We start from the raw sequence: 114,137 nt of genomic DNA on the forward strand, positions 1-114,137 counted from the left end.
ACAGTGGTGACGGCCCCCTGCTCAGGGAGCAGGAATCACTCGGAGATGCGGAGGCCGTCCCACTCGTGATCGTGCATGAAACCCTCGGCGAGACCGACGCGGTACTTCAGGCAACTGCGCAGGATTCCGAGGTAAGCGACCGGCAGCATCATCGCGGGGCGGTTGTCGCCGGACGAACCGATCACATCACGAGCGCCCCGGAAGTCCCGTACGAACTCCCGCAGGCTGCGGTCGCCGCGGGAATCCTTGCGCCAGCCGTAGAGCAGCATGCCCAACCCGATCATCTTGTCCACGTTGGGGTCCGGGGTGATCACGTCATCGTTCTCACCGAAGAAGGCCCGATCGACGCCGTCGGCCGGAGCGAACATCATGATCCCGCTGGTGGCCCGCGGATTGCATTCGATGCAGTACAGCCCGCGCCCGGGATGCTCGATGAAGTCGAAACCCACCTGCCCGGTGAAGTTCATGTCCCGCACGAACTCCGAGATCCAGTCGAAGATGCCGTCGTGGCGAACCGACCGGAAGTTGAGGCACGAACTTCCGCCGATCGCATAGTCGACCGGATAGGTCGCGTGAGCGTGGATGTGCCCCTCACGGACGATCGAATATGTGCAGTACTGCTTGCCCGAGACCCACTCCTGCGCCAACCATGGGTTGAGCGGATCGAACTCGAGCCAGTCCAGCGAATCCCCCGGCATCACCTTGTGCACCTGCTGTGATCCGCGGGAATAGCACTCCTTGAGTGCGAACGGCGCGTCAAAATCCAGTCCGGCCACATCCTGCGGTCCGCGCACCTGCGCGAACTTCATCGTCTGGAATTGTTTGTCGGCGAGCAGTTGCTGGAATTCGAACTTGTTGTGCAGCCGATTCTCGGTATCGAAGTCGGACAGGAACAGTTCACACTCGGGTGGGAAGAGATCCACCATCATCGACAGGATGTCGGTTTCCTCATGAATCGGGATGACCATGTCGATGTGTTCGTCGGTGACGATCTTCGCCAAGGCATGGCAATACGCCCGCGGTTCGAACTTCGGTGCCGGGACCCGATGAAACGACGTCGTGGCGTGGGAGAACCGGGTGACACCGATGGGAATGCTGTCCACGATGGTCACGCGATGACCGGCCGCCGACATCAGCCGGGCCAGTTCCAGGGTGAGAAATGATCGCCCGAATGTGATCAGGACGCGTTTGCTACCGGTAGTGCCCACCGTCGTGAGTGTAGGAGAGGCCCATTAGGCTCTCTCACCGGAGTCGGCCGACGCCGCGGAAAACAACGGCAGAAAAGGAATAGTCGGGCCGCCCAGAACGTTGCACAATCCTGATGTGACTCGGGAAACGGCTGTGACCAGGTGTGGGGAGGGTGTGGGATGTTCGTGATCGGCGTCATCGCCGCCTGTCTCGCTGCGATCGCCTACGGCATGTCCACGGTGCTGCGTGCACTGGGCGCGCGGCGAGTGGCGATGACTGCTCGTGCGGAAGGCACCGAGGCGTCGTACACCAACGCCGCCGGCGGTCCGTCGCTGCGGTCCACCACCTCCACGTTCCTCGATCCGGCCTTCATCCTCGGCACCATGATGGTCGTCGTCGGCTTCGCAGGTGGCGCACTCGCCGCACGCTTCCTGCCGCTCTTCCTGTCCCAGACCATTGTGTCGGCCAACCTCGTGGTGACTGCCCTGCTGGGCACGATCATGCTCAACATCGCACTGCACACCCGCGATTGGATCGCGATCTGGCTGGTCGTGCTGTCGCTGTGTCTACTCGGACTGTCGGCCGAACACCACACCGGTGGCGGCGAAAGCGCCGTCTTCCACTGGGAGTTGTTCGTCGCCACGCTCGGCCTGTGCGCCATCGCCCTGTTCGGCGTCTACCGGCTCGGCAGGCATGCGGCAATCGTCGGCGGCGCGACCGCCGGCCTGTTGTTCGGTGTCATCGCGATCGCCGTGCGTGTCCTCGACGGCGTGGACCCCTTCGACCCAATCGCGCTGATCACCGATCCGGCCGCCTGGACGATCGCGGTCGCGGGCGCGGTCGGATTCTTCGTGCAGACCGTCGCACTGCAGGTCGGTGCGGTCAACGGGGTCACCGCGGTACTGGTGGTCGGCGAGACGGCCGGCCCCAGCCTGGTCGGCGTGCTGTTCCTCAACGACAACGCCAAAGCCGGGCTCGGCTGGCTGGCGATCGTCGGCTTCGTCGGCGCCGTGGTGGGTGCGGTACTGGTCGCCTGGTACGGCTCGGGGGACCCCGACCACTTCGGCGAGGCCCCGCCGCAGAAGGGTGGCTGGCGACGCGGCCGTGAATCCGAACCCGAACCCATCGCGGAGCCGTACGACGACGATATCGACGCACCGCCGCCTGGCAGCACCTCGTGACCAGAAGTTCTGGCCGCGCCTGCCGGGTGTGGCCGCAGGTCCGGTCCCAAGCCGGAACCCGGAACTGCAGCCAGAGATATCAGTCCTTCTTGCGGGTGCCGGGCAGGACTCCGGCGTCGATGACCGCCTTCACATATGGGCGGGTGCGTTCGAGAAGATCGTCGACGCCGCTACCCGACCAGGCGGGTGCGGTAAGCGCGTCGGTCTCGGCCTCCATGGCCTGATAGAGCGAGACCCCGGCATCCGAGAGCTGATGGCCGTCGTCGGTGCGGGTCGCCAGACCGCGGGCGACGAGCCGGTCCACCGAACCCTCCCACGCCTCGTCGGACCATCCACGGGTCAGCTGCACCAGCTTGCGGCCCAGCACCCGCCGACGAATCGTGGGGTCGGGCAGTTGAGCCTCGTGGAAGACGACCGCGTCGAGCCCGCCGAACTGATGGTTGACCAGGACGGCGATGTGGTTGTCACCGCGCCACTCCCGGATGATCGCAATCGCCTGCCACAGCGCAACGTGCGGCACATCGGGCACTGGGGAGGCGTTCCAGCCGGCAGCCAGAGGCCGCCCGCCCATCGGCAGATCGGCCGCGATCTCCCGATAACGCTTCTCGAGATCGCGGATCTCCGGGTCCTCGACCAGGTCGCCGAGGACTGCACCCAATTGCTCGTCGAGCATCTGGTCACGGCGTGCGGCGACCCGATCGAGCCCCACGTCACGGGCCGCCTGCCAGGCCGGCGTGATGACATCGGCAGAGAAGTTGAAGAACGCGGCGGTCACCACCGCGGCATCGCAGTCACCCATCGGGGCACCGCGCGCGCCGACATAGAACCCGTGGCCGTCGAGACCGGTGTCCTGCTGGGCCTCGCGCAGGCCCCGATTGAAGTACGCGAGGACATGGAACGGCTCGATGGTCTCGTAGGCGCGTCGCGCCCGTTGCTGATCGGATTCACCGACGGATGAGGTCATGTCGTCCACATTCGCGTCGGCGCCGCGACCTGTCAACCACCGCACTCACCCGCCGACTGGGAACGTTGGTCGCTTTTCCTTCCGCGGACCGGGTCGACCCGGTAGATGTTGAGTGCATGGATGATCTCGAGTCGATCAAACAGCTCAAGTACCGGTACTTGCGCGCCTTGGACACCAAGGACTGGGATGTGTTCGCCGAAACCCTCACCGACGACATCACCGGTGAATACGGCTCGAGCCTGAACTTCGGCAACCGCGCCGAACTGGTCGACTACATGCGCACCTCGGTGGGGCCCGCGGTGATCACCGAACATCGCGTCGCCCATCCGGAGATCGACGTCGAGGGTGATTGCGCGACCGGCCGTTGGTATCTGCAGGATCGGGTCATCGTGCCCGACTTCCAGTTCATGCTGATCGGCGCAGCGTTCTACCGCGATCGCTATCGCCGGACCGATCAGGGATGGCGGATCTGCGCCACCGGCTACGACCGCACCTACGAGGCCAAGATGAGCTTGGCCGACCTGCCGAGTTTCGCCGTCGACATCGGCCCCGCGATCAAGGTGTGACGCGATGTGGCGCCGCAGTGAGGTCTTCGCTAACCGGACCGAGGCCGGCGCCTCGCTCGGCAGGATGTTGAGCGCCGATCCAGCGCTCATGGACGCGGCCGACCGCACCGTGGTTCTCGGGTTGGCGCGCGGTGGAGTGCCCGTCGCCCGGGAGGTGGCCTCGGCGCTCGGTGCCCGGCTCGATGTGCTGGTGGTACGCAAACTCGGCGCACCGGATCACCCCGAGTTCGCGATGGGCGCCATCGCTGCCGGCGAGATCGTCGTCAACGACGACGTGCCGCGCCGGTTGGAGGTGTCCGAGGAGCAGTTCAGGCAGATCGTCGACCGCGAGGACCGGATCCGGGTCGACCGGGAACGCCGCTACCGGCAGGGTCGCGAACCGCTATCTGTGCGTGGACGCACGGTGATCCTGGTGGATGACGGCCTGGCGACCGGGTCCACGATGGAGGTGGCGTTGCGGGCGGTACGTGCTGCAGGCGCCGACGCCGTGATCGTCGCCGTGCCGACCGGTCCGCGCGATGTGCTCGACCGGTTCGCCGCCGAGGACGAGGTCGACAAGGTGCTCTGCGTCAGCATCCCGGAGCCGTTCTACGCCGTCGGCGGCTCCTACGACGATTTCCGGCAGGTCGATGACAACGAGGTGCGTCGCAGCTTGCAGCAGCCGTGACCGATCAGATCACGCGCCGCATCGTCCCGGCGGCACGCGGGTCGTCACCGTCGGCGGCCAGGGCAAGGATCTCGTTGAAGCCGTCGACGAGACAGTCGGCGAAGAGCTCTGGTTCGGTGATGGACGCGGCATCGGAGTTCAGGCCCAGGCAGGCGACGCCGTTGTGGGTGATCATCGTGGCCATCACCGCACAGCCGGGCAGCGGCCCGAACGGGAACATCCGCTCCACCTTCGCACCGGCGACGTAGGTGTCCCAGGGGATTCCGGGCACGTTGCTGGCCTGCAGATCGTTCTGCGTTGTCGCACCGCTGAATTGGGCCAGTACCTGTCCCGGTAACCAGGCCAGCAGCGAGCCGAGGGTGTTGAAGATGTCGACGGCGGGTTCGGTGCGCGCGGCGCGCACCTGTTCACGAATGGTGAGTAGTCGCTCGAACGGATCCTCGATCCCCACCGGTCCGGCCATGCGGCCCACCGCGATCCGGTTGCCCCCGGCCGGGTCCTCGGGGCGACGCACCGAGATCGGGATGGCAACGGGGATCGCGTCGACGGGCCGCCCCATCTTCTCGTGATAGAGCCGCAATCCACCGATCAGCCCCGCCAGGTAGGCGTCGTTCACCGACGCCCGCGCCGCCTTACCGGCCGCTTTCAGGTCGTCGAACGGCACCTCGAACGCGCTGAACCGCCACGAGAGGCTGCGTTGCGCCAACAGCGGCGACCCTGGTGGGCTGACGAGCCCGGCCACCCGGGGTACCGATCGGCTGTACCGCAGCGCGGTGCTCAGCGCTCGCCGCGGATGGGCAAGAGCGCGCACACCTCGCCAGGTGGTGTCGACGCGATGCGGTAGCCGCTGCACCTCTTCGGCCAGTTGACGGCCGAGTACGTCGAGCGCCGAGACGGTGACCGGCTCCGGGCGCGGCGGTTGCGGCTTGCCCGGGATCGGCTCACGCGAGGTCGAATGGAGTTGTGCCAAACCGAGTATCGCGCCCATCCCGTCGGTCAGCGCGTGATGGGCCTTGAGGAAGTAGGCCGCCCTGCCGTCCGGGAGCCCCTCTATCAGCGTGCCCTCCCACGGCGGTCGGCCGGGGTCGAGTGCGGTCATCGCGAGTTGCTCACAGATGGCGAAGAGCTCGCGCATCGAACCGTCGCCGGACAACCGCATCCGACGCACGTGGTAATGCAGGTCGAAGTCGGGATCGACTGCCCAACTCGGGGTGCCGGTCCCGAACGGCGAATCGATCACCCGTTGCCGGAACCGAGGCGCCATGCGACTACCCCAGTCATGGGCTTCGATCAGCCGATCCCACTCGGGCGCACAGTCGTAGATCTCGATCATGCAGATGGTGCCACGCAGTCGACGGTCGGTGTCGCCACGCCACATCAGCGCATCGACCGCACTCATGTGCGGTTCGTTGGCCCAGTCCAGCGGCCGATCGGGTTCGCTCATCGGTTGTCCCCTGTCGATCGCGTCATACGGCCGTCCTCAAAGGATTCCACCGGCCAGTCGGCCAGCGTCGTGATGAACATCTGCCGCACCTCCTCCGCATGGTCGCCGACGGTCTCGGCCCGCCAGCGCGAGGTGTCGACGGGTGGCAGAACCTTCACCTCGACTGTCCCCGGTGCGATCAACTGCGCACCCCGCCACATCAATTCGCCGGTGTTGCGCAACACCACGGGCACCACCGGGACGCCGGCCTGCATCGCGATGTGGAACGGCCCCTTCTTGAACGGCCCGATCCGCGGTGTCGACGACCGGGTGCCCTCCGGGGCCACCACCAACGAGACCCCCTCGTCGCGAAGTTTTCCGATGGCGGGTCTGAGTTGCTCGATCGCACGACCTGGGTCGCCTCGGTCGATGAACACCAACCCGGCCGCGTCGAGTATCTGCCCCAGCACCGGAACCCGCTTGACCTCTTTCTTGGCCACCCCGGTCGCGTCGCGCCGAATGAGGTGGATCAGCACCGGCAGATCAAGTTTGGACTGGTGATTGAACACGAACACGCACGGCCGATTCGAGGTCAGGTACTGCGCGCCGTCGAGGACCGCCACGTCGATCCCGGCCAGCGCGAGCCCGACGTCGTTGCCGGTCGGGATGGCCGACTCCACCAGCACGCTCGGGTCTCGTCGCACCAACCCGCCGGCGGCACCGAGCACCGCCGCACCGATGAACGACCCGTAGAAGGCACCGGTCCGCACGGCCATCGCCATCCGGTTGTGACGGGGGTTGCGCAGGTCGATGATGGGCCACCCGCGCGCCTCCGCCTCGGCCCGCAGCCCATAGCGCGGTGACACCGCCGCCGGATGACCCACCGACTCCAGATACGGGATGTCCTCGTTGCCGTCGCTGTAGGCAAACGAGGCGTCGAGATCGACCTCGTGCTCCTTGGCCAATGCGCGGACCGCAGCGGCCTTTCCCGGCCCCCACAGCGGGCGGCCGAGCACCCGGCCGGTCACGACGCCGTCGACCACCTCGACGTCGGTGGCCAGGGCATGGTCGGCGCCGATCTCGCGGGCGATCGGCTCGATCTGGAACCGGGTGGCCGAGGAGGCGATCACAATCCGGTGTCCGCGCTCGCGATGCGCTCGGATGATCTGCCACATCTGCGGCCGCAGAAAGGACGCGGTCTCATGGGTGAACAGGTGGTCTCCGAACGCGAGCAGTTCGGCATAGGTTTTGCCGGCGAATGCGGGTTTGGTGAGTTCGAGGACCTCGGCGTAGTCCTGTTCGGATGTCACCCCTCGCAACGCGATCAGAATCGCACCGGTCAGTTCGCCGAGTCCGAAATCCATGCTGCGTAACCGCGCCCGCGTGATGGCGCTCGCCGAGAACCCCTCGATCAAGGTGCCGTCGTAGTCGAAGAACGCGCCGACCTTCTTGCCGCTCGGTGCCGCCCGGATCTCCCGCAGCCGGTCGGCGAAGGTGCTCATCGTGCCACTCCGCGCAGGGCCTCCCCGAAATGCTCCGCCTCGATCGCGGCGATCCGCGTCAACCGGTCCCGCATCACGTTCACCTCGTCGAGCCACGCCTGGCGCCCGGCGGCCAGATCCTCGATTCCATCGCCGGTGATGAGGTGGCGGTTGTCAGCGAGCTGGTAGGCCGCGTCATACAACTCTCTGGACACCGAGTCACGACTCTTGACCACGCTCTGCAATGCGAGTTGCATACCGAGGCCGAGACATTCGTCGAGCATGGTGTCCTTGTCGATCGGGGTGTCGGTACCGGCCGCGACCAGGCTTTCGGCAACGACCAGCTGCGCGTCGAAGAACGGCTGCAGGGTTCGTCGCGCGACCAGCGAACCACCGTGCTCACGCAGGATGCGATCGGTCCATGCCTGGTCGGGATTGACTGTCCGCCATTCCGGGGACATCAGGTCCAGTTCGGCGCCCAGCCGATGCAGGAACACCTCCTTGGCGGGAAAGAAGAACTCGAACTTCAACAGGTCACGAATACGCAGGGCCTCGTGCTGAGCAGACGGCAGCAGTTCACCGGAGCCGTCTTCGGCCAACGCACCACCCGCGGCGGCCAGCAGGCCGAGTTCGACGATGGCGCGGTCGACGAAATGGTGCAGCGCCCCGTTGCGGTAGTAGGCCGCCACCGCGTGGCTGTCGGGCGCGATCGACCACACGGTCTCGGGGCCCCCATCGAACCTGGTGAGCACACCGGCGTCGTGGAGCACCCCCAGGGTGCGGCGCAAGCCGATACCCCGACACAGATCGGGATCGGGCCCGGGCAGATCCCGGCGGTCGATGTAGTCGAGCAACGGTGCCAGGATCGTCTCGATCTCCGCCGCGGTGTAGGCGCGGTCGCGGGCGCCGAGCAGCGCGAAGCCGGCCAGCGAGGTCGCCGAGATCGGTGTGGCGGCATTGATCTCGTCCATCACCGCGAAAGCGACCTTCTCGAGTTTCGCCGGACCCTCGCCCGCATCGGCGAGCGCTTGTCGTAGCGAAAACGGTTCGCCGAAACGGACTCTCGCCTCGCCGAGATACTGCCGTTGGGCTTTCGCGTATTTGAGCAGCCAGCCCACGCCCTCCGGCTTCTTGGTTCCGCCCGCGGATTCCTTCGCCATCGCGCCGATCTCGTGCAATTGGTCGTAGACGATGGAGGTGGGCACGATCATCACGTCGGCGTCGTCGAGCTGTTCCACCGCGTCGACGACGTAGGCGAGCAGACCCAGCATCGGCTTGCGCAGCTTGCCGGTCCGGCTGCGTCCGCCTTCGATGTACCACTCCAAATTGAAGCGCTTCTCCACGATGAACGACAGGTACGAGCGCATGGCGAACTTGTAGACTGGATCGGCCCCGAACTTGCGGCGGATGAAGATCATTCCTGCGCGGCGGGCAATGGGACCGACCGGCCAGAACGCCAGATTGTTTCCGCCGAGAACGAGATTCGGTGGAAAGTCGTGGCTGCGCAGGACCTCCGAGAGCACCAGCGGATCGACGTAGGAGCGGTGCGACGGCAAGAAGATCAGACCGGTTGACTTGTTGAGCTCACGGAGCCGGTTGAGGGTGCCGAGATCCACCGACACCGTCCAGGTGCGGTCATGCAGGTTGCTGAAGATCGACGAGAAGACGTCGTCCATCAGTCGGCTCTGGGTGGCGACGAAGGTCGACATCTTGTCGGTCGCCTCCTGCACCACGACTGCGGCAGGTCGACCGAGTTCGGCAGCGAGTTTTGCTGCACCCGCCTGGAACCGCGCCGATGTACCGATCTGCTCGGCGACCAGTCGGGGCACCTTGTAGCGGTCTCCGACGATCTGACGTTCGGCACGTTCGGCCGACAGCGCCGCCTGCACCGTCACGTAGGCGGAAAACGACTCGCCTTCGGCCAGATTCTGGGCATGACGTTGGCGGAGGTCTGCGATCGTGGCCGGTTCGCCCTGCACCACCCGCAGCCGATCGGGTCTGCGACGTTTGATGACCGGTTGGGTGAGCGCGACCGGGCGGCGCGGATTCGACAGCACGAGCACGTCGGCCATCGTGACCCGCCGCTCACCTTTGCGGACCGGAGGCAGCCAGGCCACCCTCGCCGGAATCAGCAGGGTGTCGTCGGCGAGTGAATCGAGGTCGGCCTCGCGCACCGACCGCACCGGCGCGCCCGGGTGCTGAACCTCCGCCCACTCGCTGACCGCCCGCAACTCGCACGCTGTCCGCACCTCGGCCAGCACCACCGATTCGCCCACTCCAACCGCCTCTCGCGTCCAGGCCCCGACGTCGCCGCGACTCGCACTTGCGAGCGCCACGGCATGGCCATTGTCGCGCGCAGACCGGGTCGGTCGGGCGCTTTCGGTGAGAGTCGACCTCAGTTGCTGCCGGAGCTCGCCTTGAGCAGCAGCGCGGCGATCTCGGACCGGTCGGCGACGTCGAGTTTGGTGCAGGCGCGGTAGATGTGGCCTTCCACGGTGCGTACCGACACCGTCAGGCGTTGCGCGATCTCCTTGTTGGACAGACCGGCCGCCACCAGGTTGGCGATCTCGCGTTCGCGGGTGGTCAGTGGCAACGGTTGTGCGGATTCCACCAGCGCGGGTGTCCGCAAACCGCCGCATTCGGCGGCCAACCGGTTGGCCACCGCCGCCGACGCTACCGTCGCGGCCCGGCTGCCCTCCGCCTCATGGAGCACACTGGCCTGCGCCGCCGCGTCGGCCGCCGACAACCGAAATCCCAAACGCTCGAATTCCGTTGCACACAAGTCGAGTTCGACGGCATCACGCGACTCCAGCGCGCTGGCGTGACGAGCGTAGAGTCCCGCGAGCGGTCCATCGATCATCCCGGCGAGTTCGCGGAGTCGCTGCGCGCCGGACGGATCACCGAACCGGGCCGCGGAGTGCAAGGCCTCGGCCTCGATAGCGAACTGCGCGGTTCGTCGGGCGTCGTCGGCGGCCTTGACCGCGGTCTCGACGGCCAGCGACACCGTACCGGCCGAGGCCTGCTGCCACGACTCCGCGACCGCCAACATCGGACCGAACACGGCGATGTGGCGGCCGTACTTGGTGTGCGCCCGACGCAGGGCACGCTCGGCGTCGTCGGTCCGCCCGCACGCGCTGAACGCCTGCACCACGTAGAACATTGCGGGATAGTTCCAGGATTCGGCCACCCCGTTGCCGCTGTCCAGGGTGGCAAGCGTCTGTTCCATCCGGCGGCCGACCGATGCGCTGTCGCCGCGCGCCAGCTCGACGACCGATACCAGGATTCCAGCCAACGCCCAACCCACGTACTGGCCGATGTTGGAGAACCGTACGTACCGGTCGGCGCGGGTCGCCGCTTCATCCAGTTGACCGGTCAGGGTGAGTGCGAGGATCTCGCCGAGTCCGGCCGGAAACCGCAGCAGACCGTCGGTCTGGGTCTCGGCCACGCGCGCCCGCGCCGCCAGAGCAGCCACCTCGTCCCCGCGTCCGGCAACAGCTCGGGCCAGTCCACCGCCCAGCACGGCGAACTCCACCGCCCACGGGGACGGGTCCGCCGAGTCGAGCACCTCCTCCGACAGCGCGATCGCCTCGTCGATTCGGTTCTCGAAGGCGGCGCACGCGGACATGAAACCCCTGACCACCAGGGCCAAGTTCGGGTCGGTGACCTTGTCCTGCAGCATCTCGAGGACCTCGTCGGCGCGATCGGCATCGCCGATGGCCCAGAAGATGGTCGCGAACCGCAGCCCACCCCAGAAGATGAGTTCGATCTCGTTGAGGTCCTCGGGCCGAAACCTGTCGAGCACCGCGTCGGCCTCGGACGCATACCCCTGCCACATCAACGACCGTGCCAACGGCTCGGCGGCGCTGAAGCCGCTGCCCTCGGCGACGGCCGCGCGGGCGAAACGCTCACCCAGCGGGGCGTTGGCGAAGGCCAACGCATCGCGGGCGGCCGCACTCATGAGCCCGGAATCGACACCCACGTCGCTCTCCAGCGCGAGGTCGGCCAGCCGGATCCGCTCGGCGGCGGTGTCGGTTCCGCGGGTCTGCAACGCCTTGACCAGTTTGCCGCGCAACCGACGCGACGAGGCCAGGCCCAGTCGGTGCCGGATGACCTCACCGAACAACGGATGGTTGTATTGCACGTTGAGTCGGCGGCCGTCACGCAAGATCCGCACCAGTCCGGCGATCTCGGCTTCCTCGACCGCCTCGTCGCCGGCGAGGTCACCGAGGATGTCGATGTCGAGAGGCTCGCACAGGGCAAGGTACTTGAGGACCGTGAGCACCGAGTCGTCGAGCTGCTCGATCCGGCTTTCCAACAACGACGCCAGCTCGGAGGTGATCGCGGCGCGTCCACGTAGTTGCCAGATCCCATTCACCTGACGGAGCGTCTCGGCTTGGCGCGCCCCTTCCACGAGGTGGCGCAGGAACAGCGCGTTACCGCCGGAGGCCTCCCACATCAGATCCGCCGACAGACCTTCGAGCTGACCACCCAGCACCGATTCGATCAGTTCGACGCTCTGCTGTTTGCTGAACGGTGACAGCGTGATTCGGGTGAGGTGATTGTCCTTCCACAGCGAGGTGACGGCGTCGGGCACGCTCTCCCCGGACCGCACCGTGGCGACGATGTGCACGGCACGATCGATGGCGAGCTGATGCAACAGGGTCGCCGACAGTTCGTCGAGCAGGTGCGCGTCGTCGACACCGATCACGACGTTGCCGTCGGACAGCAACGATTCGCGGGCGGCGGCCAGGTAGGTCACCGGGTCGCTCGACGTCGCCGGGCCGACGAGATGAGCGAACACGCCGAGCGGGATGCTGCGGGCGGATTCGGTACCGGCGACCCACCGCACGCCGCCGTCGAGGGCGGCGGTGACGTGGCGGGCCAGCGTGGTCTTACCGACACCCGAATCGCCGGTCAGCACAACACCACACGCATTCGTCTCGCCGCGCAGTGCGGCTTCGATGATGCGGAACTCTTTCTCGCGCTCGACCAGAGGCCAATCGGAGGACATGGGGAGAGTTTAGTCTCACGGCCTCGGTCGGGACACAGGTCAGGGTGGGTGACGGTACGCGTACATACCGATGTACTACACAGTTCAGGCGTCGCGGCGGTCGGTGACGACGATGCCGAGCGCGAAGATCACTGCCGCGAACACCGCGAAGTAGAACAGGGACCCGTAGACGTTCCAGTGGTAGTCGGTGCCGGCGAGGTCGCCGTTGAGGAACCGGCTGCCGTTGGCGAACGGCAGGAAGGGGGCGATGTGGTCGCCGATCTTGGGCAGGATGGTCAGGATAGATTCCAACGCCAGGTTCCAGATGAGGACGATGACGATCGCGCCCGCGGTGTGACGGACGATCGCGCCGACACCGAGGCCGATGACCACGTAGAGCGCCGCGAGCACGGCGGTACCCCAGATCTGCCGGATCACCACACTGTCGCCGAACTCGATGCCGACCGTCGTGCCACCGACGACACGCGCCAACGCGACACCCACGATGGCCAGCAGCACGCTGACGAGTAACGCCAGCAGACCGAAAACAGCAGCCTTGGCGATGAGCACGACCGGCCGACGCGGCACGGCCTGGAATGTGGTCCGAATGGTGCCAAACCGGTACTCGCTGGTCACAGCCAGCACCGCCATGATCATCAACACCAACACACCGAACGAGTTGAGGCCGATGAGGGCCGTCCACGCCGCCTCACCAGGTGTCGACGCGAGCGGACCGCTGGTGGTGGCCCCGGTCACCAAAGCCAATCCGATGGTCAGCACCGCGACGATCGCCACACACCAGTAGGGCGAGCGCGTGGAGGTGAGTTTGATGCGCTCGGCATCCATCGCCGTGATCATCGCGGTCCTCCCTGCGCGGCGGTGCCGGCCGGCCCGCCACCCTGATATTGGACCGCACCGGCGGTCATCGTCATGAACACCTCTTCGAGTGACGCGGTGGCTCCGGTGAGTTCGTGCAGCACGATTCCGGCATGCGCGGCGATGTCGCCGACCTGATCGGTGACCACGTCGGCGATGTCGAGCACCGGACGGCCATCGGAAGCCACGGCGGGGGTGACCCGCAATCCGGCCTCGGCCAACACCCGGTGCAGGGCGTCGAGCTGTGGGCTGCGCACCCGCACACTGCTCGATGCCCGGCTGGTGAACTCGGCGACCGAACAGTCTGCGATCAGTTTTCCCTGTCCGATCACCACAAGGTGGTCGGCGGTCAGCGACATCTCGGTGAGTAGGTGGCTCGACACCAGCACGGTGCGACCCTGTGCGGCCAGATTGCGCATGAACCCGCGGATCCAGACGATGCCCTCGGGATCGAGACCGTTGACCGGTTCGTCGAACAGCAGGGTGTGCGGGTCGCCGAGCATCGCTCCCGCCAGGCCGAGGCGTTGCTTCATACCCAGCGAGAACCCACCGGCGCGTTTGCCGGCCACCGACGCGAGGCCCACCATGTCGAGGACCTCGTCCACCCGCCGCCGCGGGATGCCGTTGGACGCGGCCATCCAGCGCAGATGCGAACGCGCGCTGCGGTTGGGATGAATCCAGCTCGCGTCGAGCAGTGCGCCGACCTGGCGCAGCGGGGCGTCGAGCTCCCGATAGGGCCGGCCGTCTACGGTCGCGGTTCCGGCGGTGGGGCGGTCGAGACCGAGCATCATCCGCATCGTCGTGGATTTGCCTGCCCCGTTGGGTCCCAGGAAACCGGTCACCAGGCCGGGGCGAACCTCGAAGGTAAGGTCGTCGACGGCACGCACCGGCCCGAAGACCTTCGTCAGATTCTCGACTGTGAGCACGCTCTCGACCTTAGACATCTGGTGGCGTTTGCGGGCGTAGCGTGATGGCGTGCCGGTCACGTTGGTCGTCCTGCTGTGGTCCGTCGATGGCTGCGACGACGCGCTCCACGCCTATGAGGACGACGTGCTGCGGCTGGTGTCTGCGCACGGCGGTCGTGTGCTGGTGCGGGCCCGCCGCACCGACGACGATCCGTCACATCCGTTGGAGACCCAGGTCATCGAGTTCGACGACCGGGCCGGGTTCGACGCATACCTGGCCGATCCGCGGCGGATGTCGATGGCCGATCGCCGCGCGGCATGTGTGGCGCGGACACAGATGTGGCCGGTCACCGTGTGACTGGTCGGGGCGGCGTGTCCGGCGGCAGCACCGCGGCGAGCAACATCCGGGCCGCGGTGGCGACCAACTCGTCGCGGTCGGCCCCGTCGGGCCGCAACAGCGCGATGCGCAGACACAGATTGGCGGTTGCGCCCATGGTGAGGAACACCAGATCGTCGAGTTCATGCGGCTCGAGGTCCGGTCGCAGTCGGGCGGGGAGGATGCGGGCCAGCGGGACCAGGGGTTCTTCGACCTCTGCCCATGCGTCGCCGAACTCCGCCTCGGTGGTCGAGTACGACACGCGCAGGACCGGGTCGTGCTTCTCGAACGCGGCGGTCAACGTCTCGACGATGGTCACCATCGCGGTCATGGGTTCCGCGTCCATCGCGCGGCCAACGCCGGTGGCCAACGACGTGGTGATGTCGTGGATCGCGGCCGCACGCAACTCCTCGATGAGTGCATCGATGTCGGCGAAGTAGCGGTAGACCGTGCCGATACTGACGTGAGCATGGTCGGCGAGTTGCTGCGTGGTGGGACGGATGCCCGGCCGCCTGACCAAAAGCTCCACCGCGCCAGAGAGAAGTCGTCTGCGCATCTCAACGCTGCGATTCTGCTGCGGACGGGCACGTCGGGATCTCGGTGGAGAGCGTCGCGCGGCACCGGCCATGAAAGTGAATAGTAAGTGAGGATTCCTCGTGTTTCACTGAAGCCGTGGAACTGCACCCGCCCGGAGAACTGGTGAACGCCGACCTCGCCGTCGCACGCTACGGCGCGGCGGGCGAACGGTGGGTGTCGGCGATGTGGCAAGGCGATGCACTCGCGGACGCCGTGGCGAACGACAACTTCGCCGGATCGTCGACGACCGACGCGGTGCGCACTGCGCTCGAGCACGGGATCGACGCCCTCGACGATGCCCCCGATTCGCTGCGGAACCTCTTCGAATTCCTGGACGACGAGCCCGATTGGGTCGATCACACCCGGCTCGACCGCGCTGCCGACGCACTGATCCGGCACACCGCGGCGCTGGGGGTGGTACTGGCCGCAGCGTCGTTGCTGCGCGGAGCCGGCAACAGCATCGCAGGCAAGCCGTTGGTGCAGACCGGCCGGTACGCGTCGATGCCCGCCGTCCGGTCGGTCGAGGTCGGCGAGTGGATGCGTCAGATCCTGACGCCGGGCGGGATGCGTCGTGAAGGCGGCGGTTTCGCCTACACCGTCCGGGTTCGGATGATCCATGCGCACGTGCGTCGCGGCCTGTCCCGGTCCGGGAAATGGGACGAGCCGGCGTGGGGTGTGCCGATCCCGCAGCCGTACATGGCGTTCACGATGGCCGAGTTCGGCCACATCGCGCTTGAGGCCATGCACAGCCTCGGGGTTCGGCTCAGCGACGACGACCTCGATGCCGTCTATCACCTATGGCGCTACGTCGGACACGTAATCGGCATGGAGCCAGAGCTGAATCCGGCCGACGAGTCCGATCACATCCGGATCGAGGAACTCTACCGACTCACCTCGCCCGGACCTGACGACCACGACCGCGAGTTCGTGGTCGCACTCACCGACGATTACCTGATCCCAGAGATCGCCAATACGCTGCCGGGCCCGACCGCCGCCCGACGCGCGGCGGCCACCCGGTTGGTCCATGCGCTCCAGCGGGTGTTCCTGGGGGATTCCGACGCCGATGCGTTACACATCCCCGACACGCGACTCAAGCACGTCATCCGCGCGGGCGCGCCCGTGATGGCGGGATTCGGTCACCTCCGAATGCGCATCGGCGGTGGTCCACAACGCATCTCGCAACGGGGCTACCGCGTCCGAGACGCCGAGATGACTCGCATGCGCGCCGCCTACGGCGTCACCCACGAACTGGTGGACAACGCACCCCAGCCCGTTGGTTGATGAGCGGCGTGCCGCCCCATGCACCGCCGCTATCTGGCGCTGGTTGAGTAGCGGCGTGCTGCCCATGCACCGCCGCCCCCCGTCGCTGGTTGAGTAGCGGCGAGCGAGCCTGCCGCGTATCGAAACCCCCGCCCCGCAGCAACACTCCCTGTCGCATGTCGAGTAGCGACGAGCGAGCCCATGCCGCTGGTTGAGTAGCGGCGTGCGAGCCTGCGAGCCCGCCGCGTATCGAAACCACCCCACCCGCTCAAAAATCTTCTGCACTATCTTTAAGAAACTCCTTGACATCGAACTGGTGTTCGACCATAGTGGAGTCATGGGAGCTTCGGGGGATCTCACCACCATCACTGATTCTGTTCGTGACCTGCACTTGGGCGACGATATGTCGGGGCGTGCAGCGTTTGATGCGATGACCGCTCTGGTCACGTTACGTAACCTGATCGACCATCACGCCGCCACGGTGGTCGGTGCGCTCGACCGACTCGGTGTGGCCCGCGACCACGGCCGCAAACTCAGCGAACTGTTGATCGTGATGGGGCTCGCGCCGGCGGTCGCCTCCCGGCTGATCCGTATCACTGCCGCACGCGAGCAGCTACCCACTCTGGCCGCGCATGCCGCCGATGGGGCGATCTCCGCCGAACATGTGGATGCGGTGGGTAAAGGAGTCGATCATGTCGGGAAAAGATCGGCGGAACCGATCGACGATGTGGCGCGTCTAAACATCGTGACCGAACTTCTCGCGCACTTCTTTTCCGGCGCCACCCCCGCCGACATCGGTAAACACGCGCGTCGTCTGGGCAACCAGGCCGCCGCCGACACCGGTGGGCTACCGGCATCCGAGGACCGCAACCTCAATGCGCTCACCCACGATGTCGACGGTGACGGACGCCTGCAGGTACGTGCCGACCTCAACACCGAAGTCGGCGAAAAATTCTCGGCCGCAATGGAAGAGTTGGCGGCACCCCGCCCCGAACCTGACGGCTCACCGGATGCGCGTTCCACCGAGCGCCGGCATGCCGACGCCCTCGAAGCGTTGCTGGATATCGCTGCCCGCAGCGGCGATGCGGCCTCGGCACCCCGTCACCAGATGCTGGTGTCGGTGCCCGCCGATACCCCTGACCTGGCCGAACTACCATTCATGGGCTCACTCACCGAAGCCATGCTGCGCACCCTAACCTGTGACACCACCGCGACCGTCGCGATCGTCGACGGCGAGGCGGTGCCGATGGAGATGAGTAAAGACAAACGCCTGTTCCCAGCCCATCTGCGTAAAGCGTTGCACAAACGCGACGAGTGTTGCATCAAATGCGGCGTGGCGGCCTCCCGCTGCCAAGGCCACCATATCGTGCATTGGGCTGATGGTGGAATCACGGTGTTGGACAACGGCTGTCTGCTGTGCCCGTCGTGTCATGCCGACATCCACCACAACGGTTGGCAGGTGATCATGGGCCACGACCGACATCCCTGGCTCATCCCACCCGCCGCTGTCGACCCGACACGTCGGCCGATACCGGCCCACAACCGGCGCACCCTCAACCTCGACTACCTACCCGCCGCCGCCTGAGCCACGCCGACCGGCAAGTAGGTCACGCAGCCAAGTCTTCCCACGCACCCGACCCCGGTCGGGACCGCAACCGTCCCTTGAGAACTCCATAGCGTGAAACAACGGCGCCGCAACGGTGTCGCGTACCCGACGGCCACATCGGTTGCACAGCAACCCATGTGGTGCGCGATACGCGACACCGTACGCCGGGCGAGCAGCATGCGGGCCCACTGCCCAACCGCAGTTTGCCCCAACCCGCTGGTTGCGTAGCGGCGAGCGAGCCTGCGAGCCCGCCGCGTAACGAAACCGGCTCCACGCCAATGTATTTCGCCATGATCGTCACATCGCGAGGTATTATTCAGGCGCGTTGCGGCGAGGACGCCCGAGCCCAGAAGCGCTTCGGGATACGGCCGGCGCCGGCGGCATGACGCCCGGCGATCACCGCGTGCCTCATCGCCGTGGCCATTCGCTCCGGGTCATCAGCGCGCGTGACCGCGGAGGCGAGCAGGACTGCATCGCAACCGATTTCCATGGCGAGAGCGGCGTCGCTCGCAGTGCCGATACCCGCGTCGAGGACCACCGGCACCTGTGCATCTGCGACGATCATCTCGATGTTGTGCGGATTCGCGATACCCAATCCGGTACCGATCGGTGACCCGAGTGGCATCACGGCTGCGACACCGAGAGCCTGCAGCCGCCCGGCAAGAACCGGATCGTCGTTGGTGTAGGCCAACACGGCGAAGCCATCGTCGACCAAGGCCCTCGCCGCGTCGATCAGTTCGATCGGGTCGGGTAGCAAGGTACGTTCATCGGACACCACTTCGAGCTTCACCCAATGGGTCTCGACGGCCTCGCGGGCGAGCTGCGCAGTCAACACTGCTTCGGCCGTCGTATGGCAGCCAGCGGTGTTGGGCAGGATCGCTATGTCCAGGCGACGCAGCAACTCGATCATCCCGGTACGCGAGTCCGGACTCACACGCCGCATGGCCACGGTGGTCAACTCGGTGCCCGACGCCACCAGGGCCCGCTCGAGAACGGCCAGGTTGGAGATCCCCCCGGTGCCCATGATGAGCCGAGAAGCGAACTCGCGGTCCGCGATCCGCAGACAGTCAGCGGCCTTCGCGTTCCCGTATAGCGCGGATTCGGCGTTCGTATCCGTGGTCGGATCATTCCGCATCGCACTACCCACCCTGCACCGCCGTGACGATTTCAACACCGGCACCCGCATGCAGGGCCGTGCTCCAGCTCCCCCGGGGAACAACCACGCCGTCGACGGCGACGGCGATACCTCGGTCCGGCAGACCCATACTCCTCAGCAGTTCCGCCACCGAGGCATCGGGCCGCAGGGTCATGTCCTCTCCGTTGACGGTGACCGTCATCATCTGCTCACTCCTTGGTTGATGGCGTCGCTCGCGTTCGTGGCCCCGACAGTGCGCCGGCCTGCAGCGCCGCGGAGTACGTCGAGGACCACATGAGCCGTATAGGGCGCCAACAGGATTCCGTTGCGGCCGTGGCCGGTGGCAACCAGCACCCGCTCATCGATGCGACGGATGATGGGGAGCCCGTCGACCGAACACGGACGCATGCCGGCACCGGCCTCGGCCAGCTCGTAGGTACGCAGACCGGGCATGAGGTCGACGGCGTCGGACAGCAGGTCCGTCACGCCGCCGACATCGGGGGCAAAGGCCGTCTCGTCGAACGGTTCGTACTGAGTGGCGCCGACAACGACGCCGTCCTGCCGCGGGACCAGATACACCGCCCGACCGTGCATCCGCGCTCGCACCACGTGCGTTGGCGGTGGCACCGACCACGTGGTCCGACGGAGCCGGAGGATCTCTCCCTTGGCCGCATGCAACGACACCTCCGGCACCAACGCGGACGTTCCCAATCCCGCGGCGACGAGGATGTCATCGGCGTCGGCCAGCTCGGCGAGATCACTGATCCGCCGCTCGATCACCTCACCACCGGCCGCCAGAAGCGCCTCCCGCAACGCGGCGAGCAATCGACGGTTGTCCACCGCGCCCTCACCGATGGCCAGATAGCCGCTGTGCAGCCGGGAGCTCACGGCCGATTCGAGTCGCCGTATCTCAGTCGGGCCCACCCGGCGCAGGTCGTCCTGGGCGCGCGGTCGGCGGGCCCAGACGAAGTCGGCGAGAGTATCGAGATGTTCGGCGTCGGCGGAGGACGCTGCGACGAACAGCGAGTCGGCGGCTGCCAGAACGCTGTGGCCGCCCAGACGGGACAGCAACTGCGGCCAGCGGCGCACCGACTCGGTGGACAATGCCAGCAGCTCGTCCTCCCCGGGATGCCCTTCACCCAGGGACCCGAGCATGCCCGCCGCCACCCATGCCGCCCGATGCTCGGCGCCGGCGTCAAACACCCGAACCCGCCAACCGGCGTCGGCAGCGGCCAAGGCACAGGTCAAGCCGATGACACCGCCACCGATCACCGCCAGCAGGCCGGTGGCGGAGCCGGAATTGTCAGCAATCACGTCAGATCATCCTTCCTTCGCCGGCATTACCCGGATCAGGTCAAACGGTCAGCGGAGGATCGATCCGCACTCTCAGCCCGGCGCACCCCGGGCTCCCGTGTCGTTCCACCCCAGGCTACCGCCGTCGTTCTGGGCGTTGGCACGGCGGTGGCGACCCGGGGCCGCAGTCGTCTCGACTCCCACGGCTAGCGTGGCCACCGTGACCGACACCCGAAGCGCGCGGACCGCGCGGCTCGCCGACGCCCGCCTCTACCTGTGCACCGACGCCCGCCGGGAACGCGGAGATCTCGTCGACTTCGTGTCCGCTGCAGTCGCCGGCGGTGTCGACATCGTCCAGTTACGGGACAAGGGTTCGCCCGGCGAAGCGCAGTTCGGCACCCTCGAGGCCCGAGAGGAACTCGAGATCCTGGCACATATGCGCGCCATCGCCCACCAGCACGGCGCGATGCTCGCGGTCAACGACCGCGCCGACATCGCCGCACTGTCACGCGCCGATGTCCTGCACGTCGGACAGGGCGACCTGCCCGCCAAGCTGACCCGCCACATTGCCGGCGCCGACATCGCGATCGGCATCTCCACCCACGACGCAGCACAGTTACGCGAAGCGGTCGACGACGACGACGTCGACTACTTCTGTGTCGGGCCGTGCTGGCCCACGCCGACCAAACCCGGCCGGTCCGCCCCAGGCCTGGACCTCGTCCGTCAGGCAGCGGCGGTCGCGACCGAGAAGCCGTGGTTCGCCATCGGCGGCATCGACGCCGACCGGCTCACTGCGGTGACCGATGCCGGAGCCCGCCGGGCAGTGGTGGTCCGCGCGATCACCGCCGCCGACGATCCACGCACGGCCGCCACGCAGTTGCGTGGTGCGCTGTAGGACGTTGCGCCGACAACGCAGTTGCCGCGTCGCAACTGCGCGGTCTATCGTGGTCGCCATCATGTTGTGCATGCAGAACGCGCTCGTAACCCGCCGCAGCGGGGTCTGAATCTGACCGACCCCCCGCTGCGGGGTCGTTGCGCATCTGCCCGTCGGTCGCTCCTCGACCGGACAGGCGAATTCCATGCACACCATCCGACGCACAACACATCCACGCACCGATCCGTTCGCGGCTCGGTTCGGTCAGTCGCTGCCACGCGGCATGCGCGAGGAGGCGACCGGCCTGAGCTGGGAAGGCTTCCTCGCCGAGTACGCCCCGACCGGGGCGATCCGGCTGGGCACCTGGTCGACCCGACGGGACCGAGAAGACCTGGTCACCTGCCAGGCCACCATCGCCCACGCCGACAAGATCATGTCGTTACAGGCGACCGCCGCCGGCCCGATCGGGGCAATGACGTCGATGTTGCACGACATCGGGGCGCCGGTCCAGATCGCCGGACTCCATCAGCGCGAGGTCGCCGGGACCGTCATCACATTCCTGCTGTGCGAACACGACGACCGCCGATGCTGGGCGTACGGCACCGGCCAGACCGCCGACGAAGCCAACGTCCGCGCACTCATCGCCGGGGCCAACCGGCTCCGGCCGACGCAGTGACCGGCGGTGGCCCGATCCCAAAACTGGGCCCGACTGCAGAATTGGGCACGATTCTCAGCTCCGCGGATCGAGAGCGTTGATGCGTTCCTGCAGCATCGGCCAAGCATTCTCGAAACCCGGATGCAACGGCAACTCGGAGATGTCGTCCTCGCGCACCCAGCGCAGCTCAGCGGACTCGAAGTTCGCCACGGTGTCCACCGGTTGATCGACCTCGGCGATCACCGTGGTGTACGTCCACCCGCTGGGCGCCTGGTGGGTGACGATCGCGGCAACCACCCGCAGCGCGCTGTCCCCGATACCGGCTTCCTCGTCGGCCTCGCGGATCGCCGTGTCGATCGCACTCTCATGAGAGTCGCGGGCACCGCCGGGCAAACCCCAGGTACCGCCCTGATGCGACCACACCGCCCGGTGCTGAAGCAGGATCCCGGTGGACCCGTCGGGCAGCGGCGCGCGCAGCAGCAGTCCTGCCGCACCATTGCGGCCCCAGTAGCGCGAACCGTCCGGATCGACCACCCAACCGTCGCCGTCTCCGCGCACTCTGCCTCCTGCTGCTCGTCGTCGCCCCGACTCTCCAACCGTGCGGCCCGGACGTCGTCCACCGTATGTGAGGCGGCCGGTACTGGCCAGAGTGCGAACGTGGAATTCACTCCGCCGACCCGATCCGCCTCTGGTCGACTCCCCCGCCGACCCGATCCGCCCGCAATCCGACAAGTGCGGGGACACGGCACCGCACGTCGAGCCGGGCGCGCACCCGAGGACTAGGGTTGAGGCAGATGTCCGAACCGTGTCCTCGAGCTTTCGACGCAACGCCGGACATCGCGTTTCGCCACTTGCCGAGAGACGAAACATATGGACTGCGCGCGGCGACAGACAAGGTGGAGACCGTGAACCCGACGCCGGCACGACCGGCACGATCGGAAAGTGACGCCGGAAATATGGAGAGTTCGGAAGGAACCTGACGTGACCGGCGACGTCTCGCCCATGAGGACCGCGCTCACGCGTGCGGGCCGGACCATCCGGCCCAGTCCCACGGCGCCTCCGATCCGACAGGTGCTCTCCGACCGCCGCAATCTCGTCACCTCGACACGCCAGCGGGCACAGTCGCCGCTGACGACGCTGCGCCACTACTCGGTTACCAGTCCGGGAAAACTCATCCTGATCCTTGTGGTGCTCGCGATCTCGTGTGTGGCCACCGGTCTGTACGCCTCGACTACGTTGGAAGACCGCACCCAGACACTTCGGCTGATGATCGATCGCACCGAGCCGCTCGCCGAAGCCTCCCAGGTTCTCTACAGTTCACTGTCGATCGCCGATGCCTCGGCCAACTCGGCGTTCATCTCCGGCGGCCTGGAATCGCCGGAGTTGCGGACGCGATACGCCGACGCGCTCGCCACCGCGTCGTCGTCGCTGATCATCGCGGCCGGGTCCTCCGAAGAGGTCGAGCGAGCCACCAGCGCGGCCGCCTCTCGCGAGATCGACTCGGACCTCAACACCCTGGCCATCAGCATCCCGGTATACAGCGGCCTCGTGGAAGTCGCCCGGACCAACAACCGTCTCGGCAACCCGGTCGGCTCGGCGTACCTCGGCGAGGCGTCGACCATGATGCAGGAGAAGATCCTGCCGGCCGCCCAGCGCCTGTACCAGCGTCGGTCGATGGCAATCGCCGATCCGCAGAGTGCGCTGACGAAGCCACCGTGGGGTGTGTACATCGCGTTGGTCGCCTTGGTCGTCGGGCTCTTGGCCACCAGCCGCTATCTGGTCAGGCGCACTCGACGTCGATTCAACGTCGGTGTGTTGTCGGCCTTGATCGCAGTCGTCGTGGGGACGGTGTGGCTGCTGACCTCCGGTTTGATGTCGGTGGCCGCCACCAACAACGCGCGCGTGGACGGGGCGGCCCCACTGCGCGAACTCACCTCGGCACGCATTCTCACCCAGCAGGCGCGGTCGGCGGAGACGCTGTCATTGGTGCGCCGCGGTGACCAAGAAGATCAGGACCGCACATTCACCGACACCACCGCCGCCATCGAGCGGCTGATCGACCGGGTGGAGCGCGAGCGCGGTGACTCCAGCGTCGTCACCGACGCGCAGATCTACAACGCCAACTATGTGCTCGACCGCTGGCGTGAACTCGATGCGCAGGTCCGCGCACAGATGTCGGCAGGTGACTTCGCACAGGCCCGCACGATGACGATGGGCGACGGGCGCAACACCACCGCGCAGGCCTACCGCGACCTCGACCGCGCGCTCGTCGACAGCATCACCACCACCCGCCAGGCCTTCCGCGACGACATCAACACCGCCCAACGTGTCCTCGGCTTCACTGGCTCCGGCATCCTCGGACTGACCTTGTTCGCCGGCGCCGCGGTGGTGATCGGACTGATCCCGCGTATCCGGGAGTACCGATGATCGACCGGTTCGAGGTTCGGGTACGCATCAAGAAGCTGACGACGTCGGCCGTACTGGCCCTGGCGGTGGGTGCCGCCGCCACCGGCTGCGCCCGGTTCCCCGCACCGGAATCGCCGCCACCGGTCGCGTTCGGAGCACGTCCGCTGCCTCCCGGTGCGCAGACCGATGTGCCGCGCGAGCCGGTGCCGACCTCGCAGAACTGCGACGCGACGGTGAGCCTGCGCCCCGGTGCGATGCCACCCCCCGGCCAGATGCCGCGGGGCAGCACGATGGCGGAGATCCTGGAGAGCGGGCGGCTCATCGTCGGACTCGACATCGGCAGCAATCTGTTCAGTTTCCGCGACCCGATCAGCGGCGACATCCAGGGATTCGACGTCGACATCGCGCGCGCGATCTCGCAAGCCATCTTCGGCGACGAAGCCACCATCGAGTTCCGGGTGCTCAGTTCCGCCGACCGCACCCAGGCGCTCGCCGACCACTCCGTCGACGTGGTGGTGAAGACGATGAGCATCACGTGTGACCGGCTGCAGGATGTGTCGTTCTCAACCCCCTACTACGTTGCGTACCAACGCATTCTATCGACCCGCAACTCCGGTGTCACCGAACCTCGGCAACTCGTCGGCAAACGCGTCTGCGCCGCCCGGGGCGCCACCTCCATCGGCCGAATACAGGCCATCGTGCCGCGCGTCAGAATGGTCACCACCACCACGTGGGCCGATTGCCTGGTGATGATGCAACAGGGTCAGGCCGACGCGGTCAGCACCGACGACGCCATCCTCGCCGGCCTCGCCGAACAGGACCCGTGGGTGCAACTCGTGGGGCCTAGTCTCGGCGTGGAGTACTACGGTGTCGGAATCCCGAAGGGCCAAGACGACATGGTGCGTTTCGTGAACGGAGTCCTCGAACAGCTCCGCAGCTCAGGACAGTGGCAAGAGATGTACGACCGCTGGTTGTCGATCCTGGGGCCGAGTAACGGACCGCCACAACCGGTGTACAGAGACTGACGGCATGACCGATGAGGAGACGACGGAGAGCATCCGACCGAGCGGCACTGGCCGATCGAGGTGACGTGCTGAGATGACAGGCTGAGATGACAGACGAGGAGTATCGCCCGCAGGCGCCGGCGTCCACAGCGGACGCGGGCGGGGCCGAGGTGGGCACGCAGGCGGTGAGCCGCGATGAGCTCTGCGACGACGAGCCCGCCGACGTGGGTACCCAGGCGGCGTCGGCAGCCGATCTCGACGTCGGCACCCAGCAGGCGTCGGTTGACGATCTCGATGTCGGCACCCAGCAGGCCACCCTCGGCGATCTCGACGTCGGAACCCAGTACGCCGACGTTGGGAACGCAGATGACCAGGAAGACGGACCCACCGACCGGGTGTCGGGACGGTCCGGACCGACGATCCCGACCGACGTTATCTCCGCCCTCGGCTCAGGTCGGCGACTGGTGCCGCGCAACCGATCGATGGTGCACGATCGTCGTCTGGGCAGTGGACTCGTCGAGTTGCCCAAGATCACCGACATCGAGCCCGCAGATGCGGTGCTGACCCACCCGGTCATCGCGGAGAGCAAACGCACGTGCTGGCGATGTGGAAAACCGGTCGGACGCACCTCCGGTCCCGGTCAGGGCGATCTCACCGGCGAGTGTCCGCACTGCGGGGTGCGGTATTCGTTCGTGCCCGGCCTCGAACAGGGCACACTGGTTGCCGACCAGTACGAGATCGCCGGTGCCATCGCACATGGCGGCCTCGGCTGGATCTATCTGGCCATCGACCGCAACGTCTCCGACCGCCCCGTCGTGCTCAAGGGTCTGCTCAATTCGTCGGACTCCGAGGCGCAGGCGGTGGCTGTCGCCGAACGACAGTTCCTCGCGTCGGTGAACCACCCCGGCATCGTCAAGATCTACAACTTCGTGGAGCACGTCAACGAATTCGGTGACCGTTTCGGCTACATCGTGATGGAGTACATCGGCGGGCAGACCCTCAAACAGATCACTGCCGAGGACGAAGGCGGCACCGGGTTGCTGCCCGTCGAGCACGCGATGGCCTACATGCTGGAGGTACTGCCCGCCGTCGGTTACCTGCACTCCGTCGGCCTGGTCTACAACGACGTCAAACCCGAGAACATCATGGTCGGCAGCGACGAGGTGAAGCTGATCGACCTCGGTGCGGTGTCGGCGATCAACGGGTACGGACACCTGTACGGCACACCGGGTTTCCAGGCCCCCGAGATCGTCCGGACCGGCCCGCAGGTGGCCTCCGACATCTACAGCATCGGTCGCACCCTCGCGGCGCTCACCGTGGACATGCCCAAACGCAACGGCCGCTACCTCGACGGCCTGCCCTCCCCCGAGGACACCCCGGTGTTCCGAGATAATCCGTCGTATTACCTTCTGCTGCAACGAGCTACGGCCGAAGACCCTGCCGACCGGTTCGCCTCCACCGACGAGATGACGACCCAGGTCCTCAATGTGCTGCGCGAGATCGTCGCCGTGCACACGGGCGTGCCGCGCCCATCGCTGTCCACGGTGTTCACCCCGCAACGCTCGACGTTCGGTACCGATCTGATGTTGGCGCCGGTCGACGGTTTCTTCGATCCCGAACAGGCCGCGTTCTACGATCCTGTCGACATCGCCCGGGCGTTGCCGCTGCCGCTGGTCAATCCGGCCGATCCCGCGTCGAGCATGCTCACCTCGGCCGCGTTCTCCGATCCGCGCCAGACCCTGGACTCCATCCATGCGGCCCGCGCCGACGGCTTCTCGTCACTGCTCGGCCGCACCGACAAGCGCAAACACCCGTCCCTGGAGATCGATCTCGCCGAGGTGCGCGCGCATCTGGAACTCGACGACGTCGACACCGCCCTCGCTCTGTTGCGGGATGTCTCGGTGCACCACGGTGATTCGTGGCGCGTGCAATGGTATCTGGCCATCTGCGCGCTGATGAACGACGAGCCAGAGCTGGCCTATGAGCGGTTCAGCGATGTGCTGCAGGCGATGCCCGGCGAGGTGGCACCGAAGTTGGCGGTGGCCGGTACGGCCGAACTCATCGGCCGGTGGCTGTCGGATGAGGGTTTGCCGTCGGAGAGTCACGACGCACGCATAGCCGAACTGTTCGATGTCGCCGCCCACCACTATCACGATCTGTGGCTCACCGACCACGGGATCGTGACCGCGGCCTTCGGGCTGGCACGGCTGGCGGTGGCCACCGGTGACGTCGCGTCGGCCATCGCACCGCTCGACGAAGTGCCGCCCACCAGCAGACATTTCAACACCGCACGCGCGACCGCGGTGATCGCACTGGTGCACGGCAGACCCACCGGCGAGATCACCCGCCAGCAGGTCGTCGAAGCCGCGCGACGAGTGGGCGTGATGCCCGAGGGCGAACCCCGCAAGCAGCGTCTGCTACTCATCGTGCTCGGCACCGCCCTGGGCTGGGTGCACGAGAATCCCGACACCGATCCCACCCTTCAACCGACCACGCTGCTGGGATATCCGTTCACCGAGCAGGGCCTGCGGGCCGGCACCGAACGCAGTCTGCGAGCACTGGCCCGACAGACCCGGTCCAACCGAGATCACCGGTTCATGCTCGTCGACCTCGCGAACTACGTGCGGCCGGACACGCTCTTCTGAACACGCCACCCCTCGCTGATAGAACAACCCAAAGCCCGCCCCGCCGATCCAGAAGCCCAGAGCCCCCGCCCCGCTCATCGAGTAGCCCAAAGCCCCCGCCCCGCTCATCCAGCAGCCCAAAGCCCCCGCCCCGCTCATCGAGTAGCGTGAAGCCCCCGCCTCGCTGATCGAGTAGCCCGAGGCGCTAGCCGAGGGCGTATCGAGATCAGACAACGCACCCGCTCGACCCAAAACAACGCCCAGTCAACGACATACGGCGCCCAACGAACGAGATACCGCGCCCACTCGACGGGAAAGGACGCCCACTCAACGCGGGGTGCTGACGACTTCCGCGGACTGTCGGGCGATGGCCAGTTCCTCGTTGGTGGGGACCACGAGCACCGACACGTCGGCATCGTCCGGCGAAATTCGCCGGGCATCTTTGCTGCGCAGGGCATTACGCTCGCGGTCGACGACGATCCCGTAGTTCTCCAGGCCCGCAAGCGCATCGGCGCGCACACTCGCCGCGTTCTCACCGACACCGGCGGTGAACGTGATTGCGTCCACCTTCCCCAACTCGATCATGTACGCGCCGATGTAGCGGCGCAGGCGATGGATGTAGACGTCGTAGGCGCGTCGTGCCGCCTCGTCGCCCTGCGCCATCTTCTCGGTGATGGTCCGGAAGTCGTTTTCGCCGCACAAACCCTTCAGCCCGGACTGCTTGTTGAGCAGCGTGTCGATCTGATCGACCCGGAGCTTCGCGACACGGTGCAGGTGCAGCACGATGCCCGGATCGACGTCACCGCTGCGGGTGCCCATCACCAATCCCTCGAGCGGGGTCATCCCCATCGATGTGTCCATCGGCCGACCACCGGCGATCGCCGACGCCGACGCCCCGTTGCCGAGATGCAGGACGATCTGATTGATCGACTCGAGGGGGCGTTCGAGGAACCCGGCCACCTGCTCCGAGACATATTCGTGGCTGGTGCCGTGAAATCCGTAGCGACGGATGGCGTGCATACTTGCGACGCCGCGGTCGATGGCGTAGGTCGCGGCAGCGTCGGGCATGTCGTGGAAGAACGCGGTGTCGAAAACCGCCACCGACGGCACCTCCGGAAGCAATGTCCGAGCTGCCTCGATGCCGATCAGGTTGGCCGGATTATGCAGCGGCGCAAGGCTGGAGATTCGTGAGATCTCCCCGATCACCTCGTCGTCGATCAGGGTCGGGCGGAAGAAGGTGCGTCCCCCGTGCACCACTCGATGGCCCACCGCCTGCAACCCGGCGCTGCGTAGATCCGTGCCGTGGTCGGTGAAGAACCGCATCGCCCGCTCGATGGCCGCATGGTGGTCGGGCAGCTCCGCCGACACGGTCTCGACATCGCCGTCTTGTTCATGGGTGATCGAAGATCCGGTATCGCCGATCCGTTCGGCGATACCGTCGGCCACCACCTGTTGGCTACCAGGATGGACCAGTTGGTATTTCAGCGACGACGAACCGGCGTTGAGGACCAGCACCGCACCGGCGGCCGTCGCGTTCATGCCGGTCCCTCCGTCACGGTCCCGGGTTCACCCTGGGCCTGGATGGCGGTGATCGCCACCGTGTTCACGATGTCGGAGACGAGCGCACCGCGGGACAGATCGTTGATCGGTTTGTTGAGGCCTTGCAGCACCGGGCCGATGGCGACCGCACCCGCACTGCGTTGTACCGCCTTGTAGGTGTTGTTGCCGGTGTTGAGATCCGGGAACACGAGAACGGTCGCCTGCCCCGCCACCGGCGACTGGGGCATCTTGGTCGCCGCCACACTCGGTTCCACCGCGGCGTCGTACTGGATGGGACCTTCCACCAGGACCTCCGGCGCTCGTTCTCGTACGAGGTCGGTCGCCACCCGCACCTTGTCGACGTCGGCGCCGGAGCCCGACTCGCCGGTGGAATACGAGAGCATGGCGACCTTGGGTTCGATCCCGAACTGCGCGGCCGTCTGCGCCGACGAGATGGCGATGTCGGCGAGTTGTTGATCCGTCGGGTCGGGCACCACCGCACAGTCGCCGTAGGCGAGCACCTTGTCGGCCAGGCACATGAAGAACACGCTGGAGACCGTGTTGACGCCGGGCTTGGTCTTGATGATCTCGAAGGCCGGCCGGATCGTGTGTGCGGTGGTGTGCACCGCCCCGGACACCATGCCGTCGGCGATCCCGGTGTGTACCATCATCGTGCCGAAATACGAGACGTCGTGCATCATCTCGGCGGCGCGTTCCATGTCCATCCCGCGGTGCTTGCGGATCTCGGTGTACTGGGCGGCGAAATCATCCAACAGCTCCGACGATGCGGGATCGATCACGTCCACGCCGTCCAGGTCGACACCGAGTTCCTGTGCGCGCGTATGTATCCGGTCGGTTGGGCCGAGCAGTGTGAGACGGGCGACGCCGCGTCGCAGGAGGTGCCCGGCGGCGCGCAGGATCCGGTCCTCCTCACCTTCGGGCAACACGATGTGCTTGGGGTTCGCCCGCGCGCGGGCGACGAGGCCGTACTCGAACATCTGTGGGGTGACCACCGATGGCGCCCGCACGTCGAGCACCTTCAGCAACGCCTCCGGGTCGATGTTGCGCTCCATCAACCCCAGGGCCGCATCGATTTTGCGCGCCGAATCCCGACCGAGCCGCCCCCGGGTGTGCGCGGCGGTCCGCGCCGTCTCGTAGGTGCCATGTCCGCACGCGATGATCGGCAGCGTCGGTTTGAGCCCTTTCACGAGCGCCTCGATCATCGGATGCGGCCGCAGACCGCCGTTGAGGATGATTCCCGACAGTCTCGGAAAGCTCTGCGCGGTATTGGCGTTGACGAGCGCCAGCAGTACGTCGGAACGGTCGGCGGGCGTGATCACCACCATCCCGTCGGTCAGCCGCTCCAGGATGTGTTCGACGGTCATGCCGCCGGCCATCACGTTGAGGGCCTCCCGGTCGAGCAGGGTCTCGTCGCCGCTGTACATGTGCGCACCGAGCGCGGTCTTGAGTTCACCGATCGTGGGGGCGAACAACACCGGGTTTTCCGGCAGACACCAGGTCGGCACGCCGGTCTTGGCGACCTCACGATTGGTGACGTCGAGCAGCTCCGGTTCGCAACGGTTCACCACGATGGCCGCCGTGGTCGCATGCGCGGCCGAGATCTCGGTGAGCAGCAGCTCGGCCAGACCGTGCATCTCCACGGCGCTGCGCCCAGACGCCTTGACCGCCAAGATGATCGGCGCTGAGAGGTTGGCCGCGATCCGCGCGTTGTAGCTCAGCTCCGACGGGTTGCCGACGTCGGTGTAGTCGGACCCGACGATCAGGACGGTGTCGCAGGACGCCTCGACGGCGTGGAAGCGGGCCACGATCTCCCCGATCGCCGCTTCCGGGTCGTCGTGCACCTGCTCGTAGGTGACGCCGATGCGGTCTTCGTAGGGCAGATCCACCGAGTCCCGATCCATCAGCAGATCGAGGATGTAGTCTCGTTCGCCGCCGCTGGCCCGGGAGATGGGACGGAACACACCGACCCGCCCGCCACGCGCCGACAACAGCGCCAGCAACCCGAGCGCGATGGTCGACTTGCCGGTGTCCCCTTCGGCCGAGGCGAGGTAGATGCTGCGCGACTCGACGGTGTCTGCACCCATGGGCTCAGCCTATCGGCGATCCGGCGGTCACAGGGTGTGCTCGCAGGTGAATTCGAGTTGGATCGATCACGCACCCGGTCGGCGTTCGCACGGTCAGAGCAGGATGCCGGGGTTGCAGACGCCGTCGGGGTCCAGGGTGCGTTTGACCGCGCGCAGCGCCTCGACTGCGAGCGCACCGACCTCGTCGTGGTAGGTCGCGCGGTGGTCGCGGCCGACGCCGTGATGATGGGTGATGCTGGCGCCGGATGCGCGGATCGCGGTGTTGGCAGCCGCTTTCGCCGCCGCCCATTGCTCTATCGGGTTCGGCGTCTGCGGACAGACGACGGTGAAGTAGAGCGAGGCGCCGGCCGCATAGACATGGCTGATGTGACACATCACCAGCGGCTCGGTTCCCAGGTCGGCGAGGGCGGTGGTCACCGCATCGGTGACCGCGGCTTTGACCTCCGCCAATCGGGACCAGTAGGTGACGGTCTCCAGGGTCTCCACCAGCACGCCGGCGTCGAGCAGCGGGTCACGCAGATACGGTGCGCGGAACCTACCGGCCCGCCACGCCTGCCCCGGCTCTGTTCCGGCGTAGGTGCCACCGGCCTGACCCAACACCTCGGTGGTCGCGTCACGGCGCCGGTCCACCTCGGCCGCCGCACCCTCATAGCCGACGACCGCCAGACATCCGCCGGTATCGCCGCCGAGGTCGTCGGGGTCGGCGAGGTTGATGGCGGTCTCCACCTCGTCGGACAGCCGCAGCACGGTGGGCATCGGCCCGTCCTGGGCGAGGCGCCGCAGAGCGGCTGCGCCGGCGTCGAAGTCGGCGAAGCCCCAGCCCTCGAATACCCGACGGGTGGGTGTCGGGTGGATGCGGACGGTGACCTCGGTGATGATCCCGAACGCCCCTTCCGATCCGAGGACGAGGTGGCGCAGGTCCGGGCCGGCCGCCGACCGGGGTGCCGTGCCGAACTCGACGGTGCCACGCGGGGTGGCGAGCACCAGATGCTCCACCATCTCGTCGAAGCGACCGTAGCCGGCCGACGACTGACCGGCCGATCGGGTGGCCGCGTACCCGCCGATGCCGGCGCCCGCGTAGGACTGCGGGAAATGCCCGAGGGTGAACCCGTTGGCGCGCAGCAATTCTTCGGCGCGCACGCCACGCAGGCCGGCCTGCAGTGTCGCGGTGCGGGAGATCTCGTCGACCTCCACGAGCTGGTCGAGCCGGTGCAGGTCCACCGACACGACCCCGGCGAACCCGGCACGCTGCGGCGTGAGACCGCCCACCACCGAGGTGCCCCCGGTGAACGGCACCACCGCGACCCGGTGGTGGGCGCACAACTCGAGCAGCCGCACCACGTCGCCGTGGTTTGCGGGTGCGACGACCAGATCGGGGGCGTCGCTGCCGTCACCGCCGCGCAACGTGAGCAGATCGGTTGTCGAGTATCCACGGGTGTGATCGATGCGATCACGGTGGTCTGCGCTGACATTCGACGCTCCGAGCAGTTTCACCAGCGCGGTGCGGACCGCCTCGGGCACCGCGGGTTCGGCGAGCACGACCGCGTCGGGGTCGACACCGGTATCGGCGACCGCATCGGCACCGGCGAGCGCGGCGGCCGCGGCCGGAAGGTCGGCCGGGGTGGTCGGATCACCCCACCGGGGGCGGTGCATCGTCACGGCCCGCAGCGCGGTCTCGTCGTCGGATGTGTTCGACAGGCTCGGTTCGTCGGACATCGGCCCACCTCCTCGTGCGTTACACATTCAGCGTAACTGTCACTCAGGTGGCGGCGTCGGTCACCTCACGATGGCGCGCACCACCAGGTCGGCGACGTCATCGTCGGAGAGCGCACTGTCCGGGATGAGCATCAACGAGTAGATCGTGCGGACCAGGAACTCGGCAGCCCCGCGCGGGTCGGGCCGAAGCTGCGCGGCGATCTCGGGCTGCAGATCAGGCAGGGTCTGCTCCACGATCTGGTGGATCAGTGTCGGGCCCGCCGCAGCTTCGGTGGCCACGAGCGCCCGCACCACCTCTTCGGGTTCGTTGCGCAGCACGTACTGCAGGGCCTCGTGCTCACGGATGTAGGGCAGCACGTTGCGCACCTGCGCACGCACCTTGCCGGCCGCATCGGGCTCGGCGTCGGCCCACTCGCGCAGTTTGACCCGCAAGGTCACGACCTCACGCTCGACGATCGCGGCGATCAGCGCATCCTTGCCACCGAACATCCGGTACGCCGTCGCCCGCGCAACCCCGGCCTGCCGCGCGACCGAGGTCAGGCTCAGCGCCTTCGCCCCGAATCGCGACACCAGCGCCACGCCGACGTCCACCATGCGGTCCCGTTCCATGGGCAATCACGGTATCGGACGAATCGCGCGGTCCGCGGCCACCGCGACCGGCACCGTCAAGCGCCCCCCGAGGCCGATTACGCTCGAACGCCCGTCACACCGAGAGCTTGCGCAGCCGGGGTGCCAGGTCCTTCTCGAAGTTCTCCAGGAAACGACGCTGGTCGTGTCCGGGCGCGTGGAACACCAGGTGGTTGAGGCCGGAGTCGGTGTAGAACTTCACCTTCTCCACCGCCTCGTCCGGGTCCGACGCCACGATCCACCGCTTGGCGACCTGCTCGATCGGCAGTTCGTCGGCCAGACGCTCCATCTCCGTCGAGCTGTTCACGCTGTGCTTCTGCTCGGCGGTCAACGACAGCGGCGCCCAGAACCGCGTATTCTCCAAGGCCAATTCCGGGTCCGGATCGTAGGAGATCTTGATCTCGATCATCCGGTCGATCTGCTCGAAATCGCGTTCGGCCTTCTCCGCGCCTTCCTTGACCGCCGGGATCAGCTTTTCCTGGTACAGCTCGGCACCCTTACCCGACGTACAGATGAACCCGTCACCCGCCCGACCGGCATAGCGGGCGACCACCGGGCCGCCCGCGGCCACATACACCGGGATCGGCTGCTCGGGCACGTCGTACATGTAGGCGCCCTGCGTCTTGTAGTACTCACCGTCGAAGTTCACCTCCTCGCCAGTCCACAACTCGCGCATCAGCCTGATCGACTCACGCAGCCGGGCGAAACGCTCCTTGAACTCCGGCCACTCACCCTGAAATCCGGTCGCGTACTCGTTGAGCGCCTCACCGGTACCCACACCGAGCATGATCCGACCCGGATACATGCAGCCCATCGACGCGAACGCCTGCGCGATCACCGCCGGGTTGTAGCGGAACGTCGGCGTCATCACCGACGTCCCGATCTGCACCCGCTTGGTGCGCTCGCCGACCGCGGCCATCCACGCCAGCGAGAACGGGGCATGACCACCGTTGTGGCGCCACGGCTGGAAGTGATCGCTTACCGTCACCGAATCGAGCCCGTGCTCCTCGGCCAACACGGCGATCTCCACGAGTTCCCGCGGATCGAACTGCTCCGCCGACGCCTTGAGACCGAGTTTGAGTTCTGCTGCCACGCTGTTACCTCGTTTTCGTCCATCACGTATTCGTTCGTCCCCGATCGATCACTCCGTATCCAACCTACTCAGGCTCAGCGCACGCGGTTCGTCCCCCGGGTACCGCTTCCTCCGGCGGTGGCAGAAGGACAACGAACAGGTGTCGGCGGACGCACCGTTTGCGCCGGTGGACCTCAAGTTGACTTGAGGTTCTACCGTGGTGGGATGAGCATGCAGTCGGTCGCATGGGACACCATGTACAAAACGATGAACGCGCCGCAGGGACGCACGCTGCGCGGTGAACGGCGCGCCACCATGCGTCGGATCGGCGGCTTCGCAAAACCGCATCGTCGGCGCATCGTCCTGTTCCTCGGGTTGTCGGTGTTCACCGCCTTGTTGACGGTGGCGACACCGCTGCTGGCCGGGCGGGTGGTCAATCTGATCACCGGTGGTGGCAGTGGCGGTGCCATCGCCGGACTGGCGGTGCTGATCGCGGGTATCGCGCTCGTCGAGGCCGGATCGGGGATCGCGCTGCGGTGGTTGTCGTCCAATATCGGTGAAGGACTCATCCTGGATCTGCGCCGTGCGGTGTTCGACCACGTGCAGAAGATGCCGGTCGCCTTTTTCACCCGCACGCGGACCGGCGCGTTGGTCAGCCGACTCAACAACGATGTCATCGGCGCACAACGTGCGTTCAGCGACACGCTGTCGGGGGTGGTGTCCAACGCGGTGACGCTGGTGCTCACGCTGGGCGTGATGATCGCGATCAGCTGGCAGATCACTCTGCTCGCACTGGTGCTGTTGCCTATCTTCGTGGTGCCGGCGCGGCGCATGGGCAAACGGATGGCGGCCCTGTCCCGCGAGGCCGCCGAGTACAACGCGCGCATGTCGACGCAGATGACCGAGCGGTTCTCAGCTCCTGGTGCGACGTTGGTCAAGCTATTCGGACGTCCCGAGGTGGAGTCGGCGGAGTTCGCCGATCGCGCCGACCGGGTGCGCGACATCGGCGTACGGCGCGCGATGCTGCAGAACTACTTCATGACGGCGCTGACGTTGGTGTCCGCGCTCGCCTTGGCACTGGTCTACGGGCTTGGCGGCTGGCTGGCGGTCGGCGGGCACCTGTCCGCGGGCGCCGTGGTGTCGCTGGCGCTGCTGCTGACCCGGATGTATGCGCCGCTGACCGCGCTGGCGAATGCGCGCGTGGAGATCATGAGCGCGTTGGTCAGCTTCGAGCGTGTCTTCGAGGTGCTGGACCTGACGCCGTTGATCGCCGACAAACCCGACGCCCGCACGGTGCCGGCAGGCCCGGTGTCGGTGCGCTTCGACGACGTGTCCTTCGCCTACCCGTCGGCCGACAAGGTGTCGCTGGCGTCGCTGGAAGAGGTTGCCCAACTGGACAACCGCGGTGGTTCGACGGTCCTGCACAACATCGACCTCGACGTGCCGGAGGGCACCATGACCGCGCTCGTGGGCAGTTCAGGCGCCGGCAAGTCGACCATCGCCAATCTCGCGACCAGGCTCTACGACGTCGATTCCGGTTCGATCACTCTCAACGGGGTCGATCTGCGCGATCTGCGCAGCGCCTCGGTCCACCGCACCGTCGGTTTGGTGACGCAGGACGGTCACCTGTTCCACGACACGGTTCGAGCCAACCTGGCGCTGGCGAATCCGGCCGTGTCCGAGGCGCAGATCTGGGATGCGTTGCGTCGCGCGCGCCTCGATGCACTCGTGTCGGCCCTGCCCGATGGCCTCGACACCGTCGTCGGCGAGCGCGGCTACCGCCTGTCTGGCGGCGAACGCCAGCGGCTGACCATCGCGCGGCTGCTGCTGGCCCAACCGTCGCTGGTGATCCTCGACGAGGCCACCGCACATCTGGACTCGACGTCGGAGGCGGCGGTGCAGGAGGCGCTGGCCGAGGCCCTGGTCGGTCGGACGTCGATCGTGATCGCCCACCGACTCTCGACGATCCGGGCCGCCGACGAGATCGCGGTTCTGGAGGGTGGGCGGATCGTCGAACGTGGCGATCACGCGACGCTGCTGGCCCGCAACGGCCGCTACGCCGAGCTGTACCGCACCCAGTTCGCCGACGACGCCGACGGCGATGAGCACGAACTGACCGCCTGAGCCTGCCGAGAGAGCCCCACATCTCGCCGAGCGACTCCGGCCCACGCTTGCCGGTCACTGCTCCGGAGTCGCCGCCCAACTGTGAAAAGCGAGGTCGCGCACCACGATCACCGGTCCATCGGGCCGGTCGGCGCGGTAGTGGGAGTACTTCGCGGCGAGGCGGTCGATCGCGCGTGCGCCGAGTTCACTCTCGGCGTCGACCACATCGGCGCGGCCGTCCACGCGAACCCACCAGAGCGCGGCCCACTCCTCGGTGTAGTGGTCGACGAGCAGCGACACGGCCGGGTTCGCCGCGATGTTGGCGAGGCGACGTAGCCGCTGTGTGCGTTTGGGCTTGTGATCGACGCACGACACCACGATGTCATCGACCAGCGCGAAGACCACCGGAACGAGGTGCGGGCGGGCGTCGGCACCCACCGTGGCCAGCCGCGCCACTCGAGCCGATGCGAACCGGTCTCGCGCGGACATCACCGGGAGTTGCCCGCCGACGACGCTCGCGGCACGAGCGCGGGTTCTGTCGGTGACATTTCGGGTTCTGTCGGCGACGCAAGGGTCATTCGGTCGGGGTGTCGCCGGGGCGGGTGTCGTCGGTGCGCGGCTGCCGGCTCGGCGGGCGCGGCCGCCGGAACTGCAACACGATCAGTCCGATGTTGACCACCACGATGGCGATTCCCAGACCCACCCAGACCCATCGCCCTTCCTGCCACCAATTGACCGTCAACAAGGCCACGCAGACCAGCAAGATCGCCGACCCGACGATGGTCATCCCGCGGGAAAAGGTCTGCGCTCCGCGTGCGAAGTCGTTGTTGATCATCGAAAAATGCTCATCTCAGGTGTTGACTACGATCACCACCGCGATCGCGACGGCCACCACCACTATCCCAACGATCAGGAACGTGACATGCGAGGGGCCGGGCATCTCGCCACCGTCACGCAGGGCGTTCATCGTGCGTCGCCACCGCCACGCACCGAGCAGGGCGATGGCACAACCCAATCCAACCATCACCAGCCCCAGCGCAGTCTCCAGCACGGGATGTTCGATGTCGGCGGCGACATAGACCACGGCAACCCCTGCCGCCATGAACCCCAACGCGGTGCGCACCCAGGCGAGCACCGTGCGTTCGGCGGCCAGCGTGAAACGCGCATCGATGGCGCCGGGCACCGTCGGGGCGCTCGCGCCGGTGGTCTTCGGGGCGGTCTGAGACTCAGCCGGCCCGTTGGCCCTCTCGGTGCTCAGTGTCCTTGGCCTTTCGGATGGCGTCGGCGGCAAACGCCGCGATCACGTCGATGGCGTGCATGCTCTCCGGGTGCCGGGTGGAAAGCACCGGGAACGCGTGCACCTGCCAAGCGTAGCTGTGGGCCACGGTGTCGACACCCGCATCATCGAGCGTCTCGACGAGCTCGATGACGTCGGCTTCGAGCATCTCCCCCTCGGCGGTGACCATCACCGTCGGCGGGAACGCCGCATCGGCGAGGTCGGTGATGCGGCGCACCCCGTTGAAGACCACCGGACCACGCGCGAACAGCGGTGCGAGCTCGGCCATCTTGCTGCGCGGGATGTAGGCGTCGGAGCGGCTGGACCGATCCGGGTGGGTGCCGACGTCGAGGTCGAGCAACGGCGAAATCCCCACGAAGGCGGTGGGCATCGGCAGTCCCTCGTCGATGGCGGCCTCGATCACCTTGCCGGCCAGGAAGCCGCCCGCGGAGTCACCCGCGACGATGACGCGCCGGTAGCCCCGTTCCGACACCAGTTCTCGGTAGGCGCCGACGGCGTCGGCCACCGAGGTACCGACCCCGGCCGCGGGCAGCTGGCGATACTCCACCGAGAACACCGGCAGCTCGCAGGATCGCGACAGCCGACTCGCGATCGAGCGGTGCGAGCCCAGTCCGCAGACCACGAACGCGCCGCCGTGCAGATAGAGGATGGCTGTCTCCGCATCGCGCCGCGATGGTCCCGCGGGCAGGATGAGTTCGACCGGACGACCCGCCAGCGTCATCCGCTCACGCACCACGCCGGCCGGGCGCGGCCCGACCGCGAGCGCCCGGTCTATCAGGAACAGACCCGCCATCCCCGGCCTGTTCAGCGGCCACAGCGAGAGTGTGGGGCGCAGCAGACCGCGGCTGCCGACCCACATGGCATAGGACAGCAGACTCGGGGCGCGGTGATGCACGATCGGCATGGCTCACATCCTCGTCGTCTGGCGATCGGCGGTACGCATTGCCGACGCAGCACGTCCGTTGCTCACATGCTGAGATGGCGTCAGTGCGAAAACTACACGGATCGGGCGTTCCGATCTCGGTTTCGTAGACCGTTTACCACACCATCGATGGGCGCAAACGTCGCGGTGCGTGCGCCACGCCCCGTTCACCTGCGTCACAGACACTGCTGGGAGCTCTCGGTTATATTCTCCGTTCCATGCCGAATCGATGGTGGTGATACGTGGTCATTCCGGCCCAGTTCCTGTTGTCGTCGCAGGCCAGCGCACCGCGAACCCTGTGCGACGTCCTCGATGACACCGCTCGGTCGTACCCGGATTCACCGGCCATCGACGATGGTGACCTGACTCTCACCTACTCCGAGTTGCTCGCTTTGGTACGCCGCGGCGCCGAGAACCTCGGTGACGCGGGAGTCGGCCGCGGCGGGCGTGTCGGCATCCGGATGCCCTCGGGCAGCCGCGATCTGTACGTGGCGATCTTGTCCACGCTCTACGCCGGGGCCGCCTACGTTCCGGTCGACGCCGACGACCCCGCCGAACGTGCGGAGCTCGTCTTCGGTGAGGCGGGCGTGGACGCCATCATCGACGCCGAGGGTGTGCACCCGACCGAAGGACGCACGCCGGTCCCGGCGCAGCGCCCGACGGTCGATGACGACGCGTGGATCATCTTCACCTCGGGTTCCACCGGTACCCCGAAGGGTGTGGCCGTCACCCACCGCAATGCGGCCGCGTTCGTCGACGCCGAGGCCCGCATGTTCCTCGTCGACGACCCGCTGGGGCCCGAGGACCGGGTACTGGCTGGACTGTCGGTGGCCTTCGACGCCTCCTGCGAGGAGATGTGGCTGGCCTGGCGTTACGGGGCCTGTCTGGTGCCTGCACCCCGATCGCTGGTGCGCAGCGGCATGGATCTCGGACCATGGTTGGTGCAGCGCGACGTCACGGTGGTGTCGACGGTGCCCACACTGGCATCGCTGTGGCCGCCGGAAGCGCTCGAGGCCGTGCGGCTGCTGATCTTCGGCGGCGAGGCCTGCCCGCAGGAACTGGCCGAGCGGCTGGCCGTCGAGGGCCGCGAGGTGTGGAACACCTACGGTCCCACCGAGGCCACCGTGGTGGCGTGCGCGGCACCGCTCGATGGCCGCGGCCCGGTGCGTATCGGATTGCCACTGCCGGGTTGGGATCTGGCCGTGGTGGGAGCCGATGGCCAGCCGGTGGGCGAGGGCGAGGTCGGTGAACTCGTCATCGGTGGCGTCGGCCTGGCACGTTATCTGGACCCGGCCAAGGACGCCGCGAAGTACGCACCGATGCCGACCCTGGGTTGGGAACGGGCCTATCGCAGCGGCGACCTCGTGCGGCTCGATCCGGCCGGTCTGCTGTTCCAGGGTCGCGCCGACGACCAGGTGAAGGTCGGTGGGCGGCGCATCGAGCTCGGCGAGATCGACAATGCGCTCCAACAGCTTCCGGGCGTCAGTGGCGCGGCCGCGGCGGTCCGCAAGTCGGCCGCCGGCAACAGTCTGTTGGTGGGCTATCTGGTGTCGCCGCACCCCAACTTCGACGTCGCCGCCGCACATCGACTGCTCACCGAACAGCTGCCGGCGCCCATGGTTCCTCGGCTGGCGCTGGTGGATGAACTCCCGACACGAACGTCGGGCAAGGTGGACCGCAATGCGCTGCCCTGGCCGCTCCCGGGGAGCTCTGGTGCGGCAAAAAAAGACGATGACGGTGACGATCTCACCGACACCGAGGCCTGGATGGCCCAACGATGGACCGACGTCCTCGGCGTCACCGTCGACGACGCGAAAGCCGACTTCTTCGCCGAAGGTGGCGGCTCCCTGGCCGCCGCGCAGCTGGTAACCGCACTGCGGGAACGCTATCCCGATATCACCGTCGCCGACCTCTACGACCATCCTCGTCTGGGTTCGCTGGCCGAACTGCTCGACGGTCGCACCCCGGTGACGGTCGTGCAGGAACGTGACATCACGCCGACCCCGCGCAGCACCGGCTGGGCACAAATCCTGCTGTCGGTGCCGCTGACCACCCTCACCGGTCTGCAGTGGGCGACCTGGCTGGGCGTGGTCAACAACATCGCGGTGGAGGTGGTGGCGCGCGCCGACCGGGATGTGCCGTGGCTGGTTCCGGTGAACTGGTGGGTACTGCTCGTGGCGTTCCTGCTGTTCATCACCCCACCCGGCCGGATGGTGATCGCCGCGGCCGGCGCGCGTCTGCTCCTGGCCGGGGTGACTCCCGGCAGCTACCCGCGCGGCGGAAGCACCCATCTGCGGTTGTGGGTGGCCGAACGCCTGCTCGACGCGAGCGGTGCGGCCAACCTGTCCGGTGCACCGTGGATGATCTATCTGGCCCGCGCCCTCGGCGCCACCGTCGGCCGGGGCGTCGACCTGCACACCATTCCGCCGGTGACCGGCTTCCTCACCATCGGCGAGGGTGCGTCGGTGGAACCCGAGGTGGACATCGCCGGATGGTGGATCGACGGCGACACCGTCCACATCGGTGAGATCGTCATCAAACGCGGCGCCTCCATCGGGGCGCGATCGACGTTGCTTCCGGGTGCAGTGATCGGACGCGACGCCGAGGTGGCTGCCGGGTCGGCAGTTCGTGGTCGGGTCAAGGCACGCCAGCACTGGGCGGGCTCACCGGCGGTGAAGGTCGGCAAGGCCGATCACCCGTGGCCCGAACACCGACCACCGCGCGGTTCGATGTGGGTGCCGATCTTCGGACTGTCGTCGATGGTGCTGGCCGCGATCCCGCTGATCGCGCTGGCCGCCGGACTCGCGGTGATGGGCTCGTGGGCCATCCATGCCGATCGGCTACGCAGCGTCGCCCTGCGCTGCCTGGTCCTGCTGCCGGCCGCCACCGTGACCAGCCTGCTCGTGTTCGCGTTGATCACCGCGATCTTGGTGCGGCTGCTGTCGATTGGGCTCACCAAGGGCTATCACCCGGTGCGATCACGCGTCGGCTGGCAGGTGTGGATGACCGAACGCTTGATGGACGCGTCTCGCACCTACCTGTTCCCGCTGTACGCGAGCCTGTTGACGCCGTGGTGGTTCCGGTTACTCGGGGTCAAGGTGGGTGCGGGCACCGAGATCTCCACCGCGCTGGTGTTGCCGAAGTTCACCACGGTCGGCGACGGAGCGTTTCTCGCCGACGACACGATGGTGGCGTCCTACGAACTCGGCGGCGGATGGCTGCACATCGACGAGGCCAAGATCGGCAAGCGGTCGTTCCTGGGCAACTCCGGGATGACCGGACCGGGACGTAAGGTGCCGAAGAACGGCTTGGTCGCGGTGTTGTCGGCGACGCCGGATCGCGCCAAGTCGGGGTCGAGCTGGCTGGGCAGTCCCCCCGTCCGATTGCGGCGCACCACCGCCGAGACCGACACGTCACGCACGTTCGATCCCCCGGTGCGTTTGAAGGTGGCCCGCGCCGTGGTGGAGACCCTGCGCATCATCCCGGTGATGGTGTCGTTCGGACTCGGCCTGTTCATGCTGTTGGGGCTGCAGTACATCGGTCAGCATGTGTCCTGGTGGGCGGCGGACCTGCTCAGCGGTGTGCTCCTGTTGGTGGCCGGCGCGGCCGCATGCTGCATCGCGGCGGCGGCGAAATGGTTGGTGGTGGGTCGGATCCGGGTGTCGGAGCATCCGCTGTGGAGTTCGTTCGTGTGGCGCAACGAGTTGTCTGACGCGTTCGTGGAGACCGTCGCGGCCCCGTGGTTCGCCAATGCGGCCACCGGCACACCGATCCTGAACCTCTGGCTACGCATGCTGGGTGCCCGGATCGGCCGCGGTGTGTGGTGCGAGACCTATTGGCTGCCGGAGGCCGATCTGGTGACCCTCGGCGACGGCGCCACGGTCCAGCGCGGGTGTGTGGTGCAGACGCATCTGTTCCACGACCGGGTGATGGCAATCGATCGGGTCACCCTGGAGGCCGGTTCCACGCTGGGTCCGCACTGTGTGGCGCTGCCCGCGTCAGGCCTGGGCGAGAGCGCGACCGTCGGGCCCGCGTCGTTGGTGATGCGCGGCGACGTCGTCCCCGCTCACACCCGCTGGCAGGGCAACCCCATCGCCCCGTGGCGGAAGTGACCGCGCCCCACCGATGATCGAGTAGCCCGCGAGCCGCCAGGCGAGCGAGCGTATCGAGATCCTCGGATCGAGTAGCCCGCGAGCCGCCAGGCGAGCGAGCGTATCGAGATCGTCGTCACCGGATCTCGATACGCCTCGCCTAGCGGCTCGGCTACTCGATCGGCGGATAAAGCCGCGCGCGGAACCGCCTACGGATGACACCGCGTGCCGACCCTCCGACGGATGACACCGCGTGCGGAACCGCCGACGGATGACACCGCGCGCCGACCCGCCGACGGCTGGTGCGTCAGTCGACGACTGCGCCGCGACGCCGGCGGCGGAAGACGTAGTGGTCGGCGGCGGCGGAGCCGGCCTGGGCGAAGCCGACCGCGAGCAGACCACCGATCAGCGCCAGCGGGAGCTCGTAGCCGCCGTCGGCGGCCCAGAAGCCCGCGTCCCAATGGGCGTAGGCGATGGCGCCGATCATGTCGGCGATCAGCAGGATCGCGACGATGGGCAGGAACAGGCCGAGAATCAGCAGGATGCCGCCGACGAACTCCACCCACGTGGCGTACTGCGCCGCGAGATTCGGCGCGGGTATCCCCATCGAATCGAAAGCGCGCTCGGTGGCGTCGATTCCGTTGGTGTGCAGCTTCTGCCAGCCGTGCATGATGAAGATGTAGCCAAGAATCAGTCGTGCCAAGAAAAACGTCACACTGCGAATGCCGAACATTGCTCTCCCTTGTCGTCCCGACCATCACAACCGGACTACGGTCCGCTTGATCTACACTTTCTCACGCCATCGCCGTCGCATGCACACGGCACCCGACAGGTAACCTGAGTCTCCGCAACACCACGCGACATCAAGGCGAATACCCCGTTCGCGTGCCGTGACACATTGCGCCGCGTTCGAACACAGATCGGAGAGTCAGTGCCGGGAAAGTCGGCGAAGGGTCCACGAGAACCGCTGCTGGGCGCCCCGCTGGATGCACTCGACCCATACCTGCCCGACAACGGCAACCTCGGCTACCGCATCTCGCGCTACGACCTCGACCTCGAGTACAAGGTGTCACCCAACCGACTATCCGGGGTGGCGACGCTGACTGCAACGTCCTTTGTCGCGCTGCGGAAGTTCACACTCGATCTCGCCTCGTCGCTGTCGGTGTCGCGCGTGACGGTCAACGACAAGCGGGCCCGTTACAGTCACCGCAGCCGCAAGCTGTCGATCACCCCGGATGCCCCGGTACCGCCGGGCGGGGCGATGACCATAGTCATCCGCTACGCCGGCACCCCCCGCCCTATCCGCGGTGCGTGGGGTGAGGTCGGTTGGGAGGAGCTCTCCGAGGGCGCTCTGTGCGCCAACCAGCCCAACGGCGCGGCATCGTGGTTCCCCTGCGACGACCACCCGAGCGCCAAGGCGCCCTACCGGATATCCATCACCACCGACAGCCCCTACTACGCGCTCGCCAACGGGGTGCTGGAATCCAAACGGTCCCGGGCCGCACAGACCACTTGGGTGTACCAGCAGGTCGAGCCGATGCCCACCTACCTCGCGTCGATCCAGATCGGTCCGTACGTCAAGAAGACGTTGGCCAGCAAGCCGATCCCCGTCGACGCCGTGCTACCGGGACGGCTGGTGTCCAACCTCGACGTCGATTTCGGGCGCCAGGTCGAAATGATCGACACCTTCGTCGAGATGTTCGGACCCTACCCTTTCCCCCGCTACACCGTGGTGATCACCGACGACGACCTCGACATCCCGATCGAGGCGCAGAGCTTCTCCACCTTCGGCGCCAATCACTGCGACGGCTCCCAACGCGCGGAACGGCTCGTCGCCCACGAGCTGGCCCACCAGTGGTTCGGCAACTCCGTCACCCTGTCACGCTGGCGCGACATCTGGCTGCACGAGGGATTCGCCTGCTACGCGGAGTGGCTGTGGAGTCAGCGTTCGGGCGGCAAGAGCGCCACCGAATGGGCGCGGCACTACTACGACAAACTCGCAGCGAACCCCGTGCGCGCCACACTCGCCGATCCCGGTCCGCGCCGGATGTTCGACGACTGGGTCTACAAACGTGGCGCACTCACCTTGCACGCCCTGCGCCTGACCATCGGCGACGGCAACTTCTTCGCCCTGATCAAACGGTGGACGGACAAATATCGGTACGGTTCGGCGACGACCGAGGACTTCATCGCGCTGGCCGCCAACTACTCGACCATGTCGCTGACCCACCTGTGGGACGAGTGGCTCTTCACCGCGGCGTTGCCGGACTTCCCCGGTCCGTCCTGAGCATGATCGACGAGCTCGGCCGATGACCGGCGAGACGGCCGCGACGCGGCGCACCTCCGGCGCCATCGGCCGGGTCACCGTGGCCACGCTGATCGCGGCCGCGTCCGGTTACGTGGTGCTGCTGTTAGCGGCCCGTCAGCTCGGCGCAGCGGGCTACGGCGTGTTCGCGGTGTTCTGGGCCGCCTACGGGATGGTCACCGGCGCCCAGAACGGGCAGTTGCAGGAGACCACCCGCGCCATCCGGGCCGGTATCGACGGCGCCAACGCACCGGGTCGTCGGCCGTGGCTGATCAACGGCGCCATCGGAGTGACGATCGGCCTGCTGGTCGCAGTGACGTCTCCGCTGTGGAGCGGGCTGGTCTTCGACGAACAGCGCGGGCTGTCGGTGCTGCTGCTGGCCATCGGCGTCGCATCGTTCGGGGTGTACGCCCACCTCGCGGGCGCGTTGTCGGGGGCGGTGTCCTGGGGTGCGTTCGCGATGCTGCTGTCGGTGGACGCGGTGATCCGTCTTGTCGGCGCCGTGCTCACGGTGGTGTTCGACGGCGACGTGACCGCGTTTCTGGTGATCACGGTGATCGGCTCGGTGTCCTGGATGGTGCTGTTGGCGACGTCGCCTGCCGCCCGCGCGGCAGTCTGTCTGCCCGCCGATGTCACCGCGCGCCGATTCACCGGCAACACGGTGACCGCGATGGCGGCCGCCGCGGCCAGCGCGGTGCTGGTGATGGGTTTCCCGGTGCTCATCACCGCGACCGGCGCCGACGCCGACCCCGCCGCGGTGGGCGCGGTGGTGCTCGCCGTGACGCTGACCCGTGCGCCGCTGTTGGTGCCGCTGAACAGCTTTCAAGGGGTGTTGATCACGCGTTTCGTCGACGCCGGTCGGCGGTTGGGGGCGGCGTTGCGAGCCCCGTTCGTCGCCGTCGCCGCGATCGGCGTGGTGGGGTCGGGGGCCGCGTGGCTGATCGGACCCTGGCTGCTCACGGCGGTATTCGGCGCGGATTTTCGGCTCAGCGGCGCCGCGCTGGCCGCGTTCACCCTGGGTGCGACGACACTGGCGTTGCTGACCGTGACGGGGGCGGCCACGATCGCCGTCGGCGCACACCGCTGGTATGCGGCCGGCTGGTGGGTGGCGACGCTCGCCTCGATCGGGTTGTTGCTGCTACCGACCGACGTGACGGTCCGCGTGGCGATCGCGTTGCTCGGCGGCCCGGTGGTGGGGATGGCGGTTCACGGTGTGGTGTTGGCCGGGCGCAGTCGGCCCGCGGTGGCCAGCACACGCGATTGAGCGTGGTTGAGCCGCGACGTCGCGTGCAGGCGGGCGGCACGCGCGGCACGCGGCCAGCCTCGCTGCGCGCACCGGCGGGCTTCCTCGGCGAAGAAGGCGTTCTCCTCGGCGAACCGTCGTCCGTCGACGGCCTGCACCGAACTCACCGACGCCTCATGCCGGCGATATCGGAACGCCACGCGCGCATCGTGCACGAGCGAGCCGCCGCCGGCCGCCAGGTCGACGAGCAGGGCAAGGTCGAGCACGATGTCCAGCCCCGGCCGAAACCCGACCTCACGGACCGGATCGGTACGCCACAGCAGCGACGGAAAATAGGTCCAGTTGCCGTGGTAGAGGCTGGTCGCCATGGCTTCCCCGCGCAGCACGGCCGGCCGCCCGGGCTGCGCGCGCGGCGTCAACAGGGTCTTGATCCGGTCTCCGAGTGGGCGCACCACACGACCGTCGTCGTCGATGACCTCCACCCCCGGGGCGATGACCGTCGCCTGCGGATGGTCGCGGGCCAACGAGCGCACGCCCGCCACGTAGTCGGGCAGCATCACGTCGTCGCAGCCCATCACCACGAAGTACTCGGCCTCCACCAGTTCCACGCATCGCCGGAAGTTTCCGTTGACACCCAGATTGGTCTCGTTGCGCAGGTAGTGGATGCGCGGATCGGCCACAGACGCCAGCCACGCGGCGGGCTCCGGGTCGGGATAGCAGTCGTCGATGACGACGAGCCGCAGGTCTCCGTCACTCTGGTCGAGCACGCTGGTGACCGCCTGCCGGAACTGGGCGACGTCGCCGTAGAACGGCATCATCACGTCGATCGGCACCCGACCAGGGTAGGTCATGGCGACAGTCCGCTCGGCTAGGGTTACCCGCATGACCTCCGGCGCCACCAGCAACGATGACGTGTGGCTGGTGATACCCGTTTTCAACGAGGCGCAGGTGATCCGGGATGTCGCGGCGAATGCGGCGAAGACCTTTCCCAACATCGTCTGCGTCGACGACGGCAGCCGCGACGATTCCGCCGCGCAGATCCGAGCGGCGGGAGTACGACTGGTACGGCATCCGGTCAATCTCGGTCAGGGTGCGGCCATCCAGACCGGCGTCGAGTATGCGCGCGCACAACCGGGAGCTCGGTATTTCGTCACCTTCGACGCCGACGGACAACATCGGGTCGACGACGTCGTCGCGATGATCGAGCGGCTGCGCACCGAGCCCGTCGACATCATCGTCGGCACCCGCTTCGCCGAGGGGCGCAGCGAGTCGGTGCCGCTGCTGCGACGAATGGCGTTGCGCACCATCGTCTTTCTCAGCCCACGAACACGACGCCTCGGACTGACCGACGCCCACAACGGATTACGCGCCTTCAACAAGACCGTGGCCGACGACCTCGACCTGGTGATGGCCGGGATGAGTCATGCTTCGGAGTTCGTGGCCCTCATCGACCATCACGGCTGGCGGGTGGCCGAGCAGCCCGTCACCATCTTGTACACCGACTACTCCCGGGCGAAGGGACAGTCCCTGATCAATGGCGTCAACATCGTCGCCGACGGACTGCTGCACCCGCGAATGAGGAAGTGAGCACCACATGATCTGGCTGCAGATCCTCGCCATCGTCGGGCTGGTGGTACTGGTGGCGTTCTTCGTCGTCAACCGCGGCACCGCTCGCGCCTCGGCGGGCGTGAAGATCCTGTTCGTGGTGTTTGTGGCATTCGGCCTGTACGCAATGCTTCGCCAGGACGACATCACCTGGCTCGCCAACAAGATCGGCATCCAACGTGGCCTCGACCTCGTGTTGTTCCTGTTGGTGATCGCCTTCGCGTTCACTACCGTGTCGACCTACCTACGATTCCGCGAGCTCGAGATCAAGTACGCGAGATTGGCGAGGGCGGTTGCCCTGCGCGACGCGGAGAATCAGCAGAAACCCTAGGCCGCCAAGTCTTGACACGGTAGTCGACCCCTTCGCGTCGAGAGAACCCCAAAAATCGCCGAGAGAACCCAGCTTCTCGCCGACGGCATCCGATTGTGGTGGGGCTGGGTTCTCTCGGCGATTTTTGGGGTTCTCTCGACTACCGTGTCAAGACTTGGGGAGGTTAGGTCGCGAGGGTGCGCAGGTAGGTGGTGACGTCGTCGTGGTTCGGGAGCAGGCCGGAGTCCCGAGCCTCCGACAAGCCCGGCGCGGCAGTGTCTTTCGCCGACAGCTCGTAGCTCAACGGGCTACCGTCACGAGCGGTGTTCGGCCACTCGATGCCCAGTTCCGCGTCGAGGGGGTTGATGCCGTGTTCGGCGCCCGGGTTGTAGCCGGTCGAACAGAGGTAGGTGACCGTCGAGCCGTCGGCGAGCGAGCAGAAGGCGTGACCGAGCCCTTCGGAAAGATACACCGCACGGCGGTCGACGTCGTCGAGCAGGACCGTGTCGTAGGTGCCGAAGGTCGGCGACCCGACCCGGATGTCGACGATGACGTCGAGAATCGCGCCCGACGGACAGGTCACGTACTTGGCCTGCCCGGGCGGGACGTCGGCGAAGTGCACACCACGCAGTACGCCCGCCGCCGACACCGAGAGGTTCACCTGGGCGAGGTCGAGCCGATGGCCGATCGCCTCGGCGAGCAGATCTGCCTTGAACACCTCCGCGAACAGACCGCGATCGTCGCCGTGCTGCACCGGGGTCAGTTCCCACGCCCCGTCTATCGCCAGTGGTCGCAACTTCATGTCAGAAGCCCTTTCCGCGGTCGAGTAGCTCCAGCAGGTAACCGCCGTAGCCGGATTTGCGGAGTTTCTCGGCGCGTATCCGCAATTCGTCATCGTCGATAAATCCGCGTCGCCAGGCGATCTCTTCGGGCACCGCGATCTTGAGCCCCTGCCGCTGCTCGACCGTACGTACGAAGTTGCCGGCGTCCAGCAAGGAGTCGAAGGTGCCGGTGTCGAGCCACGCGGTGCCGCGCGGCAACACCTGCACCGCCAGCCGCCCCTGCTCGAGGTAGTGCGCGTTGATGTCGGTGATCTCGTATTCACCGCGGGCGCTCGGGGCGAGGTTGCGCGCGATCTCGACCACGTCGTTGTCGTAGAAGTACAAGCCCGGCACCGCATAGTTGGAACGCGGGTGCTGCGGCTTCTCCTGTAACGCCACCGCACGACCGCTTTCGTCGAAGTCCACCACCCCGTACGCCGAAGGGTCGGCCACCCAGTAGGCGAAAATGGCGCCGCCGTCTACGTTTTCGAATCCCTGTAGCTGACTGCCCAATCCGGGGCCGTAGAAGATGTTGTCTCCCAAGACCAGCGCCACCGACTCATCACCGATGTGGTCGGCACCGAGCACGAATGCCTGTGCGAGTCCGTCGGGCGACGGTTGCGTCACGTACGTCAGGTTGATACCGAATTGCTCACCGGTGCCCAGCAGCCCGCGGAATGCGGCGCTGTCGTGCGGCGTGGTGATGATCATGATGTCTCGGATGCCGGCGAGCATCAGCGTCGACAGCGGATAGTAGATCATCGGCTTGTCATAGACCGGCACCAACTGCTTGCTGACGCCCTGGGTGATGGGGTGCAGGCGGGTGCCCGTGCCTCCGGCGAGGATGATGCCGCGCATAGCGCCCAGCCTAGGGCATAGCGCACACGTCCCACCCGGTCACCGCACCCGACGGTACAGTGACGGTCGTCCAACGGAAGGGTCGAGTCATGCGGGTTCTGGTCACCGGGGGTGCCGGTTTCATCGGCGCCAATTTCGTGTTGCGCACGCTCGCGCAACGCCCCGACGTCGAGATCACCGTGCTCGACAAACTCACCTACGCCGCCAACCCGGCCACCCTGGAGTCGGTCGCCGACCGCATCGATCTGGTCGTCGGCGATGTCGCCGACGCCGCGCTGGTCGATCGGCTGGTCGCGGCCGCCGACGTGGTGGTGCATTTCGCCGCCGAATCCCACAACGACAACTCGCTGGCCGATCCGTCGTCGTTCGTGCAGACCAACCTCGTGGGCACGTTCGCCCTGTTGGAGGCCGTCCGCCGCCACGACGTGCGGTATCACCACATCAGCACCGACGAGGTCTACGGTGACCTCGATCTCGACGACCCGACCCGGTTCACCGAGGCGACCGCCTACAACCCATCGAGCCCGTATTCCTCCACCAAGGCCGGCTCGGATCTGCTGGTGCGGGCATGGGTGCGGTCATTCGGTCTGCGGGCGACGATCTCCAACTGCTCTAACAACTACGGGCCCTATCAGCACATCGAGAAGTTCATCCCGCGCCAGATCACCAACGTGCTCGCCGGAGTGCGGCCCAAACTGTATGGCGACGGCCTCAACGTGCGCGACTGGATTCACGTCGACGACCACAACGACGCGGTGTGGACCATCATCGAACGCGGTGAGATCGGCGAGACGTATCTGATCGGCGCCGATGGCGAGGTGAACAACCGCACCGTCGTCGAGACCATCCTGGAGTTGCTGGGACAGCCCGCAGACGCCTTCGACTTCGTCACCGACCGGCCCGGCCACGACCGCCGTTACGCCATCGACTCCACCCGGCTGCGCACCGAATTGGGTTGGCAGCCGCAATATCTGGACTTCCGATCCGGTTTGTCGGCGACCATCGACTGGTACCGCGCCAACCCTGACTGGTGGCAACCGCACAAGCAGGCCGTCGAGGCGAACTACGCGGGCACCGAGCGGGTCATCGGCTGAGGGTGGGCAGGGCTCACCCCAGCGGCACCACCCGGTCGAGGAAGTCCACCTGGTCGGCGACGACCTCCTCGAAGGCGTCGCCGACGTAGATGTCGAAGTGTCCCTCGGGATAGCGGATCAACTGCGTCGTCGGGCCCCGGTGGGCGTACCGCACCGTCTGCCGTGGTGGCGCGACACTGTCCTTGTCACAGACGCAGACCAACACCGGGCAGGTGAGCTCGGCGAGTGCGCGTCCTGGATGATGCAGCGCGATCTCCGGCACCACCCGCGCCGCGACCTCGTTGGTGAACGCCTGACCATCGGGTACCAGCGGGAGATACCCCGCGACCACATCGGGCGCCGTCATCAGCGCCGTATCGTGGGGCTCGCCTGCCAACCCCACCATCACCGGATCACGCCGCAGAAGCTTCGCCGCGAGGTCGGCGATGGCCCGCCCGGTCACCCGGACCGCCGTGGCCGGCTCCATCGCGAGCACCGACGCGGTGCCGCTGGTGAACGGGCATTGCGCGATCACCGCGGCGACGTCGCCGTCGCGCGCGGCCGCCACCATCACGTGGCCACCACCGAATGAGGTGCCCCACAAGATCACTCGCCGGTTGTCCACCTCGGTGAGGCTGCGCGCGAACGCGATCGCCGCCGCCCAGTCCTGCAGCTGCCGGCGCACCGACAGCAGTTGCCGCGGCTGACCATCGCTGGCCCCGAAGTGTCGGTAGTCGAAGACCAGACAGGCATACCCGGCGTCGCAGAATCGCTCGGCGAAGGCATCGAGCCGCATCTCTTTGATGGCGCCGAGCCCGTGCGCCATCACGATGATCGGCGCGGGCCGGTCGGCCTCCGGGAGGTACAGCCACGCCCGACACGTCACACCTCTGGAACCGAACTCCACGTCTGCGCGCGCCATGCGCCGACGGTATCCGTTGGGCATGAGGCGGACAACACACAGACTCCCCCACGCTGCCTGCCAGCTGCGACGCATACGGTGGAGCCATGCGCGTACTCGTCAGCGGCGGCGCCGGCTACATCGGCTCGCACACCGTCATCCGTCTCGTCGAGGCCGGCCACGATGTGGTGGTGGTCGACGACTTCAGTAACGCCAAGCCGACCGTCGTGGGCCGGCTGGAGGCGTTGACCGGGCGCCCCATACCCGTGCATGCCATCGACCTGACGGACACCGACAAGACCGAGCATCTGTTCGCGCACGAGCAGATCGACGCGGTCATCCACTTCGCCGGCTTCAAGGCGGTCGGCGAGTCGGTGGCCAAGCCGCTGGCCTACTACCAGAACAATCTCGACAGCACCTTCTCCCTGCTACGCGCGATGGACCGCCACGATGTGCGGACACTGGTGTTCTCGTCGTCGGCGACGGTGTACGGCGCCGAACCCGAACTCCCGATGACCGAGGATCTGCCGACCTCGGCCACCAATCCGTACGGCTGGACCAAGGTGATGATCGAGCAGATCCTGTCCGACGTCGCGGCGAGCGACGACCGGTGGCGGATCGCCGCGTTGCGCTACTTCAACCCGGTGGGCGCCCATGCCAGCGGCGACATCGGCGAGGACCCCAGCGGTATCCCCAACAACCTGATGCCGTTCGTCGCGCAGGTGGCGGTGGGGCGACGCGAGCAGCTGTCGGTATTCGGAGACGATTACGACACCGTCGACGGCACCGGTGTGCGCGACTACATCCACGTCGACGATCTCGCCGCGGGGCACGTGGCCGCCCTCGACACCGTGGGCAGCCGCGCCGAACCGATGTCGGTGTGGAACCTGGGCACCGGACAGGGTGTGTCAGTGCTGCAGGTGATCAAGGCGTTCGAACGGGCCAGTGGCCGCCCGATCCCGTATGAGATCGCGCCGCGACGGGCCGGCGACATCGCCGCCTCATACGCCGATCCGGCCCGCGCCAACGCGGACTTGGGGTGGCGGGCCACCAAGACCATCGACGACATGTGCGCCGACACCTGGCGGTGGCAGTCGAAGAACCCGAACGGGTATCCCGACGCCTGAGTGCGTACTCAGCCGGCCGGCCGGTAGACCTGTTCGTTGACGCGATAGACGCTCACGTTGCCCTGCCGGAACACCTCGGTCAGTCCGGGTGCACCGGAGTTGCGCAGCGCCAGGAACGGGTCGCCCTGCACCCCGTTCTCCGGGTCGGGCACCCCGTTCTGGAACTCCCAATAGCTGGGCGGGCTGTCGATGACGTAGTGCACGTTCATGTCGCGCACGATGCCGTCGATGTAGGGGTCGGCGCCGATCTGGGAGACACCCCAGAACAGGTCGCGCTGCCGTTGGGAGAAGTCGTTGGCCCGGTAGAACGGGAACATCGGGGTGACCCCGGTGACCGGATACAGCCAACCGGTGCCCTGATCGAGATTGTTGAGCACCAGCACGTCGTGGGCGTCGGGTTGCTCGGCCAACCAGTGATAGGCGTCCAGATCGTCGGGCCCGATGTACTTACCGCCACGTTCCTTCGACGCTATCTGCGCGTCGGCCGGGTAGCGCACCACCCCGGCGCCGGCGATCAATGCGATGAGCACGACCGCTACGGCGGGCAGCGCCCAACGAGCCGATCGCGGCGACGTCCGGTCACGTCCGGCCACCCAGCCGGCGACCGCCACCGCCGCAGCGCCCAGTGCGCACCCCGCGGCAGCCGCGGAAAACATCGCCACCACAAAGGTCAGTCGATGGGGTGAGTTGTAGAAATAGCCACCGATGGCGCCCAGCGGATAGGACAGCACACCCAGCGAGACGACCGAGTTGGCGGTGACGAGCACGAACACCAGCCAGCCGGCCAGCCCCGCCCAGCACCGCATCCAGGCCAGGACCGCCAGACCGAGCACCGTGAGGACGATGAGCGCCCAGATCGGATAGTGCTTCTCCAGTGGAATGGTGCCGTTGAACGCGGCCTGCGCCAGACCGGACAACACCCCGACCCCTTCTTCGCGGAAGTCGAAGAAGGGTAGTTCGTTGGTGTCGGCGACCTTGATGGTGCCGTAGACGACCGGCGCGATCCCCACCACGGTGAGCAGCCCGGCGACGGCCAGCGTCGCCAGATCACGCAGCCGCCCGTACGCCGGGTGCCACAAACCCTCGAGCAGCAGCCACAGCACCACGATCACGCCGGCCAGGATCAGACCGGACGGATGGGTCGCGGTGACCCCGGCCATCGCCGCGGCGGCCGCCAATACTCGGCGCCGGTCGCGGACGGCACTGATCACCAGAATCGCGGCGATAGGCGCCATCGACACCCCCACCGCGTTGGGCACCGACGTAAGCTGCACCTCCACATAGGGCAGTGACGGGAACAACGCCGACGCCGCAGCCGCAGCCCCGGCCACCACCGCCGAGCGCGACGGGTCGAAGCGATGGCGGGCGAACCAGTAGGCCAGCGCGGCGGCCCCGAACGGAACGGTGATCGCCAACACCGCGGGCGAGTAGGTGTTGTAGAGCTCTACCGGGTCGGCGCCGGTGAGGGGGAAGAGGATGGCGCCCAGTGCATGCCAGGTGTTCGGGTAGTAGTTGAAGCCGTGGGTGTCATAGTTCATCAGTTCGCCCATGCGTAGCGCCGAACCGACCCCGGTCTCGTCGATCCAGCGCAGCGAACTGGCATGCCACAGGGAGTCCCACACCTGCGAGATGTTGCCCAGACCGGCAAAGGCGGTCGTGACGAGCGGCCGGATGCAGGTGATCGCGATGATGATCGCGCCGACACCGGCACCGGCGGCCAACGGCACTGCCGCACGCCATCCGAGCGGTGGGTCGTCGTCTGCGCGGTTCGGGGCGAACGTCGCGAAGCGGCGGGTGGCGAGCAGCGCCGCATACACCCATGCGAACAGCAGTGTGATCACCAGCGCGAGGAGCGCGGTGACGATGTTCCACTCGAACCCGATCGCCGAGTACAACACGGTGAACACGCTGACGACGGCGAAGGTGATCGGCGGGCCGGCGGCGATCGCCACCGGCCAGGGCAGCAACATGCGGCGTCCGACGAGGGCGCCGGGAACCACCAGCATCAGGGCCGTCACCACCGTGACCCATGCCCCCAGCATCATCGCCCGATTCCTCCCGTCGCCTGCGAACCGGAGATGAGGTTACCGGTCGGTCGTCCGGGGGATCTCGCACGCCGCGGCGCCGGGACGCTGCTGGAAGATCCGGCGGTCCGCCCGATGCCCGGCGACGACGATCGCCAGGCACACCAGCGCCGCGATGACCCCGACCCCGAACATCGCGGTGTAGGTGATCGCCGGGCGGTTCTCCGAGATCCAGGCGAGGATCACCGGCACGGCGAACCCGAGGTAAGTGACCGAGTAGAAGACCGCGGTCAGACCCGCCAGGTTGTGCGGTCCGGCGATGCGCTGCACCTCCAGCAGGCCCGCGATCATGGCCATCCCGTAACCGCAGCCCAGCACGATCGCGGCCAGCAGTGACACCCAGACGGCGAGGGTGTGTGCGGCAGCTGCCGCGAGGGCCATCCCCGCGGCGAGCACGATCAGCGCGAGGACCGGGCCGCGTGCACGGTCCGGGTCGTCGAGCCGACGTCCGAGTGACTGGATCCCGAACCCTGCGCCCAGGCCCAGCACGCAGCACAGCGCGGCGAACGCGATCGGCGCGCCGGCGGTCCGGGCCGACATCAGCGCCGGGATGACCGCGTAGGCCGACGCCGCGGCACCGAAGACCCACGGCGCGACCGGGACCACGACGAGCAGGAACCGCCGGTTGAGTACACCTGTGATGCGCAGATCGTCGGCGAGTCGGCCACGGTCGGTGCCCCGGTACCGGGTCTCCGGTGCGCCGGCCAATGCAACGAGGGCGATGCAGGCGAGTGCGATGTTGACCGCGTACGGCGTCACCGTCGGCCACGGCCCCCATTGCGCGAGCACACCCGCGATGCCCGCCCCGACCCCGAAGCCGGCGGTCAGGCTCATCGCCGCCCGACGCGCCCCGACGCCGGCGCGGTCGCCGTTGCGATGACTGATCTCCGCCAGCCAGCTGCCCCCGACCGCCATCGACAGGCCCAACGCGACTCCGCTGGCCACCCGGCCGACGCTGAGCAGGGCCAACGAGTGCGGTCCGAGTGCCAGCAGCAGCGACCCCAATCCGGCGAACACCGGCGCCGGCAGCATCAACGGCCGCCGGCCGTACCGGTCGGACAGTGGGCCGCCGATCAACAGCGCCGGGACGATGCCCAGCACATAGGTGAACAGCAGACTGTCGATGGCGACAGCCGACAACTCGCCTTGCTGGCGGTACATCACCAGCAGCGGCGTGAACTCGTTGCCACCCCACGCGGCGGTGAACAGTGCAGCCGCCACCGGCGTCCACGAACCGGGACGCGACGACGCGGGCTTCTCGACCGAGGTCTGGTCAGTCAGCGTCATGTCCGAGGACCGAGGTCGTGCACGGATGCCAGATGCGCGGCCAGTGCCGCGGCGTACGCATCGCTGTCGCCGTCGGCGACCGCGGTGAGCAGTTCGCGATGGTCGGCCAGGATGCGGGCGGCAACCGTGTCGTCGCGGCGCACGCTCGTGGTGGTCATCCTTCGGTGCCGTTCGCCGAGGCTGACGAAGAAGTCGGCGAGCAGCGGGTTGTCGCCGGCGGTGACAATCAGCTGATGGAACTCCGCGTCGATGCGGGCGAATTCTGCGATGTCGGCAGGGTCGGCCGCGCGGTGGGCGGCGAGATTGCGTTCCAGGCGCGCGGCGAGATCGGCGCGTCCGGTGGGGTCGCCGGCCAACGTGCGCACGGCGTGTTCCTCCAGCAGGATGCGCGCCTGCACCACGTCGCGGGCCTCTCGGTCGGCAACCGGAACCACCAGTGCGCCGCGCTTGGGGTACAGCCGCATCCAGCCCTCGGCCTCCAACCGCAGGAACGCTTCCCGCACCGGCGTGCGACTCACGTCACATTCTGTGGCGATGTCACCTTCGCTGATCAGCTCACCGCCGAGGATCTGGTTTGTGAGAATCTGGCCTTTGACCTCGCGATATACGCGTTCAGCTGCCGATTCACCGGTTGCGGACAACATAGATACAAGTTGTACCTTATCGACCCGATCGATCAATCGGGGGGCACCTTGATCGGCCTGTGGACACGGTGCGACACTGAGGCGGTTCCGCAGCCCGGCCACGAACGTGATCCGGGTCGCGACGGTTCGCCGTAGTGCCGAAGCGCACACGCTTCGCGCCACGGACCGGCAGTTGTAGGGGCGCCCCACCGTTGTGGCGCCACCGTAGAAACCCGCCGTTCGATGCGGGTGATCCAGGAGGAACAACCGTGGCCAGCACGGCAGACAACGCCCCCACCCACCGCACTGCGTTCAACGAGCCGTCGATCGCCGAGTTGCCGATCACCGACGAAGAGATCTTCATGGCTCACGTGGGCGGCAAACTCTCGGTGGAGTTGCGCGCGCCGATCGACACCCAGCGCGATCTGTCGATCGCGTACACCCCGGGCGTGGCCCAGGTGTCACGGGCGATCGACGACAAGGCCGAACTGGTGAATCAGTACACCTGGACCCAGCGTCTGGTGGCCGTGGTCTCCGACGGCTCTGCCGTCCTCGGCCTCGGTGACATCGGTCCGCGCGCATCGCTACCGGTGATGGAGGGCAAGTCGGCGCTGTTCCGGTCGTTCGCCGGACTCAACTCGATCCCGATCGTCCTCGACACCAAGGACCCCGACGAGATCGTCGAGACCCTCATCCGGCTGCGACCGAGCTTCGGCGCGGTGAACCTCGAGGACATCTCCGCTCCCCGCTGTTTCGAGATCGAACGGCGCGTCATCGAGGCGCTGGACTGCCCGGTGATGCACGACGACCAGCACGGCACCGCGATCGTCGTTCTGGCGGCACTCAAGGGTGCGATGGCTCTACAGGAACGCGATCTGCGCGACCTCAAGGTGGTCATCTCCGGTGCCGGTGCCGCCGGTGTGGCGTGCGCCAACATCCTCGAACACGCGGGGGTGAGCGATGTGGTGGTGCTCGACTCAAAGGGAATCGTCAGCTTTCACCGCGACGACCTCAACGAGATCAAGCAGGAACTCGCCGAACGCACCAACCCGCGCAGCCTGTCCGGCGGCGCCGCCGAGGCGCTGGACGGAGCCGACGTGTTCCTCGGTGTATCGGCCGGTCAGATCGACGAGAACGCCATCGCCTCGATGGCCGACAACGCGATCGTGTTCGCCCTGTCCAACCCCGATCCGGAGATCCACCCCGAGGTCGCGGCGAAGTACGCCGCGGTCGTGGCCACCGGCCGCAGCGACTTCCCGAATCAGATCAACAACGTGCTCGCGTTCCCGGGTGTCTTCGCCGGCGCGCTCGACGCCGGTGCGCGTCGCATCACCGAGCGGATGAAACTCGCTGCCGCAGAAGCGATCTTCTCGGTAGTCTCCGACGACCTGCGGGCCGACAAGATCGTGCCGAGCCCGCTCGACGACCGCGTCGCCCCGGCGGTCGCCAAGGCCGTCGCCGCAGCCGCCAAGGCCGAGGGCGTCGCCTAGCCCGGCCAGCCTGATCCTGTAGTACCAACGTGCGGAAAACCGCATGTTGGTACTACAAAACAGGGTCAGTCACTCCCGTCCGCGCCACGTGCACAGGCAGATCTCGTTGCCCTCGGGGTCGGCCAGCACCCACCATTCCGGCGCGAACTCGTCGGTGACCAGCCGACCACCGGCATCGAGGGCGGCAGCCATCCGCTCCTCCACCGCGTCGTGAGGGAGCCACAGGTCCACGTGGACGCGGTTGCGCTGCGACCTCGGTTCGTCCATCTGCTGAAACCACACCCCGGGGAGGATGCCCGCCGGGTCGGAGAGGTCGATTGACGTCTGCTCGGGCTCGTCGTCGTAGCCGAGGATGGCCTTCCAGAACGGGCGGACCTTGTCGACGTCGAGGACGTCGATCCCCAACTCGAAGCGTCCCGGCGGAGCGGCCGCCGGCTCCAGATCGAGGTCGGCCGCGATCGACGAGATCCGGTTGGCCAGCGCGACGTCGGCTTCGGTGAGTCGGTGCGCGCTGTGCGTGGTGAGCGCCAGATGCACTGACCCGTACCGCAGTTCCACGTCGGGATGGTGACCGGCCGCCTCGGCGGCCTCGATGATCCGTGCGACGAACTCGCCGCCGCGCACCATGTTCTTGGTCCGGAAGGCGGCGTAGACGGTGTCGGCCAAAACCCGCCACGGGTCCGAGAGCGCCTCGGTGGCCGCTGCCGCGCTGACTGGGGTTCCGCTGGATCCGGTCATGATTCGACCCTACGACTGCACCGCGCTCCTCGTGACCCGAATTCTCGGTACGCTCACGTCGTGCTCCTTCCGGCGCGAGTCGCCCACGGTGTGGCGGACGGCTCGGTAGACCTGGCCTTCCGTAGGTGGCAGGTGGCGCGAGTCCGCGCCGGGTCGACCTTCCTCAGCTCGGCCGGGCTGATCGAGATCAGGTCCGTGCGGAAGGTCTACGTCGAGGAGATCTCCGACGATGAGGCGCACCGCGCCGGATTCTCCAGCGCAGTGGCGGCGGTCGGGAAGCTCCGCCGCACCGACGACCCGGTCTTCCGGATCGAGCTGGGGTGGGCCGGACCCGACCCGCGGATCGCCTTGCGAGCCGACGACGACCTCTCCGACGACGACATCGCCGAGCTGCGTACCCGGTTGCAGCGACTCGACAATCGATCGTCACACGGCCCCTGGACACGGGCGACCCTGCAGCTGATCGCGCGTCGTCCAGCCGTCGTCTCGACCGACTTGGCAGCCGAATTGGGCAGGCCACGCGCAGATTTCAAACTCGATGTCCGCAAGCTGAAGAAACTCGGACTGACCCGCAGCCTCGACGTCGGATACGAATTGTCCCCGCGCGGCCGCGCGGTGCTGACGGTGCTCGAGGGCACCCGGCCGGGCGGCGCATAGTCGTACCCAGCCCACCGCACCGCACCGCACCGCATCGCACCCCGTCCGTAAGCAGCATCCGCTTCACCGGCGGGCCCCGAAACCGGCCAACGCGTGTGGTCTCGCACCCAAACGGGTCCGCACCGGGGCCCGGTTTGGTCACGCGCCACCGGCTCGCTAGACTCGTGGGCGCTGCCGCCGCGCAGCACGCCGCCCTAGCTCAGTCGGTAGAGCAATTCACTCGTAATGAATAGGTCAGGGGTTCGATTCCCCTGGGCGGCTCCATCTGGGATTCGGGAGAGGTTCCCTTGGCACTCGCTGGCGTCAGCTTACTCGCCCGACTATCGATCATCCGGACAACATCGCGCTCCCTATAGTGGAGTCGAGAGCATCGGTTCTTCGATAGAACGCACAGCGGCAAGGAGCGAGTGATGTCGGACTTCATCAACAAGATCAAAGAAGAAGCCAAGGCCTTCTCCGCCGCGGTCGACCAGGAGCTGACCGTCCTCGAGGGCGTCGACGGCTACGACCCGCTGCGCGACGAGGACGAGCGGTCCGACGACGACAACACCGCTGACGAAGCCGACACCCCCTCCGACGACACGGAGGGCGGCGGAACCCCCGTCAAGGAGTAGGCCCGCGTGGTCGCCCGTCGACTGCCCGACCTCGCGGCGCTCGACATCGTCGTCACCGTGGCACGCCTCGGCAGCATGGGGGCCGCCGCCCGTGACCTCGGGATCAGCCAGCAAGCGGTGAGTGCACGCGTACGTGGCGTGGAACGCGAACTCGGTGTCGAGATCTTCATCCGGTCGGCGGGTGGCGTCGACGTCACCGCGAGCGGGATGGCCGTCCTCGAATGGGCCAACGCCCTGGTGGAGCGGGGCGCCCAGTTCATGACCGGCGTGGACACCCTCATCGACGCCCGCCATGCCACGCTCGTGGTGGCCGCTTCCAAGACCGTGGCCGAGTACCTGGTTCCCCGCTGGATCACCACACTCACCCATCAGAGCGACGTGAAGATCTCTGTGCGGCCGATGAACTCGGCCGACGTCATCGAGACCGTCCACCAGGACGAGGCCGACCTCGGATTCATCGAAAGTCCCGGCAGCATCGGCGATCTCACCGACACACTGGTGGCCCGCGACGAACTGGTGGTGGTGGTCGCACCCGGCCACCCGTGGTCGGACGGGCGGACCGTCGACATCGCCGAACTCGCTGCCACACCGCTGATCCAACGCGAACCCGGTTCCGGTACGCGCGTGACCTATGAAGCAGCTCTGCAGGATTCGGGCGTCGGCCCGACCGAACCGCTCATCGAACTACGGTCGGTTACCGCGATCCGGTCGTCGGTGCTGACCTCGTCGGGGGCCGCAGTGTTGTCACGGTTGTCGGTCGACGACGACATCGAGGCGGGGCGGCTGGTGCGGGTCGAGGTGGCCGGACTGCGCATGGTGCGGCCGCTGCGCGCGGTGTGGTCGTCCCACATCCGGTTGCGTGGTCCGGCCCGCGAGCTGCTCGACATCGCTTCGAGTCACCGGTCCACGTACCGTCAACCCAACGGATGATTGCGCGGATTGTCCGATTGGGACATACTCGTCTGCCAGAGAGCCGAACATACAACCAGTGGGGGTCTGGGTTGACGGGAATTCACGTGTCTATCGAGTCCCTGCGGTCCCACGGTTTGGTTACATCGGCTGCCGCAAAAGATATTTCGGCCCCTGTTGGGTCACGAGAAATGTCCAATACGGCTCGGCTGATCCGTGGTAGCGCCACTGGAATCGTCATGACGATCCTCGATCCCATCCTTGAGACACTGATCATCCACGCGTCGAACGCACTCGACCAACTGGGCCCAACCATCGCCAAAGCAGCATCGGCATACGAAAGCGCCGACGAAGAGAGCGCCCGGAGTAGTGGCGACCACGAGGGCAGCATTCGGCTGTGATAGCCATGAGCCGTAGCGCGGTCATGGCATGGAATGCCATCGATGCAGCAACGACATCGAATGAGATTCTGACGTCCATGTCCATTGTGATAGAAGAATCGACGCGGCAGGCGGACCTCGGTGATTCCCTTCCCTCGTCAGGATCGTGGTCGGGCCCGGGCTATCAAGCGGCGGCAGAGGGCTTTACTGCACGATCGCGCCAAAACCTCCAGATCGCCGATCTCCTCTTCGATGCCGGCGCCGCGCTTCGGCGCGGCCTTGAGGAAATGCACTATGCCGCAGTCGCTTTACTGGCTCAAGCCGAGGCAGCAGAGGACGCTGGGTGCATCGTCGAGGACGGCTGGACGGTGCGAGCACGAAATGCTGCCGACGACGATGCTCAGGTCAAGGTAGCGACCTGGCAGCAGGTCATATCAAGGTACCTCCATCAGCTTGAACAGGCCGATAGAACGACTTCACTCGATGTCCAACGGGTCCTTCTGGAAGCAGCGCCGTCGCTGGGACCTCACTTGGTCAGCGACGGAGGGGGTTACACCCTCCAACTGAAGTCTAAAGGCGAGCATGGCCCTGACACCTCAGATATTGGGCCGAGGGACGTCGCGGCGCTACTGCGCGAATGCTTCAACTGCTACTTTCCAGTCGAGGGAGCGCCAAAGGAGTTTCCCGACGTCGGCGACGAACTACCGCTGGTTATCGATATCCCGGATGGGATGGGCCCAATGCAGGCACCTGTCCGGGTGACCGAAGTAGTCGAGACAGACGATGACTTCTCGTTCGAATTCGTAGGGTTGGAAAACCACTTCGACGGCGAGGGAAGCACCGTCAGGTTCCACTTCTGGAACGACACCGAGCAACTCCGGCTCAACGTCTACGCCAATACCACCGATGCACCCGTGCCCGACTATTTCAACGCACGCGTTGCAGAGATCGTCTGGGGCCGATTCCTCGGGAATGTCGTATCGGCGTCGGCCTACTGATGACGACGAAACTAGCCCACGCGCTGCAATCGCGTACCGCCGCAATCCTGGTACCCGCGATCTATCTCGGGCTCGTCTACTACGCGCACGAGCCAGACGCACTCAAGATCGCCCTCATCTTTCCGCCGACGCTCCTGTGGTGGCCTGGGATACCCACCGGATTGCTCGCCGTCCTGTGGGCAGCTTCCGACAGAACTCTTGGTGCGTGGAAGCCTGAACTCACACGCGAAGTCCGCTACGTCATCGGTGCGTGCTGCGCTTCATCGTCGACCCTCATCGTCGGCTTCATCGCGCTACATCTGGCTGGCGGTAGCGCAAGTCGCAACATTTTGAATCTATTCGTCCCGTGGGGAATCGCCCTGGTCCCGGTGACCGCAGCTGCAGCATGGGTGTGGGCGAAGCTCCCGGCTAGTGATTGAGCACCGCTAAGCGGTGCGGGCAGTGCGCTAAGGCCCGCCTGCGATGAGGTTTCGCCGAACGGGCCGGGTTACCTCAGCGCTTGAGGTCCGGGTTCTCCGCGTAGACCTCCTCGATCAGCGACATGTCGAAGATCTGCTCGGGCTTGATGGAATAGCCGGCCTTCTCCAGCGCGATGATGTTCTCCTCGATCAGGGCATCGGTCATCGTCAGCAAACCGTTGGCGTCGGTGTCCGGTGACACGACCAGACCGTTCTGGGCGATGGCCTCCTTGGTCTGTTCGCCTTCCTCGAGCCCGAGGTCGGCACCGTACTTGGTCACGGCCAGACGCGCCGAGCCGGCCGGGTCGGCGACGGCGTCGTACCAACCCTGGATATCGGCCTTCAGGAACGCCTTCACCTTGTCGCGCTCGTTGTCGATGGTCTCCTGGCGCACCACCAACGTCTCGGCGACGAGCGGCAGGTTGAAGTCGGCGAACAGGAAGTTGGCGTTGGGGAATCCGCTGGCCTCCAACGTGATCGGCTCGTTGGTGACGTAGCTGACCCATCCGTCGACGTCGCCGGTGGTCAGCGGCGTCGGATCGTACTGCACGGTGATCTTCTGCACGTCGGACTCGGTCATGCCGTTGGCGGTGAGCAACGCCGCGAAGACGTTCTCATTGGACGCCTGCACCCCGATCTTTTTGCCCTTCATCTCCTCCGGCGACAGGATCGGGCTCTCCGCCGACGACACGATGCAGAATGGGTTCTTCTGGAAGGTTGCCGCCACGGTCATCAATGCCGCCCCCTGCAGAATGACCGGCGCCGTCAATTGTGGCGCGGTCATGCCGATCCACACCTTGTTCGACGTCAGCCCGGTCTCCACACCGGTACCGGCCCCGCCACCGGTCAACAACTCCGGTGTCCCGAGCCCTTCGGCCTCGTAGTAACCGTTCTCCAATGCCCAGTATTCGCCGGCGAATTCGATGTTCTTCTGCCACGACAGCTGTACCTTCGGATTCATCGACGATGCACCTGAACCGCCGGAGTCGCTGCTGCCGCTACTGCAGGCGGCCAACACCCCGGTGGCGCCGAGCGCACCGATCGCACCGCCGGCAGTGAGCGAGTACCGCAGAAACGACCGCCGGTCGAAGGTGGCGCGTGACGACGTGTTGCTCATGTGTTCCCTTTCCGATGTCCCCCCGGTTGATCCGGAGATCACTTCTGTTCCATACCCATTCGGGTGAGTACCACGGTCTCGGCAACGCCGACGATCGCGTAGATGATGATCGAGGCGACCGTGATGACCAACACCGACGCCCATAGTTCGTCATAGGCGGCGGCGGGCAGCGCCTGCTGCAGCGTGGCACCCAGCCCCTTGTTGGTGCCCAGCCATTCGGCGACTGTCGCCCCGACGATCGCTCCGGGCACCGAAACCTTTGCGGCACTGAACAACGACGGCACCGCTGCCGGTATGGCAGCCATCCGCAGTGCGGTCGCCGACGATCCGCCATACACCGTGATCACATCGTTGATCTGTCGCGGCGCATTCGCCAGCCCGGTCATGATCATCACCAGAGCCGGGAAGAACACCACGATGCCGCCCATCACCGCGACCACCGCGACACCGCGTCCCACGATCAACGTGATCAACGGGGTCATCGCCACCAACGGCACCGAACGCAGCAGCATGGCGATCGGCATGAACGTCTGCGCGGCGGGCCGCGACAGCACGAACAGCGCCGCGGTCGCGATGGCCGCGCTCATCCCGACGACGAAGCCGATCGCCGCGTCGGTCAACGTGATCCACAGGTTGTCGAGGATCTCCGCACGCGCCGCAGCAGCATCAGGCGCGGTGAAGAGGTACTCGAACACATCCACCGGGGTGCGGCCGATGATGGGGCCGATATCGGGGAACGCGAGCAGAAACAGCCACCAGATGACCAGGATCAGCACAAACGACAACAACAACGATCCGAGGAAGCGGCCGATGCTCCACAGTCCGGTTGCCGTCACCGCAGGACCGCCAGACCGGCCGACCACCGCGTCGCGAACCGCGCCACCACGCTGATCGCCGCATAGGCGATGCCCGCGATCGCACCGCTGATCAGCGCGATCGCCCATACCGCGGGAATGTCGCCGCGCTGTTGGGCGACGATCATCGCCGGGCCCGCCCCGGTGTCGGGCATCGCCAGGAATTCGCCGAGCACCGCACCCAGCACGGCGGCAGGTGCCGCGATCTTCACCGCCGCAAGGGTGTTGGGCACTGCCGCGACCGACCGGACTCGCCACAGCTGGGTGGCGCGTCCCCCGCCGTACACCTTCACCAGGTCCAGGCTGCTCTGATGGGGTGAGCGCAGTCCGGTCAGCGTGCCGATCATCGTCGTGAAGAACACGGAGATCGCCGCGAGGAAGACGATCATCGTCTGCACCTCGGCGAAGGCGACCTGAATGATCGGCGCCACCGCGATGATCGGGGTGCAATACGAGATGATCGCGAGCTGCGTCGCCAAGCCTTCGATCGGCGGGATCAGCACCACCAGGACAGCGAGGCCGATGGCCAAGCCATTGCCCCACAGGAACCCTCGCGCGGCGAGCTCGACGGTCGACGAGAAGTTGTCGACATAGAACGCGGCGCCGGTGTCGACGATCGTCGAGATGACCTCGCCCGGTGTGGGTATCGTGCCGCTGAACCAGTCCAGCGCACCGGCGATCCACCACAGCGCGATCAACCCGAGCAGGCCGAGCAGCCCGGCGTACCAACGGTTGGCACTCCCGAGATCAGCCACGTGTGGCCTCGGCGGTCGCTCGCCTGCCGTCGTCGGCTCCGCCGAACAGCAAACCCGACAGATGATCGTGTATTTCGTGGAACTCGGGGGTGCGCATCATTTCCGGAACCCGCGGGCGTGGCAGGTCGATCGAGACCATCTCCACCACTTTGCCGGGGCGCGGGCTCATCACCGCCACCTCGTCGGACAGGAACACGGCTTCGGCGATGCCGTGGGTGACCATCAGCGTGGTCGCCGGTTTCTCGGTCCAGATCCGCAGCAGTTCGACGTTGAGTCGCTGCCGGGTCATGTCGTCGAGCGCACCGAACGGTTCGTCGAGCAGCAGCGCGGTGGGTTTGACGACCAACGCGCGGGCAATCGAGACACGTTGGCGCATGCCACCGGACAGGGTCGCCGGCTTGGACTTCTCGAAGCCCGACAGTCCGACGAGCTCGATGAGGTCGGCCACGAGGTCGTCGTCCACCGACATCCGGCCCACCTGCAGCGGCAGCTTGATGTTGGCCTCCACCGACCGCCACGGCAACAATGCCGAATCCTGGAAGGCGATACCCAACTCGTGGTTGCGTTGCAGGTCGGTTGGCGACTGACCGTTCATCAACGCGGTGCCCGCAGTCGGTTCCTCGAGCCCGGCCAGAATCCGCAGCACGGTCGACTTGCCGCACCCCGACGGCCCGAGCAGCGACAGGAACGAGCCCTCCGGCGTCGCGATCGACACATCGTCGAGCGCAGTCACCGTCGAGCTGCCCCGCAGGGCGCGTGTCGAGAAGGTCTTCGTCAGCCCGGAGATATCGATGCCGGTTCCCGGCGGCCGTGACGCGGCAGCACTCATGCAGCGAGACGTTAGGAGCCGGGTGTTGCTGGCTGATTACCGCTGAATTATCACTGTCCGCTTTCGGCTCGGTTCGCTGGGAGGGGGAATCTGATCACACCGGGTGTCAGACCCCTTAGAGTGTCATCCAGAGCACGTGGTGTGTGACACAGACAACGGGAGGCCGCCGAGCATGGCATCGATCCGCGATCATCTTCAGACCTTGACCGACACGGTCGGCGCGGTGCGCGTGCTGCAACGATCCGGCGCACTCGACCTCACCAAACCGCGCGAACTGGCGACCGCGGTCAAACGCAGCAAGACGCTCGGCGCGCCGGCGACGATCATCCTGCACGGCGCAGAAGAGCACCCCGACGCGCCGGCGCTGACCGACGAACGCGGCACACTCATCTTCGGTGAGCTCAACGACAACGCGAAGGCGCTGGCCAATGAACTCCTCGCGATCGGGCTCACCCCAGGCAGCGTCATCGGCGTGCTTGCCCGCGATCATCGCGGACTGCTCACTGTGCTGGCCGCCTCGGGTTTCGCAGGTGTGCGACTGGCGATGATGAACACCGGGTTCGGCAAGACCCAGTTCGCCGAGGTCGCCGAACGCGAAAACGTCCAGGTGATGTTCTACGACGAAGAGTTCATCGACCTGCTCGACGGTCTGCCCGACAGCCTCCCGCGCTATCTGACCTGGGTCGACGGCGACCGGCCGATCCCCGAAGGGGTTCGCACACTCGACGCCGTCGTGGACGGCGGCAACACCTCCATGCCACCCGAACCCGACGATGTCGGTGGGTTGGTCATCCTGACCAGCGGAACCACCGGACTCCCCAAAGGTGCCCAGCGCGGCCGATTCTCACCGTTCACCAGCGCCCTGCTACTCGACCGCATCCCGATCCCGCAGAACGGCACCGCGGTCATCGTCTCGCCGATTTTCCATTCCACCGGCTTCGCGGTGTGGGGGGTGGCGACCGCGCTGGGCAACAAGACTGTGGTGATGCGTCGCTTCGACGCCGAGAAGACCCTTGCCGCCATCGCCGACAACCGGGCCGAGGTGCTGGTGGCGGTGCCGACCATGCTGCACCGGATGGTGGCGCTGGGACCCGAAGTCATCAAGTCCTACGACCTCTCGTCGCTGAAGGTTATCGTCGTCGCGGGTTCGGCGCTGTCGCCGACGCTGTCGGAAGCCGTCCAGGATGCCTTCGGCGATGTCCTTTACAACATGTACGGCTCCACCGAGGTCGCGATCGCATCGGTTGCGACGCCGAGTGAGCTGCGGCAGGCGCCCGGAACCGTCGGCCGTGCACCGGTGAGCAGCCATCTCGCGCTCTACGACGACAACGATCAGCGGATCACCGCGTCCAACGTGCGCGGCCGGCTGTTCGTGAAGAACGGCGCGCCGTTCGAGGGCTACACCGACGGGCGCAACAAGCAGGTCATCGACGGTTACATGTCGACCGGTGACATGGCGCGGTTCGACGACAACGGCCTGATGTTCATCGAGGGTCGCGACGACGACATGATCGTGTCCGGCGGCGAGAACGTCTACCCGCTCGAGGTGGAGAACCTACTCGCCGAGCATCCCGATGTCGCCGACGTCGCGGTGGTGGGCGTCGAGGACGACGAGTTCGGAACCCGCCTGCGCGCGTTCATCGTTCGCGCCGAGGGCGCCGACCCACAGATCGACGATCTGAAGCTGCACGTGAAGTCGAATCTGGCGCGATACAAGGTGCCGCGCGACGTCGTGTTCATCGAAGAGCTCCCCCGCAACGCCACCGGCAAGCTGGTCCGCCGGAAACTGCCGACGGGACCGCTCGCCTGAGTGACCGGGCCCACATCAGCGGCCGGCGTCGACCCGACGCCGGTCGTTGAGTGCGAGTCCGATCGTCGCGACCATCGCGTCGACCGCGAACTTCGGTTTCACGTTGACGTCGAGTGCGGTCCGGCAGTCCAGCACGGCCTCCACACAGCGCAGCAGCTGCTCCGGTGCCGCATAACCGGCCATCGGTACCGCGATGTCGTCGGTCTTGTCCGGATGCATCGCGGCAACCTGCGCACCCACCGAGATGACCAGCGCATCCCGGAACAGTGCCGCCAGATCGACGAGAGCGCGGTCGAGCATGTCGCGCTGAACCCGGGTGGAGCGCGACTTCTGGCGTTTCTCCAACTCTTTGAGCGCACCGGCGGTACCCCGCGGAGGACGGGCGGTGCCCTTGCCGGTGCCGCCGGCGCCCAGCGCGGTCTTCATCTCCTCGGTCTCGGACTCGTCGAGTTCGGCACTGATCGCCTTGGCCGCATCCTCGGCCGAACGCACCAACGCCTCGGCCGCCGCATACGCGGTCGAATCGCGGGCGGCCGCTCGGGCCAGGCCCAACGCCTTCTCGCGCTGTGCACGCGCTTCGTCGTCTGTGGCCAGACGCCTGGCGCGGCCCACGTGGCCGCCGCACACCCCCGCCGCCCACGCGGCGCGCTGCGGATCAATGCCGTCGCGATCGATCAGCACCCGCTCGATGTCGGCGACCGCCGGCGTGCCCAACGCGATGTGCCGGCACCGCGACCGCAGCGTCACCGAGATGTCGTCGGGGTCGACCGACGGCGCGCACAGCAGGAACACCGTCCGCGAGGGCGGCTCCTCGACCGCCTTGAGCAGCGCGTTGGCGGCTTGCTCGGTGAGTCGGTCGGCATCCTCGACGATCACGATCTGCCAGCGTCCGGTCCCGGGCCGCCGGGCGGCCGCCTGGACCACGTCCCGGGCCTCGAGCACCGACAGGCTCAGGCCCTGCGGAACCACGTGGCGCACGTCGGCGTGTGTCTGCGCCATCACCGTCACACAGGCACGACATTCGCCGCAGCCCACATCACCGACGTCGGGCGACTGGCACTGCAGGGCCGCGGCGAAACAGGTCGCTGCCACCGACCGTCCGCTGCCAGGCGGCCCGGTGAACAGCCACGCGTGCGTCATCGAGGCCCGCACGGCCCCGGCCATCGTGTCGCCGTTGGGGTCGTCGGACGGCGCGAACATGGAAACAGCCCCGGCATCGCCCTCGTCAAGACGCGCCGCCACCCCGCGGGCAGCCCGGGCAGCAGACCGCAGTTCGTCGGCAATCGGTGCCTGGCCGATCATCCGGTCGAAGACATTTGTCACAGTGCCAGCGTAATGCGCAGTTCAGACACGTCCCCGAGACCCACGCGTGTTTAACAACTGCAAGCAGCCCGCTACCTTTGAAGCGTGATCAAACGTCGGTCTCGGTGGTCAAAGGGCCTGCATCTGGCCCGTTGGCTGGTGCATACCCCGTGGCCGATCCTTGCGCTGGACATGCTGCGCGCAAACGTCGTCGGCGCCCTGTTCACCTTTGCGTTCCTCCGGTTCGGGATGCCACTGGAGGATTCCTACAGCCTCGACGAGATCACCGCGCTCAATCAGGTGATCTTCGCGATCTACCTGGTGGTCGCGATGTTGGTGGGTGGGTTCCTCAGCATCCAGCTGTCCTTGCCGGTGTTGATCTGGCATCGGCGGCGCACCCGCCTGGACAACGCGAACGCGCGGCGCCGGGCGCTGAAGCTGCCGTATGTGCTGTCGGTGGTCAACCTCGGGCTGTGGACGGTCGGCGGCGTGCTGTTCACGATGGTGAACTTCTCCGTCTCGCACAAGAATGCGTTCATCGTGGCGATGGCCAGCGCGGTCGGCGCGCTGGTGACCTGTGTGCTCTCCTACCTGCAGGCCGAGAAGGTGCTGCGACCCATCACCGTCGCGGCGATGGCCAACGAACCCGACGCGGCCGTGGCCCCGAGCGTGACCGCCCGCATCGCGGTGTTCTGGGTGGTCAGCGTGGTCGCACCGCTGGCGGTCATCATCGGTCTGATCATCCTGCAGCGTCTGGGCTGGATCGAGACGGACCCGGAGGGACTGCAGCGCCCCATCCTCTGGATGTCGGGCGCGGCGCTGGCGTTCAGCGTCATCGCCATCGTGCGGGTGGTGGCGGCCATCAACGACCCGATCAAGCAGCTACGCAAGGCGCAGAGCGAGGTCTCGGCCGGCAATCTGAACGTCGCCGTCAAGATCTACGACGGCAGCGACCTGGGACTGTTGCAGGCCGGCTTCAACGACATGGTGTCGGATCTGCGGGAGCGCCAGGAGCTGCGCAACCTGTTCGGCCGCTACGTCGGCGAGGATGTGGCCCGCCGCGCAATCGAGACCGGAACCGAACTCGGCGGCGAGGAACGCTACGTCGGCGTGCTGTTCGTCGACATCGTCGGGTCGACGCGGCTCGCGGTCAACCGGCCGCCGCGAGAAGTGGTCAACCTGCTCAACGAGTTCTTCCGGGTGGTGGTCGCCGTGGTGGGTCGCCACGGAGGCTTCGTCAACAAATTCCAGGGTGATGCGGCGCTCGCCATCTTCGGCGCACCACTGGATCTCGACGACTTCGCGGGTCGCGCGCTGGCATCGGCACGCGAACTGCGCACCGAGCTCTATCGCACGCTCGGCGACACCGACATCGGTATCGGGGTGTCGGCCGGTAAGGCCATCGCCGGCCACATCGGTTCCGAGCAGCGGCTGGAGTACACGGTGATCGGCGACCCGGTGAACGAGGCGGCGCGACTGACCGAGCTCGCCAAGGACGAACCCACCCGGGTACTCGGGTCCGCGCGCGCGGTGTTCCTGGCCTCGCAGACCGAAGCCGAACACTGGGATATCGGTGAGGGTGTGGAGCTGCGTGGACGCGGGATAGAGACCCTGCTCGCGCGGCCGCTGTTGGAGCCGGTGGACATCTGACGGGCGCGGAGGGGGTCCGTGTGGGGTCTCGATACGCTCCTCGCCTAGCGGCTCGGAGCTACTCGACCACCGACTGGTGGCGCCACCCGGCGGCGCAGTGGACCGACGGATTTCGTCGCCCCGCCGCTGATCGAGTAGCCGCGAACGGAGTGAGTCGGCGTATCGAGATCCTCGGATCGAGTAGCGTGCGAGCCGTTAGGCGAGCAGGCGTATCGAGATCAGTCCGCCGACTTCTTCGCCGTACTCTTCTTTGCCGCAGTCTTTTTCGCGGTTGCCTTCTTGGCCGCAGTCTTTTTGGCGGTCTTCTTGGCCGGAGCCTTCTTGGCGGCCTTCTTCGCCGACTTCTTGGCCGGCCCACGGGCACGACGATCCGCCAACAACTCCATCGCCCGTTCCGGCGTGATGGAGTCGACCTCGTCCCCCTTACGCAGGCTGGCATTGGTTTCGCCGTCGGTCACGTACGGTCCGAAGCGGCCGTCCTTGATGACCATCGGCTTGTCCGACACCGAGTCGTTCTTGCCGAGTTCACGCAGCGGCGGCGCGGCCGCCTGCCGACCCCGTCGCTTGGGTTCGGAGTAGATCTTGAGCGCCTCTTCCAGGGTGATGCCGAAGATCTGGTCCTCACTGGTCAGCGACCGAGAGTCGGTGCCCTTCTTCAGGTATGGGCCGTAGCGACCGTTCTGCGCGGTGATCTCGTCACCGGATTCCGGGTCCACACCGACGACACGCGGCAAAGACAACAGCTTGAGCGCATCATCGAGGGTGACCGTCGAGATGTCCATCGACTTGAACAGCGACCCGGTACGCGGCTTCGGGCCGGCCTTCTTCGCTGCCTTCTTGGCCGTCTTCTTGGCGGTCTTGGCCGCGGTCTTGGTCGCCCCACCCGACGTGTCGTCGAGCGGCACAACGTCTCCGTCGCCACCGGCAGAGCCGCCGGCCCCACCATCGCGTGGCGTCGGACCCGCGGGGACCGTGGCTGGAGCCTTGCCGTCGTCGTCACCGTCGTCATCCGACGGCAGGATCTCGGTCACATACGGACCGAAACGTCCTTCCTTGGCGACGATCTCGTTTCCGGTGAGCGGATCGTTGCCCAGCGACCGACCCTCCTGCGGAGTGGCGAACAGCTTCTCCGCGACCGCCAGGGTCAACTCGTCGGGCGTGATGTCGGCCGGGAGGTTGGCGCGCTTGAGATCCGGTTCGGCATCCGGCCCCGCGACGTTGCGCTCGAGATAGGGTCCGTATCGGCCGACACGCACGAAGACCGGCCGGCCCTCTTCGTCGTCGAACAAGCGGATCGAATTGACCTCGCGGGCATCGATCTCTTCGAGATTCACACCGACGAGCTTCTTGAGGCCACCGTACTTGGCGACCTCCGACTTGACCGTCTCCGACTCTGCTTCGGTGTCGCCGAAATAGAAGTCGGTCAGCCAGCTGGTGCGGTTGGCCTGGCCGGCGGCGATCTGGTCCAGGTCGTCCTCGAGGGTGGCGGTGAAGTCGTAATCCACCAGACTCTCGAAGTAGGCCTCCAGGAGGCCGACAACGGCGAACGCGATCCACGACGGGACCAGCGCGTTGCCCTTCTTCACCACGTAGCCGCGGTCTTGAATGGTGCCGATGATCGACGCATAGGTCGATGGACGTCCGATGCCGAGCTCCTCGAGCACCTTCACCAACGACGCCTCGGTGAACCGCGCCGGCGGATTGGTGGAGTGACCGTCGGCGTCGAGCTCGGTTGCCGTCAGCGCCTGCCCCTCGGTGAGGTTGGGCAGCCGGTTCTCGGCGTCGTCGGCCTGACCACCGGCGAGTTCGTCGACGGTCTCGACGTAGGCCGAGAGGAAACCGGGGAAGGTGATGGTGCGTCCCGACGCGGCGAAGGTACAGCGTTCGCCGGAGGTGGCGGTGCCGGTGATCCGCAGGCTCATCGTGGTGCCTTTGGCGTCGGCCATCTGCGAGGCGACGGTGCGCTGCCAGATCAGCTCGTAGAGCCGGAACTCGTCGGCCTCGAGTTGCCCACCGACCTGTCCGGGCGTGCGGAATGTCTCGCCGGCCGGGCGGATCGCCTCATGGGCTTCCTGCGCGTTCTTGACCTTGCGGTTGTACTGCCGCGGTGTCGGATGGACGAACGACTCGCCGTACAGCTCCCGCGCCTGGCTGCGCGCGGCGTTGATGGCCGACTCGCTCAACGACGTCGAGTCAGTACGCATGTAGGTGATGTAGCCGTTCTCGTAGAGCCGCTGCGCGATGCGCATGGTGCGGTCCGACGAGAAGCGCAGCTTGCGGCCGGCCTCCTGCTGCAGCGTCGAGGTCATGAACGGGGCGTACGGACGCCGGGTGTACGGCTTCTCCTCCACCGACGTCACCGTCATATCGGCACCGTCGAGGGCGGTAGCCAGGCTCGTGGCGCGCTCACCGTCGAGCACGAGCACGCCGTCGGCCTTCTTGAGCGCTCCGCGCGCATCGAAATCGCGGCCGGTGGCGACCTTGGCGTCATCGACCGACACCAGCCGCGACGTGAACGTGCGCGGCGTCGACGAACTCTCCGCACCGACGTCCATGGTCGCCGCGATGTCCCAGTACTCGGCGGAGACAAAGGCCATCCGCTCGCGTTCACGGTCGACGATGATGCGGGTGGCCACCGACTGCACGCGGCCCGCCGACAGCTTCGGCATGACCTTCTTCCACAGCACCGGCGACACCTCATAGCCGTAGAGCCGGTCGAGGATGCGTCGGGTCTCCTGGGCGTCGACGAGGTCGATGTCGAGGTCGCGGGGGTTTTCGGCCGCTGCCCGGATGGCCGACTCGGTGATCTCGTGGAACACCATCCGCTTGACCGGGATCTTCGGCTTGAGCGTCTCCAGCAGATGCCAGGCGATCGCCTCCCCCTCGCGGTCACCGTCGGTGGCGAGGTAGAGCTCGTCGACATCCTTCATCAGAGACTTGAGTTCGGTGACCGTCGACTTCTTGTCGGCCGAGACCACGTAGAGCGGCTCGAAGTTGTCGTCGACGTTGACACCGAGACGCGCCCAGGGTTGGCCCTTGTACTTGGCGGGGACGTCGGCGGCGCCGCGCGGCAGGTCCCGGATGTGGCCGCGGGAGGACTCCACGACATAGTTCGCTCCCAGGTACCCCGCGATCTTGCGGGCCTTTGTCGGCGACTCGACGATGACCAGTCGTCGGGTCGAGCTCCCCTTGGTGGGAGTTGCGGTGCTGGAATCGGCCACCGGGCGTCCTTTACTTCGCATTCGCTGATGTCGTCCGCGCCAACGGCCTCGTCACACGCACGACACTCGATCAGGTTTGTACCTTATATATAGCGTCGTCTGCACACTCGGATTCCCGTCGGCAAACCCCCAGTGTGGCAAATTACGCCGCTGCGGCCACATAGTGCCTGGTCAGAGGAATTTGCGAGGAATTTTGCGGCCTCGGTGGGTCGGCGGCATCACAGACCGTCGACATGCGGCCAATGCACGGCGGCATCGGGCACCGCAGGGGGTTCGCCGATGTACTCCAAGAGGTGACCGAGTCGCCTTTTGCCGGCGATGCGCAGCGCGTGCGACAGCCCCCGGCCGACCAGGGTGGGGGCCACGCCGACCCGCATCAGGGCGGTCGCGAGCGCGGGATGCGTGTCGGGCGCGTGGCTGTCGAGACCCAGCATGAATCGGTCGCCGTCGCGTTCGCCGGCGGCGAGGGTCCACAGCCGCAGGGCACGCGGTGACGGCACCCAGCCCGACGGCATCGCCTTGACCGCACCCGACGACCACCGGCGATGCAGGTCGTCGAGATCGTGGCAGGGTTGTGTCCGCGCGATCGGATTGCCCTCATCGGAGATCACGACCTCGGCATCCACCCCGGTCGCGGTCATCTCCTCGACGAGCGCGTCGGCGCGCCAGCGTTGCGCCACCACGACCGAGATCCGCGTACCGCCGTCGGATCGAACCGCTTGTCCGTGCGCGGCGAGCAGACCCGACAGATCCTCGTACGCGGGTTGGTCGATCTGCGCGGAGAAGAACGACAACTGGCCCACACACCGAGATTACTGCCTGACCGGCCGCGTGCAGCGTCACGCATCGCGTCGGACACGGATCACCACGGGTGGGCCAAGGCCACAAAAGAGTCGCTCCCGGCCACCGTGATGGTGACCGGGAGCGACTTCGCTCAAGCTTTCGCAGCTTGCAGGAGGTGACTCCTAGACGGCGCGGACGCCAGTGGCCTGCGGGCCCTTGGTTCCCTGGCCGACCTCGAACTCGACCCGCTGGTTCTCCTCGAGGGTGCGGAATCCCGAGCCCTGGATCTCGGAGTAGTGGACGAACACGTCATCGGACCCCTCGTCAGGCGCGATGAAGCCGAAGCCCTTTTCCGCGTTGAACCACTTCACAGTTCCCTGTGCCATTACTGCAATCCTTTACATACATTCCAACAGACGCGACACGATGGGTCTCGTGTCGTGGCCGGTCCCGACCGCCATACCTCGATAGTTCCCCACGGAAGAATCCCCGAAAACCTGCCTCAGTACCACGGTCACAACACGATCTCGGGAGATCACCGGGGTCCCGGCGGCTCACGAAAGCTGCGACCGCCCATAAGTCAATCACGTTCACGGCGCGCGCGATAGTCACCCCGATCAACCAGATTCCAAACCTGCCGATTTTCGCGGTCCCGACATCCGTCGGTAACATGGGAGATCCGTGTCGAACCGCGACACTGCACAATCGAACTCTCCAGGCAATGCACACTCCCACATTCGGGTCCGAGCTGCTCAGACGCAGTATCGCCGGCACCGACCCGTCCACCTCTCCGGTCACGCACATGTCGGTGATCGGCTCGCGCGCAGCCACTTTCGCCGACTGGCCGGAGTGGGTTCCAGCCGATCTCGTGGCCGCATTCGGGGCCGACGGAATCGATAAACCGTGGGTGCATCAGGTGACGACTGCCGAGCACGCATTTCAGGGAAAACACGTGGCCTTGTGCACCGGTACGGCCTCCGGGAAATCGTTGGCGTATCAACTACCCATTGTGACCACGCTGTTGAAGGATCCGAATGCGACAGCGTTGTATCTTTCACCGACCAAGGCTCTCGGTGCCGACCAGATCCGTTCGGTCACATCACTGCTCAGCGCGGCCGGCGACAGTCGTCGCGGAGCGGCGGCAGGTGTTCGACGCCAGTTCACACATCTGCAACCATGCGCCTACGACGGTGACACCGACGTCGAGCTACGCCAGTGGGCGCGTGCACACTCCCGCTGGATCTTCACCAACCCGGACATGCTGCACATCGGCATCTTGTCCGGTCACGCGCGATGGCGACACTTCTTTCGGCACCTGCGCTACATCGTCGTCGACGAGGCTCACCATTACCGCGGGGTGTTCGGCTCGCACACCGCGTTGGTCCTGCGTCGACTCCTGCGGATCGCGCGCTCGGCCGGTGGCGATCCGGTGGTCATCGCGACCAGCGCGACCATGGCCGGCCCGGCCGAGGCGTTGACACGGCTCATCGGCGAACCCGCCGCCGCGGTGACCGAGGACGCCTCACCGCGCGGCGAGCGGACAGTTGCGCTGTGGGAGCCGGATTTTCTGCCCGCGGTGACGGGTGAGAACGGCGCACCCATCCGACGTTCGGCCGGTTCCGAATCGGCCCGACTGCTCGCGGATTTCGTTGTCGAGGGAGCGCGGACGCTGTGTTTTCAACGCAGCCGACGCGGCGTCGAGCTGACCGCACGACAGGCCCGGCATCTGCTGGCACAGACCGCTCCTGAGCTCGTCGACCGGGTGGCCGCCTACCGCGCCGGGTATCTCGCCGACGATCGGCGGCGACTCGAACGGGCCATCTCCGATGGTGAGCTGGTGGGGGTGGCCACCACGAACGCGCTGGAGTTGGGCGTTGACATCAGCGGTTTGGATGCGGTGATCGTGGGTGGTTATCCGGGCACCGTTGCGTCCTTCTGGCAGCAAGCCGGACGCGCTGGGCGCCAACGCACTTCCGGAGACTCACTGGTGGTGCTGGTGGCCCGCGACGACCCCCTCGACACCTACCTCGTGCACCATCCCGACGCCTTGCTCGGGCGACCGGTCGAGGCAACCGTCACCGATCCCGCCAATCCGTACATTCTCAAACCCCACCTGCTGTGCGCTGCTGCCGAACTCCCACTGCGCGAGGAAGAGATCACCGCCTGGGACGCCACCGACGCGGTGGCCGAACTGACTGCCGAGGGAAAACTCAAGAGACGCAAGGCCGGGTGGTATCTCGCCGCGGGCATCGAGCCGCATGCCGACATCGACATCCGCGGCGGCATCGGTGGTCAGGTGCTGATCGTCGACACCACCACCTCACAACTGTTGGGCACCGTCGACTCCGGTCGCGCGATGTTGACGGTGCATCCCGGCGCCCTGCACATCCATCAGGGTGAGTCATTTGTGGTCGACGAACTCGATCTGGACGACGGTCTGGCGCTGGCACATCCCGAGGAGCCGGACTGGACCACGTCGGCTCGCGAACTCACCGACATCTCCATCACCAACGTGGTGGACCGTCGTGACTGCGGGGATCTCGCCGTCTCCCTCGTGGAGGTGGACGTGACCCATCAGGTGGTGGGGTATCTGCGCACGCTGCTGTCCGGTGAGGTGCTCGATGCGGTGGAACTCGACATGCCCGCCCAGACGCTGAGCACTCGCGCCGTGATGTACACGCTGACCCCGGAGTCGCTGGAGGACGCCGGGGTGACCATCGGCGATTTCCCGGGCGCGCTGCATGCGGCCGAACATGCCGCCATCGGCTTGTTGCCGCTGGTCGCCTCCTGCGATCGGTGGGACATCGGCGGCCTGTCGACCAACCAGCACCCCGACACCGGCCTGCCGACCGTGTTCGTCTACGACGGATACATGGGTGGTGCCGGTTTCGCCGATCGCGGCTTCGCCACCTTCGACACCTGGATCGCCGCCACCCGTGACGCGGTTGCGAGCTGCCGATGCGAGAGCGGCTGTCCGTCGTGTGTGCAGTCCCCCAAGTGCGGCAACGGTAACGATCCGCTCGACAAAGATGGCGCGATCAAGGTGCTGACGCTGTTGTGTCGGCGATACTCGAAGGATGACTGACGATCGCGCAGGCGGACGCGAACATGCGGCCCGCACGATCACCTCCGTGCGCCCGGCGTGGTTCTTGTTGGCACGTCCGACCCAGAATGTCGACGAACTGCCCGCCACCATCGGCGAACGCGACGTGTTCTTCGACGACGAGACCGCGATGGACGCTCTCGATCTGCATTACGCGTGGTGTGCGGCCCAGCGCGGTGGGTACCACGCGACGGTGGTCCGCAGCGCACATTGGTATCTGCAGAGCGCGATGATCGGGCCCCAGGTGGACCCGGGACTCGGCGATGTCTTTCTCGCACTCGCCGACGGCTCCGGTGGCCGCCGCGCGGTCGGCGGCGGCTTCCTCGCCGAGGGTGAACTCATTCACTGGACCTCGTTCGTGCGGGCCACGACCCGCTTCATGCCCGACGCCCCAGCCGTTCCCGCCTTCGAACTGGCACACCTCGGTGACGACAACGTCGACTTCGGCCACATCTGGTTCGCGCCACTGCAGTCGCGTCGGGTGCATCCGCAGCGGATCGTGATCCCCGAAGAGCACTGATCGTGCACCGGCGGGTGCACGATCAGGGCCCGGCGCGCGCCGACGCCACGGCCTGCCGAACCCCGAACGGCCCCAGACGCACCGGCACCGCAACGGTGAGCACCACATCGACACCGTCGACCTCGCACCGCGTGACCCGTCCGCCGACGCGCTGTGCCTCGGCGATCTCGGTGGCGGCCGAGCACGGATCCGGTGCGGCCAGCACGTGCTGCTGTGCAGCGGCGAGCGCCGCCAGATCCGCGGCCGACTGCGCGCGATGACGCGCCACCACTGCCCCACCGACGTAGAGCATCGCGACGGCCACCGCGGCCAGCGCCGCGACCGCGAAAGCACCCAGCAGCGTTGCGAAACCGCGGTCGTCAGCCCACCAGCGCATCATGGTGCCCACGGCCCTCGGGCATGGCCCCGAACTGCGTCACGCCGGGCTGCGTGACGCCGTCCTCCGCTCCGTGCGGCTCCTTCGCTGCGACCGCCCGTGCAGACAGCTCCATCAGGGGTAGCAGCGGCACGTTGTCGCGTACCTCGGCGATGACCTGTGTGCCACTGTCGCGCAGGGAGACCCGCGCGTCCTCGCCGGCGATGGAGACCGCCGTCGAGAGCGCCGAGGTATCGCCGATCGCGGCCAACCTGGCCGCCTCCCGCGCCGCGTCGGTGCACCGGATCTGCGCACCCGCCGCCGCCACCACGCCGACACCGATCACCACGGCGGAGACGATCGCAGCGATCGCATATGCACCCTCGACCGTGACCATGCCGCGATCATCGGCGATCACCGACCGGATCGCGATGATGATCCGTCGCACCGTGTACACAGTGACCTCAGCCGACCGACGTGTTGAGCGCTTTGCCGATGATGCCGGTCAGGCCGCTGACGATGTTGTCGCCGGTGACCACCGTGTAGAGAATCGCTCCGAATGCCGCCGCAGCAATAGTCCCGATCGCGTACTCGGCGGTACTCATGCCCTCGTCGTCGGTGATCAGCCGCAGCACCTCCGCGGAAAGACGCTCGGCAGGTCGGCGAAACATGTTGTCGGTCATCAGGTTGCCCCCTCCTGGGACGCCGGGTGCGTCCTCTCGTTCTTTGGACGCACCAGAGCCCGATTTGGATCCATCGGAATGGGACAAATCCCGGGGACCACCCGGCCCGGTGACGAGAACAGCTGCGCCACCGCCTCATCACCCACCCAGGACGGAGCCGGCGAGACCGAGGACCACGGGCACAATGCCCAGGCACACGAACGCCGGCAGAAAACACAGCCCCAAGGGGGCACTGATCGCGACACCGGCTCGCTCGGTGGCCGCAGTGGCCTGGTCGTGGGCGTCGCGGCGCACACCGTCGGCGAGTTCGGTCAATCCGCCGGCCAGCGACGACCCGGCTCGCGCCGAGCGCCGCGCCAGGGTGGCCAAAGCGTCGAAATGTTCCGAGGTGGTTTCCCCCGGACCTGGCGCGCCCTTGGTGGTATCGGTCCCCGGCACAGGTCGACTGCGGCGCCAGGCATGGTCGGCATCGGCCCCGAGAGCCAGCAGTTCGGCGGTCACCGACAGCGGTCGCGCCAGGCCCGGGGGCGCCGAATCGGCGACAACCGCCGCAGCTGCTCCGACCGGAAGACCGGCACGCAGGCACACCGCGAAGAGGTCCAGGGACGCGGCGACCCCGAACGGGTCATCGCGAGCATCACTCGCCCGGACCGGCCGCGCGGCGGGTTGCTGCCCGGCGACCCGCCGCAACGCCCAGTCCGGACCAGGCCAGCACCAGACCGCGGCAGCCACGAACAGGGTGGAGATCAGCGCGGCGGCGACGCTCAACGTCGGGCCGCCCGTTCGGTGATGCGCTGTGCCCACACCCATCCGGCCATCGAGAGGGCCGTGCCGACGATCAGCAGGGCGCCGCCGGGGCCTCCTCCCAACAGCACCGCCAGCGGGTTCGCCCCCATCAGCTGTCCGAGGAGCACACCGATCACCGGCAAGCCTGCGAGTACCGCAGCGGTCGCTCGCGGGCCGGCCAGGCCGGCGTGGGTGCGGGCCGCGAACTGCCGACGCTCGAGCACGTCCGACCGCACCGATTCCAACAGCTCGATCATCGGTAGACCGTGTCGATCAGCCAAGTGCCACGCCACCGCGACTCGGCGCCACGACGCGGCATCACCCCGATCCGGGTGACCGGCGGCCGCGGTGTCGAGGACGTCGCCGCCCAGCTCCGCCCGCCCGGACATCGCGGCCAACCCGTCGGCCACCGCCCCCGAAACTCCCTCTGCCGAACGCAGTTCGCCCGCCGCGGCCGTGCACGCACGGGCCGGCGGCGCGCCCACCGACAGTTCGGCGATCATCACCGACAACGCCAGCAGCAGAGCGGCGATCTCACCGTCGCGACGCCGAACCCGCCTGGTGCGCTGCCACTGCCAGATGAGACCGGCTGCGACCACGGCCGACGACACTCCGGCCGGGACACCGGCGAGAACGGTCAGCACCAGCGGCAGTGCGCACACCAGCACTGCGGGCGTCGGCATCGGCGAACGCCTGCGCGCAGCGTCCCGGAGACGGTGCAACCGGGACTCGGTGCCGGTGACCGGCCACCACACGACCCCCAGCGCGACCGCCAAGTACAGCGCGGTCACCGCGATCGGCTGCCGATGAGCTCGTCAAGCCGTCCGGCGGACTCGCCGAATCCACCGGCACGGGTCCACACCGGACGAATGCGGACCAGACCGTCGTCGCCTGGCGCCACCATCCCGATCTCGACGAGTCCGCGGCTACCGCCCGGTGTGCGTGCGACGCCGAGGACCACCTGGACCGCGGCCGCGAGCTGACTGTGCAACGCGGCGCGGGCCATCCCGCCGAGCGCGGCGAGCGCCTCCATCCGCGCCGGCACCTCGGCGGTGGAGTTCGCGTGCAGCGTGCCCGCGCATCCGTCGTGTCCGGTGTTCAACGCGGTCAGCAGGTCGATGACCTCGGCGCCGCGCACCTCACCGACCACGATCCGGTCCGGCCGCATCCGCAGTGCCTGCCGAACCAGGGCCCGCACCGGTACCTCGCCGACGCCTTCGACGTTCGCGGTCCGGGCGACCAGCCGCACGATGTGCGGATGCGGCGGGTCCAGTTCCAGCGCGTCCTCCACACAGAGAATGCGCTCGGTGTGCGCCATCTCGCCGATCAGCGACCCCAGCAGGGTGGTCTTACCCGATCCGGTGCCGCCGACGATCAGGAAGGCCAGGCGTGCGGCGAGGATGTCACGCAGGAGTCGAACCGTGTCGTCGGGGATCGCGCCGAGCGAAACGAGTTCGTCGAAGTCGCGGGTGGCGGTGCGCAGTACGCGCAATGAGATGCAGGTGCCGTCGTGCGCGACCGGCGGGATCACCGCGTGCAGACGCACGGTGTGTCCGCGTCGGCCGACGCCGACGAGCTGCCCGTCCACCCATGGTTGGGCATCGTCGAGTCGTTTTCCGGCGTTGAGCGCCAACCGGCCGGCGAGACGACGCACCGCGTCCTCACTATCGAAGCGGATCTCAGTGCGCTGCAAGCCGTGGCCGCGGTCGATCCAGACGTTATCCGGGCCGGCGACCAGGATGTCGGCGACATCAGGATCGACCAGGAGTTGCTCCAGACGCCCGGCCCCGATCAGCTCGGTCTGCAGAAATCGCAGAGCGGCAAGGAGATCGGTGTCGCCGAGCATGCCCCGCGACTCGGCGCGGATCGCGTCGGCGATGACGTCGGGCGTCGGGTCGGCCGCGTCGGCGGCCAACCGGTCGCGCACCCGGTCGAGCAGCTCGTCGTGTGCGGTCATGCGGCCACCCGCGCCACGCGGTCGGCGGCACGATGGACCGCGCGGGCGGCGCGTCCGAGGGGGCTGCGAGGCGTGATCCGCAATCTGCCGGCATCCATCCGCCCCGGCAACCCCGGGTCCGCGCGATACGCGGCGACCAAGGGCAACCCGACGGTGGCGGCGACCTGTGTAGCCCGCAGACCCGACGGCGCCGGTCCCCGCACGGCCAGTTCGGCCCACACCCCGTGACGCTGCACCCGGGTCGCGACGTGGCGCGTCGATGCCGCGCCGGGCACGGAGGCGGTGGTGACCACCACGACCAGGTCGACGGTGTCGAGCACCGCATCGGTCACCGGCCCACCCGCCCGCGGGAGGTCGACGATGACCGTGTCCCCGTCCGCTCGGCCGGCATCGAGCGCGGCCAGCACCGGCTCGACGGCGACCGGCACCGCGCTGTCCGGTCGGGGCGCGAGCACCGAGAGCCGGTCGTCGACGTGGGGTAGCGCTTCGTGTAATGCGCTGGCACGCATAGCTCCTGCCGTGACGGTCAGATCCTGCCACCGCAGCCCGGCACAACTCTCGATGCCCAACGCGAGGTCGATACCCGCGCCGAGATCGTCGACATCGAGCAGCAGTACCCGCGGTGCCAGCTCTGTCGCCGCCAGCGCGACGGCCGCGGCAAGGGTGGTGGCACCTGCCCCACCGTGTCCACCGATCACGGCGATGGCGGCCGCGGGCGCGGCGGGCGGAGCCCGGAAATCGGTGAGCAGCCCCACCAAGGTGGATTCCTCGGCCGGCAGGGACACCGCGTATTCGGCACCGAGGTTCATCGCCGCACGCCAGGTCTGCGCCGGCGGCTCGCCGGAGGTGACCATCACGATCCCGTCGCGCCGCGGCAGCGCCAGGCCGCTGAGCTCCTCGACGGAACGACCGTCCACCGCGATCGCGCTGGCTCGCAACCATTCTCGACGACACTCCGACGTCGACCCGGGCAGGATGCGGTAGCCGGCGGCGGCTGCGCACCGGGCGACCTCGTCGTGCAGGTCGGCGCCCACCAGGGTGAGGAGTTCATCGGTCACCCCGACATCGTCACCGACGACTACGCGACCCAGATCCGATCACCCGGGAAGCGAGAAGATCTGTGGATACGTTGCCGGCCTGTGGATTGGTCAACCGGTGAACGGCGGCACGTACTCACACGGCACCCGAACCGGATGCGCGGGGTCGAGCGCATTGAGCACCATGTAGGCGGTGCGGCGCGACCCCGCGATCGCCAGGTGATCGCTGTGGTCCTGTTCGCAGCCGTCCTGCACGACGATGTTGCGGACGCTCTCGCCGGAGCGGCCCGGTACCTGGCCGCTGGTGTAGGGCACCACGAACTCGTCGTAGCGGGTGGAGATGTTCGTGTAGTCCACACCCGCGACATACGGGCTGCCGCCACTCCAGATCGCCCGGTTCATCGGCGATCCCGCCGCCATCTGACCGCAGGCCGCGCAGATCGGCAGATCCGCACCCTGCAGCAGCTGCCGGGTGATCTCGGTGAACGGAATACCGTCGAACGAGCCACGCCACAGCGGCGCCAACGAGACGTACCTGGTGACCTTCGACGCCCCGCCGAGTCGTTTGAGGTAGTAAGCCGGCATGTACGTGCCTTGCGAATGGCCGACGAGATCGACGGTCTGGGCGCCGGTCGCAGCGAGGACTCGGTCGACGAACCGGGACAATTGCGCTGCGCTCGGCTCCATCCGGGTCATGCCGCCGATCGCCGACACCGGCCAGGGCGATCCGGGAATCGCCCCGTAGGTGAGGGCATACACGCAGTACCCGCGGTTGGCCAGCAACGCGACGTAGGCACCCCAGTTGGTCTGCTGCGAACCACCGGTGCCGTGCACCAGCACCACCGGCCGCGGGTGCTGTGGTGTGGGCCGACAGTCGAAGTCATTCGATCCGGGCAACGATCCGCCTGGATGAGCCAGCTCAGGAGGGATACCGGCGAAGAAGCTGTAGGTCTCGGGCAGCGGCCGCTCGGGGGCGGCCGAGGCTGCGCCGACCCCGACCATCGCCACCGCACATGTCGCCACCAATACCGCGACCAGCACCGCGTACCGGTTCATTCGTTTCGTGGACACCTCGACTACCACCCCCGCGTCAGCACCTGCGGGAGAACCTAGCAACTGCTTGGTCAAGTGTCCCGGTTTTGGCAGATCGCCGGGTAACGGGCCCTAGATAGAGGACGACCCCGGCCAGGGGGGGAGGAGGCCGGGGTCATCGCGTTTCAGCCCCGGGGGGTCGGGCTGAAAGGCACCGGTATCAACCGGTTAAGGCCGACTATACACATCGGATTTCGGCCTGTGCAACTAGAAACAACCGGCCGGCGAGGTCACATTTCAATATCGCTGCCTGCGCTTTCACGCTGCAACGACGTTGCATCGACACTGGCCGGGGTCTCGATCGGGCCGTAGCCTGAACCGGTGACGGACACCTCGTCGGCAAGCACTCCCCAGGCCCGATCGGCCCATGCCGTCCTCCCCACACGTCGTAGCGCAGCGTTCTTCGATCTGGACAAGACGGTGATCGCCACATCCAGCGTGCTCGCCTTCACGCGCCCCTTTTTCGCCGCGGGACTGATCGACCGCCGCTCGGTGATCCGATCCGGCTGGGCCCAGTTGCTGTTCCTGATGACCGCGGCCGACCACACGCAGATCGATCGGCTGCGTCGTCACGTCACCGACATGTGCCGCGGGTGGGATGTCGCGCAGGTGCGCGCCGTCGTCGCCGAGACCCTGCACGAGGTGGTCCACCCGCTGGTGTTCGACGAGGCGGCCGAGTTGATCGCCACCCACCGCGCACGCGGCGACGATGTGGTGCTGGTGTCGGCGTCGGGGCGCGAGATGGTGGAGCCGATCGGCGCGATGCTCGGTGTCGACCATGTCGCCGCCAGCGAGATGGAGGTCGTGGAGGGCCATTACACCGGGGAGATCGAGGTCTACCTCTACGGCGCGGCGAAGACCACGGCGATGATCGCACTCGCCGAGCAGCACGACTACGACCTCTCCACCTGCTACGCGTACTCCGACTCGATCACCGATGTCCCGATGCTCACGGCGGTCGGTCACCCCTTCGTGGTGAATCCCGACCGACACCTGCGACGGCACGCCCGGGACGCCGGCTGGCCGATCCTGACGTTCTCCCGACCGGCGTCCCGCCGTTCGCGACAGTTGCCGGCGCGGCTCCGGACGGTCGTCGGATCGCCGCTGGCGGCGGTCGCGCTGGCCGTAGGTGCCGCGGTCGCGACGGCACGCTTGGCGGGATTCGCGTCGCGACGACACCCGGGTCGGCCGACCGACGTGGTGTGAGAAGGCCACCACGACACCATCGGATATTGGTCCGAAAGACCCTTGATGTGATGGCGGTCACGGTGTACAAAAGGTTTTACGGAATCTCGGAAGGCAAAGTTCGCTCCGGAAGAGAAGGAACGGACCCCCACGCCGAGCACTTCCCAGCACGGGCGGCAAGCACCCACGCGGAGCGCGCCGCATAAGGCAAAAGCGTTGTGCGCCTGCGACATCGTAGGTCGACACGGGCAAGCCGGTGACCACCAACGGGCCGTAGACCGGGACACGAAGGATCCCTGTCGAGCCGGACGAATCGATCCGATCGAGGCGAACCGAGAGGTTCATCAGACGGAAAGAATCGATCCGAGTAAGCTCGATCCAATTGCACGGCACCGTCATTCACACGTGGTTCACACCGGGGCGCACCGATCGGCACTCCTTCCCTCGCCGAGGCGGTACCACAACCCACCAAGCACGCTTGGTAACTTGGGTCCGTGCTACGCGGGCGGCAGCCCGACCGGTTCTCCGGTCGGCCGGCCGCCCGCAGTGCGTTGTGGGGGAACGTTGTGTCACTACCCGGGTCCAGTTCCTCCCACCCGAAATCCGTTCCACCGCGCTGCATTCCGGGCGGACGAACGCAAATGCAGGGAACAACGCTCCGGCGAGAGCGAAACCTCAGCCGGCGCGAGCGGCGTCGGCGATGGATCGGGCCTCACCCGCGCCTGCTTCGAGCGCCTCGCAGCACAGCACGATCCAGGCGCCCACGCCCTCCGGGTCGCCCTCGGCAAAGCGGGTCGACAACGCCCGATACTCATCGGCACGCCGCAGCCAGGTCACCTCCGGGACACCGAGGTTGTGCGGGTCCAACCCCGTCGAGGTGCACACCAGACGCGATGCGGCCCGCGCCACCACACCGTTGGCCGACGGAAAAGCGGCCAGCCCCAACAACTCTCCGTGTACGACTGCGGCCAGAACCGGCGCGGGGACCGCGGTGGCCCCGGTCACCAGTTGGCCGAGCAGATCCAGCCGGGCCGCGACGCCCGGTGCCGCGCTGGGTCGGCCGAGCTCGTCCGGTTCGTCGACGAGGCCGGCGGCGGCGAGCATGTGCAGGCGGGCGAAGGCCTGGGCGGGCGCCCGACGGAAGACGGCGGTGAGTTGCTCGAGAGCGTCACCGTCGAGGGCCTGGGCCACTCGCATCGCCCCCGCCAGCACCGGGTCGTCGAAGTCACCGTCGCGTCGCAGCTCCACACTGCCACCGTCGATGGCCGCAGACGATCGACCCGCGCGCCACGAGGCCTCGGTGGCGGTCTTGTCCCAACCACGCAGATTCGCCGGGTGTCGATGGACGGCACTGAGCGCGTCACGTGCGCGATCGGCCGACTCGACGACACCGGGTAACTCCAACAGCGGTGCCAGTGGGTCAGCTGCCAACGGATCCGAACTCACGCCTTCCCACCATAATGAGGGTGCCGCTCGTCGCGTCCACCGGACCATTCGTCGCGGATGTGCGCTGGTCCGGCCGATCGGCACCTGCAACGAGATTCCAACGTGACTACCCTCACAATCAGAAACCGGCATGACCGCACGTCACGCCAATGTCGTCGAGAGTGAAAGGCACACCTGACCGATGTCTCCCGCCACCACTTCGTCTGCGCAGGGCTACCCGCCGTCGAAGGAGTTCGCCGCCCAGGCCAATGCCACTGCCGAGATGTATGACCGCGCCGACGCGGATCGTCTGGAGTTCTGGGCCGAGCAGGCCCGCCGCCTGGACTGGGACACCGATTTCGATCAGGTGCTGGACTGGTCGGGGGCGCCGTTCGCGAAGTGGTTCGTCGGCGGCACACTCAACGTCGCGGTCAACTGTGTGGACCGTCACGTCGCCGCGGGCAAGGGTGAGCGCGTCGCCATCCACTGGGTCGGCGAACCGGGCGACTCCCGCGACCTCACCTACGCCCAGCTGCAGGACGAGGTGTCCAAGGCCGCCAACTACTTCTCCGCGATCGGGTTGGTCGCCGGTGACCGCGTCGCGATCTACATGCCGATGGTGCCCGAGGCGTTGATCTCGATGCTGGCCTGCGCCCGCCTCGGCCTGACACATTCGGTGGTCTTCGCCGGATTCTCCGCCGGCGCACTACGCAGTCGCGTCGACGACGCCGAGGCCAAACTGGTGATCACCACCGACGGCCAGTACCGCCGCGGCAAGCCCGCCCCACTCAAGGCCGCCGTCGACGAGGCACTCGGTTCCGGCGACGACGCCGCGAAGTCCGTCGAGAAGGTGCTCGTGGTGCGCCGCACCAACCACGACGAGAACCTGCCCTGGGTCGACGGTCGCGACGTCTGGTGGGAGGACACCGTCGACGAACAGTCGGCCACCCACTCCCCCGAAGCGTTTGACGCCGAACACCCGCTGTTTTTGCTCTACACCTCCGGCACCACCGGCAAACCCAAGGGCATCGTGCACTCGTCGGGCGGCTACCTCACCCAGGCGTCCTACACCTTCCACAACGTGTTCGACCACAAAGAAGGCCGCGACGTGTTCTGGTGCGGCGCGGACATCGGCTGGGTGACCGGACACTCCTATCTCGTCTACGGGCCACTGTCCAACGGCGCGACCGAGGTCGTCTACGAGGGAACTCCCAACTCCCCCAACGAACATCGCCACTTCGAGATCATCGAGAAGTACGGCGTCACCATCTACTACATCGCGCCCACGCTGATCCGCACCTTCATGAAGTGGGGCCGCGAGATCCCCGACGCCCACGACCTGTCCTCGGTGCGGCTGCTCGGGTCCGTCGGCGAGCCGATCAACCCCGAGGCCTGGAAGTGGTATCGCGAAGTCATCGGCGGTGACACCGCACCCATCGTGGACACCTGGTGGCAGACCGAGACCGGCGCCATCATGATCTCACCGCTGCCCGGCGTGACCGAGGTCAAACCCGGCTCGGCGATGAAACCACTACCCGGCATCAGCGCCAACATCGTCGACGACCAGGGCAACCCGGTCAGCCACGGCGAGCAGGGCTACCTGGTACTCGATCAGCCGTGGCCGTCGATGCTGCGCGGCATCTGGGGTGACGAGGACCGCTTCCGCGAGACCTACTGGTCGCGCTTCGCCGAGCAGGGGTGGTACTTCGCCGGCGACGGCGCCCGCTACGACGACGACGGCGCACTCTGGGTCCTCGGCCGCGTCGACGACGTCATGAACATCTCCGGGCACCGCATCTCCACCGCCGAAGTCGAAAGCGCACTCGTCGGACACGCCGGGGTCGCCGAGGCCGCCGTCATCGGCGCCGCCGACGAGACCACCGGCCAGGGCATCGTCGCCTTCGTCATCCTGCGTGAAGGCGTGGAGAACACCGGCGAGGCATTGGTCAAGGAATTGCGCGAACAGGTGTCGATCGAGATCTCCCCCATCGCCAAACCCCGCGAGATCAACGTCGTCCCCGAACTGCCCAAGACCCGCTCCGGCAAGATCATGCGACGCCTCCTCAAAGACGTCGCCGAAGGCCGCGAACTCGGCGACACCTCCACACTCGTCGACCCCTCGGTCTTCGAAGCCATCCGGCAAAAGCGCGCATAGTCAGGCGTCCCGGCGGCGACCCAAGGCACCCAAGCCGCCGCACGGCGCCGCACCCAAGGCACCCAAGCCGCCGCACGGCGGTCGAGTGGGCGTCGTTTTCCGTTGAGTGGGCGCGCGTCTTTCTGACGCGCACCCACTCGGCGAGAAGCGGCGCCCACTCGACGGAAAATGGCGCCCACTCGACGCGAGATATCTCCCCCGCTACCGGCCACGCGAGCGCATGCATGGCAACATGAGTCCGACACCAGAGGTACGGAGGATTCTGTGAGCCGCAACGAGCCCGGCCAAACCGCTCAGGACGCCGGATCGGCCCCGTCGATCCCGCTGTCGGATCCCACCCACGGCCGCAACGGCGAACCCAGCATCGGCAACCTGGTCAAGGACGCCTCGGCAAGTGTGTCGACGCTGTTCCGCTCCGAGGTCGCGCTCGCCAAGGCCGAACTCGTCGGGGAGGCCAAGAAGGCGGGGGCCGGAACCGGGCTGCTGGTGGTGGCCGGCGTGATGGCCCTCTACTCCAGCTTCTTCTTTTTCTTCTTCCTCGCCGAACTCCTGGACAACTGGATGCCGCGGTGGCTGGCGTTCCTGATCGTGTTCGCGATCCTGGTGCTGATCACCGTCGTGATGGCGTTCGTCGGCTATGTGTTGTTCCGCAAGGTCCGCGGCCCGAAGAAGACGATCGCCAGCGTGAAGGAAGTGCCCACCGTGTTGCCGGGCAGTCATCCCAGCTCGTCGTCGGCGACCAAACCCACCGACGGTGAGCACCCGGCGATACCGCGCGCGCACGATCCCGCCAAGGGATGAGTGGTGGCCGGACCGCCTGATCCGTCGAGCGTCCGCGTCACCGGCGACTGGCATCACTTCGACGTCCGCGCCAACGGGCTGCGCTTCCACGCCGTCGAGGCGCCCGACCCGAGTACCGCCAACCGTCCGCTGGTGCTGCTCCTGCACGGATTCGGCGAGTTCTGGTGGAGCTGGCGTCATCAGATCACGGCGCTGGCCGAAGCGGGATACCGGGCGGTGGCCGTCGACCTGCGCGGCTACGGCGACTCCGACAAGCCGCCCCGCGGCTACGACGGCTGGACCCTCGCCGGTGATACGAACGGACTGGTCCGCGCGCTCGGCCACCCCGATGCCACCCTGGTGGGCCACGCCGACGGCGGGCTGGTGTGTTGGGCCACCGCGACGTTGCACCCACGCGTGGTCAATCGGGTGGCCGTCATCGCCTCCCCACATCCACGTGCACTGCGTCGCGCCGTGATCGCCGACCGACATCAGCGCCGTGCGTTCCTGCCCGGCTTCCTGCACAATCAGCTACCCAAGCTGGGTGAGCGTCGGCTCGCGGCGCACGACGGCGGCTACCTCGCGCAGTACTTCGCCGAGCGGGCCTCGCCGAGCTGGCAGGCCACCGACGACTACGCGGTCACCGTGGACCGTAATCGCTCGGCGGTGCAGATCCCCTACGTCGCGCACTCCAGCCTGGAGTACCGGCGCTGGGCGTTCCGGTCCCAGTTCCGTCCCGACGGATCGCGGTTCATGGAGCTGATGAATCAGCGGCTGCATCTACCGGTGCTGGCGCTGCGGGGAGCCGACGACCCGTACATCCTCGATCATGTGATGGCGGCGAGTCACCGGTATGCGGCACACATGCAGTATCGGCCGATCGCCCACAGCGGACACTTCGCCCACCAAGAACAGCCCGATGTGGTGACCGAGAAGTTGCTGGGGCTGCTACGCACCGAGGCGGGCTGATCCGCCCGGTCCGCGGACCAGGCGCGGACGTCGCCGGGAAACCCGGGTGGTGGCTCAGGCGTGCACGCACGTCTGCGTGCTGACCCGCGCCGAACGCGCCTCCGAATCGGTCAGGTTCTGCCGCACCTGCTCGGCGGTCAACACGAAGCCGGTCTGGTCGTTGGTGTCCTCGGCAGCGCCGAACACCACGCCGACGACCTCACCGGCCGAGTTGATCATCGGGCCTCCCGAGTTGCCCTGCCGGATCACGCCACGAACGGTGTACACCTGCCGCAGGATCTGACCGGTCCGGTAGATGTCGGGCCCCGACAGGTTGATCTTGTCGCGCACCCGCACCGCGTTGACCGCGAACGGGCCCGCCTCGGGATAGCCGAGCACGATCGCGTCGTCACCGGTCTGCGCTTCCCCGTCGGCGAACCTCAACGCCGGTGCCGTCAGACCGGGGACGTCGAGGACCGCGATGTCGTTGTCGCTGTCGAACAGGACCACCCGGGCCGGGAGCTGTTGCCCGTTCGGCGACGACACCGTCAGCCGCCGCGTACCGGCAACGACGTGCGCATTCGTCATGACCCGCTCTGGGGACACCACGAATCCGCTGCCTTCGAGCGCTTGCCGACAGCTCGGCGCCGTGCCTTCGATCTTGACCACGCTGGGCCGGACCTGCGCCACCGCCGGTAGCTGCAACACCGTCGGATCGGGCGGGCCCACCTCGGCGACCGGCGTACGTCCGAACGGTCCGATGACCTGCGGCAGACCGGAGTTGTCGAGCAGCGCGCTGAAGTCCTTGGGCAGGTCACGCAGCCACTGCGGCGCCAACACGTCCACGCCGGTGAGCACCTTGGACCCGCGCACCGCGGTGGACACCTGCGTCTCGGCGGAACTGCTCAGCGGAATCGCCAACAGCCATGCCGCGATCAGCACGGCGACAACTTGCAGCATCGACCCGATCACGCTGTCCACGCGGCGCACGCCACGTGACCGGATGCCGCTGCGCGCGGCCCGACCCAGGATCATCCCGGACACCTCGCCGATGATGATCAGCCCCACCAGCAACACCACCCCGACCAGCAGTCGGGTGGTGCGATCCTCGAAATTCGAGATGACATGCGGCGCGAGGAGGATGCCGGCGACGGCGCCGAGCACCACCCCGAGGAATGCCAGCGCCGAGGCGACCGCGCCCTGTCGGAAACCACTGGCCGCGGCGAGCAGCGCGATCACCACGACGATGAGATCGACCCACCCCGAGCCGGTCACCGGGTGCGATCCTCTGCCTGGTGACGCAGGTGGGCCGGCAACACCGCACCCGGACCGATGGTCTGCGGGCTGCCGGCGGCCGCGATGGCCTGGTCCAGCGGCCGGACGTCGGAGTGGTCCCAGGGCACATCCCAGCCGGCGACCTCGCTGATCGCGGCGATGAGCCCGCCGGTGAATCCCCACACCAGTAGGCCGTCGACCATGAATGCCGGGCCCTTGTAGGCACGTGCGCCCATCACGGTGCGCTGCACCTGGAACCGGCTCTCCGGCGCGAGCAACGACCGCAGGTTGACGCGCGCCACCCGCGCGGTCTCTCCCGTGTCGACCACGCGCACCTCGCCGGGCTCACGCCAGTGCGCCAGCACCGGGGTCACGTCGAAACTGGACACCGGCACGGGGAACGACGGCAGGTTGGCGAGCACGTCGACCCCCTCGGGGACGAGTCCGGTCTCCTCGGCTGCCTCGCGCATCGCGGTGCCCACCGGGAAGTCGTCGCCGGGATCGAGCCCGCCGCCGGGAAATGCGACCTGCCCGCTGTGTTGACGTAGGGTGGGTGCACGCTCGGTGAGCAGGATCTCGGCGTCGGGTGGGAGCCCGCCGGGATGGTCGACTGCCTCGTCCCACGCACCGCCGATGAGCACCAACACCGCGGCCGCCCGCTTGTCGCGGCCGAGCATCGACGCCCACCTGGTGCGATCGCCGCCGCGGTTGAGCACCGAGTCGGTAACCGCGGCGACGTTGTCGGTGAGGCGACGCATCCAGGGCGGAATCTGTTCGGTCGGAACCAACCGACCTGCGGCGGGACCGGGATCGTGTTCGGCGCTCACGTGCTCACCCCCAGGTATTGCTGCACGACGTCGGCGATCTCGTCCGGGGTGTCGAACACCTGGGGCAGCACCTTGGCCACGGTGCCGTCGGCGCGCACCAGGATCGTCGACGGGAACACCCGGGGTGCGCCGAGTGCCGCGGCGATCGCGGCGTCGGTGTCGAGGACCGACGGCAGGTGCACGCCGTTCTCGATCAGAAACCGCAGCGCCAGATAAGGATTCTGCGCACCTTCCTGTGCGTGCACCGCGAGCACTGTCACCGCATCGCCGGCGCGTTGGGCGTAGCTGTCGACGACCGGGAGTTCCCGACGACACGGCAGACACCAGACGGCCCACATGTTCACCACCATCGGCCGACCCGCGGTGCCGGTGCCGACGTCGTAGTCTGCGCCGTCGGCCAGACACGGCACCGAGACTCCGGCCAGCGCGGACCGGGCCGCCTGGGGCAGTCCGGTTTCCGGACACGGCGGCAACGCGGCGTCTTGTCTGGCCTGCGCCATCTGGGCGTCGTCGGCCTGCGCGTCGGTTGCCCGCGGCCCGGTCGCCGTCGGCGATGTCGCAGGGCCTCCGGAGTCCGAGTCGGCGCCGCGGGGCCAAATCGCGATGACCAGGGCGAGGATGACGACGGTGAACACGATGGTCCACCGCGCCGAGGAAGGAAAGCGGCTGGTGCGGCGGGGTGGCGGCGCGGCGGCGGAATCGTCGTCCTCGTCGGGTCCCGACTCCGCGCTCCTCGGAGTCTGGTTCACTGCGTCGCCAGCCCCGCCAGATCCAGCAGATGTTCGGTTTCGGGGCCCTTCACCAGTTTCGCAGCATCGGCCTTGGCCATCGGCCCGGTCCCGACCGCCGGACAATCCTTGGCCAGAATGCAGACGCCGCACGCCGGTTTGCGCGCATGACACACACGTCGACCGTGAAAGATCACCCGGTGCGAGAGGTCGGTCCACTCCTTGCGCTCGATCAGTTCACCGACGGCGCGTTCGATCTTGACCGGATCGGTCTCCTCGGTCCAACCCCACCGCTGCACCAATCGCGCGAAGTGGGTGTCGACGGTGATTCCGGGCACGCCGAAGGCGTTGCCGAGGACGACATTGGCGGTCTTACGGCCGAAACCGGGCAGGGTGACCAATTCCTTGAGGGTGTCGGGCACCTCGCCGTCGAACCGTTCCACCAGGGCCTGACCGAGTCCGATGATCGAGTTGGCCTTGTTCCGGTAGAAGCCGGTGGACCTGATCATCTCCTCGAGTTCGGTTCGGTCGGCCTCCGCATACGACCGGGCGGTGGGATACCGCTCGAACAGTGCCGGCGTGACCTGATTCACCCGGACGTCGGTGCACTGCGCGGACAGAATCGTCGCGACCGACAGTTCGAGTGGAGTGGTGAAGTCGAGTTCGCAGTAGACGTGGGGGAAGGCGATCTGGAGCGTGCGGTTCATCCGGCGTGCCCGCCGAACCAGCCCCAGATGGGTCTCGGTCTTCGACCGGCGTCCGGCACCGCCGCGGACGCGCGTCTGTCTCGCCGACGCCTCTGCGGAGTCGGTGGTCTTACGTGCGGTCACGCAATTCAGGTTAGCCACGTCGCGGCGAAGTAGCCCAAAGAGCTGCCTCCGACGGCCGTGAAATGCCGATCCTGACCGCGCTTCGCCTTGGTAACAACTCAGTGAAGCCGGTCCTTCTGGTTGGCGAGAGGCTCCCCGAGTTGTGTTTACTGTCCCCATGCAAGGACTCGCCGCGCTGCTTTTCCCGGCTGTGCTCATGCTCTTCGCACTCGCGATGGAGAAGGTTCAGGCCAGGATCGACCGCCTCGCGGTCACCCAGGACCACGTCGAAGAGTTCTTGGAATCGGCAGACGCCGCGCAGGTCGACACGCTGGCCAAAGAGGGTTTTCCCGCCGCATTGGACGAGTTCCGTGCCCGCCGCGCGCCCGATGCGGCCGACGCCGCCCGCGACAGCGCATTCTCGGCCTCACCGCAGCGGGCGAGCTGAGGCGATAGCGCCCGACACCCACCCCGACTCGCCGCTATGTACCGGCCAGTGACCCATTCAACACATATGCTTGGGGCGAGAGTAGCGTTGCACGAGGCAACACGGCGACCGACGGCATAGATCACCACTGGCGTGGGGTTGCCATGCGAGTGTGGTGAGGACGAGAAAGGTTCCTTAGGTGGAGGACGTACTGGCGCGGGCGGGCATATTCCAGGGTGTCGAGCCCTCCGCCGTCGCAGCGCTGACAAAGCAACTTCAACCGGTCGATTTCCCTCGCGGGCATGTGATCTTCCACGAGGGAGAACCCGGTGATCGGCTGTACATCATCCTGTCCGGCAAGGTGAAGGTCGGCCGTCGTTCGCCTGATGGTCGGGAGAACCTGCTGACCATCATGGGACCGTCGGACATGTTCGGCGAACTGTCCATCTTCGATCCGGGGCCGCGTACGTCGTCGGCCACCACCGTGACCGAGGTGCGTGCGGTATCGATGGACCGCGACGCCCTACGCGCCTGGATCAAGGACCGTCCCGAGATCGCCGAGCAGCTGCTCCGCGTGCTCGCCCGCCGTCTGCGCCGCACCAACAACAACCTCGCCGACCTCATCTTCACCGACGTGCCCGGCCGTGTCGCCAAACAGCTGCTGCAGCTCGCGCAGCGGTTCGGCACCCAGGAGGGTGGCGCGCTACGCGTCACGCACGACCTCACGCAGGAAGAGATCGCGCAGCTCGTCGGCGCCTCCCGCGAAACCGTCAACAAGGCACTCGCCGACTTCGCTCAGCGCGGTTGGCTGCGCCTGGAGGGCAAGAGCGTCCTGATCGCCGACTCCGAGCGCCTCGCACGCCGCGCGCGGTAGCCCACTGACCTGGCGGTTCGTCCCCCGGGTATTGTTTCCTGCCCCTGCGGCCGCCGGGGCAGGAAACGATACCCGGGGACGAACTGTGTCAGCGGTCCCGCAGGTACTCCAACTGGGCCTTGACCGACATCTTGGCGGCCGGCCAGAGCGACTTGTCGACGTCGGCGTAGACCTTGCGGACCACCTTCATCGGCTTCGCCTTGTCGGCCGACACACCCAGCTCGTCGAGCGCGGCCACGATCTGATCGATCCGTTCCTCCCGGTGTGCCTTGTAGAACCGCGCAATCGGCCCCACCTGTGGGTGGTCGGGTCCGTGCGCAGGCAACAGCACCGCGTCCTCACCCTCGACGATGATGCGGTTGAGCGAGTTCATGTAGTCGCGCAGGGTGCCGTCGGTGGGGTCGATGACGGTGGTGCCGCTGCCGAGAATGGTGTCACCCGACAGCAGGGCACGATCCCCGTCGCACTCGACGAGAAAACTGAGCGAGTCCCCGGTGTGGCCCGGAGTGTGCAGCACGGTGATCCGCAGACCCGCCACGTCGATGACCTCCCGGTCGGCAAGCGGCGCGGCACCGTGTGTGAACTTGGCCGACCGCGCGCGCACCGGGACGTCGACCCGTTTGCGCAGTCGCCGGATGGCGCCGGTGTGGTCGAAGTGACGGTGGGTGATGAGCACCAGCGCAATCCCCTGCTGCTCCGCGATGCGTTTGACGTGCCCCTTCTTGTTGGGTGGGCCCGGATCGACGATGACGCACTCCGGGTGGCCGGGAGCACGCAGGATCCAGGTGTTGGTTCCGTCGAGCTCCATCGTGCCCGGGTTGTTGCAGAGCAGCACCGACGCGAACGGCGTCACCTCGCGTACGACGCCATAGGCGGGATGCTGTGCCGTGTCGCCGTTTCCGCTGTCAGTCATGTCTTCCGACACTACCCACCACCGGGGTGCCGCCGCGGTCGAGGTCAGCCGCGAGGGCGGTAACCCCGAGCAGCGCTCACGCCGAGCGGTCGATGTCGTCGGCGACCTCGTCGTCGACGATGACCTTGGGCGCGAACTCGCTCTGCAGACTCTTCAGCAGCGCCGCCCCCTGTGTCACCACCCCGGTCATCACCTCGTTGACCCCGTCGGCGCCGTTGAACACCGTGAGGTTCGACGATCCGAGTCCCTTCGCGATCTCACCCACGAGGGCCGGGAGTTGTTCGATGATCTGCTGATCGAGCGCGATCCGATTGTGCTTGGCGGCCGCCGCGGACTGGATCTCCACGGCACGCGCATCGGCTTCGGCGATGATGTGGGTGCGCCGCGCCTCGGCCTCGGCCGGTTTCACGACCTCGGAGATCAGCTGCTGTTCACGCAGTTCCGCCTCGGCCTGGGCCAGGACCGACTGCTCCCGGATGATCTCCTGGTTGACCCGCGCCTGTGCGAGCGGACCGGCCTGGGCGGCCTCGGCGTCGGCCTTGTCGGTCTCGGCCTTGATCTGCGCGCGCTTGATCGAGGTCTCCCGCTCGTAGTCGGCCTGGTTTCGCAACGACTCCTGCTGCGCCTTCGCCGATTCCTGGTCGGCGCGAGCGCGTTCCACGGCGGCTTCGCGCTGCACCTTCGCGATGTTGGGTGCGGCCAGTGCGTTGATGTAGCCGGAGTCCATGTCGTCGATGGATTGGATCTGGAACGAGTCGACGACCAGCCCGATCGAGCCCATCTCCCGCTTGGACGCCTCGAGCACCTGGCGCGCGAGGGTGTCGCGTTCGCGGATGATCTGCTCGACGGTCATCGAGCCGACGATAGAGCGCAGATGGCCGGAGAAGATCTGCCCCGTGAGCTGATTCATCTCGTTCTCCTGCTCGGAGATGAATCGCTGACCGGCGTTGACAATGGAGGCGACGTCGCCGCCGACCTTGTGCGCGATCACCGCACGCACGTCGAGTTGGATGCCCTGGGTGGTCACGCACACCTCGCGGATCTGCGCCTCGTGCATGGCCATCGACAGGAACCGCACCTTGCGGAAGAACGGCAACACCCATCGGCCGTGACCGACGACGACGTCGAACGGACCACCGCCGACATCGGACTTCTTGCCCGAGATGAGCATCGCCTCGTCGGGTTCGGGGACGTAGTAGCCGAGCATGGAGCCTCCTGGGTGCATCGTGAATCGCCGCCGGGACACGGCGTCTCGTCGCGGTGGGCACGCGGTCACCACTTAGACGCCGTGATCCTACGGGGCCGTTCCCGGCATCGTCCGTTCGAATGACACGGTCAGGACGGCATCGACAGCCAGCGCTCCACCATCACCACCCGGCCCGGCCGCTCCCCGACGACGAGCACCGTCTCGTCCACCCCGATCGCCTCGGCGGCCAGGGCGAGGAACCGTTCGGTGCCACCGGCCATGCGCAACTCCACCTCGCCCATGGCCTGCCCGCCGCCGATGGCGAGCACCACCACACCCGTCGTCCCGATCATCTCCACCCCGCTCGGCGTCTGTGCGGACAACGGTAGCGGTGCGTGGGGTCAACGGGGGCGATCGGTCAGCACATAGATCGCGGCGATCACGCTGATCGCACCGGCGCCGAGCACCAGCACCGGATACCCGAACAGCCCCACGACGACACCCGCCAACGCGCCGGCCACCGCCCCCGCAAGACTCATCGCGGTGTCCGAGATCCCCTGCACCCGCGGACGTTGCGGCACCGGAATGCTCTCGGTGAGCAGCGTGGAGCCGGCCACGGTGGTGGCCGACCAGCCGAGCCCGAGCAGGACCAGCGCGACGACGAGACCACGCTGGCTGTGTTGCGCCGCGAAGCCGGTGACGCACGCTGCCAGCAACAGCGCCTGGCCGATCACCACCGTCGGTACCCGGCCGACCCGATCGGTGAGAACGCCCATCACCGGGGCCAGTGCGTACATGCCGGCGACGTGCGCGCTGATGGACAGCCCGACGAGGGTGATACTCGCACCGCCGTGGGTCATGTGCACGGGGGTCAGCGCCATCACCGCCACCATCACCGCATGGGCCGAAACCACCGAGACCACCGCATTGCGGGCCTCGGCAATCTGCCGGATCGTCTGCCACCCCTGCGCTAACGTCGGCTTCGCGACGGCCGTCGAGTCCGACGACGTGGCAGCCGTCGAGAGCAACAGCGGGTCGGGCCGCAGACCGGACCACAGCACCAGCGCGGCCGCGGCGGCACCGGCCGCACCGATCACGAACGGTCCGGCGAGTTCGTCGACACCCAGTACGCCGGCGATCTCGGCCCCCATGGGAAGTAACGCCGGGCCCGCGACGGCGCCGACCATCGTCATCCACACGACCAGCGAGAGATCGCGTCCGCGCGTGCGCGGTTCGGCAAGATCGGTTGCGGCAAAACGGGATTGCAGGCTGACCGCGGTACCGCTGCCCACTCCGGCCATGCCGAGCAACAGCAACGGGAACCAGCCGACGTCGACCGCGATCGCAACCACTGCGGCCCCGACCGCCGCGATGACGAATCCGGTTGCCAGCGCCGGTCGACGGCCGGCGCGCTGGGCCAGCGCCGCGAGCGGCAGACCCGCGGCCGCCGCGCCAAGGGTGAGCACCGTGGTGGCGAGGCCGGCCACCGATTCCGAGCCGGAGAGCCGTTCGGCCAGGATCGCGCCGAGCGCCAGCGACGCACCCATCGCCAGGCCGCCGAGAACCTGCGCGCCGCACAGCAAGGCGATGGTCCGGTGTTGTACCCGCACGAGCGTGGCGCGGGGCGGTAGCACCGGCGGTGGGGGGACGGCCGTCGGGTCAGAAGAGGTGTGCTCGGTCACCCATCCAGCGTGGACCGCCCGGTCGCGCAGCACCAGCGGCATGAATGCCGGTATACCTTTGATTCATGCCAACCGACGCCCACCGGGTGGTGGTCCTGGTCACCGATGGTCTGGTCATGATGGACATGGCCGCCCCGGTCCAGATCTTCGGGCACATCGGCGCGCCGCGCTACACGCTCATCACCTGCGCCGAGACACCCGGATTGGTACCGACCTGCGCCGGGGTGTCGGTGCATGTCGAACACGGACTCGAGGCGCTCGCCGAGGCGGACACCGTGGTGATCCCCGGCTATCACGACGCCGCGCGGCGCACGCCGTCGCCGCCGGTCCTCGAGGCGCTGCGGGCGGCGCATCGTCGGCAGACCCGACTGCTCTCGATCTGTGTCGGCGCTTTCACCCTGGCCGAGACCGGCCTGCTCGACGGACGGCGCGCCACCACCCACTGGCTGGATGCGGATGCGTTGGCCACCCGGTATCCGCGGGTCATGGTGGACCCGGCGGTGCTGTACGTGGACGACGGCGACATCCTCACCAGCGCCGGCCTCGCCGCCGGCATCGATCTGTGCCTGCATCTGGTGGAGCGCGATCATGGCGCCGACGTCGCGCGGGACTACGCGCGACGGACCGTGGTGGCGTTCCATCGCCCCGGCGGGCAGGCACAGTTCATGCCGCCGGGGGCCAGCCTGCACGACGAGGCCGTCGACGAGATCGCGGCCGGCCGCCGACGACACGACGACACCCACGCGGACACGCCGGGCCGCACCGGATTGGCGGCGACCACATCCTGGGCGATCCGCCACCTCGATCGGCCGTTGACCACGCGCGACCTCGCCGACCACGCGTCGATGTCGTTGCGCACCTTCAACCGCCGGTTCACCGACGCCCACGGGATGGGACCGGGCGCCTGGCTGACCGGACAGCGTGTGCGCGCGGCGGCGGCACTTCTCGAGCGCACCGACGATCCCGTCGAACAGATCGCGGCGCGGGTGGGCCTCGGCCCAGAGGCCCTGCGCACACACTTCCGACGGCGGATGGCGTTGTCGCCGAGCGCCTATCGCAACAACTTCCGGCCCCTGTCGCACTGAGCGGGCAGCGCGCTCGCGGGCGGGCCGTCAACCGACGACGAGGTCGTATCCGAGTTTCGCGACCATCACCACGACCACCGCCAGCAACACCCATCGCACGAAGGCGCTGCCCCGACCGATCGCCATCCGGGCGCCCAGCTGGGCACCGGCGATGTTGGCGACGGCCAGCCCCAACCCCAGTAGCCACAGCACGTTGCCCTGCCACGCAAACACCGCCAGCGCGCCCAGATTGGTGCCGGTGTTGATCACCTTGGCCATCGCCGAACTCTCCAGGAACCCGGTGCCGACCAGCGCGGTGAGAGCAATGATCAGGAAGGTGCCGGTGCCCGGCCCCATCACCCCGTCGTAGAAGGCGATGACCACTCCGCACAGCACGAACCCGAGCACCACCGACCAACGGGGACGATTCACCGCGAGTCCGGAGCCGAACCCTGGATTGAGCGCGACGAACAACCCCACCGCGACCAGCAGACACAGCACCACCGGCGTGAACACCTCGGCGGGCAGTCTGCTCGCGGTGTAGGCGCCCAGGCCGGAACACCCGACTGCCGCGATGAACACCGGGACGAGTCGGCCGACCTGGACCGGCAGCCGCCGGGCGTAGGCGAGGGCTGCCGAGGCGGTGCCGAACACCGCGGCGAGTTTGTTGGTGCCCAGGGCGGTGGCCGGCACCAGTCCGGGCTGCACGATGAGCAGGGCCGGGATCAGTACCAGTCCCCCACCGCCGACGACCGCGTCGACCCATCCCGCCGCGGCGGCCGCGGCGATGAGCAGCGCGACGTCCACTAGCCGCGACTCCCGGCCGGGTGCGTCCGGGAGGTCGGACGGGTCAGGAGACCTCGACGATCATCTCGACCTCGACCGAGGAGCCCAACGGCAACTCGGCCACACCGACCGCCGAGCGGGCGTGCACACCGGCATCGCCGAAGATCTCGCCGAGCAGGTCCGACGCGCCGTTGATGACGGCGGGTTGGCCGGTGAAACCGGGGGCCGAGGCGACGAAGCCGACGACCTTGACGATCCGCACGACGGCGTCGATGCCGACGAGTCCGTCGACCGCGGCGAGCGCGTTGAGCGCGCACTGCCGAGCCGCCCGGTTGGCCTGGTCGGGGTCGACGACCCCCTCGGCACCCTCGTGCACCTTGCCGGCGACGTCGAGCTTGCCGTCGATGATCGGGAGCTGACCCGCGGTGTAGACGAGATTTCCGGTACGCACGGCGGGCACATAGCTACCCGCCGGCGTGACCACCTGGGGCAGCGTGATGCCCAGTTCGGCCAGCCGCTGCGACCACGTCGTTGTCATCGGTCAGCCCTTCGGACGCTTCAGGTAGGCGACGTGCTGCTCACCGGTCGGCCCGGGCAAGACTGTCACCAGTTCCCAGCCGTCGGCTCCCCACTGATCGAGGATCTGCTTCGTCGCGTGCGTCAGCAGGGGCACCGTTGCGTATTCCCAAGCGGTCGATTCACTCATGGACTAGAGCCTAATGGGTACGTCGTTGTCGATATGGTGATGCGGTGGTGAACGAGACACCGCCCGACGAAGCCGGGCACACCAACGAATGGCCCCAGTCCGCCGGACGGGCGCGACTGCATTTCGTGTCGGGCAAGGGGGGCACCGGCAAGACCACGGTCGCGGCGGCGCTGGCGCTTGCGCTGGCCGCCGACGGCAAGAAGGTGTTGTTGGTGGAATGCGAGGGCCGCCAGGGCATCGCTCAGCTCTTCGACATCCCGCCGCTGCCGCCTACCGACACCAAGATCGCGACGGCCTCCGGCGGCGGCGAGGTCTCGGCGTTGGCCATCGACATCGAACACGCGCTGCTCGAGTACCTCGACATGTTCTATAACCTCGGTTTCGCCGGGCGCGCGATGAAACGGATCGGTGCGATCGACTTCGTCACCACCATCGCGCCGGGCCTGCGTGATGTGTTGATCACCGGCAAGATCAAAGAGCGCATCATCCACACCGACAAGCAGGGGCGTCGGGTGTATGACGCGGTGGTGGTCGATGCGCCGCCGACCGGCCGGATCGGCAACTTCCTCGACGTCACCCAGGCGATGGCCGACCTTGCCAAGACCGGACCGATCCGCAATCAGAGCGACGGTGTGGTGAAACTGCTGCACTCCGAGGACACGGTGATCCACCTCGTCACGCTCCTCGAGGCGATGCCCATGCAGGAGACGATCGAGGCCGTCGACGAACTCCACGCGAAGAATCTCACCGTGGGCACCCTCATCATCAACCGCGTCAGTCCCACCCACCTGCCGCCGGGGTCGATCGACGAAATCGCCGAAGGCACCATCGATGCACCCCGCGTGCTCGAACACCTGCAGGCGGCCGGTCTGCATCTCGCCGACGGCGATCTGTCCGGATTGCTGACCGAGACCATCGAGCACGCCTCCCGCCTGCAAGCCCAGCAGGTCGCCAAAGCCCAACTCGACGAGGTGGAGCTGCCGACTCTGGAGTTGCCGGCACTCGGCGATGGCATCGATCTGGGGTCGATCTACGAGCTCGCCAATCTCTTGCAGAAGGCAGGTGCCTGACTAATGCCGCTCGATCTGAAGATGGCCTCGGTGCTCACCGACCCTGCGACGCGGGTGGTGATCTGCTGCGGCGCCGGCGGCGTGGGCAAGACGACCACCGCTGCGGCGATGGCGATGTATGCGGCCGAACACGGTCGCAAGGTGGCGGTGCTGACCATCGACCCGGCACGCCGCCTCGCCCAGTCGCTGGGGATGTCCGAGCTCACCAATGATCCGCAGCCGGTGAACGTCGGCCTCGGCGAGGGTGCCGGCTCACTGGACGCGATGATGCTGGACATGCGGCGCACCTTCGACGAGATGGTGCTCGAATACTCCTCACCCGATCGCGCCTCGGCGATCATGGAGAACTCCTTTTATCAGACGATGGCGTCGTCGTTCTCCGGCACGCAGGAGTACATGGCGATGGAGAAGCTCGGCAAGCTGATCGAGCTGGAGCGATGGGACCTGATCGTCGTCGACACCCCGCCATCGCGCAATGCCCTGGACTTCCTCGACGCCCCGCAGCGCCTCGGGTCATTTCTCTCCGGGCGGCTGATGAAGATGCTGGTCGGCGGCGGACGCGGGGTTGGACGCATGGTCACCGGCGCGATGAGCCTGGCGATGCGCGGTGTCTCCACCATCATCGGCGGCGACATGTTGCGCGACGTCGCGACCTTCGTGCAGTCACTGGACTCGATGTTCGGCGGCTTCCAGGACCGGGCCACCAAGACCTACGAACTGCTCAAACAACCGGGCACCCAGTTCGCCGTGGTGGCCGCGGCCGAACCCGACGCGCTGCGCGAGGCCGCCTTCTTCGTCGACCGACTCTCCGAGGAAAGGATGCCGCTGGCCGGGCTCATCCTCAACCGCACCCACCCGAATCTGACGTCCATCTCCGAGGCGTCGGCGCAGGCCGCGCTGGAGACCGTGGACGACGAGCTCACCCGCGGGGTGCTCGAGATCCACGCCGAACGCGCCTCCACCGGCAAGCGGGAGTTGCACCTGCTGCAGCGCTTCACCGCCGCACACCCGACGGTGCCGATCGTCGGGGTTCCGTCACTGCCCTTCGAAGTCGCCGACGTGGTCGCGCTGCGGGCGGTCGCCGAGCAGATCACCAGTCGTGGCTGAGTAAACGACGATGGCCGACCCATTCGGGTCGGCCATGCCTGCTGATCGTCCGCGACTCACACCGCGTCGGCGCGGTGCCTCCGTCGCTGAGCCTCGAAGAACTGCGCCCACGAGGTGACCTCCGGGTGCTGCCGGAGCAACGCCCGCCGCTGACGCTCGGTCATGCCGCCCCACACACCGAACTCCACCCGGTTGTCGAGAGCGTCCGCGCCGCACTCGAGCTGGACCGGGCAATGCCGGCAGATCGTGGCGGCCTTACGCTGGGCCGCGCCGCGGACGAACAGGTCATCGGGGTTCCCTCCCCGGCATCGCGCTTGTGACACCCACATCAATCGAGCGTCATCTCCGGTGGAAACTGCCGCTATCGCCATCCGCCGACCCCTGTCTGTCGTTGCGTCTCGTCGGACCCTTTCGGCGCTGCTGCGCCGCCCGACGGTCCTGACCCGAATGCCCTCACCCGGTCCACCCGATCCACTCGTCGTTAACCGAAACGCTGGTTGCGGTTCACAACTTCGGGGTGACTGTTAAGTGAGTCACATTCTGCACTCAATTTAAGGATCTGTGCATCACGACGCAAGCCCTGGGGCAAAGAAAATGGCACCATCGTGCAAACCGGGACGATCTGCGCAGGTCACAAGCAATGTGTGCGATGAGGCTCGGTCGTGACCGGCTCGCGACCTTTTGGTGGCGCGCGCTCAGCCGGCTTCGCGCACATCGCACGTATCCTGTGCGTGTGCCGAAGTCGAAGAAGCTGTGGTCACTGGCCGGCGCCTGCCTGTTGGCCGGTGTCCTGGTGGCCGGATTGTTGTATCCCGTGGCCAGCGGACTGGGCGTCATGTCCAACCGTGCGGCCGCCGCCGTCGAGAATGTGTCCTCCGAGTTGCTCAACGGCACCCTGCCGGAGGTCACCACGATGACCGATTCGGCTGGCAACCCCATCGCCCTGCTGTACGACCAGTACCGCTATCAGGTCGGGTACAACGACATCTCGCCGGACATGATCCGCGCGATCATCTCGATCGAGGACCGACGATTCCTCGAACACGACGGCGTCGACTGGAAGGGCACGATCCGGGCGGCGCTGAAGAACTCGTCGTCGGGCGAGGTGCAGCAAGGCGCCTCCACACTGGACCAGCAGTACATCAAGAACTATCAGCTGCTGGTCCTCGCGCGCACCGAAGCCGACCGCCAGGCCGCCATCGAGACCACCCCGGCCCGCAAACTGCGTGAGGTCCGGATGGCGTTGACGATGGAGCAGTCGCTCATCGATCAGGCCAAACGCGACAAAGGGCTCGACGATGCCGCCGCCAAGCAGGAGGCCAAGAAGCAGATCGTCACGCGGTATCTGAACGTGGTGCCCTTCGGCAACAACTCCTACGGCATCGAGGCCGCGGCACAGACCTACTTCGGCAAGCACGCCAAGGACCTCGACGTCCCGCAGTCGGCACTGCTGGCGGGCATGGTGCAGTCGAGTTCGGCGCTCGATCCCTACACCAACCCGGAGGCGGCGACCAATCGCCGCAACACCGTCATCGACACGATGATCGAGAACTTCCCCAATCGCCGGGACGAACTCGTGGCGGCCAAGGCGGCTCCCCTCGGGGTACTACCCAGCCCGCGCACCCCCATGCAGGGCTGCATCGCGGCCGACGCCAACGGGTTCTTCTGCGACTACGCGCTGCAGTTCCTCGCCGAAAACGGCATGTCTCGCGACTCGGTGATGCGCGGCGGTTACATCATCCGCACCACCCTGGACCCGCAGGTGCAGCGGTCCACCGTGCGTGCGGTGCGGGCGCAGGCCTCCCCTGACGCCGAAGGTGTCGCCGACGTGATGAGCGCGATCCGGCCGGGCAAGGAGACCCACGACATCCTCGCGATGGCGTCGAGTCGCGACTACGGTCTCAATCTCAAGCGAGGCCAGACCGTGCAGCCGCAGCCGTTCTCGATGGTCGGCGACGGCGCCGGTTCGGTGTTCAAGATCTTCACCACCGCCGCCGCCATGGAGAAAGGCCTCGGCGTCGCGTCGAACATCCCGGTGCCGGGCTTCGTCGCGGTGGAGGGCATGGGTAACAGTGACACCCCCGGTTGCCCGGAGGAGTCGTATTGCGTCCGCAACGACGGCCGCTATCCCGCCTCGTTGTCGGTGACCCAGGCGCTGGCGCAATCGCCGAACACGGCGTTTGTGAAGTTGCTGCAGGAAGTCGGAGTGAAGCCGGCAGTCGACATGGCGGTGCGTCTGGGCCTGCGCTCGTACACGGTCCCGGGCTCGTCGGGCTACGGCGACAAGAGCATGGCGCAGTACGTCAAGGACGGGAACTTCGGTTCGTTCACGCTCGGCCCGCTGCCGATCAACGGGCTGGAACTGTCCAACGTCGCGGCCACCCTCGCCTCCGGCGGCACCTGGTGCCCGCCGAACCCGATCGCATCGATCAGCCGGATCAAGCGCGACGCATACGGCAATCCGGTGATGACCCCGGAGGGGGAGCCAGCGCTCACCGCGATCCCGTTCACCGCTCCTTCCTGCGAACAAGTAGTCGAAGAAGGACTGGCGAACACGCTGGCCAATGCGATGAGCCACGACGATCGCGCCGGTGGTACCGCAGCCGCGGCGGCCGGTTCGCAGGGCTGGACGTTGCCGATGTCGGGCAAGACCGGCACCACCGAGGCCCATCGCTCCTCGGCGTTCATCGGCTTCACCAACAACATCGCCGGCTCGGCCTACGTCTACAACGACGGCCCGAACCCGACCGGTATCTGCAGCAGCCCGTTGCGCCAGTGCTACGACGGCAACCTGTACGGCGGCATGGAGCCCGCCCGCACCTGGTATCAGGCCATCAAGCCGGTGGCCACCAAGTTCGGGCCGGTGAAACTGCCACCGACCGATCCTCGGTACATGCGCGGCAGCGATCGCGGCCGCATCCCGAAGGTCAGCGGACTCACCGCCAGTGCGGCGACCTCCCGGCTGCAGGCCGCCGGCTTCAAGGTCAACCAGCTCGATGTGGACAGCAACCGCCCGCAGGGCACGGTGGTGTTCACCGCGCCGTCGGACTCGGCGATGCCCGGCAGTGTGGTGACCATCTATGTGAGCAACGGGCGACGCGACGACGACGGCCAGGGACCGACGGAGACGACGGTGGAGGTACCCGGCGTGGGCCCGGTGGTGATCCAACTCCCGGGCTGACCGGCGGGTAGGGACAAAACCCGGCGGCGGGCCACACCCGGATCTGCGTATCCTGGGTGAATGGCTCACCTCGACAACGCCCTCACCCGCCGCGTCGCGGCTGCCCCGACACTCGGGGGTCTGGCCGGTCTGGCGGCTGCGGGTCTCTTCTATTCGACGGTGATCGAGCGCAACGCATTCACGTTGCGGCACAACACGCTCGCCGTACTGGAGCCGGGCGCCGCGCCGCTGCGCGTCCTGCACATCAGCGACCTGCACATGATGCCCAACCAGCGCCTCAAGCAGGCGTGGGTGTCCGAGCTGGAGGCGCTGGAGCCGGACCTGGTGATCAACACCGGCGACAACCTCGCCCATCCGCAGGCGGTGCCGTCGGTGATCCAGTCGCTCGGTGGCCTGCTGTCGCGGCCCGGGCTGTTCGTGTTCGGCTCCAACGACTACTTCGGTCCGAAGCCCAAGAACCCGTTCCAATACTTCAAGACCGACCACACCCGGTCGTTCGGCCAGCCGCTGCCCTGGCAGGATCTGCGTGCGGCGTTCACCGAGCGCGGCTGGCTCGACGCCACGCACACGGTCCGCGAACTCGAGGTCGGCGGGGTGCGCGTGGTGGCGGCCGGCGTCGACGACCCGCACATCGAACGCGACCGCTACGAGACCGTCGCCGGCCGTCCCAACCCGCTGGCGCATCTGCGGCTGGGGTTGACCCACTCTCCCGAACCGCGCGTATTGGACCGGTTCGCCGCCGACGGTTACGACCTGGTCATGGCCGGTCACACGCACGGCGGTCAGCTGTGCCTGCCGTTCGTCGGGGCCCTGGTCACCAATTGCGAGCTGGATCGCTCCCGCGTCAAGGGTGTCTCCAACTGGGGTACATCGATGAAACTGCACGTCAGTGCTGGTCTCGGAACGTCGCCATATGCACCTGCGCGGTTCTGCTGCCGGCCAGAGGCGAGCCTGTTGACGCTCACCCCGGTCTCGCACGGCGACGCCGCGTTCGCCGAGGATCATTCGCTGCCGCAGCTGGCCTCCGAACCCACGTGACCCGGTCCCCGGTGGACGGCGTCCGGGTCCTGGCCTTCGACACCTTCGGCACCGTCACCGATTGGTTCACCGGCATCTCCGGCGCGGTCCGGGCGACGATCCCCGGCCTCGACGCGGGTGCATTCGCGCGGGAGTGGCGCCGTCGCTACGGCCCCATCCTGGCTCGGGTGGAATCCGGCGAAATCGGCTGGCGACGGCTCGACGACCTGCAAACCGAGACGCTGCACGAGGTGGCCGACCAGTTCGGCGTCGCCCTCACCGAAGCCGCGTCGACATCGCTGGTGCGCGCCTGGCGCACCATCCCCGGTTGGCCCGATGCGGCGCCGGGGATCCGCCGGCTCAAGGGACGCTTCGTCGTCTGCGCCCTGAGCAATGGCACCGTCGCGCTGCTGACCGACATGGCCAGACACAACGGATTCGACTGGGACTTCGTGGGCGGTTCGGATCTGTGGGGTCACTACAAGCCGGCACGGGAAACCTACTGCGGCCTTGCCGCATTGTTCGAAGTGGAGCCGGCCGAGGTGATGATGGTCGCCACGCACCAAGGTGATCTGGATGCGGCCCGATCTTTCGGCCTGCGCACCGCCTTCGTCGAACGGCCACTGGAGTGGGGCGGCGAGGAGAAGGACGACACCGGTTCCGCCGACAACGACGTACACGCCACTGATTTGTGCGACCTGGCCGACCAACTCGGTTGCTGAGTCAGCTCATCGTCAGCTCGACGTAGGGCACCTCATCGATGGTCTTACCGATCGATTCCTCGATGACGCCGGACAATTCGGCGTACGCCTTCGGGTGATCACGCCGATAACGGGCGACGATCTCGGCCCTTTCGGCAGCATCGACCACCCGCGCCACGGCCCGAACGCGGTGGCGCCGACCGATGGAGACGCGACAGTTCGGTTCTGCCTGCAGGTTCTTGAACCACTGCGACGTGGTACCGAAACCCGACGCGACGACCACTCGATCCGAATCGGGCCGCTCCACCGCCTCGAGCACCACATAGCGCGACTCGCCTGAGCTGCGGCCGATGTGTTCCAGCAACAACATCCGACCGCCGAACACGAAGCCCAGCCGTGCCCGGAACAGCACGATCGGTGCGCGCACCAGCCACCGTGTCCGTAACAGTCGAGCCGCAAGACTCATGAAGACCCCAATCTCGTTCGCAGAACGAAAGACTCGCCCCGCCGTCTACCACCCTCTCACGCAATCACCCACAACGGATGATGCGGACCATGCGGCATCGCGGCCACGATGCACAGTGGGGTCACCTGACATCACTCCCGACCCATCGAGAGAAAGCGAACCGTCATGACCACTCAACACTCCGACCACCGGGTCCAGCAGGGTTTCGCCGCAGTCGGCACCATCGGCGCAGCCATCCTGCTGCTCGTCGGTGGCATCCTCGAACTCTTGCAGGGCATCTCGGCTGTCGCCGAGGACGAACTGTTCGTCGTCGGCCCGCAGTACATCTACGAGTTGGACCTCACCGCGTGGGGTTGGATCCACATCGTGGTCGCCATCCTCGCCATCGCCATCGCGATCGGCTTGTTCACCGGCGCCGCCTGGGCACGGGTCGGCGCGATCTGTATCGCGTCACTGTCGATCATCATCAACTTCCTGTGGCTGCCGTATTACCCGTGGTGGTCGATCCTGGTGATCGCGATCGACCTGGTCATCATCTGGGCCGTGGCCACCTGGCGGACCGTCTGACTCAATCCGGCTACCGAGTTCCGCGCAGACCTCGCAACGTCTGCGCGGGACTCGCGCCGTATCTGCGGCGGTAGGCAGCGGCGAAACGGCTCGGGCTGCTGAACCCCCAGCGCGCGGCGGCGTCGGCGACGGTGCCCTCGGCGCGCTCCAGGTCGGCGTGTGCGCGATCGAGCCGAATGTCGGTGAGCGCCCTCGTCGGCGAGCTCTCCACGAATTGTGCGAACGCCTCCTGCAACCGACGCACGCTGGTTCCGCCGATCGCCGCCATCTCCGCCAACGTCCAGGGCCGTCCCGGGTCGTCGTGCAACGCGTCGAGCACCCGTTTCACCATGCCCGGTCGCATCTGGTGGTCGGGGTCGGCGGAGTCCGGGGTCACCGCCAGCAGGAAAGCAGTGGTCACCGCGCTGGCCAGTTGAGGGCCGACCAGCGGGTTGGCCAAGAGGTCGACCGGCTCGCGGGCCTGCGCCGACAACGCGGTCACCAGCGACAGCCACGAGGCGCCGGCGTCGGTGGAGACGTCGATCTGGGGCGGCAGCGACAGGCGCCGACGGATCGGTGCCACGCGAATCCGATCGGCCTCGCGTTCGAGGTGCTCGGCGTCGAACTTCACGCCGAGCACCTGACAGTCCGCGGTCCACCGAGTGATCAACGACGGCTGGTCCGCGGTGAAGATGGTGCCCTGACCTGGCGCGGAGACCAATTCGTCGTGGTGCCCCCGCGAGTGCAGCCGCCCCGAAATGGGCACATTGACCTCGTAGGCACCGGGATAGTCGCATTCGATCGAGACCGCGGCACCCCAGGTGAGTCGACCGATGGTGACGCCCCCGAGTTCGACCGTGCGCAAGGTCAGGTCGACCTCGTCGCGTTCGTCCAACGCACGGAGTTCGTGCGGGAAATAAACATCGGCGACCGCCCGGTGCGCTGTATCCCAATCCCGGGTTCCCACGGGCTGCTCGGATGTGGACATGGTCTTTGTGTTCTACCGCATGGAACCCCCGATATGCGATGCACATCACAACTTGATCGCGTGATCCGTCTCGGGGCCGCGTGAACGGTATGGATCAATCGCCACACCTGCGCATAGCGTCTGTCGACACCTGGCCCCCGGGCCGACCTTCGACGAGGAGAAGCTGATGACCGCAACCGTGTCCTGGCTCGACGAGATCACCATGACCGAACTGGAGCGCAATCCCTACCCCGTCTACGAACGGCTGCGCAGCGAGGCGCCGCTGGCCTACGTCCCGGTTCTGGGTTCCTACGTGGCGAGCACCGCAGAGATCTGCCGGGAGATCGCCACCAGAGGCGACTTCGAGGCGATCATCACCAAGGCCGGCGGGCGCACCTTCGGCCACCCGGCGGTGATCGGGGTCAACGGCGAAATCCACAAGGATCTCCGCTCGATGGTCGACCCGGCGCTGCAGCCGCAGGAGGTGGACCGATGGATCGACGACCTGGTGCGACCGATCGCACGCCGCTATCTCGAGACGTTCGAGGACGAGGGCAGCGCCGAACTCGTCGCGCAGTACTGCGAGCCGGTGTCGGTGCGGGCACTCGGCGATCTGCTCGGTCTGCAGTCGGTGAGTTCGGACAAGCTGCGCGAGTGGTTCCACAAGCTGTCGCGGTCATTCACCAACGCCGGCGTCGACGAGAACGGGGAGTTCACCAACCCGGACGGTTTCCGCGAGGGTGACGAGGCGAAAGCGGAGATCCGGGCCATCGTCGACCCGCTGATCGACAACTGGATCGAGAACCCCGACGACAGCGCCATCAGCCATTGGCTGCACGACGGTATGCCCGAGGGGCAGACCCGCGAGCGTGACTACATCTACCCCACCCTGTTCGTCTATCTGCTCGGCGCGATGCAGGAACCCGGCCACGCGATGGCGTCGACCCTGGTCGGCCTGTTCACCCGGCCCGATCAGATGGAACAGGTGGTCGACGAACCGGGACTGATCCCGCGGGCGATCTCCGAGGGAATGCGGTGGACGTCGCCGATCTGGTCGGCGACCGCCCGGATCAGCACCGCCGACGTCGAGGTCGCGGGCGTCGCGCTGCCGGCCGGCTCGGTGGTACTGATGTCCTACGGTTCGGCCAATCACGACCATTCGGTGTACGAGGCACCATCGGACTACGACCTGTCCCGACCACCGCTACCCCACCTGGCGTTCGGCGCCGGCAATCATGCCTGCGCCGGTATCTATTTCGCCAATCACGTGTGCCGGATCGGCCTGGAGGAACTGTTCGACTCGATCCCGAATCTCGAACGCGACACCGCCGGCGACGTGGAGTTCTGGGGATGGGGATTTCGTGGTCCGACGTCGTTGCACACGACGTGGGAGGTGTGACGATGTCGTCACACACCGTCGAGGTGACCGGCCCGGATCCGCGGAGCGTGGCATGC

107 protein-coding genes, 1 tRNA gene and 1 riboswitch (1 of these 109 running past the window's edge) are annotated in these 114,137 nt (G+C 67.2%); of the genes, 46 read left to right on the forward strand and 62 right to left on the reverse strand.

Annotated elements, in window-relative coordinates; genetic code table 11:
* Nucleotides 1-35: 35 nt before the first annotated feature.
* On the reverse strand, nt 36-1,133 hold the full coding sequence (locus tag OSB52_RS16240) for an ATP-grasp domain-containing protein (RefSeq protein ID WP_266062788.1): 1,098 nt from the start codon (nt 1,131-1,133) through the stop codon (nt 36-38).
* A gap of 234 nt (nt 1,134-1,367) precedes the next feature.
* Between OSB52_RS16240 and OSB52_RS16245 the strand changes: the two genes are divergently transcribed.
* Nucleotides 1,368-2,369 carry a DMT family transporter gene (locus OSB52_RS16245; protein WP_235721857.1) on the forward strand — a complete coding sequence of 334 codons (1,002 nt, stop codon included), beginning with the start codon at nt 1,368-1,370 and terminating at the stop codon, nt 2,367-2,369.
* 79 nt (nt 2,370-2,448) lie between these two features.
* On the opposite strand, the gene OSB52_RS16250 is transcribed toward OSB52_RS16245, so the two are convergent.
* Nucleotides 2,449-3,333 (reverse strand): SCO6745 family protein, encoded by an 885-nt coding sequence (locus OSB52_RS16250; RefSeq protein ID WP_235721856.1) that lies wholly within the window; start codon nt 3,331-3,333, stop codon nt 2,449-2,451.
* 116 nt (nt 3,334-3,449) lie between these two features.
* Between OSB52_RS16250 and OSB52_RS16255 the strand changes: the two genes are divergently transcribed.
* Both OSB52_RS16255 and OSB52_RS16260 read left to right on the forward strand, forming a co-directional pair.
* Entirely contained in the window at nt 3,450-3,899 is a 450-nt protein-coding gene (locus OSB52_RS16255; protein WP_266062718.1) for a nuclear transport factor 2 family protein, read from the forward strand.
* 4 nt (nt 3,900-3,903) lie between these two features.
* Nucleotides 3,904-4,566 (forward strand): phosphoribosyltransferase, encoded by a 663-nt coding sequence (locus OSB52_RS16260; protein WP_266062719.1) that lies wholly within the window; start codon nt 3,904-3,906, stop codon nt 4,564-4,566.
* A 4-nt stretch (nt 4,567-4,570) separates the two neighbouring features.
* Here the strand turns inward: OSB52_RS16260 and OSB52_RS16265 are convergent, their stop codons facing one another.
* From OSB52_RS16265 to OSB52_RS16290, 6 genes are all read right to left on the reverse strand, one after another.
* Nucleotides 4,571-6,010: a wax ester/triacylglycerol synthase family O-acyltransferase gene (locus OSB52_RS16265; protein ID WP_266062721.1), complete on the reverse strand. Its 1,440-nt coding sequence runs from the start codon at nt 6,008-6,010 to the stop codon at nt 4,571-4,573.
* Nucleotides 6,007-7,491 (reverse strand): HAD-IB family hydrolase, encoded by a 1,485-nt coding sequence (locus tag OSB52_RS16270; RefSeq protein WP_266062722.1) that lies wholly within the window; start codon nt 7,489-7,491, stop codon nt 6,007-6,009. Before OSB52_RS16270 ends, OSB52_RS16265 begins: the two co-directional genes overlap by 4 nt.
* A complete protein-coding gene (locus tag OSB52_RS16275) occupies nt 7,488-9,746 on the reverse strand; it encodes a glycerol-3-phosphate 1-O-acyltransferase (protein ID WP_372512445.1) in 2,259 nt (752 codons plus the stop codon). Before OSB52_RS16275 ends, OSB52_RS16270 begins: the two co-directional genes overlap by 4 nt.
* 119 nt (nt 9,747-9,865) lie before the next feature.
* On the reverse strand, nt 9,866-12,481 hold the full coding sequence (locus OSB52_RS16280; RefSeq protein WP_235721850.1) for a helix-turn-helix transcriptional regulator: 2,616 nt from the start codon (nt 12,479-12,481) through the stop codon (nt 9,866-9,868).
* 84 nt (nt 12,482-12,565) lie between these two features.
* Nucleotides 12,566-13,318, reverse strand: a complete 753-nt coding sequence (locus tag OSB52_RS16285; RefSeq protein WP_266062723.1) for an ABC transporter permease — start codon at nt 13,316-13,318, stop codon at nt 12,566-12,568.
* A complete protein-coding gene (locus tag OSB52_RS16290; protein ID WP_235721848.1) occupies nt 13,315-14,262 on the reverse strand; it encodes an ABC transporter ATP-binding protein in 948 nt (315 codons plus the stop codon). Before OSB52_RS16290 ends, OSB52_RS16285 begins: the two co-directional genes overlap by 4 nt.
* A gap of 49 nt (nt 14,263-14,311) precedes the next feature.
* Here OSB52_RS16290 and OSB52_RS16295 point away from each other — a divergent pair, with 49 nt between their 5' ends.
* Nucleotides 14,312-14,599 (forward strand): DUF1330 domain-containing protein, encoded by a 288-nt coding sequence (locus tag OSB52_RS16295; protein WP_266062724.1) that lies wholly within the window; start codon nt 14,312-14,314, stop codon nt 14,597-14,599.
* Here the strand turns inward: OSB52_RS16295 and OSB52_RS16300 are convergent.
* Nucleotides 14,589-15,173 (reverse strand): TetR/AcrR family transcriptional regulator, encoded by a 585-nt coding sequence (locus OSB52_RS16300; protein WP_266062725.1) that lies wholly within the window; start codon nt 15,171-15,173, stop codon nt 14,589-14,591. The genes OSB52_RS16295 and OSB52_RS16300 overlap by 11 nt on opposite strands.
* Before the next feature lie 116 nt (nt 15,174-15,289).
* On the opposite strand from OSB52_RS16300, the gene OSB52_RS16305 reads away from it, so the two are divergent.
* Together OSB52_RS16305 and OSB52_RS16310 are read left to right on the forward strand one after the other, a co-directional pair.
* On the forward strand, nt 15,290-16,474 hold the full coding sequence (locus OSB52_RS16305; RefSeq protein ID WP_266062726.1) for an oxygenase MpaB family protein: 1,185 nt from the start codon (nt 15,290-15,292) through the stop codon (nt 16,472-16,474).
* Nucleotides 16,475-16,790: 316 nt separating this feature from the next.
* On the forward strand, nt 16,791-18,038 hold the full coding sequence (locus tag OSB52_RS16310; protein WP_266062727.1) for an HNH endonuclease: 1,248 nt from the start codon (nt 16,791-16,793) through the stop codon (nt 18,036-18,038).
* Nucleotides 18,039-18,375: 337 nt separating this feature from the next.
* Here OSB52_RS16310 and OSB52_RS16315 read toward each other — a convergent pair whose 3' ends face one another.
* From OSB52_RS16315 to thiO, 3 genes are all read right to left on the reverse strand, one after another.
* Nucleotides 18,376-19,194, reverse strand: coding sequence for a thiazole synthase (locus OSB52_RS16315; protein WP_266062728.1), 819 nt, complete (start codon nt 19,192-19,194; stop codon nt 18,376-18,378).
* Nucleotides 19,195-19,198: 4 nt separating this feature from the next.
* Entirely contained in the window at nt 19,199-19,396 is a 198-nt protein-coding gene (gene thiS / locus OSB52_RS16320; RefSeq protein WP_235722009.1) for a sulfur carrier protein ThiS, read from the reverse strand.
* Nucleotides 19,396-20,505: a glycine oxidase ThiO gene (thiO, locus tag OSB52_RS16325; protein ID WP_266062790.1), complete on the reverse strand. Its 1,110-nt coding sequence runs from the start codon at nt 20,503-20,505 to the stop codon at nt 19,396-19,398. Before thiO ends, thiS begins: the two co-directional genes overlap by 1 nt.
* A riboswitch (TPP riboswitch) is annotated at nt 20,503-20,617 on the reverse strand. Its footprint overlaps the gene before it by 3 nt.
* 90 nt (nt 20,618-20,707) lie before the next feature.
* Here thiO and thiE point away from each other — a divergent pair.
* Both thiE and OSB52_RS16335 read left to right on the forward strand, forming a co-directional pair.
* Nucleotides 20,708-21,382 (forward strand): thiamine phosphate synthase, encoded by a 675-nt coding sequence (gene thiE / locus OSB52_RS16330; RefSeq protein ID WP_266062729.1) that lies wholly within the window; start codon nt 20,708-20,710, stop codon nt 21,380-21,382.
* A 184-nt stretch (nt 21,383-21,566) separates the two neighbouring features.
* On the forward strand, nt 21,567-22,037 hold the full coding sequence (locus OSB52_RS16335) for a 2-isopropylmalate synthase (RefSeq protein WP_308191641.1): 471 nt from the start codon (nt 21,567-21,569) through the stop codon (nt 22,035-22,037).
* 54 nt (nt 22,038-22,091) lie between these two features.
* On the opposite strand, the gene OSB52_RS16340 is transcribed toward OSB52_RS16335, so the two are convergent.
* Nucleotides 22,092-22,574 carry an NUDIX hydrolase gene (locus OSB52_RS16340; protein ID WP_266062730.1) on the reverse strand — a complete coding sequence of 161 codons (483 nt, stop codon included), beginning with the start codon at nt 22,572-22,574 and terminating at the stop codon, nt 22,092-22,094.
* A 423-nt stretch (nt 22,575-22,997) separates the two neighbouring features.
* Here OSB52_RS16340 and OSB52_RS16345 point away from each other — a divergent pair, with 423 nt between their 5' ends.
* The 3 genes from OSB52_RS16345 to OSB52_RS16355 all read left to right on the forward strand — a co-directional run bounded on the left by OSB52_RS16345 (nt 22,998) and on the right by OSB52_RS16355 (nt 28,071).
* Nucleotides 22,998-24,443, forward strand: coding sequence for a GlnX family signal transduction membrane protein (locus tag OSB52_RS16345; RefSeq protein ID WP_266062731.1), 1,446 nt, complete (start codon nt 22,998-23,000; stop codon nt 24,441-24,443).
* Nucleotides 24,440-25,447: a glutamate ABC transporter substrate-binding protein gene (locus OSB52_RS16350; RefSeq protein WP_266062732.1), complete on the forward strand. Its 1,008-nt coding sequence runs from the start codon at nt 24,440-24,442 to the stop codon at nt 25,445-25,447. Before OSB52_RS16345 ends, OSB52_RS16350 begins: the two co-directional genes overlap by 4 nt.
* An 86-nt stretch (nt 25,448-25,533) precedes the next feature.
* Nucleotides 25,534-28,071, forward strand: a complete 2,538-nt coding sequence (locus OSB52_RS16355; protein WP_266062733.1) for a serine/threonine-protein kinase — start codon at nt 25,534-25,536, stop codon at nt 28,069-28,071.
* A 306-nt stretch (nt 28,072-28,377) separates the two neighbouring features.
* On the opposite strand, the gene OSB52_RS16360 is transcribed toward OSB52_RS16355, so the two are convergent.
* The 5 genes from OSB52_RS16360 to fgd all read right to left on the reverse strand — a co-directional run bounded on the left by OSB52_RS16360 (nt 28,378) and on the right by fgd (nt 35,130).
* Nucleotides 28,378-29,589: an acetate kinase gene (locus OSB52_RS16360; RefSeq protein WP_266062734.1), complete on the reverse strand. Its 1,212-nt coding sequence runs from the start codon at nt 29,587-29,589 to the stop codon at nt 28,378-28,380.
* Nucleotides 29,586-31,694 carry a phosphate acetyltransferase gene (gene pta / locus OSB52_RS16365; protein ID WP_266062735.1) on the reverse strand — a complete coding sequence of 703 codons (2,109 nt, stop codon included), beginning with the start codon at nt 31,692-31,694 and terminating at the stop codon, nt 29,586-29,588. The genes OSB52_RS16360 and pta overlap by 4 nt, the downstream gene beginning before the upstream one ends.
* 93 nt (nt 31,695-31,787) lie before the next feature.
* On the reverse strand, nt 31,788-33,410 hold the full coding sequence (locus tag OSB52_RS16370; protein ID WP_266062736.1) for an FAD-binding oxidoreductase: 1,623 nt from the start codon (nt 33,408-33,410) through the stop codon (nt 31,788-31,790).
* A 60-nt stretch (nt 33,411-33,470) separates the two neighbouring features.
* Nucleotides 33,471-34,019, reverse strand: coding sequence for a TetR/AcrR family transcriptional regulator (locus OSB52_RS16375; RefSeq protein WP_235721835.1), 549 nt, complete (start codon nt 34,017-34,019; stop codon nt 33,471-33,473).
* 94 nt (nt 34,020-34,113) lie between these two features.
* Nucleotides 34,114-35,130 carry a glucose-6-phosphate dehydrogenase (coenzyme-F420) gene (gene fgd / locus OSB52_RS16380; RefSeq protein WP_266062737.1) on the reverse strand — a complete coding sequence of 339 codons (1,017 nt, stop codon included), beginning with the start codon at nt 35,128-35,130 and terminating at the stop codon, nt 34,114-34,116.
* A 204-nt stretch (nt 35,131-35,334) separates the two neighbouring features.
* Here fgd and OSB52_RS16385 point away from each other — a divergent pair, with 204 nt between their 5' ends.
* Nucleotides 35,335-37,233 (forward strand): ABC transporter ATP-binding protein, encoded by a 1,899-nt coding sequence (locus OSB52_RS16385; RefSeq protein WP_235721833.1) that lies wholly within the window; start codon nt 35,335-35,337, stop codon nt 37,231-37,233.
* A 54-nt stretch (nt 37,234-37,287) separates the two neighbouring features.
* Here the strand turns inward: OSB52_RS16385 and OSB52_RS16390 are convergent, their stop codons facing one another.
* From OSB52_RS16390 to OSB52_RS16405, 4 genes are all read right to left on the reverse strand, one after another.
* Nucleotides 37,288-37,701, reverse strand: a complete 414-nt coding sequence (locus OSB52_RS16390) for a TIGR03668 family PPOX class F420-dependent oxidoreductase (RefSeq protein WP_266062738.1) — start codon at nt 37,699-37,701, stop codon at nt 37,288-37,290.
* A gap of 85 nt (nt 37,702-37,786) precedes the next feature.
* The gene (locus OSB52_RS16395) at nt 37,787-38,047 is read right to left on the reverse strand and encodes a hypothetical protein (protein WP_266062739.1); all 261 of its coding nucleotides are present in this window, start codon (nt 38,045-38,047) and stop codon (nt 37,787-37,789) included.
* Nucleotides 38,048-38,062: 15 nt separating this feature from the next.
* Complete coding sequence (locus OSB52_RS16400; RefSeq protein ID WP_235721830.1) at nt 38,063-38,395, reverse strand: YidH family protein; 333 nt, start codon at nt 38,393-38,395, stop codon at nt 38,063-38,065.
* Between the two features lie 43 nt (nt 38,396-38,438).
* Nucleotides 38,439-39,413, reverse strand: coding sequence for an alpha/beta hydrolase (locus tag OSB52_RS16405; protein ID WP_266062740.1), 975 nt, complete (start codon nt 39,411-39,413; stop codon nt 38,439-38,441).
* Between the two features lie 260 nt (nt 39,414-39,673).
* On the opposite strand from OSB52_RS16405, the gene OSB52_RS16410 reads away from it, so the two are divergent.
* On the forward strand, nt 39,674-43,543 hold the full coding sequence (locus OSB52_RS16410) for a Pls/PosA family non-ribosomal peptide synthetase (protein ID WP_266062741.1): 3,870 nt from the start codon (nt 39,674-39,676) through the stop codon (nt 43,541-43,543).
* 286 nt (nt 43,544-43,829) lie between these two features.
* Here the strand turns inward: OSB52_RS16410 and OSB52_RS16415 are convergent, their stop codons facing one another.
* Nucleotides 43,830-44,255, reverse strand: a complete 426-nt coding sequence (locus tag OSB52_RS16415; protein WP_266062743.1) for a DoxX family protein — start codon at nt 44,253-44,255, stop codon at nt 43,830-43,832.
* Between the two features lie 198 nt (nt 44,256-44,453).
* Between OSB52_RS16415 and OSB52_RS16420 the strand changes: the two genes are divergently transcribed.
* Both OSB52_RS16420 and OSB52_RS16425 read left to right on the forward strand, forming a co-directional pair.
* Nucleotides 44,454-45,809: a M1 family metallopeptidase gene (locus OSB52_RS16420; RefSeq protein WP_266062744.1), complete on the forward strand. Its 1,356-nt coding sequence runs from the start codon at nt 44,454-44,456 to the stop codon at nt 45,807-45,809.
* A gap of 22 nt (nt 45,810-45,831) precedes the next feature.
* Nucleotides 45,832-47,091: a lipopolysaccharide biosynthesis protein gene (locus tag OSB52_RS16425; RefSeq protein ID WP_266062745.1), complete on the forward strand. Its 1,260-nt coding sequence runs from the start codon at nt 45,832-45,834 to the stop codon at nt 47,089-47,091.
* Here OSB52_RS16425 and OSB52_RS16430 read toward each other — a convergent pair.
* Nucleotides 47,034-47,903, reverse strand: coding sequence for a glycosyltransferase family 2 protein (locus OSB52_RS16430; protein ID WP_266062791.1), 870 nt, complete (start codon nt 47,901-47,903; stop codon nt 47,034-47,036). The genes OSB52_RS16425 and OSB52_RS16430 overlap by 58 nt on opposite strands.
* 49 nt (nt 47,904-47,952) lie before the next feature.
* Here OSB52_RS16430 and ppgS point away from each other — a divergent pair, with 49 nt between their 5' ends.
* Complete coding sequence (gene ppgS / locus OSB52_RS16435) at nt 47,953-48,657, forward strand: polyprenyl-phospho-N-acetylgalactosaminyl synthase PpgS (protein ID WP_235721824.1); 705 nt, start codon at nt 47,953-47,955, stop codon at nt 48,655-48,657.
* Between the two features lie 7 nt (nt 48,658-48,664).
* Entirely contained in the window at nt 48,665-49,006 is a 342-nt protein-coding gene (locus OSB52_RS16440) for a DUF2304 domain-containing protein (protein WP_235721823.1), read from the forward strand.
* Between the two features lie 163 nt (nt 49,007-49,169).
* On the opposite strand, the gene OSB52_RS16445 is transcribed toward OSB52_RS16440, so the two are convergent.
* Together OSB52_RS16445 and rfbA are read right to left on the reverse strand one after the other, a co-directional pair.
* Nucleotides 49,170-49,787, reverse strand: coding sequence for a dTDP-4-dehydrorhamnose 3,5-epimerase family protein (locus OSB52_RS16445; protein WP_235721822.1), 618 nt, complete (start codon nt 49,785-49,787; stop codon nt 49,170-49,172).
* Nucleotide 49,788: 1 nt separating this feature from the next.
* Nucleotides 49,789-50,664, reverse strand: coding sequence for a glucose-1-phosphate thymidylyltransferase RfbA (rfbA, locus tag OSB52_RS16450; RefSeq protein ID WP_266062746.1), 876 nt, complete (start codon nt 50,662-50,664; stop codon nt 49,789-49,791).
* An 89-nt stretch (nt 50,665-50,753) separates the two neighbouring features.
* On the opposite strand from rfbA, the gene rfbB reads away from it, so the two are divergent.
* The gene (gene rfbB, locus OSB52_RS16455) at nt 50,754-51,758 is read left to right on the forward strand and encodes a dTDP-glucose 4,6-dehydratase (RefSeq protein WP_266062747.1); all 1,005 of its coding nucleotides are present in this window, start codon (nt 50,754-50,756) and stop codon (nt 51,756-51,758) included.
* A gap of 13 nt (nt 51,759-51,771) precedes the next feature.
* Here the strand turns inward: rfbB and OSB52_RS16460 are convergent, their stop codons facing one another.
* Complete coding sequence (locus OSB52_RS16460; protein WP_235721819.1) at nt 51,772-52,659, reverse strand: alpha/beta hydrolase; 888 nt, start codon at nt 52,657-52,659, stop codon at nt 51,772-51,774.
* An 86-nt stretch (nt 52,660-52,745) separates the two neighbouring features.
* On the opposite strand from OSB52_RS16460, the gene galE reads away from it, so the two are divergent.
* On the forward strand, nt 52,746-53,765 hold the full coding sequence (galE, locus tag OSB52_RS16465) for a UDP-glucose 4-epimerase GalE (protein ID WP_235721818.1): 1,020 nt from the start codon (nt 52,746-52,748) through the stop codon (nt 53,763-53,765).
* A gap of 8 nt (nt 53,766-53,773) precedes the next feature.
* Here galE and OSB52_RS16470 read toward each other — a convergent pair whose 3' ends face one another.
* The 3 genes from OSB52_RS16470 to OSB52_RS16480 are packed head-to-tail and all read right to left on the reverse strand — an operon-like array spanning nt 53,774 to nt 57,780.
* A complete protein-coding gene (locus OSB52_RS16470) occupies nt 53,774-55,810 on the reverse strand; it encodes a DUF6541 family protein (RefSeq protein ID WP_266062748.1) in 2,037 nt (678 codons plus the stop codon).
* A gap of 39 nt (nt 55,811-55,849) precedes the next feature.
* On the reverse strand, nt 55,850-57,136 hold the full coding sequence (locus OSB52_RS16475; RefSeq protein WP_235721816.1) for an MFS transporter: 1,287 nt from the start codon (nt 57,134-57,136) through the stop codon (nt 55,850-55,852).
* A complete protein-coding gene (locus OSB52_RS16480; RefSeq protein WP_235721815.1) occupies nt 57,133-57,780 on the reverse strand; it encodes a GntR family transcriptional regulator in 648 nt (215 codons plus the stop codon). Before OSB52_RS16480 ends, OSB52_RS16475 begins: the two co-directional genes overlap by 4 nt.
* 248 nt (nt 57,781-58,028) lie before the next feature.
* On the opposite strand from OSB52_RS16480, the gene OSB52_RS16485 reads away from it, so the two are divergent.
* Nucleotides 58,029-59,249 carry an NAD(P)-dependent malic enzyme gene (locus OSB52_RS16485; protein WP_235721814.1) on the forward strand — a complete coding sequence of 407 codons (1,221 nt, stop codon included), beginning with the start codon at nt 58,029-58,031 and terminating at the stop codon, nt 59,247-59,249.
* 69 nt (nt 59,250-59,318) lie between these two features.
* On the opposite strand, the gene OSB52_RS16490 is transcribed toward OSB52_RS16485, so the two are convergent.
* On the reverse strand, nt 59,319-59,987 hold the full coding sequence (locus OSB52_RS16490; RefSeq protein ID WP_266062749.1) for a 4a-hydroxytetrahydrobiopterin dehydratase: 669 nt from the start codon (nt 59,985-59,987) through the stop codon (nt 59,319-59,321).
* Nucleotides 59,988-60,047: 60 nt separating this feature from the next.
* On the opposite strand from OSB52_RS16490, the gene OSB52_RS16495 reads away from it, so the two are divergent.
* From OSB52_RS16495 to OSB52_RS16525, 7 genes are all read left to right on the forward strand, one after another.
* Nucleotides 60,048-60,644 carry an ASCH domain-containing protein gene (locus tag OSB52_RS16495; RefSeq protein WP_266062750.1) on the forward strand — a complete coding sequence of 199 codons (597 nt, stop codon included), beginning with the start codon at nt 60,048-60,050 and terminating at the stop codon, nt 60,642-60,644.
* 188 nt (nt 60,645-60,832) lie between these two features.
* Nucleotides 60,833-60,908: transfer RNA gene (locus tag OSB52_RS16500), tRNA-Thr, on the forward strand.
* Between the two features lie 146 nt (nt 60,909-61,054).
* A complete protein-coding gene (locus tag OSB52_RS16505; protein ID WP_235721811.1) occupies nt 61,055-61,258 on the forward strand; it encodes a hypothetical protein in 204 nt (67 codons plus the stop codon).
* Nucleotides 61,259-61,264: 6 nt separating this feature from the next.
* Entirely contained in the window at nt 61,265-62,188 is a 924-nt protein-coding gene (locus OSB52_RS16510) for a LysR family transcriptional regulator (RefSeq protein WP_266062751.1), read from the forward strand.
* Nucleotides 62,189-62,406: 218 nt separating this feature from the next.
* The gene (locus tag OSB52_RS16515) at nt 62,407-62,568 is read left to right on the forward strand and encodes a hypothetical protein (protein WP_266062752.1); all 162 of its coding nucleotides are present in this window, start codon (nt 62,407-62,409) and stop codon (nt 62,566-62,568) included.
* A gap of 5 nt (nt 62,569-62,573) precedes the next feature.
* A complete protein-coding gene (locus tag OSB52_RS16520; protein WP_266062753.1) occupies nt 62,574-63,545 on the forward strand; it encodes a hypothetical protein in 972 nt (323 codons plus the stop codon).
* Nucleotides 63,545-63,964: a hypothetical protein gene (locus OSB52_RS16525; RefSeq protein ID WP_266062754.1), complete on the forward strand. Its 420-nt coding sequence runs from the start codon at nt 63,545-63,547 to the stop codon at nt 63,962-63,964. The genes OSB52_RS16520 and OSB52_RS16525 overlap by 1 nt, the downstream gene beginning before the upstream one ends.
* A 73-nt stretch (nt 63,965-64,037) precedes the next feature.
* On the opposite strand, the gene OSB52_RS16530 is transcribed toward OSB52_RS16525, so the two are convergent.
* From OSB52_RS16530 to OSB52_RS16545, 4 genes are read right to left on the reverse strand one after another with little or no spacing between them, the layout of a single operon-like run.
* Nucleotides 64,038-65,120 carry an ABC transporter substrate-binding protein gene (locus tag OSB52_RS16530; RefSeq protein WP_235721809.1) on the reverse strand — a complete coding sequence of 361 codons (1,083 nt, stop codon included), beginning with the start codon at nt 65,118-65,120 and terminating at the stop codon, nt 64,038-64,040.
* Nucleotides 65,121-65,158: 38 nt separating this feature from the next.
* Nucleotides 65,159-65,956, reverse strand: a complete 798-nt coding sequence (locus tag OSB52_RS16535; RefSeq protein ID WP_266062755.1) for an ABC transporter permease — start codon at nt 65,954-65,956, stop codon at nt 65,159-65,161.
* Nucleotides 65,953-66,729 (reverse strand): ABC transporter permease, encoded by a 777-nt coding sequence (locus tag OSB52_RS16540; protein WP_235721807.1) that lies wholly within the window; start codon nt 66,727-66,729, stop codon nt 65,953-65,955. The genes OSB52_RS16535 and OSB52_RS16540 overlap by 4 nt, the downstream gene beginning before the upstream one ends.
* Nucleotides 66,722-67,558: an ABC transporter ATP-binding protein gene (locus tag OSB52_RS16545; protein ID WP_266062756.1), complete on the reverse strand. Its 837-nt coding sequence runs from the start codon at nt 67,556-67,558 to the stop codon at nt 66,722-66,724. Before OSB52_RS16545 ends, OSB52_RS16540 begins: the two co-directional genes overlap by 8 nt.
* 172 nt (nt 67,559-67,730) lie before the next feature.
* On the opposite strand from OSB52_RS16545, the gene OSB52_RS16550 reads away from it, so the two are divergent.
* Nucleotides 67,731-69,368, forward strand: coding sequence for an acyl-CoA synthetase (locus OSB52_RS16550; RefSeq protein ID WP_266062757.1), 1,638 nt, complete (start codon nt 67,731-67,733; stop codon nt 69,366-69,368).
* A 15-nt stretch (nt 69,369-69,383) separates the two neighbouring features.
* On the opposite strand, the gene OSB52_RS16555 is transcribed toward OSB52_RS16550, so the two are convergent.
* Nucleotides 69,384-70,691, reverse strand: a complete 1,308-nt coding sequence (locus tag OSB52_RS16555) for a DNA polymerase III subunit delta' (protein WP_266062759.1) — start codon at nt 70,689-70,691, stop codon at nt 69,384-69,386.
* A 171-nt stretch (nt 70,692-70,862) separates the two neighbouring features.
* Here OSB52_RS16555 and OSB52_RS16560 point away from each other — a divergent pair, with 171 nt between their 5' ends.
* The gene (locus OSB52_RS16560; RefSeq protein ID WP_235722004.1) at nt 70,863-72,320 is read left to right on the forward strand and encodes an adenylate/guanylate cyclase domain-containing protein; all 1,458 of its coding nucleotides are present in this window, start codon (nt 70,863-70,865) and stop codon (nt 72,318-72,320) included.
* A gap of 218 nt (nt 72,321-72,538) precedes the next feature.
* Here the strand turns inward: OSB52_RS16560 and topA are convergent, their stop codons facing one another.
* The 3 genes from topA to OSB52_RS16575 form a co-directional block, all read right to left on the reverse strand.
* A complete protein-coding gene (gene topA, locus OSB52_RS16565; RefSeq protein ID WP_266062760.1) occupies nt 72,539-75,541 on the reverse strand; it encodes a type I DNA topoisomerase in 3,003 nt (1,000 codons plus the stop codon).
* 218 nt (nt 75,542-75,759) lie between these two features.
* Nucleotides 75,760-76,344 carry a hypothetical protein gene (locus OSB52_RS16570; RefSeq protein ID WP_266062761.1) on the reverse strand — a complete coding sequence of 195 codons (585 nt, stop codon included), beginning with the start codon at nt 76,342-76,344 and terminating at the stop codon, nt 75,760-75,762.
* Nucleotides 76,345-76,506: 162 nt separating this feature from the next.
* Nucleotides 76,507-76,710 carry a cold-shock protein gene (locus tag OSB52_RS16575; protein WP_004022110.1) on the reverse strand — a complete coding sequence of 68 codons (204 nt, stop codon included), beginning with the start codon at nt 76,708-76,710 and terminating at the stop codon, nt 76,507-76,509.
* A 335-nt stretch (nt 76,711-77,045) separates the two neighbouring features.
* On the opposite strand from OSB52_RS16575, the gene sftH reads away from it, so the two are divergent.
* A complete protein-coding gene (gene sftH, locus OSB52_RS16580; RefSeq protein ID WP_266062762.1) occupies nt 77,046-79,409 on the forward strand; it encodes a DEAD/DEAH box helicase in 2,364 nt (787 codons plus the stop codon).
* A complete protein-coding gene (locus OSB52_RS16585) occupies nt 79,402-79,947 on the forward strand; it encodes a hypothetical protein (protein WP_266062763.1) in 546 nt (181 codons plus the stop codon). The genes sftH and OSB52_RS16585 overlap by 8 nt, the downstream gene beginning before the upstream one ends.
* A gap of 22 nt (nt 79,948-79,969) precedes the next feature.
* Here the strand turns inward: OSB52_RS16585 and OSB52_RS16590 are convergent, their stop codons facing one another.
* The 8 genes from OSB52_RS16590 to OSB52_RS16625 all read right to left on the reverse strand — a co-directional run bounded on the left by OSB52_RS16590 (nt 79,970) and on the right by OSB52_RS16625 (nt 85,821).
* Nucleotides 79,970-80,326 (reverse strand): Rv3654c family TadE-like protein, encoded by a 357-nt coding sequence (locus tag OSB52_RS16590; RefSeq protein WP_266062764.1) that lies wholly within the window; start codon nt 80,324-80,326, stop codon nt 79,970-79,972.
* Nucleotides 80,307-80,750, reverse strand: coding sequence for a TadE family type IV pilus minor pilin (locus OSB52_RS16595; RefSeq protein WP_308203676.1), 444 nt, complete (start codon nt 80,748-80,750; stop codon nt 80,307-80,309). The genes OSB52_RS16590 and OSB52_RS16595 overlap by 20 nt, the downstream gene beginning before the upstream one ends.
* A gap of 16 nt (nt 80,751-80,766) precedes the next feature.
* Nucleotides 80,767-80,985, reverse strand: a complete 219-nt coding sequence (locus OSB52_RS16600) for a DUF4244 domain-containing protein (protein ID WP_266062765.1) — start codon at nt 80,983-80,985, stop codon at nt 80,767-80,769.
* A 138-nt stretch (nt 80,986-81,123) separates the two neighbouring features.
* Nucleotides 81,124-81,795, reverse strand: a complete 672-nt coding sequence (locus tag OSB52_RS16605; protein ID WP_266062766.1) for a type II secretion system F family protein — start codon at nt 81,793-81,795, stop codon at nt 81,124-81,126.
* On the reverse strand, nt 81,750-82,562 hold the full coding sequence (locus OSB52_RS16610) for a type II secretion system F family protein (protein ID WP_266062767.1): 813 nt from the start codon (nt 82,560-82,562) through the stop codon (nt 81,750-81,752). Before OSB52_RS16610 ends, OSB52_RS16605 begins: the two co-directional genes overlap by 46 nt.
* Nucleotides 82,559-83,728 (reverse strand): TadA family conjugal transfer-associated ATPase, encoded by a 1,170-nt coding sequence (locus tag OSB52_RS16615; protein ID WP_266062768.1) that lies wholly within the window; start codon nt 83,726-83,728, stop codon nt 82,559-82,561. The genes OSB52_RS16610 and OSB52_RS16615 overlap by 4 nt, the downstream gene beginning before the upstream one ends.
* Entirely contained in the window at nt 83,725-84,786 is a 1,062-nt protein-coding gene (ssd, locus tag OSB52_RS16620; protein ID WP_266062769.1) for a septum site-determining protein Ssd, read from the reverse strand. The genes OSB52_RS16615 and ssd overlap by 4 nt, the downstream gene beginning before the upstream one ends.
* 90 nt (nt 84,787-84,876) lie before the next feature.
* A complete protein-coding gene (locus OSB52_RS16625; RefSeq protein ID WP_372474950.1) occupies nt 84,877-85,821 on the reverse strand; it encodes an esterase/lipase family protein in 945 nt (314 codons plus the stop codon).
* Between the two features lie 357 nt (nt 85,822-86,178).
* Here OSB52_RS16625 and OSB52_RS16630 point away from each other — a divergent pair, with 357 nt between their 5' ends.
* Complete coding sequence (locus OSB52_RS16630) at nt 86,179-87,063, forward strand: HAD family hydrolase (protein WP_266062770.1); 885 nt, start codon at nt 86,179-86,181, stop codon at nt 87,061-87,063.
* 654 nt (nt 87,064-87,717) lie between these two features.
* On the opposite strand, the gene OSB52_RS16635 is transcribed toward OSB52_RS16630, so the two are convergent.
* Nucleotides 87,718-88,473 (reverse strand): Fic family protein, encoded by a 756-nt coding sequence (locus tag OSB52_RS16635; protein WP_235721999.1) that lies wholly within the window; start codon nt 88,471-88,473, stop codon nt 87,718-87,720.
* 196 nt (nt 88,474-88,669) lie between these two features.
* Here OSB52_RS16635 and acs point away from each other — a divergent pair, with 196 nt between their 5' ends.
* The 3 genes from acs to OSB52_RS16650 all read left to right on the forward strand — a co-directional run bounded on the left by acs (nt 88,670) and on the right by OSB52_RS16650 (nt 92,371).
* On the forward strand, nt 88,670-90,622 hold the full coding sequence (acs, locus tag OSB52_RS16640) for an acetate--CoA ligase (RefSeq protein WP_266062771.1): 1,953 nt from the start codon (nt 88,670-88,672) through the stop codon (nt 90,620-90,622).
* A gap of 264 nt (nt 90,623-90,886) precedes the next feature.
* Complete coding sequence (locus tag OSB52_RS16645) at nt 90,887-91,423, forward strand: phage holin family protein (protein ID WP_235721769.1); 537 nt, start codon at nt 90,887-90,889, stop codon at nt 91,421-91,423.
* A gap of 3 nt (nt 91,424-91,426) precedes the next feature.
* Nucleotides 91,427-92,371, forward strand: a complete 945-nt coding sequence (locus tag OSB52_RS16650; protein ID WP_266062772.1) for an alpha/beta fold hydrolase — start codon at nt 91,427-91,429, stop codon at nt 92,369-92,371.
* Nucleotides 92,372-92,425: 54 nt separating this feature from the next.
* Here OSB52_RS16650 and OSB52_RS16655 read toward each other — a convergent pair whose 3' ends face one another.
* The 4 genes from OSB52_RS16655 to nth all read right to left on the reverse strand — a co-directional run bounded on the left by OSB52_RS16655 (nt 92,426) and on the right by nth (nt 96,010).
* A complete protein-coding gene (locus OSB52_RS16655; protein WP_266062773.1) occupies nt 92,426-93,625 on the reverse strand; it encodes a MarP family serine protease in 1,200 nt (399 codons plus the stop codon).
* Entirely contained in the window at nt 93,622-94,383 is a 762-nt protein-coding gene (locus OSB52_RS16660; RefSeq protein ID WP_235721998.1) for an NUDIX hydrolase, read from the reverse strand. Before OSB52_RS16660 ends, OSB52_RS16655 begins: the two co-directional genes overlap by 4 nt.
* A 65-nt stretch (nt 94,384-94,448) precedes the next feature.
* Nucleotides 94,449-95,201: a redoxin family protein gene (locus OSB52_RS16665; RefSeq protein WP_235721766.1), complete on the reverse strand. Its 753-nt coding sequence runs from the start codon at nt 95,199-95,201 to the stop codon at nt 94,449-94,451.
* Entirely contained in the window at nt 95,198-96,010 is an 813-nt protein-coding gene (gene nth / locus OSB52_RS16670) for an endonuclease III (protein WP_266062774.1), read from the reverse strand. The genes OSB52_RS16665 and nth overlap by 4 nt, the downstream gene beginning before the upstream one ends.
* A 157-nt stretch (nt 96,011-96,167) precedes the next feature.
* On the opposite strand from nth, the gene OSB52_RS16675 reads away from it, so the two are divergent.
* Both OSB52_RS16675 and OSB52_RS16680 read left to right on the forward strand, forming a co-directional pair.
* Nucleotides 96,168-96,437, forward strand: coding sequence for a hypothetical protein (locus OSB52_RS16675; RefSeq protein ID WP_235721765.1), 270 nt, complete (start codon nt 96,168-96,170; stop codon nt 96,435-96,437).
* Between the two features lie 178 nt (nt 96,438-96,615).
* A complete protein-coding gene (locus OSB52_RS16680; protein WP_006330855.1) occupies nt 96,616-97,290 on the forward strand; it encodes a Crp/Fnr family transcriptional regulator in 675 nt (224 codons plus the stop codon).
* 88 nt (nt 97,291-97,378) lie between these two features.
* Here OSB52_RS16680 and OSB52_RS16685 read toward each other — a convergent pair whose 3' ends face one another.
* The 4 genes from OSB52_RS16685 to OSB52_RS16700 form a co-directional block, all read right to left on the reverse strand.
* Nucleotides 97,379-98,203 (reverse strand): MBL fold metallo-hydrolase, encoded by an 825-nt coding sequence (locus OSB52_RS16685; RefSeq protein ID WP_266062775.1) that lies wholly within the window; start codon nt 98,201-98,203, stop codon nt 97,379-97,381.
* Between the two features lie 76 nt (nt 98,204-98,279).
* Complete coding sequence (locus tag OSB52_RS16690; protein ID WP_235721763.1) at nt 98,280-99,410, reverse strand: flotillin family protein; 1,131 nt, start codon at nt 99,408-99,410, stop codon at nt 98,280-98,282.
* 128 nt (nt 99,411-99,538) lie between these two features.
* Nucleotides 99,539-99,742 carry an NfeD C-terminal domain-containing protein gene (locus tag OSB52_RS16695; protein WP_266062777.1) on the reverse strand — a complete coding sequence of 68 codons (204 nt, stop codon included), beginning with the start codon at nt 99,740-99,742 and terminating at the stop codon, nt 99,539-99,541.
* Nucleotides 99,743-99,790: 48 nt separating this feature from the next.
* On the reverse strand, nt 99,791-101,023 hold the full coding sequence (locus OSB52_RS16700) for an MFS transporter (RefSeq protein ID WP_372512446.1): 1,233 nt from the start codon (nt 101,021-101,023) through the stop codon (nt 99,791-99,793).
* Nucleotides 101,024-101,136: 113 nt separating this feature from the next.
* Between OSB52_RS16700 and OSB52_RS16705 the strand changes: the two genes are divergently transcribed.
* Complete coding sequence (locus OSB52_RS16705; RefSeq protein ID WP_235721760.1) at nt 101,137-102,156, forward strand: GlxA family transcriptional regulator; 1,020 nt, start codon at nt 101,137-101,139, stop codon at nt 102,154-102,156.
* A gap of 27 nt (nt 102,157-102,183) precedes the next feature.
* Here the strand turns inward: OSB52_RS16705 and OSB52_RS16710 are convergent, their stop codons facing one another.
* From OSB52_RS16710 to sp36, 3 genes are read right to left on the reverse strand one after another with little or no spacing between them, the layout of a single operon-like run.
* Nucleotides 102,184-102,942: a sulfite exporter TauE/SafE family protein gene (locus tag OSB52_RS16710; RefSeq protein ID WP_235721759.1), complete on the reverse strand. Its 759-nt coding sequence runs from the start codon at nt 102,940-102,942 to the stop codon at nt 102,184-102,186.
* A 43-nt stretch (nt 102,943-102,985) separates the two neighbouring features.
* Nucleotides 102,986-103,459 (reverse strand): RidA family protein, encoded by a 474-nt coding sequence (locus OSB52_RS16715; protein WP_266062779.1) that lies wholly within the window; start codon nt 103,457-103,459, stop codon nt 102,986-102,988.
* Nucleotides 103,460-103,462: 3 nt separating this feature from the next.
* Complete coding sequence (gene sp36, locus OSB52_RS16720; RefSeq protein WP_235721757.1) at nt 103,463-103,627, reverse strand: Sp36 family protein; 165 nt, start codon at nt 103,625-103,627, stop codon at nt 103,463-103,465.
* A gap of 44 nt (nt 103,628-103,671) precedes the next feature.
* On the opposite strand from sp36, the gene bagA reads away from it, so the two are divergent.
* On the forward strand, nt 103,672-104,697 hold the full coding sequence (gene bagA, locus OSB52_RS16725; RefSeq protein ID WP_266062780.1) for an ATPase BagA: 1,026 nt from the start codon (nt 103,672-103,674) through the stop codon (nt 104,695-104,697).
* Between the two features lie 3 nt (nt 104,698-104,700).
* Complete coding sequence (gene bagB / locus OSB52_RS16730) at nt 104,701-105,804, forward strand: ArsA family ATPase (protein ID WP_266062781.1); 1,104 nt, start codon at nt 104,701-104,703, stop codon at nt 105,802-105,804.
* 56 nt (nt 105,805-105,860) lie between these two features.
* Here the strand turns inward: bagB and OSB52_RS16735 are convergent, their stop codons facing one another.
* Nucleotides 105,861-106,175 carry a WhiB family transcriptional regulator gene (locus OSB52_RS16735; RefSeq protein WP_160903936.1) on the reverse strand — a complete coding sequence of 105 codons (315 nt, stop codon included), beginning with the start codon at nt 106,173-106,175 and terminating at the stop codon, nt 105,861-105,863.
* A gap of 362 nt (nt 106,176-106,537) precedes the next feature.
* Here OSB52_RS16735 and OSB52_RS16740 point away from each other — a divergent pair, with 362 nt between their 5' ends.
* Genes OSB52_RS16740 through OSB52_RS16750 form a run of 3 tightly spaced genes read left to right on the forward strand, consistent with a single transcriptional unit; the run spans nt 106,538 to nt 110,724 of the window.
* On the forward strand, nt 106,538-108,985 hold the full coding sequence (locus tag OSB52_RS16740) for a penicillin-binding protein (RefSeq protein ID WP_266062782.1): 2,448 nt from the start codon (nt 106,538-106,540) through the stop codon (nt 108,983-108,985).
* Nucleotides 108,986-109,045: 60 nt separating this feature from the next.
* Entirely contained in the window at nt 109,046-110,023 is a 978-nt protein-coding gene (locus tag OSB52_RS16745) for a metallophosphoesterase (protein ID WP_235721753.1), read from the forward strand.
* Complete coding sequence (locus OSB52_RS16750) at nt 110,020-110,724, forward strand: haloacid dehalogenase type II (protein WP_235721752.1); 705 nt, start codon at nt 110,020-110,022, stop codon at nt 110,722-110,724. The genes OSB52_RS16745 and OSB52_RS16750 overlap by 4 nt, the downstream gene beginning before the upstream one ends.
* Nucleotide 110,725: 1 nt before the next feature.
* Here the strand turns inward: OSB52_RS16750 and OSB52_RS16755 are convergent, their stop codons facing one another.
* Nucleotides 110,726-111,169, reverse strand: coding sequence for a nitroreductase family deazaflavin-dependent oxidoreductase (locus OSB52_RS16755; RefSeq protein WP_266062783.1), 444 nt, complete (start codon nt 111,167-111,169; stop codon nt 110,726-110,728).
* Nucleotides 111,170-111,334: 165 nt separating this feature from the next.
* Here OSB52_RS16755 and OSB52_RS16760 point away from each other — a divergent pair, with 165 nt between their 5' ends.
* Entirely contained in the window at nt 111,335-111,736 is a 402-nt protein-coding gene (locus tag OSB52_RS16760; protein ID WP_266062784.1) for a DUF7144 family membrane protein, read from the forward strand.
* A gap of 10 nt (nt 111,737-111,746) precedes the next feature.
* Here OSB52_RS16760 and OSB52_RS16765 read toward each other — a convergent pair whose 3' ends face one another.
* A complete protein-coding gene (locus tag OSB52_RS16765) occupies nt 111,747-112,703 on the reverse strand; it encodes an AraC family transcriptional regulator (RefSeq protein ID WP_266062785.1) in 957 nt (318 codons plus the stop codon).
* A gap of 166 nt (nt 112,704-112,869) precedes the next feature.
* Here OSB52_RS16765 and OSB52_RS16770 point away from each other — a divergent pair, with 166 nt between their 5' ends.
* On the forward strand, nt 112,870-114,081 hold the full coding sequence (locus tag OSB52_RS16770) for a cytochrome P450 (protein ID WP_266062786.1): 1,212 nt from the start codon (nt 112,870-112,872) through the stop codon (nt 114,079-114,081).
* Nucleotides 114,082-114,083: 2 nt separating this feature from the next.
* Nucleotides 114,084-114,137 carry the 5' end (the start) of a 2Fe-2S iron-sulfur cluster-binding protein gene (locus OSB52_RS16775; RefSeq protein WP_266062787.1) on the forward strand. It continues 981 nt past the right edge of the window, so 54 of the gene's 1,035 nt are visible here — the first part of the coding sequence; the start codon lies at nt 114,084-114,086; the stop codon falls past the right edge of the window.

The organism is Gordonia aquimaris (genome assembly GCF_026262595.1).
Lineage (GTDB): Bacteria > Actinomycetota > Actinomycetes > Mycobacteriales > Mycobacteriaceae > Gordonia > Gordonia tangerina.

What these genes read in the sequence shown, in the direction of transcription:
- OSB52_RS16605 (WP_266062766.1), bottom strand. Translation starts at nt 81,795, where the DNA reads ATGGGTGTGGGCACAGCGCATCACCGAACGGGCGGCCCGACGTTGAGC.
- OSB52_RS16520 (WP_266062753.1), top strand. Translation starts at nt 62,574, where the DNA reads ATGAGCCGTAGCGCGGTCATGGCATGGAATGCCATCGATGCAGCAACG.
- OSB52_RS16660 (WP_235721998.1), bottom strand. Translation starts at nt 94,383, where the DNA reads ATGCGTCGCCTCACCGACAACGTCGCCGCGGTTACCGACTCGGTGCTC.
- OSB52_RS16765 (WP_266062785.1), bottom strand. Translation starts at nt 112,703, where the DNA reads ATGTCCACATCCGAGCAGCCCGTGGGAACCCGGGATTGGGATACAGCG.
- OSB52_RS16600 (WP_266062765.1), bottom strand. Translation starts at nt 80,985, where the DNA reads ATGACCGACAACATGTTTCGCCGACCTGCCGAGCGTCTTTCCGCGGAG.
- OSB52_RS16360 (WP_266062734.1), bottom strand. Translation starts at nt 29,589, where the DNA reads ATGAACGCGACGGCCGCCGGTGCGGTGCTGGTCCTCAACGCCGGTTCG.
- bagB (WP_266062781.1), top strand. Translation starts at nt 104,701, where the DNA reads ATGCCGCTCGATCTGAAGATGGCCTCGGTGCTCACCGACCCTGCGACG.
- OSB52_RS16375 (WP_235721835.1), bottom strand. Translation starts at nt 34,019, where the DNA reads ATGGAACGGGACCGCATGGTGGACGTCGGCGTGGCGCTGGTGTCGCGA.
- OSB52_RS16475 (WP_235721816.1), bottom strand. Translation starts at nt 57,136, where the DNA reads ATGACGCTGACTGACCAGACCTCGGTCGAGAAGCCCGCGTCGTCGCGT.
- OSB52_RS16265 (WP_266062721.1), bottom strand. Translation starts at nt 6,010, where the DNA reads ATGAGCGAACCCGATCGGCCGCTGGACTGGGCCAACGAACCGCACATG.
- OSB52_RS16260 (WP_266062719.1), top strand. Translation starts at nt 3,904, where the DNA reads ATGTGGCGCCGCAGTGAGGTCTTCGCTAACCGGACCGAGGCCGGCGCC.
- OSB52_RS16625 (WP_372474950.1), bottom strand. Translation starts at nt 85,821, where the DNA reads ATGAACCGGTACGCGGTGCTGGTCGCGGTATTGGTGGCGACATGTGCG.
- OSB52_RS16755 (WP_266062783.1), bottom strand. Translation starts at nt 111,169, where the DNA reads ATGAGTCTTGCGGCTCGACTGTTACGGACACGGTGGCTGGTGCGCGCA.
- OSB52_RS16280 (WP_235721850.1), bottom strand. Translation starts at nt 12,481, where the DNA reads ATGTCCTCCGATTGGCCTCTGGTCGAGCGCGAGAAAGAGTTCCGCATC.
- galE (WP_235721818.1), top strand. Translation starts at nt 52,746, where the DNA reads ATGCGCGTACTCGTCAGCGGCGGCGCCGGCTACATCGGCTCGCACACC.
- OSB52_RS16415 (WP_266062743.1), bottom strand. Translation starts at nt 44,255, where the DNA reads ATGTTCGGCATTCGCAGTGTGACGTTTTTCTTGGCACGACTGATTCTT.
- OSB52_RS16250 (WP_235721856.1), bottom strand. Translation starts at nt 3,333, where the DNA reads ATGACCTCATCCGTCGGTGAATCCGATCAGCAACGGGCGCGACGCGCC.
- OSB52_RS16505 (WP_235721811.1), top strand. Translation starts at nt 61,055, where the DNA reads ATGTCGGACTTCATCAACAAGATCAAAGAAGAAGCCAAGGCCTTCTCC.
- ppgS (WP_235721824.1), top strand. Translation starts at nt 47,953, where the DNA reads ATGACCTCCGGCGCCACCAGCAACGATGACGTGTGGCTGGTGATACCC.
- OSB52_RS16585 (WP_266062763.1), top strand. Translation starts at nt 79,402, where the DNA reads ATGACTGACGATCGCGCAGGCGGACGCGAACATGCGGCCCGCACGATC.
- OSB52_RS16255 (WP_266062718.1), top strand. Translation starts at nt 3,450, where the DNA reads ATGGATGATCTCGAGTCGATCAAACAGCTCAAGTACCGGTACTTGCGC.
- OSB52_RS16350 (WP_266062732.1), top strand. Translation starts at nt 24,440, where the DNA reads ATGATCGACCGGTTCGAGGTTCGGGTACGCATCAAGAAGCTGACGACG.
- OSB52_RS16370 (WP_266062736.1), bottom strand. Translation starts at nt 33,410, where the DNA reads ATGTCCGACGAACCGAGCCTGTCGAACACATCCGACGACGAGACCGCG.
- OSB52_RS16315 (WP_266062728.1), bottom strand. Translation starts at nt 19,194, where the DNA reads ATGCGGAATGATCCGACCACGGATACGAACGCCGAATCCGCGCTATAC.
- OSB52_RS16735 (WP_160903936.1), bottom strand. Translation starts at nt 106,175, where the DNA reads ATGGCGATAGCGGCAGTTTCCACCGGAGATGACGCTCGATTGATGTGG.
- OSB52_RS16560 (WP_235722004.1), top strand. Translation starts at nt 70,863, where the DNA reads ATGCTGCGCGCAAACGTCGTCGGCGCCCTGTTCACCTTTGCGTTCCTC.
- OSB52_RS16245 (WP_235721857.1), top strand. Translation starts at nt 1,368, where the DNA reads ATGTTCGTGATCGGCGTCATCGCCGCCTGTCTCGCTGCGATCGCCTAC.
- OSB52_RS16685 (WP_266062775.1), bottom strand. Translation starts at nt 98,203, where the DNA reads ATGACTGACAGCGGAAACGGCGACACGGCACAGCATCCCGCCTATGGC.
- OSB52_RS16490 (WP_266062749.1), bottom strand. Translation starts at nt 59,987, where the DNA reads ATGACCGGATCCAGCGGAACCCCAGTCAGCGCGGCAGCGGCCACCGAG.
- OSB52_RS16715 (WP_266062779.1), bottom strand. Translation starts at nt 103,459, where the DNA reads ATGACAACGACGTGGTCGCAGCGGCTGGCCGAACTGGGCATCACGCTG.
- OSB52_RS16545 (WP_266062756.1), bottom strand. Translation starts at nt 67,558, where the DNA reads ATGAGTGCTGCCGCGTCACGGCCGCCGGGAACCGGCATCGATATCTCC.
- sp36 (WP_235721757.1), bottom strand. Translation starts at nt 103,627, where the DNA reads ATGAGTGAATCGACCGCTTGGGAATACGCAACGGTGCCCCTGCTGACG.
- OSB52_RS16675 (WP_235721765.1), top strand. Translation starts at nt 96,168, where the DNA reads ATGCAAGGACTCGCCGCGCTGCTTTTCCCGGCTGTGCTCATGCTCTTC.
- rfbB (WP_266062747.1), top strand. Translation starts at nt 50,754, where the DNA reads ATGCGGGTTCTGGTCACCGGGGGTGCCGGTTTCATCGGCGCCAATTTC.
- rfbA (WP_266062746.1), bottom strand. Translation starts at nt 50,664, where the DNA reads ATGCGCGGCATCATCCTCGCCGGAGGCACGGGCACCCGCCTGCACCCC.
- OSB52_RS16770 (WP_266062786.1), top strand. Translation starts at nt 112,870, where the DNA reads ATGACCGCAACCGTGTCCTGGCTCGACGAGATCACCATGACCGAACTG.
- OSB52_RS16385 (WP_235721833.1), top strand. Translation starts at nt 35,335, where the DNA reads ATGAGCATGCAGTCGGTCGCATGGGACACCATGTACAAAACGATGAAC.
- OSB52_RS16615 (WP_266062768.1), bottom strand. Translation starts at nt 83,728, where the DNA reads ATGACCGCACACGACGAGCTGCTCGACCGGGTGCGCGACCGGTTGGCC.
- OSB52_RS16440 (WP_235721823.1), top strand. Translation starts at nt 48,665, where the DNA reads ATGATCTGGCTGCAGATCCTCGCCATCGTCGGGCTGGTGGTACTGGTG.
- OSB52_RS16285 (WP_266062723.1), bottom strand. Translation starts at nt 13,318, where the DNA reads ATGATCACGGCGATGGATGCCGAGCGCATCAAACTCACCTCCACGCGC.
- OSB52_RS16445 (WP_235721822.1), bottom strand. Translation starts at nt 49,787, where the DNA reads ATGAAGTTGCGACCACTGGCGATAGACGGGGCGTGGGAACTGACCCCG.
- OSB52_RS16405 (WP_266062740.1), bottom strand. Translation starts at nt 39,413, where the DNA reads ATGCCGATCGTGCATCACCGCGCCCCGAGTCTGCTGTCCTATGCCATG.
- OSB52_RS16395 (WP_266062739.1), bottom strand. Translation starts at nt 38,047, where the DNA reads ATGATCAACAACGACTTCGCACGCGGAGCGCAGACCTTTTCCCGCGGG.
- OSB52_RS16695 (WP_266062777.1), bottom strand. Translation starts at nt 99,742, where the DNA reads ATGATCGGGACGACGGGTGTGGTGGTGCTCGCCATCGGCGGCGGGCAG.
- OSB52_RS16515 (WP_266062752.1), top strand. Translation starts at nt 62,407, where the DNA reads ATGACGATCCTCGATCCCATCCTTGAGACACTGATCATCCACGCGTCG.
- OSB52_RS16480 (WP_235721815.1), bottom strand. Translation starts at nt 57,780, where the DNA reads ATGTTGTCCGCAACCGGTGAATCGGCAGCTGAACGCGTATATCGCGAG.
- sftH (WP_266062762.1), top strand. Translation starts at nt 77,046, where the DNA reads ATGCACACTCCCACATTCGGGTCCGAGCTGCTCAGACGCAGTATCGCC.
- OSB52_RS16355 (WP_266062733.1), top strand. Translation starts at nt 25,534, where the DNA reads ATGACAGACGAGGAGTATCGCCCGCAGGCGCCGGCGTCCACAGCGGAC.
- OSB52_RS16690 (WP_235721763.1), bottom strand. Translation starts at nt 99,410, where the DNA reads ATGCTCGGCTACTACGTCCCCGAACCCGACGAGGCGATGCTCATCTCG.
- OSB52_RS16335 (WP_308191641.1), top strand. Translation starts at nt 21,567, where the DNA reads ATGCACACCATCCGACGCACAACACATCCACGCACCGATCCGTTCGCG.
- OSB52_RS16240 (WP_266062788.1), bottom strand. Translation starts at nt 1,133, where the DNA reads ATGTCGGCGGCCGGTCATCGCGTGACCATCGTGGACAGCATTCCCATC.
- OSB52_RS16590 (WP_266062764.1), bottom strand. Translation starts at nt 80,326, where the DNA reads ATGATGCGCTGGTGGGCTGACGACCGCGGTTTCGCAACGCTGCTGGGT.
- pta (WP_266062735.1), bottom strand. Translation starts at nt 31,694, where the DNA reads ATGGGTGCAGACACCGTCGAGTCGCGCAGCATCTACCTCGCCTCGGCC.
- OSB52_RS16310 (WP_266062727.1), top strand. Translation starts at nt 16,791, where the DNA reads ATGGGAGCTTCGGGGGATCTCACCACCATCACTGATTCTGTTCGTGAC.
- acs (WP_266062771.1), top strand. Translation starts at nt 88,670, where the DNA reads ATGTCTCCCGCCACCACTTCGTCTGCGCAGGGCTACCCGCCGTCGAAG.
- OSB52_RS16575 (WP_004022110.1), bottom strand. Translation starts at nt 76,710, where the DNA reads ATGGCACAGGGAACTGTGAAGTGGTTCAACGCGGAAAAGGGCTTCGGC.
- OSB52_RS16460 (WP_235721819.1), bottom strand. Translation starts at nt 52,659, where the DNA reads ATGGCGCGCGCAGACGTGGAGTTCGGTTCCAGAGGTGTGACGTGTCGG.
- OSB52_RS16300 (WP_266062725.1), bottom strand. Translation starts at nt 15,173, where the DNA reads ATGCGCAGACGACTTCTCTCTGGCGCGGTGGAGCTTTTGGTCAGGCGG.
- OSB52_RS16745 (WP_235721753.1), top strand. Translation starts at nt 109,046, where the DNA reads ATGGCTCACCTCGACAACGCCCTCACCCGCCGCGTCGCGGCTGCCCCG.
- OSB52_RS16705 (WP_235721760.1), top strand. Translation starts at nt 101,137, where the DNA reads ATGCCAACCGACGCCCACCGGGTGGTGGTCCTGGTCACCGATGGTCTG.
- OSB52_RS16550 (WP_266062757.1), top strand. Translation starts at nt 67,731, where the DNA reads ATGGCATCGATCCGCGATCATCTTCAGACCTTGACCGACACGGTCGGC.
- thiS (WP_235722009.1), bottom strand. Translation starts at nt 19,396, where the DNA reads ATGACGGTCACCGTCAACGGAGAGGACATGACCCTGCGGCCCGATGCC.
- OSB52_RS16270 (WP_266062722.1), bottom strand. Translation starts at nt 7,491, where the DNA reads ATGAGCACCTTCGCCGACCGGCTGCGGGAGATCCGGGCGGCACCGAGC.
- OSB52_RS16530 (WP_235721809.1), bottom strand. Translation starts at nt 65,120, where the DNA reads ATGAGCAACACGTCGTCACGCGCCACCTTCGACCGGCGGTCGTTTCTG.
- OSB52_RS16760 (WP_266062784.1), top strand. Translation starts at nt 111,335, where the DNA reads ATGACCACTCAACACTCCGACCACCGGGTCCAGCAGGGTTTCGCCGCA.
- OSB52_RS16425 (WP_266062745.1), top strand. Translation starts at nt 45,832, where the DNA reads ATGACCGGCGAGACGGCCGCGACGCGGCGCACCTCCGGCGCCATCGGC.
- OSB52_RS16390 (WP_266062738.1), bottom strand. Translation starts at nt 37,701, where the DNA reads ATGTCCGCGCGAGACCGGTTCGCATCGGCTCGAGTGGCGCGGCTGGCC.
- OSB52_RS16470 (WP_266062748.1), bottom strand. Translation starts at nt 55,810, where the DNA reads ATGATGCTGGGGGCATGGGTCACGGTGGTGACGGCCCTGATGCTGGTG.
- OSB52_RS16525 (WP_266062754.1), top strand. Translation starts at nt 63,545, where the DNA reads ATGACGACGAAACTAGCCCACGCGCTGCAATCGCGTACCGCCGCAATC.